Here is a 112899-nt window from a genome sequence, read left to right as displayed (position 1 = left end):
GATCTTCTCCAGTTTGATGGCCATCTAGATCGCTCCTGCCGCGAGTTGGGTACGCCAGTCGGCGTAGCTGGTCAGACGATGTTTGCCTTTGTACGGGCCGCCGTCGAAGAACTGGATCTGGTCGGCCATCAGCCCGGAGGCTTCAGGCTTCCACTGACCGAATCCGCGCCCGAAACTCGGGCGATGTTTCGGGTTGTGCGCGAGGGCTTCGGCGTCGAACGGGGCCATCGGCCACGCGGTCACCGGATCCGGGTCGTTCGAGGCGATCAGGATGGTGTCCTTGTCGACGCCCAGGATCGCCACCCCGGTCACCTCCAGCATGGTGTTGAGGAAATGGGCGATATTGGCCGTCGACTTGGACACGCCCATGAACCATTTCTCCCGGCTGTAGGGCGACTGCGGATTGCCGTCGTCGTCGATGAGATGGGTGGAGGCGATCATGCCGTAACCGCGCACCCGGCAGACCTTGACCTGCTTGCGCACTGCTTGATCATCCGGGTCGTCGGTGTCGAGGACGGTTGCGGCGCGCGAGTACCGCTCGGCCCATTTGCGCAGGATCCGGGAGTGCTCCGGCCATATCCATGTCTCGAGGACCGGCAGGTCGTACCCCAGCGCCAGGGCCCGCTCGAACTGCGGGGTGCACACCCACTGCGGGCTGTCGCCGAAGTCATGCGCGGCCGGGTTGAGCACGTGCGGCAGCTGCCAGGTCGCCGCCGGCGGGATCCGGGTCAGGATGTAGGCGGGCACGCTGGGGTCGAAGTCCCACTCGCCTTCGTCCATGTGCACGGGATCGCCGATGGGCAGCTCGAGCCCGGCCAGGCCCGCGGTGTAGGAGCCGCCGCGGTCGTAGGCATGGCAGTACATGCAGGCCGCTTCTTCCGGGGTCGGCAAGCGGGTGAAGGCGAAGTCGCGGGCGAGGATGCCCACACCGGAGGGTGCTTCGAATGTCGAAGGGGCCCAGATCTTCTCACGCCATTCGGCCGGGCCGTAGGTCTTGGGCCGCGCCTCCTTGATCAGGTCCAAACCGGTGGTCGGGCCCGAGACCTTGAACGGGAATTCCAGGGTGTCGGCGAACAGCTTCAACCGGCGCGCCAGCCCGGCGGGGTCGGGATCACCGGCCAGGATCGGCATGTCCGGATCCGGAGAGTCGGGATCGTCGGCCATTCCGGCCAGCAACACGATCCAAATTGTCGGTTTGTCGTCATCGTCGCGCCAGACCCGCGTCCAGGAGCCCAGCCCGATCTCCTCACCCTCGCGCTGGCCACCGAACTTCCACCCCGCCGCCAGCGCGAGAGTGACCAGCGGCAGCGTGGCGGTGAGCTTGCGCAAGTCCTCGGCGCGGGAACCATGGTCGACGACATCGACGTCGATACCGAACCTGCGGGCCAAGGCATCGGTGATCCAGATCTGCCCGGACTCGATGAAACTCGGCGACACCTGATAGCCCAGCCGCAGGGTGCGCGCGAACTCGACGAGATGCCCGGCGTGCACCAGCTCCTCGGGAAGCGCCACACAGGTGCCGTCGGCCAGCCACGCACCGTTGATGTCCAGGACCGCCGCCGGGCCGGACAACCTCGAGGGCGCCTTCCCCTTCGCCGGCGCGCGGCGCGGCGCAGGTACCGCCGTGGTGACGGCCACGGCCGGTGGCTCAGGCTCGCAGTTGTCGACAACCTCGTTGGCGGCCTCTGGTTCGGTAGGGCGCTCCGTCGCCGATGCCGCTCCGGACGACGAGGCGTTCTCGGGCTTTACGGCTGCCGCCGCGCTGTCGGTGGATATCGGCGTCGGGAGTGGCGTTCGGCCGAGGATCACGTCGACGACGTGGGCGACCGTGGTGGGATCGCCGGTGAACTGGGCTTCGAACAGCGCGGTGATCGCGTCATCGGTCAGGTGCGCACGGCGGCGGAGTTCGTGCCGTCCTCGGGGGCCGGGAGCGTCGGCGATGTCCTGATCGGCGCCGATGGCGTAGGCCAGCGCGGTGTCGTCGACGGTGAGCGGGTCGAGGCGGAATTCGCGCTGGATGCGCAGCATGGCGCGGCGGCCGCGGGCGCGGGTCAGCTCACAGACCGCCGCCCGCCACACCGGCTGCAGGTGGTGGGCCAGGCCCTCGGCCTGCCAGGGCCGCGGATCGGCCAGCTGGGCGAGGTAATCGCGGGAGGCGTCGGTGGCGAGCTGGACCAATGGCAGGTCCCCCGCCGCGCTGAACGCATCCAGACCGCCGCGCAAATCGGCGGTCCAGCGATCCAGCAGGCGACCCTGCTGCGCCCAGGTGACCGCGGCATCGACTCGTAGGTCGGTGACTTCGACGCCGAGACCGCCGTGGGCGGCCGGGGCGAGCAGCGCCTCCAGACCGGGAGTGCTCACCCAGACGCGGACCTCGGCATCGGATCGCATGCGCGGGTCCGGGGGCGGCATCCGTGCGGGCAACTCCAGACCCGACAGCGCGGTCAGGGTGATCCGCCAGGCCGCGAACCCTCGCTTGCGGGCGCCCGCCAGCTCGGCGGCGGCCGCACCGGTGTGCACGGTGGGTTCGCCGACCGGGAGGGTCAGCATGCCCGCCGAGGCCAGCTCGCCGGAGTCCTGGTCGAGTTCGACGACGTATTCGGCGTCGGGGCCGTCGATATCGTCCACCTCGACCAGCCGCGCCCACCGCGGCTGCACCACGGTAGTGAGATCGTCGACGATATCGGGAACAATCCCCGCACCGAGCGCGACCAGGCCCTGCTTGCGGGCCAGCCGGTCGCGGCGGATACGGTCGAGGATCGCCGCGCCGGTGGCCGCGCCGGTACCGGCGGGCAACACCCCGAACTGAGCCTGCCACCGTCCGAGCCGACGCCCGAACTCGACCGCGTCGGCCTCGTCGATGAAGGTCAAACCCTGTGCCGCTGTGCAGGTTTCGACACCCTCCACAGTGGTCGCGACGATGATCTCGACATCGATGTCGGCGCCATCGACGGTGCGGGTCAACCGGATTCGCCCGCCCCCGCCGCGCACGGACCAGCCCGCCGCGATCAGCGGCGCCAACGACTCGACGACCCGCTGGGCCAGCTCGGCCCGAATCACGGTGCGCCGCTGGACATCCGGCAGCCCGGCCGAGTTGGCCGGGATCGGCGCAGTCCAGTCGAGCAGCGCGCATGCCTGCGTGCCCAGGATCCAGATCTGCGGGAGCAGCAGCCCGTCGGCGGACGGTACCGCGTCGTCGCGGGCGAGTTTGCCGGTGCGCCAGCACCAGGCGATCAGCTCGCCGAGTTTGGCGATCGAATCGACCGGGCCCGTCAGCGCCCGGCCCGACGGCAGACGCGACCCGGCGCCGGTCACCAGAATCGCGCGGCCATCGGCAGCAGCGGCGGCGGGCGTGTCAGTGGTCATCGTGAATTTCCCTCGGTCGAAGTCGGCGACAGAGTTACGGCTAGTGGACACATTAGCGTATAATCGGCGATATAGACACTAGTAAACGTATTCAACATTAGTTACGCTGGCGAGTATGCGGCCGTACACCTTGCCCGAGATCGTGGAACCGAAAGACCTCGAAAGCCTGCTCAACATCGGCCGGTCGATGCTGGCACGGCTGCGCACCGACGATCCCGAGTTCCCCGAACCCGTGCCCGCCTTGTCGCGACCTCGCCGACCGCGCTGGTGGCGCGAACAGATCTTGCGATGGCTCGTCAAACGCGGCCGGGCGCCCGAGGCGGCGCTGCCCGCCTTCGAGGTCATCGACCCGAGCGGCCCGGTCGCGCAGCGATGGCAGCGCACCGACTGGCGATTCGCCGATCTGCCCACCGCGCGCGGTACCACCAAGGTCCATGTCACCCGCTACCTCCCGCTCGACGACGCCGACCCCCGGGTGGTCAGCCTCTGCGTGCCCGTCGACGACCCGGGCTATCCCGCGCTGGACGGGCGCAACCTGACCCCGGCCCTGCTTGCCACGCTCGGCTATCGGGACGGGCAGCGCGGCGCTGTCGCCTGGATCCAGCCACACGACTGGTCGCAATACGACCACGGTGATCTGTTCGGCGCCGAACTGCCCGACGACCCCAGCCTGTCGGTGCGGACCGAACTGCTCGACGGCGCGATCGTCGCCCAACTGCTCGGCCATCCGCTGCCCTACTGGGAACGCGGCGCGGTCTCGGCCGCCGACGCCGCGGCCTGGGCTCCGGGGCGCGCGCCCGCTTTCGACGCCTCGCCCCCCGGACTGCGCGGAGCGCGGCAGCTGCGTCTGCAATGCCGTGAGGTCATCGACCAGATCGCCCTCGGCCAGCGCCCGGCACCGGCCGAGATCGCCGACGAACTCGCTCAGCTCGGAAACACGATGTGGGACACCGTCCTCGGCGAGTTCAACTGGCAATACAAGCCCGACCCGACACCACTCGCGGGCTGGGTGATGCCGATCAACCCGCCGCGAACCAGCCTCGTCGAATCCGCTCCGCTGCTGCCGCACCAACCCGGCCACGTCGACCTCTACCACGCCCTGGAATGGCTCATCGACCAACCCGACCTGCCCGAAGGCATGGCCGCCGCCGCGACCGGCTACTACGGCTACCCCAACTCCATCGACGTCCTCACTCTCGACCTGACCGGCCTGCCCGTCCCGCTACGGGCCGCGATCGACCGCAACCTCGTCCCCATCGAGGCCCGCCCGACCTGGCTCCACAAAGCCCTCACCCCCGCCCCTGACGAGGAAACCGGCACGCCGATGGGCTGGAAGGCCGACCCAGACCGGCAAGCCCATCCCGCGCTCACCACCGGTGACCTGCTGCGATACCACGTCCCCCGCGCAGCGTTCCCGCTCGGCACCCCCGCCGGCGTGCACCTGATCGCCCAAGGGCCCGCAGACCAGCGCCATCTCGCCGGATTTCTCGTCGACCGGCTCGGCGAACTCTCACCGCTGCCGCTGAACCCCGCACCTCACTCCGCGGAAGCGACCGCCGCCGAGCTCGCCGCCATCGCGCTCGGCATCACCGAACCCCTGCACCTGGGCCACCGGCCCAAACTGTGGAACGCCCCCACGGTACTGATCCAGCTGGCCACCGGCCTGGCCAGCACCGACCACCTCGAACTCGACTGGGCCGCGCTGCGACAGATCGTCGGCCCACGCCCCGATGACACCGACGACCGCGCGCTGGTCCACTCCATCAACGACCGAAAACACCACTGGCCCAACGAATGACCGCACCAGCGCCGTCCCCGAGGAGTTGACCGGCCGAGCCGAAATCTGCCCTGCCATCCTGGTCGTCATCAAGACGAGCGCGCGTCCTGGGCCTCGGCAGGCCGGGGCGATTGCCAGTCCTCCGGCGGCGGCAGCCCTTCACTGAGCAGCGCGCGCAGCCGCGCCACGGACTCCGCATCACCGGACCGCTCCGCGTTGCGCAGGCTTTCCCGCACGGTGCGCCGCATACCGCGCGGAAGCAGCCGGTGCCCGTCGGCGGCATAGCGGATCCCGTTGCGTGATTCGGCCAGCCGCTCCCGGGCGTTGTCCGGACTCACCTGGGCTAGTCGCCACCGCGGACGGCCGCCGACCATGCCCGGCCACCATCTCTCCTGCCCCGGAACCTGCGCCTCGACCATACCGATCGCAACTTCGAGGATCCGCTCGTCACCACGGCGAACACGCCGATCGATCACCTCGGCCAGGAATGAGCACATGAGAAGAACGATAACCTCGACCACACCACGATCCACCGGTCCGGGCACGATCCGAACCCCTTGAGGGACATGCCATTTCCGCAGATAAGCACGCATTGCCGCCGGAAAGACGGAGCCGGTCGGCGTTTGATCATGGCTTAAACTGCCCTGCCATGACCGCAGGGCGCGCAATGGGCTTCGATGCGTTTGTTGGGAGATGTCGGTATCCCGGCCGCGGGATCGCACTCGGCCGCGACGACGCCGGGGTGGCGTTCGCTGCATACTGGCTGACCGGGCGCAGTGCGGAATCGCGGAATCGGCGGATCACCGTGGGCGCCGGCGTCCTCGATGTCAGCGACATCGCATCGGGCCCGCCGGATCCCCTGCGGCACTACACCGCGATCATCCAGCGCAGTAACCGGATCGTCGTCGGCAACGGCATCCAGGTACGTGAGGTCGTAGCCGATCTCGATGCCGGGTCCACGATCTGGGAGGCATTGAGCAAGCTCGAATCCGAACCGGATCCACCGATCCGGACACCCCGGATCACCGCAACCGCCACTGTGCGCGGCGATGAGGTGGAGGAAGTCATCCTGTGCGGCGCGGTGGCACATCCACGATGGCCGAAAACAGCGCAGCACAACGTTTTTCACACCCACCGCCTCGAGGTGGGGCAATGTCATGCGATGACGACCTACGACGGGGACACCGCCGAAGTGTCTACATCGGGGCAGCCGACCGCCGTAGAAGTCGATGACGCGTGGCCGACACTGCTGCAACGGATCTGGCACGCCCTGGACCCGGCGGTGCGTGTCGGAGCCGCCGTGGTCCCACTCCCAGGTGATCTGCGCTGCGGCCGGTTCATCGGCCGGCACCAGCCCGTCACAAGGGCCGGGGACATGCCATTTCCGCAGATCAACAAGGGATACGGGGGCTGAAGCCCAACACGATCGGCACAGGTGGATCCATCGGAGTCACCGCCCGATGGATCGCGAATCGGGTCGTCGCAGACGCGGGCTTCAACCGGCGCTCGCACGCGTGCCGGTGGATCGAGCCTTGCTGGCTTCCACGGCGCTGATCGATACCCAGTCGATGCCGCCCCCGGGCCGGGGACGCAATTCCACGGTGCCGCGCACCGGCATCCCGATCCCATGAACCTCGACCTGGATCCGGATCGTCCGCAAATAACCGGTGCCGCGGCCGAGACCACCATATCCAGCAACCTTCGCTGTCACCTGCAGTCGAGCCGAAGTACGAGCCTGGTCTCCGCACAGGATCAGCGTGCACTCCTTGAGCCGCGCCCGGGCGGCCAGACTGCGATATTGGGTCGGCGTGATCCGCATGCCGGTGACGTCGACGATCACAAGATCAAGGCCATCGAGCAGCACGGGAATCACACCGGCCAAGGCCACTGGATCGGGATGGTTGATCACCGCCAGCCGAAAACCCAACGGCGAACCCATTTCCCAGGCGGCGAGCAGACCTGCCGAGGGCATATTCACCAACGCCGCCGCGCCGATCCGCGACACCTCCGCCGCCAGCCCGACCAGCATCGCCATCGTCCCCACGTAGTCGACGGTGACACCACGGCGCAAACCACCATCGGGCAGCAGATCCGCGAGAGCCCCGGGCACCGGCAACACCATCCGCGTCACGTCCCGGCGCGGCGCAGTCGAACGATCCGCCACGCCTCGAGCCGGGACAGCCTCGATCTTTCTGTTGAGGAATTCCACCTTCTCAGCCCGCGAGAGCCCAGCGAAATCGTCCGGATCCACAGTGATCAACCCGTGCCACCTCCGACCGACTCAATCGAACACTAGTGCGAACACTATCTCATTCGACGACAATCGGCTATCGATTGGCTAACCGAATGCAGAGAACGGCCGCGTTCATCGCGCCGGCTCCTCACTCGGCCGAAACAATCGACCCTGCGAAACCGTATTGACCATGGACCCGAACGGCCCCAACGTGGCCCAAAGCGATCCGCTTCTAGAAGTTACGGTTGCTCGGTCGAGGTCGCCGGGCCTGGCTCGTAGTCGGCGTACTGCGGCGTGATCTTGAAATCCGCACCGGGGCCTTCGATCAGCGCCTGGTACTCCTCGCTGTCGGGGCCGCTTGCGGTGTAGTCGATCGCAGGCCCGCTCCACACCGGCGGCATCATGTGGTGTGCAACGGTTTTCAGTTCCTCCAGGCTCACCGAGCGCAGCACCGCACCGGGCTCGTCACGGTCGTAGCCGTTGTTCGGGTCCGGCATCGTGCACTGGCACGGGTCAAAAGCGGCAAACACGCACCCCTACATCTACCACAATTGCTGCTGGTCAATGTCCGGCCGGACCTCGCCACCAAACAACTAGCGTGGGATCCCATCTCACCGCCGATCCCCTTGGCGGGCAACCACATTGATCAATCGCCGTAACCTTCCGGTCCTGGAACGATAGTGCGGCACTAGAGAATTCATCTGGTGGACATAGTGCTGGCGCTATGGACCAATGTTCTGGGGTGTGATCGAAGGTGGCCAAGACGTGCCATGGGCTCAGGTGCTAGCGTGTTCCAGTCTCCCTGCGGTAGCAGGGATGTCCGCAAATTGTGAGTCGAGTCGATCGGCTTGTGCTCCCCGCGCTTGCGGGGCTGGCGGTTGCACCGCTGAGGGTCCATGGTGGCCCGTGCCCTTGTTCGTGCGGAAGGAGTACCACTTTGACGGGTCCAGAAGGCCGACGCATCTCCGAACCTGTTGAGCCCCATGGTTTGAGCCCCTCGCCGTTCGTCGGACGACTGAATGCCCAAGCGGCGCATCTGCCCGGCCAACACGGCGCTGCGGATCGGCCGGTAATTCTGATGATCCAGCCCGACACCTTGTCTTACGTAGCCTCCGACCCGGCGGCGACGGTTGTTGATCTGGTGGAGGCGGCGGTCCGTGAGAACGGCGGCCAGCAGCTGGTATGGCCGTCCGATTTCGCGGGCGAACCGGCCGCTGGATGGCGTGGCCAGCTCGACGTGGCGAGCGATCAGCTGCTGATCCATTTCCCGGACGGGACGATCTTCTACGAGGGGACTATGCCGACGGTCGCTCGGTGGCAGAAGGACGCTCGCGAGGCCGCTGAGAAGGGCATTGTGATGATCACGGGCCCGATCGCGGGCCTGGCGGACGTCGACCGGGTGATCAGAGCCGGGCGCGCGACTTGGATCCGAATCCGGTTGAGCATCAGCTGAACTGCTCGACATAGACGGTTCGGGAATGCCGGTCATTCATCCAGGGCTGGCGTTGCCAGAGGTGGGCGACCGACCGGCGGCCGGGCCGCCCACCACGCATCGAATTCCGCGGGCAGATAGCGCAAGGTGGGCTCACCTGGGTTGACCGGTGCGGGTGGCGCCGGTTGAGTCGGGTCGGCTTGATGGCGCGCATCGGCGCGCGCCAGGGCGCGGGTGACGGTGGAGGGACTGACACCGTAGCGGCGTGCCAGCTCCACCCGCGTCAACGGCCAGCGGTCAGGATGCTCCAACGGTCACATTCACCTTGTACCAGTAGGGGATCTGATCACCGGCGGACCGCTCTCGCGGGCCCTGGGCCAGGATCGTACGCATCCGATCCACCATGGCCGGGTCGGTGATGGTGCGTTCGGTGTGGATGTATTCGTCGTAGTAGCCGGGATGCTGGTAGACCACCCGTCCGTCACCGGTCAGGTAAATAGTGCCTGCGGAGTAGTTACCCATCTCGCCGTAGGTGCAGACGATCGCACCCACTTCGTCGGAAGCGGAAATGGGATGCCAGTCGCCGGTGACCTCACCAGTGCGGAAAACGCTGTCGACGAAGCGGTGGATCTCGGCGGCGTCCTCGGCTTCAGCGCGCGCTGCGGCATCGGCGGCTGTTTCCTGCGGGGTTGGTTCCACGATCGCCACGGTGTGTAGCAGGTCCCAGTGGGCCGCATCATGGGTTTCGGGATGCCAGCAGATCGAGGAGGCCATTTCGTCGCCGGTGAACCACACCTCCTGGTCGACGACGATGCCGCGGCGCCCGTTCGGGAGCTGCACCAGCTCTCCGAGTGGGTAGGTCATCCCTCGAGCTGTCGCCTTGTTCATGCGGCGGGTGGACACGACCAGCAGTTGGGCCTCGGCACCGGTGGCGGTACGACCGGCGGCGGCCACCAGCCGATCGCGGCGCGTGACACGCGCCGTCGCGGCGGTAGCTTCGTCGTCGGCCCGGCGTCGTTGTGCTGCTTCGGCGTGTTCGCTGCGGAGACGCTCCTCGGCCTCCTTCTCCTGCAGCCGATACTCCGCGACGAGCGCGCGGACCTCCTCGCAGGCGTCGGGATCGGCGGGGTCGAACCTCCACGTCTTGTCGTCGTCGTTCCAGACCGCCTCCAGCTGCTTCGCGCGAGCACGGATATCGGTGGCGGGGAAGGGGATTGACACCGCGAGCCCGTGCACCTTGACGTACTCCACTCGCGCGCGGCGCTCGACGGCAGCCTGCACGAGGGGGATCACCAGGTTCTTCTTCTGCGACCCGACCCAGAGCATCTTCAACTCGCGGTCCCACGTGGCATTCAGATCCCGTACCGCTGCGCCGAGTGCCGATTCGTATCTGCACCGCACGTAGATGCGTCGGCCGGTCTGCCATGCTCGGTCGACCGGAATGTCGTCGTGGATGGGTTTGCGTGCGTTCATGATTCGTGCCCCGGATGGTGGATGATCCCCGCATGATGCGGGCTGCCTCGACAGCTCCGATCATCCTCCTTCAGCCATTAATTCGCAAAATATTTTGCGAATTAATGGGACAAAGAAGCCGGTCCGGGAAAGATGTTGTCGAGGCATCCACCACCAGACCGGCCGCATCATCATTCCACAGCTAACCACCGCCACCGCGTTGATACTGATCCGAGGCCGCCAGTTTCGGTCGCGGCTCGACCTCGGCGAGGAACTGCCGGAACGAATCCTATTGTGCTGGAAGAGATTTTGGACTGATGAAATGTTCTGTTACCAGCTGTTGTTGCGGTTACTCGGTCGAGGTCGCCGGGCCTGGCTCGTAGTCGGCGTACTGCGGCGTGATCTTGAAATCCGCACCGGGGCCTTCGATCAACGCGTGGTACTCCTCCCTGTCGGGGCCGCTCGCGGTGTACTCGATCGCGGGACCGTCGCCGGTGGGCCCGCTCCAGACCGGCGGCATCATCTGGTGTGTAACGGTTTTCAGTTCCTCCAGGCTCACCGGCCGCAGCGCCGCGCCGGGCTCAGCACGGTGGTAGCCGTTGTTCGGGTCCGGCTCGGCTCCCTCGCGTGGCCACCACATGTCGAACAGAGACTGCCCACCACGAGGTCCTTCGGCCAACGCCGCGAGCACATGCTCGCCCCTGAGCCAGTGGTGGCTGCGCTCGGCGGCCAACTCGACCGCGCGGCGCAACACTGCCACCAGTTCGGGGTCGACGTGGTGCACGGTCACGGTCAACTCGTTGGATTCGATCTCGGTCTCAGTCATCGGTTGGGTTCCCTTCTCATCTGCTCGGGCATTGGCTGGTCGGCACCTCGCGAGACTGGGTATGGTCGCTGAACACGAACGGCCGGCCTTGGATCGTTCCTGTCACGCTCATGCTGGCACGCCATGTTCCGGCATAACAGGTCGCGCTCACTTGATAACTAGCGAAGTTCGGCGCCTGGGGAGGCAATGTGCGGTCTTCTTTGGCAGAAGCAACTTCCCATACGCCGCGGTTCTGGTACTCCAACGCTAACGTCAGGATGTGCTCCTCGGGCGGCACCTCGCATTGGGCCACTCCCCGGGCGATGATCTGCGGCGGATACACCCCTGGTTTGGTCCAGGTGAACTCGAATGCACACGACTTGGCTGCAGCCTGGGCGATCCCGCTTCCGCCCGTCGCAACACCCACCGTCATGACCGTCGCGGCTAAGACGCCAATTACGCAGGGCCGCAAGTTATTTCGAATGATCACTGTAATACCCCCAAAGATCGACTAATACGTTCAACTCTCGATGTGCGAGTCCGGAAAACCCGCCCCCGCACAAGGATTGGATGCTGCTACGGCGGATTAGGTTCCACCTGTCCGCCATCGAGCAACCCTGACCGATTGCCGTCGAGATCGGCACGGCGTGACAGCGTTGGCACGGCATCTCCCCCAACGACTTTCGGCGAGGTATCCACCGGATCCGGCTCCGAGGGCTTTCGCCACCGGCCTGCGGCTCACTGCGGGCCGGTGTGCCTCCGCGGCGAGGTAGCGCCGTAGCGGGAATCGTAGGCATCACCCCGGAGCCGGATACCGGTCTCAGGGTCACACGCCGATCGCGCTCAAACCAGGAACGCGACCGGAAGATTGACCGTACGCTGGCGGAAACCGACCAGGGGTTTCCGATGTGCATCCCGAGGCCCAGCGATGATCATCCCCGAGTGGACCGGCCAACAGGTCAAGGCGTTACGTCGCACCGCGCTGCGCTGGACTCAGGAACGACTCGCCGAAGAACTCGGATGTACCGACCGAACACTGCGCAAATGGGAACGCGCGGACCAGCACACCGTGATCGACGGTCACCTGGCCGACCAGCTCGACCGCCTGCTCGCTGGCCTCACCGATACCCAAGCCCAGCGATTTGCCCTCGCCCTGTCCGCGTCGGCCTCGACCTCCACTGGTACCGACATCGCGGAGTTGCGGCCTACGCTCGAAGACGTCCCTGTTGTTCGGTCACCCGCGGACCGAGGTGAGTACCGGGAGATCACCGACATGCATCGTCGTTCGCTGCTGCGGCTGCTCACCCTCACCACCACAGCGTTGGCCACCCGGATCGATTGGGATCGGCTGCATTTCGTCGACGCCGGTGGGCGGATCGACGCCCTGACTGTCGACCTCTACGCGGGCATCAACCAGGCGCTGTGGCAGGAATTCAGGGCGAAGAGTCCCAAATCGGCGTTGTTCCCCGCTGTGCACGACCATCTCACCGACCTCGTTCGCGGAGTGCGCGACACCCGCGACACCCGCGACACCGCCAGCCTGCACGCTCGGTTGTGTGCGCTGACCGGTGAAGTGCTGCAGTTGGCCGGGGAGATCTTGTTCGACAGCATTCATTACCCAGAAGCGGCCCACTGCTACGCCCTGGCAAGTTCTCTCGCCAGCAAAGCGGGCGCTCGCGACCTGTATGCCGCGGCGATGACCCGCCACGCATACCTCGAATTGCAGGACCACAATCCCCGTGGCGCGATGGCCTTACTCGACCCGGCCCTGCACATCGCCACCCAGGGTGACTCCGCTCTCCCGACCCGCCAGTGGGTCGCCAGCGTCCGCGCCCAAACCCTGGCTACGCTCGGCGACAGCAGCGGATGCGAACATTCCTTCGACCTGGCCCGCACCGTCACCGACCTCCCGCATTCACCGACCCTGGGCTGGCTGCGTTTCGACGGCACCCGCATCGACGAGGAGCACGCCAGCTGCTCCATCCAGCTCGGTCGTCCCGATGCCGCGGAGGCCTTACTCATGCCCTTGCTCGACCGGTCGTTGTCCCCACGGCGCCACGGCAGCATCCTGATCGACCTCGCCGCGGCCGCCGCGCTGCGCCGAGATCCCGTGCCACTGGTGTGGTTCGGCGGCGCGGCAACCCAGATCGCGCGCGATACTCGGTCCGGATACCTCGCCCGCCGCCTCGCCCAACTACACCGGCATCTCCACGATCTGCGCGCGGACCCCCACATCGATCACCTCGGCCGTCAAATCGCTACCCTCGCAACAACTCCCCGATAACCGCAAGGAGCACCGTGCACGACGACCGCGGCGGCCGCATCTTCCGCCAAGCCTGGATCGACGGCGTCAACGCCCACTACCCCAACGGCAACCCGAAAGACAGCTACATCGCCCCCTGGGACAACATCCCCGAGTGGGAACGCGCTGCCGCCGAGGCGGTCTACCAGCAGCTCGCGCAATTCATCACCCTCAGCGACGGCAATACCAGCTATCTGACCCGTGACCAGAAAAGCCAATGGGTCGCGCTGTGTTGGATTCCCCAGATCCACAAGCACATCGCCGACCCCAAGCCGGGCTATGTCGCACCATGGGACAAACTGCCCGACTGGCAAAAAGAGGTCGACGCCGACATTTTCGAAGCCATCGAACGCGCCGTCGCCACAGAAGCACCCACAGACTAGACCGAGCTCGCTACCGGCGTGCACTGCCGTGGTGATCGCCAGTGCAGGTCGGGTCAGCGAAGTTCACCTGGACCGCAGATGCATACAGGCCCGATAACTTTCAGGCACCTGCTGGCTGGCAAGAACACACCGGGGCCATCCCGCACCGAAACGACGGCGCGGCCGTGGATTTCACAGGCTCGCTACAACGATGAGGGATCCTGCTGTGCCCGCTCCGGCAGGGTTTCGGCCCGCCACGCGATCTTCTCGGCCGCCCGGTTCGACCGACGTCGCGATACAGCGGCACGCCGGCCATAGCCGCCGAACACATAGCAGCGGCAGCCGCGTCCGGCGAACCGGCACTTACGCCGGTAAGGCGGTCGAGCGTCGTACAGCATTCGGCCCATTGCCGAATCTCCTATCCGTGTCGGAAGCGTAGTTGTGCCCCACACCATGAACGCTCCGTCGGTGCCTGAAGTCAAGAGCATAAGGTCTGCGAAATATGTTGCAGCGCAACGTAATATGCTGAGACAGCGGAGGCCATGACGTTGAGCGTCACGGCCTCGCGACTTTCGGTCTCGATGGTCAGGATCCGGCGACAGTGGCGATCTGTTCGGGCGTCGGGTTGGGATCGCCGCGATCTCGTCCAGGGCGCATATGGCGGTTCACGTTATCGCGCGAGGTCGGCGAAGAATCGCCGACCGGCGCTGGGAGGCGAGCGGACCATCTTGTCGTAATCACCGAGCCGGTCCTGCGCTGCGGGGGACCCTCTCAGCGGGCTGTGGTGTGCGCGGTGAAGGTGTCCAGGTTTCGGACGGCTGTGGTGTTCTCCCACGGGGTCAACAGGTTTCGTGTTTCTGCGTATTTGGCGAGGACGCGTGGCGAGGTGTTCTTGCGGGTGAGCGCGACCGCCTGCTGGGCGGCGTCGACGGCTTGGTCGAGGTCGATCGGGGCGGCGATCCGGGCCAGCCGCAGCAGGGTCAGTGCCCGGTGCCGTTCGGCGTCGGCAGGGATCAGGGGCAGCGATTCGGCCACTGCGTGTGCCGCGCTGCGGCGGTCGCCGGTCGTCTCGAGCACCGCGCCGGTGATGTCGGAGGTGACCCACGACGCCATCCAGTAGGCGTACGACTTGTCCGGCGTCGTCTGATGGGTGTGCAACCCGGAAACGGTGTCCAATTGTGCGCGGGCGTCGCGGCGGCGGTTGGCGCACGCGAAGGCTTGGGCGGAGCGCAGTGCCCGGTAGTCGGCCATTCTGGGGTCGCGCACCGCGATATCGAGTGCGGCGTCGGCGTAGTCCGCCGCGACGGCGTAGCGGCGTGTCCAGACCGCCAGATCCACGCGATGAACCAGGATGCCGGCCTGGATGTCGGTGTCGCCGGAGTCCTCGGAATGGGTGTACGCCTGTTTGAACAGCTCGTCGGCGAGGGTGACCTCCCGTTGGTCCCACGCCGACCACGCGCTCGAGGCCACCACCTCGGCGGTCAGCCGCGACAGCTGTGGTTTGAGCAGTTCAGGGCAATGCCGCAGCAGCGAGGTGCAGGTACCGGCCATGGTGTCGATCAGCGGTCGGGCGGCGTTGGAGCCCAGGGAGTCATCCAGCAGCATCAGCGAGTGGGCGGTCGTCCGCAGATGGCCGAGCGATTCCGGGGTGAGTGTGGGGCTCGGCACGCTGATCGTTGCTCCGGCCAAGGCGGCCGTTTTCAGAAAATCTCGTCGGTTCACGTCGCCCTCCTCGGCCAGCACCTCAAATCGTGCCAGTACCACAGGGTCCAGTCTCGCGTAGACCTCGTCCAGCGCAAGCTGTGCTGCGGCGTTGACGCTGGATTCGCCGCGCTCCCACGCGCTGACAGTGCGCTGACCAGCATCGATGAGTCGGGCGAAATCTCGTTGGTTCTGGCGCAGCGCTCGCCGCAACGCCCACACCATCTTGCCGGTCCACCAGGTCGTCACAGCCGCCCCCGCTCAAATCCGCTCAAATCCGCGTGTTTGTGCATTCCGCTTCGAATCGTGGCAGGGGAAGGGTTGTGGCGTGCGCAGAACCGTCGAATCCGGCGTCGCCCAGGGTGAAAGCAACTGCCGTGCAGCGCAGCCCACGTCGACCGTCGCCTGGCCACGGTCGCCCAGGACGCGGCGCGGGAGAGACGCGGGCTGCGGAACTGATCTCGAAAACCTGTGCCGTGGTGAAGTTTTCGTCTCCGAGAGGTGTGATCGTGGCTGATTTGTCCCGCTATTACTCGAATTGGCCTGTTCGCTTCGTCCACGACATCAAGATCGTCGGGGTCATCAACACCTCGCCGGATTCCTATGTGCCCGAGTCGGTGGTCTGCGACATAGACCAGGCGGTGGCCGCTGCGCGGCGGCATATCCAGCAGGGAGCCCATTACGTCGAGGTCGGGGGCCTGTCGGGCGGCTCGGCGGCCCGGCGGGTGAGCGAACAGGAAGAGATGGACCGGACGCTGCCGATCGTCGAAGCCATCGCCGCCGAGTTCCCGCAGGTGGCTTTGACCGTCGACACGTTCCGGCCCGCGATCGCGAAGGCGGCGCTGCGGGTTGGCGCGTGGGCGATCAACGACGTCACCGCGATGACTTTCGACGAGGCGATGATCGGTATCGCCGCCGAGCACCGGGCACAGGTGTTCCTGATGCATCTCGAAGGCCCGGGCGGGCACCAGGGCCGCAAATTGAACCGGCCGCATTTCGATGACGTGGTCGGCGAAATCAAGGAGTTCTTCGTCGAGCGGATCGACACCCTGACCGCCGCCGGGATCGAGCGGGACAAGATCGTCATCGATGTGGGATTGGGTGCGGGCAAACGTCCCTTCCACGATTACGAACTGCTGGCGCGGCTGAGCGAGTTCAGCGAGCTGGGGGTCGCACAGATGTCGGCATGCTCGCGCAAACAGTTCGTGGAGGCGGTCTGCCCAGTGCCACCGGCAGAACGGTTGGGTGGCAGCATTGTCGGCTCGTTGTGGTCGGTACTGGCCGGGTGCCGGTACCTGCGCGTGCACGAGGTCAGACCCTACGCGCAGATGCTCGACGTGTGGAACGCCATCATGTCCCGTGTCCCGGCGGCGTGCGAGTGAATCCGGCGGCACGGCAATGGGATTGACGGTGATCACCGGCGCGGGCGGATATCTGGGCGGGCTGCTCGCCCACGCTGTCGCCCAGCGTGACGGTGCCCGCACGGTGCGTTGCGTCGTGCGCCGCCGCGAGGACGCCGACCGGTTCGCCCGCGCCGGGTTCGACGTCGCCTGCGGTGATCTGGTCGACCGGGCGTTCTGCGCACGCGCCGTCGCGGGGGCGCAGGTGGTGATCCACGCGGCCGCCCGCCTGGGCAGCGGCCCACGCGCGGAGTTTTTTCAGGTCAATGCCGAGGCGACCCGCTGGTTGGGGCAGGCCGCGCTGATCGAGGAGGCCCGGTTCGTCTATGTCAGCAGTATCGAGGCCTACGGGGACTTCGCCGGACGCACACTGACCGAGGATCAACCCCATCTCGGCACCGGTCACGCCTACTCGGAGTCGAAATACGCGGGCGAGCAAGCGATCACGCGCCTGTACGGCGATCGCGGACGTGGTGACTACATCATCGTGCGGCCGGGGATGATCTACGGCCCGAACTCCCCGTACTGGACCCACCGCTACCTGCGCCTGGCCAGCCTCGGCAGCATCGGCGTGCTCGCCGACCGGCGACGATTCCCCGACGGAGGACGGGTGTTTCCCGTCTTCGAATCCGATGTCCTCGACGCGCTCGCCACCGCCGCCACCGGGTCGGCGGTGGCGAGCGGGGTCTACAACCTGGTCCACGACGAGGGTTTGACCTGGTGGGACTGGGCCTGGGCGCATCACCTGCTGGCAGGAACCGGGCGTCCGCACCGGGTGCCGGTGCGGCGCACGCGACTGCGGTCGGCGCTGCGACCCCGTGACGGGCGCGCGGTCCTGCGCCGGCGGCTCGAGGTCGAGTTGCGCCACGCGGTGATCCCCCACGAGAAGGCCCGGGCCGAGCTGGGCTGGTACCCGCGCCGCTTCCGCGCCGGAATGGTCCTGTGCGCAGCCCACGCCGAGGACTCTCTGTTCAGTCGCGAATCCCGTTGAAAGGCAACACTGTTGACCAAACCAGCACAGCACACATCGGATTGGTACGTCGAGCCGGGTGGGCGGTCGTTGCGGCGCCACACGATGTCGGCCAGCCGCATCGCTCCCGATCTGCGGGTGCCGTGGACGATGATTCCCGCCGGCCGCACCTCTGTGCGCCTGGACACCGGTGGGGTGGGCTGGCTGTCGCCGCCGGGGTGGAACCACCCCGACGCGACGGTCGTCATCACCTGCGCGCGTGACACCTCCGCCGTGGCCTACCTCGACACGGTCGTCGAGGAATTCGCCCACGCCTGTGTCCGGGACTTCGCCGCGTGCCCCGCGCTCACGCTGTCGGTGCTGTTGTCGTTGTGGGACAGCGAGTTCCGGGCGGCCGGACTGTTCGACGGCAACGTCTACCTGTCCTCGGCGGCCGCGGTCGCCGCCGCGGCGGCGGTGGCGGGCTGGACCGCGCCGATGCTGACCGAGCCGGGCTCGCTCGAGCCGGTGTTGCTGGCGATGGGCGAAGCCGAGTTGCTGTATCGGTTCCCCGTCGCGATCAAGTTCGCGGGCGAGTTCGGACCGGACCGGCAGCTGCGGTTGAACTGCTGGGGCCGCCGGCTCGCCGAACGCGCCACCGCCAGCACCGCACTGACCGACCCGACCTCCGCCGCACGCACCCGAATCCGCAATCACCTCACCAAAAACCGGCACCGCTACCACCAGCACATGCAGCGGCTGGCCCATCTGTCCGATCACCCAGCCGGGACGGCCTGGCGGTCGGCCACCCAACTGCCGGTGGGAGTGCTGACGTGAACACCCACACCGGGATCACCGACCCCGGACACATCGTCCTGACCTGGGTGCCCGATGCCGACGCCGACGCCGGGGACATCGCCGAGGTCCAGAATCTGTCCGCGATCACCGTGCTCGGTGTTCGCGTCAGCACCGAGGTCGTCGTGGCGACCAGCGTCCACGACGCTGGCGTCGCGTTGCACCGGACCGGCGACGGTTTCACTCTGTTCGTGCCCGGCTCGAGCTGGCGGCAGGCGCGCGGACACGGCACCGAGATCCTCCTCGCGCTGATCGCGCGGTGCACCGCGATGCTGTATCTGAAGTGTCACATCGTGCAATCCGCGGCCGGCACGGGCCTTCTCGTGATCGACCACGCCGACACCACGCTGCGATCGGGTCCAGGCGCGGATGTGCTCGTCGATGCGAATTCCGTCCGGCCGACGGCTCACATCGTCGATCCGGCACGCCTGTGGAAGGGCGAGGAACCCGAGCCGGTGACAGTGGCGGCGATCGCGTTACGCGGTGACGAGGTCGCAACCCACGTGCCCCCGAAGCTGGCGCTCCCGCAACTGCGGACGCGCCTCGGTGTCCCCACTGCGCGGCTGGCGCGGCTGTGCGCCGGGCCGGGTGCACTGCAGATCCTCGCCGACCTCGACGCCGCCATCGACACGCAGCTGCTCGGGCTGGCGACCGCGATACCGGCGATCTGCACCGACACCGCCGGACTGGCCGACTGGGCGCGTCACGGCGACCTGGACGCGCTGGTCGAGGCGCTGCCGATGGCCTACTCCCCGATCGCGCTGGACGGGTTACGCGCCCTGCAAGCGACCGCGGGGCAGGTTTACGGGCGGCTCGAACCCGACCCAGCGATGGTCTGGACCCTGGAGGAACTGGGCGAAGTGGCCCAGGCCGTGCGCCGACGCGAAAACCCGGCCCGGATCGGCCAAGAACTGGGCCAGCTCCTCAATTGGGCGTTGTGCCTGGCAAACATCTGCGAGCTCGACCTCGCCGACCACGCGGCACGCACCCTGGCCCACGAGGTGGGCCGCCAGCTCAGCGTCCACGGCGCGCTGCACCCGTACCAGTCGCAGCCGTTCCGGGCAGTGCGCTCATGATCCGGCTCGCGGTGCCCGGTGGCCGCTTGTGGCCGCACAGCCTGCAACTACTGCACCAGCTGGGGATCACCGACGTCGCGGGCGGACGCCGCTACGTCTTCGCCAGCCCGGCCGCTGATATGCAGGTGCTGGTCCTCAAGGTGCCCGACATCCCGGTCGTCGTCGACGAGGGCCTGGTCGACCTGGCGGTGGCCAGCGACGAATGGCTCGCCGAGCACAGCGGCCGGTACGTGAGCCTGATTCCGTTGTGCTGGTACCACATTCGGATCTGTGTTCTGGCCCCCGAACCCGACACCGCCACCAGGGGCGGCGCCGATTCGTGGCGTCGGACGATCGCGACACCCTATCCGCGACTGGCGGCCCGGCTGCTGGGGCCACGCGCGCGGATCCGGCCCGTCGCCGGCGCGGTGGAGGCCTATCCCGGCAGGATTACCGATCTGGCGATCGATTGCGTCGAGACCGGCGTGACCGCGGCCAGCAACGGCCTGCGCGTCGTGCGCGAGCTGTGGCGCGGCGATGTCCGCCTGGTCGCCAGCCCGCACACCGACCTCACCAATCCCACAGTCCGAGAAGTGATCTCGGCCCTGCATGCCACCGTTGTGGACCGCGACTGCCGCTACGGTCAGCAGCCGCAGACAGCAGGGCAACGATGACCCTGGACGCCTCCTACTCGGTTCTCGCGGCGAACGCCGCGGCGGCCGCGGTCGCCGCCGCCTATCCGTTCGTCGGCCTCGGGCCCGCGGTGAAAACCCTGGCCGACTCTGCGGCGGCCGAGGCGATCACCGGCGTGCTGACTACCGCGCACCAGCGCGGTCTGGGCCCGATTCGGGTGTCTGGATGCGAAGGTGCCCGCGACAGCGCACCCGTGGTGAGGTTGCCAGCGAGCCCGCAGCCTGCCGTTGCGGATCTGTATTGCGATCCTCTCGACGGCACCCTCAACGCCGTACGTGGCGGACCCCGCGCCGTCGCCGTCGTCGCCTTCACCACGGCAGCCGCGTCGCCGATGGTCCTCGATGACGCTCAATCGGTGTTCGGGCTCGGTAGCAGCACCGCCGATCTCACGAGGGTGTTCGACGCCGAACCGTTCGGGTTCGACCTGATCACCGACCACCTCCACACCACCGAATCGACGACAGGGCTGCTCAACCGCGACGACAACCGGGCACTGCTGACCACGCTCGCGGGATCGGCCCTCGGACCGATTCGGCTGGGCAGCCGCAGCGGGTTCCGGCCCACGATCGCCGGGCCGGGCTGGCTCGCAGTCGGCGACACCAGCATCACCCTGCCGCTGGAAGCCGATCTGGAGTTCGGTCGTGTCGGGCTTCTCGAAGCGCAGATCCAATCCGCTCTGCACCGCAGCTGGGCCGGGCTGGTCGTCTCCCGGGACCGCATCCGCACCCACCCCGGCGGGCCACGCAGCTACCTCGAGGACTACCTGCGCGCCCGCGCCTGGTACGACCCGTCACGGCTGCGCGGACTGTTCACCACCACCGAGCTGGGCCGCTTCGCCGCCGCCGGGATCCCCCTCGACGACCTCACCACCACATTGACCCCGGACCGGTTCGGGGTCGGCCGCGACGCGGTGATCGCGATCGCGGCGCTGAGCTCACCATATGACCCGATCCTGGCGACCTCACCCGATGTCCTGGACAACCCGGTATGGCGCGGCGAAGACGGATGCCTCGACGTCGACACCCTCACGATCACCGCCGGTGGCGTTGCCCGCGAACGCATTCCGGTCACGATCACCGACCTCACGACACTGCCACCGGTGGTGCGGGCGTGGTACCGCAGCCTGCACTGGTCGACCGTCCCCGGTGCCGAGAACCTCACCGCCTGCGCCGAAGGCACAATCCCCCGCCCCGACACCACACCTGAGGACCGACACCCGTGATCGATACCCGCTCCCGCTGGCAGCACACCACCCTCACCACCGATTTCCTCGCCGAATCCTGTTGCGTCGCCGACATGAACGGCGACGGCATCGACGAACTCGTCGCCGGAGACCGCTGGTGGCCCATCGACCGATCCCCGTGCACGCCAACACGATTCCGCACAATCGCCCGGACGTGGCTGCCGCGCTGGGGCGGCGGCGACCGCCCGGACCCACACCCGCACCTGCGCGAAAGCAGCGGCGGCCCACCCCAATACCGGGCCGCCACCTACGACTGGCCCCTACGCTCCTCCGACCGCGGCCGCGCCGACGCGTTGCTGTCGATCGGGATGCACCAGGACCCGATCCGCCGGTACGACCCGCGTCCGGACCCCGCGCAGTGGGAACCCCACGACGTCGTCCACGGCGGGATCTACGAATCGGCCGTATACGCCGACCTCGACACCGAGGGAACCGCCGGGCTGGTGACGGTACCCGATCGGCCCCGGGTCGCCTGGTACGAGCCCGCCCCGGACCCGCGCGCCCCGTGGCTCGAGCATCCGGTCGGGGACCGGGGTGGCAACTGGCACGGCCTCGGTGTCGGCGTCCTCGACACCGATAATCAGCCCCACATCCTCACCCCGACCGGAACCTACCGTTGCGACGGCGATATCCGCCGCCCCTGGCGATGGAGCGCTCTGCTGTCGATCGACGAATTCGGCCGGGCCGGTGAGGGTTTAGGCGACGTATGCCTGATCCACCCGCACCGCCTCTACCCAGATCACCCGGCGACCCTGTTCGCCGCCAGCCCACACGGATACGGGCTGTGGCGTTGGGACCTGGTGGAAGTGACCCCTGCACGACGGGTCTACCAGCGCGCCGCCCTGGAGTCGGCCACCTCGCAACTGCACGCCCTGGCCGTGCTGGGGGCCACCGGCGGCGAACCGGTCGACGCGTGGGTGATCACCGGCAAACGCTGGCAGGCCCACGGCCCCGACCATGACCCGGACCCGCGCGGGACACCGGTGTTGTTCCGGGTCGGCGTCCACAGCGACCCGGCCGTCCCACCGCGCGTCGAACTGATCGACGACCACAGCGGGGTCGGTCTGCACTTCGCCGCCCGCCGGCTCGGCGACGGCCGCATGCAAATCGCGACCGCGAACAAGCTCGGCGTTCACCTTCTCACCGAAAACGATTAGGAGACAACAACTATGGCCAACACACCTCACCCTGCCACCGTCCTGCTCGCCGACCTCGCTCCCACGCAGGCGTTGTGCGCGTTCAATGTCGAAACCTTCGACACCCTGCACCCGGCGTTGCGGGCCGCCGCCGATGCCGGGTGCCCGGTCGTGCTCGCCTATTCCGTGCCCGCCGCCCGCTACCTCGGCTACTCCCAGACCGTCCAGCTCGTGCAGACCGTCGCCGACTGGTACCCCGGCGTGGCCTACGCGCTGCACCTGGATCACTGCGAAGACCCCGACGAACTGCGCGCCGCCGTCGCCGCCGGATTCAGCTCCGCGAACCTGCTCAACGAGGGCGCGCTCAGCGACGAGGACTACCTCGCGGCCGCCCGAACGCTACACGCCGAGCTCGGTGAACGGGTGTCGCTGGAGTTCGTCCTCGGCCGGCTCGCCCACATTGACGACCCCAACACCCCCACCGTCGAGATCACCGCCGAGGCGGTGGCCCGGTTCGCGCAGGCATGCTCGCCCGACATCGTCGGATTCGACTGTGGCTCGGTCCACGGCATGGCCGAACGCAGCCGCGAAATCGACATCGCGCTCATCGGCGCCGTCGCCACCACCACCGGGCTGCCGATCGTGCTCCACGGCTCCTCCGGCGTGCAGGCGGCCGAGCTGCGGGCCGGAATCGACGCCGGACTCCGCAAGATCAACATCGAAACCGCGCTGCGCAAAACCTACGTCAATACCGCCCGCGCAGCTCTCACCAGCAGCGGGCCGCACGCGGGCAAACCGCGCTTCCTGACCAAAGCCACCGACGAAGCCCTCGGCGCCCTCTACGCCGCGCTGCTCGCCGACTACACCCTGCGGAAGTGGTGAACCGTCATGGCGAAAACCGAATCCGGGCCTGCGGTGATCGGTGCGACGATGCCACGGTTCCAACTGCCCGACGTCGACGGCCGCCTCCACGCCAACGCTGAGCTCACCGGCGCGAACGGCACCCTGGTGGCGTTCTTGTGCACGCACTGCCCCTATGTGAAACACATCGCCCCCGCCCTCGCCGAGATCACCGAGGATCTGCGCCACAGCGGCATCGCCACCATCGCGATCAACCCCAACGATCCGGCCGAAAACCCCGAAGACGGCCCGGACGGCATGCGCGCGGCCGCCGACGAATACGGCTACCGGTTCCCCTACCTCATCGACACCGACCAGGACACCACCCGCTCGTTCCGCGCCGTCTGCACCCCCGACTTCTTCCTGTTCGACCGCCACGACAGCCTGTACTACCGCGGCCAGTTGGACTCGAGCCGCCCAGGGAACTGGCTGCCGGTCACCGGCGAGGACCTGCGCGGCGCTGTCGCCGCGATGCTCACCGGTGAATCAGCACCCGCCATCCAGACACCGTCACTGGGATGCAGCATCAAATGGCGCGAGCAGCGGCCCTCCGAGCAGTGGGAGGCGCGGTGAAAGCCGTTGCCGACCAGCAGATCACCCACGATCTGTGCCGCCTGCTCGACCACGACGTGCCCCACCGATTCGCCCCCGGGATCTTGACCGGCACCATCACCGACATCTGCGAGCGCCTCGGCATCGGGTACCCCCGGATCGTCGCGGGCAATATCGTCATCGGAGATCCGAGCATGGCCCGATACCTGTTGTCGGCGCACCTGGACGAAGCCTCCTTCAGCGTCACCGTCGTCGGCGACTCGACGGTGACACTGGCGCCGTGTCACCGGTTCCCGGGCGGGCTCGACCGCGCCGACATCCGGTTCGTCGGCGTCCGCGATGGCGAGTACCGCAACCTCGGCGACGCCGAAATCCGCAGTGCCGGACAACAATTCATCACACACACCACGACCGACATCCGCCTGGGCGACCGGGCGGTGTATCGGCATCCCACCACCGTCGAGGCGAACCTGGTGACCGCCAAAGCCATCGACGACCGCGTCGGCGCGCTGATCGCGCTGCACGGTGCGAGGCGGCTACTCGAACTCGGGATCCCGACCGCGGTGGTGTTGTCCGACGGTGAGCAGAACCGCCCCACCGGATACTTCTCTCGAACGTTCCCGCATGTCCTGCACACCCTCGCCGCCGAGGCCACGATCGTGTTCCTCGACGGCATCTTCCAGGACGGGCTACGCCGCGACGGTGTCACGGGCCCGTTGCCGGGTGCGCTGGTGGTCCCGCATTCCGGAGACGGCGCCGGATACAGCGTCGCCCCACACACCTTCGCGATCCTGCGGGACATGATCATCCCCGAAGCCGTCGACGCCGGGATCGACGTGCGCATCAGCGGCGCCTACCACTCCCGCGGCGACGACTGGGGCATGGTCACCAACCCAACCTGCGGCCACGAGCACAGCGCGTTCTTCCTTAGCTTCGGCGGCTGGGGCAACACCCCCGCGCACCGCACCATCGACCTGGCCTGTATCGGCAACTGCGTCGATTTCCTCGAATTCGCCGCCGAACGATTCGGCTGACTAATCCTCGACAGCGGTGCCGGAATCGAACAGATGGGGGCGTTGTCCCGCCGCGATCTGTCGCACGACCGCGGGCAGGAGTATGTGCTCGGCGGACAGCACGCGCGCAGCGAGCGTGTCGACGGTGTCGTCGTCGAGGACCGGGACTTCGAGCTGAGCGATGACCTCGCCGGTGTCATATTCGGCGTCGACGAGGTGGATCGTGGGACCGCTAACCTGGGCTTCGGCTTCGAGAACTGCCTGGTGGACACGGTTTCCGAAGAAACCGACGCCGCCGAAGCGCGGCAAAAGCGCTGGGTGAATGTTGATGATCCCGGGGCTGAATTCTTTGAGCGTCCGCGGGCCGAGCTTCTTCATATAGCCGGCCGTGACGACCAACTCGACCGAATGCTCGACGAACATTGCACGGATAGCGTCGTCGAGTTGGTCGGGATCGGGATGGGTCTTGCCCGACAGATGCCGGGTCGGAATCTGGTTCTCCCGCGCATACGCCAAGCCTTGCGATCCACCATTGTTCGAGATCACGGCAGCTATTTCGAAGTTCGCATCGGGTTCGAGCGAAGCCCGGTGCAGCGCACGCAGGTTAGAGCCGTTGTGCGAGACGAGGACACCGACGCGGAGCTTGGGCATGGCCGGTAGTTTCCCACACCCGATTGCCGCCGAGCCCCGCAACCTCCCCGCGAGCCAGGTCATCTCTTGCGGTGATTCACGCACACTTTGACAGGAGATGTCGTGACGAAGCGGGCTGGCGAACCGGCGGGTTCAGCGCGGCTGGAGTTGGTCGACGGCGTCGCGCTGCTGCGAGCGGAAGATGTTGTGCTGCAAGCGATGCGCGGCTGAGCCGCTCAGCGGTTAGGCGGGCGCGGACTGAAGTTGACTACGTCTGTCACACGCCCTCCACCGTCCGACGGCCCACCTGCACCGCTCACCGCGTCGGCGGTGCTGGTCGTGCACGGGCCCCGCAGACCACGCAGCACTCCCGACCATCCCACTCGTTGTGCTGCTCAGGGACAACGAGGGCACCGGGCAGATGACCTCGTGGGCCGACCACGGCGAGGACTGGGCGCGTAGCCGACACCGCAGCGACACACCACTGCCGGATCTGTTCCGTGGAGCCCTCGACCTGCCCCGCCGTATGCCCGGATCCGAGCATCGCGCCGAGCAACCCCGCTACGAACGCATCCCCGGCGCCCACCGAATCGATGACCTCACACTCCGGCGCGACGACGTCGAACCGGCGGGTACCTCGGCCACGGCCGTCGATACCGAACAGACCATGACGGCCGTCGGAGACAATGATGATCGCATCCAACGTCGCGGCCAAAGTCTCTGCGTCACAACACAACCGACGTGCCAGAAACCGGGCCACCGTCGCCTGCATGACGATCACGCCGAACGGACTCAACTGCCCCAGCAGCGTCTGCGGACTACGGAAGTTCAGATATCCCGGATAACCGATGTCCACAATGGTTGTCCACCCCGCCGCGCCGAGTTCGCCTGCCCACGCCGCCGTCCGGATGGTGAGCTTGTCAGCGAGGAACAGCGCCGGCCGCGGAAACGCGAACCGCGATGGACCCGCGACAATGTCCGCGCACGCATCCAGCACCGTCGACCTCGGCAGTCCACCGCAGCACGGGCACCTCGAGCGAGTGCAATAACGACCAAGCGAACTGCCTTCGGTGGGAATCGGGAAGTGATGCATCGTGATCGTCGGCAGGCCACGAATCCGGGCCACCCGACTCATATCCACCCCCAGACCACCTGCGTCCCGAAACGCCACACCAGCACGGACATCGTCACCCCCGACCCCGACACCCGCCACCGAAATGCCTCCCCATGCCAAGTTGACCAGTGCGTTCCACACACTTCCACCACCGCGCGAACCCTGATACACCAGTTGACCGGCCCTCGGTAGGTAGAAGGCATCATGGACAAGCCTGCCCAACCCCCAAACCACATGCTCCATCGCCCCGCCTAAGGCCAGTCCGGATTACCCAAGTCGCAGACCCCACGCTAGAGCTGCGCCCTCGTACCCACTATCTACGCACCATATCGGCTGCGGCGTAACGATTTTCGGCGACATCGCCTCTCACTCAACCGATGTCTCGCGCGGCGAGAAACAAGATGATGAAATATATTGCAGGCCAATGAAGCTCAGCTCGATTCGGAGAGCTGGAGAAAATTGGGACGCAGACTCGGCGCCGTATCGTCCATCTACGCTGAGCGATTCGAAATCACCCGGACCGCCGACTGGTACTGCATGAAGATTGCCGACGAGGCCCGACGAACGCCTCCTCGTCGATCAGCCCGGCTCCTCCAAATTTGCGTGGGGGATATGTCATTCCCGCAGCTCAGCAGCGGATCGAGTGTGTCAGAGGGTGCCGCCGAATGGGTCGATGTGCTCGGTCCAGCTGTCCTGCTCATCGAGATATCCCTCGGGTGGTCGGTGTGCGTTCCACCAGTCGCCGTACTGCTCCTCGTGGTCGTTCATCGCGCCGAACAGCTCGGGCTCGAACTCGCCTTCCGACATGTCAGCATCACGCGACACACTTACCTCCGATCTCAAAGGCTTTGCCCGGGTGGAGGAATCACCCACGAACCGGACAAGCGCGGTAACTCGACGGTGTCATCGGCAATCGCGTTGTGCAGCCGCCGGATGAACTCCTCAACCGTGTACCCCGCAGCGGCGATATCGGCAATTAGCTTCGCCGTCGCGTTCGGGTCCCGCGGATCGCTCACCCCACCCCATTTCGCCGATCCGTTGATCCCGATAGTCGAGACCTTAGCCGTCGACCTCAGCGGTCCCGCCCGTGCGTGGCCGTCAGACCCGGTTCGGTCCGGTCCAGTCCGGTCGTAGTGACCCGTGATCAGCGGGAACGACACGTCCCTCGGATTCGATCGGGCGGACCATCACGACCAGCGAGTCCCCTTGGTCACTCGGATACGGCCGCGTGGCCGTCGTGAACTGGAAATCGTTGCGGCAGTAGAGGTTTATCGCTGGTGCGTTGGTCGTGAGAACATCCAGCCCCAGCCAGTCGACTCCGGCCTCCTGCGCAGCCCAGGCGTACACAGCGGCGAGCAATCGGTCCGCCAGGCCGCTGCCCCGTGCTGCTGGCTGGACGAACATGCCCCACAGCATCGCCCAGGTCTGGGTGGCCAGCACTGGCGGATCCGGCAGATCGAAATCATCGCAATCGCGTTCTGCGCCAACGAAGGCGCCGAGCATGCCGCACCATGAACCGCCGTGTTCACCGACGATGAGGGTCTGCCGCCCTGCCCGCCGACTCCGCTCGATGCGGGCTTCCCAGCCCGCTGAGTCCAGCCTTTCAGCGGCGGCATAGCTCTCCAGGAAAGCAGTCGGCGCCGACCGCAATGCCTCCAGCCGAAGCGCGCGCAGCTGCTGCCCGTCACCCCGGCGCACACGGCGGATGCTCCAACTCACCGACTGGTGCCCGCTATCCGGCATCGTTGGACCTCCGATCCCGCTTGAGCTCTGACGGCGATGAGGGACGCGGCTCCACCGTAACGTTCCGACCAGCAGAAATGGCACGTCCCTACGTTGTCTTGTTCCGCGGACCGGCACCAGGTCGACCGGCCGGCGCCAGGCGCAGGTACTGGCCGCTCAACTCCAGGGGCCAGCGCCTCCGGTAGAAATCGGCGATCAAGTCGTCGGCGACCAGCCCCAGATTCGGGATCGCTTGGGCTACAGCCCATGTGATCAGGTTCTCGACGAGGGCGGTGCCCACGGCACAGCCCTGCCATTCCGGCAGCACTATGACATCGACGACGACCCCGTAGAGCCCATCACCGATGATGCGGCCCATACCGATCGCTGGGCTGGGTTGTGAACAGTCTTGTGCCACAACGCCGTAGAGGCTGGCTGCCAGGGCCGCTGCGGTGCGGGCGTCGTCCGGCGGCGAGTGCCACCCGACCGACCGGCGCAGAAACCGGTATTCCTCGACCGTGGCCATCCGCGCCACCACCTCGGTGCTATTCATCGGCCGATGACACATTCTTGGCAGCGGTCGAGTCGGCCAAGCGTTCCCCTCGGACGATGCCGGCCTCGTCTACGGCGAGCCGGAACCGCGTGGGCTGTCGCTGGTGGACGACGGCCAGCCAGATCAGCGCCCAGACTCCCGCGGTGACGACGGTCAGCGTCGCGTGCAGCACATGGTCGGGCGGCGGTCCCGACAGGACGACCACTGCGCTGAGTTCACCGCGGACCTGCACCCGGCAGGTAGCGTGCTCGGCCAGCCAGTCGATCCGATCGGTGAGCCGCTGACTGCGCTCGGCGACCGTCAGCGCGGGCGGGGCGATCGGCGGATCGGCCACGACCGTGAGGTGTCGCGGCCGGGGCGCCGGCTGTATGGGAGAGGACTGCGGCATCAGTGGCTGACCCACTCTCTGACACCGCAGTCCAAGCCGGTGAAGTACTCGACGAAAACCGCCAAGGCGCACCGGATACCACCGGCGGCCTCGACAATGGACTGCATGGTCGGCACGAGGCGTTGCGGTGTTCGATTAACCAGCAGCCATGCCACGCACCCGATTCCGACGGCGATACCTGCTGCTACCGGTGGCCGCAGCGCGTGATGTGTAGTCCGGTTCATTTTTCTACCGTTTCGGGTGTCGATGAGAGTTATTGGTGTGCACAGTGTTTCGGAGCCAGCTAGTGATTGAGGGTGCTGGTGGTGTCAGCCGATCCTTCCGACTGCGGCGTAGCAGAAAGTCTTGTCCGCGCGTTCCGGTGCCCACTCGGGTCGCTGGGCGCGGCACTGGTCGGGCTCGCTGCCGGGACGCCACCGGTGCGGTGGGACAAGCCCGGGCTCGAGAAGATCGGTTCCAGCCAACAGATCGCCGACCTCCCCGCGGGTGCGTGGGCGGAATTCGATGCCGAATTCGCCATACACCACGGCTGCGCGCTTGGCGATATCGGAGCCGGGATCAGCAGTGATATGGGAGAGCACGAGGTAGGACCCGGCAGGCAACGAGGAGGTCAGTGCCTTCGTCACCGCAGCGGGTTCGGCGAGGAACTCACACACGAATCCCAGACAGATCGCTTGTGGCTGACCAGGATTCATGAACTCGGCGATCGCATCCACAATGGTGTCGGTGTGGGTGAGATCGGCGTGGACGATGTGGGTGCGCGAGTTCGCCAGCAGGGCTCGGCCGTGCGCGGCGACCACGGGATCGTTGTCGACGTAGAGTGTTCGGATGTCCGGGTCGACGGCTTGGGCGGCGTCGTGCACGTTGGGGCTGCATGGGTAGCCGCTGCCGAGCTCGACGAATTGGCGCACGCCGTACTCGGCGGCCAGGCAGCCGACCGCGCGGATCAGGAATTGGCGTGCTGTCCGCACGACCAGCCGGAATTCGCCGGTCTCCTGCTCGAGTGCGCGGCCCGCTATGCGGTCGATCAGGTAGTGGTCCTTGCCGTCGAGAAGGAAATCGTGGATGCGGCCGGAGTGCGCGCGGTCCGGCCGGAATTGCAGGCTCACAGATCCGCGGCGTGCGGAGGATGTTGGCTCGCCGGGCTGCAGTTCGCCTGAATCCATCACAACGTCGTCCCGCTCGGTGAACTATCGCTGATCGCTGCGGCCGGGCTGTGGTTGCGGACGTCGTCCTGCTCGACTGGTGCAGGGGTGGGTGGATCCGGCTGCGCCGCAGGTCTGTCGGCGAGGAAGTACAGCGGCCAGCGACTGGCTGGCGACAGGTGGTCAGTGGCCTGTGTGAGGCGCTGCTCAGGTGCAGGCGCTGCACTGAGCCGGGTGATGAGCAGGGTGATCTTCGGGGGTTTGCCAGGGCCGGCGACGATTTCCGGTGCCAGCATCCGACTGTCGGGATGTGTGCGGAGTGCGGTCAGCTGCTCACCAACCGTCGAGCCGGGCAGGTGTAGGCCGCGCTTGCGCCATGCCTCGGTCTCGGGATGTGGCCGGTCCAGATCGCTGGCCGCGAGCGCCGCTTCAACGTCGACCCACCGGAACTGCCCTGCCTGCCAATGTGGTTCGGATGGTGTGCAAGCGGGCGGGTTGCCGCTCAGGTCTGCTGCCGTCGCGCTGATGAGGTGGCCGGTGAGGGTCTCGGGCGGGTAATGCTCGGCCAGCCCGCGATAGCGAACTGTGACCGCGGTTTCGATGTAGTCGGCCGCCGCGGCGTACAGCAGGCGAAGTGAATGCGCGGCCAGCAACTGCTCGCGCCACCACGCCCTCGGGCGGTACACAGTGCGGCCGGTGAGGTGAGCCAAAACGAGCAGTTCCAGCCATACCGCGATCCGGGGGTCCTCGGCGATGCGGCGGGCCCGGTGCACCTCGCGCAGGGTGAGTGGTCCCTCGCCACCGGGATCGATAGGCGTGGGAGCATATTCGCGGTCGGAGCCCAGCGGGACGGCGACGCGGACGGGCCGGTCCATGCCGTCGGTTGCGACGATGGCGATGCCAGGCGGCAGGGACACGACATGGCGGGCGTGCTCGGGATCCAGATTCATCGCCGCGCCGACGAGATCACGGTCCTCGGCGGCGGGGAGTCGATGGACGATCTTGACCGCGGTATTGGCGATCACGTCCGAGGTCAACTTGCTGGGGATCTGCTCGGCGACGATGATGCCCTCGCCGTAGGCGCGGATCTCGGCCAGCAGTACGGCGAATTGGTCGACCGCATGCGCCGCCGGCGTTCCCAGCGGCGCACGTTTGAGCAGCCGATGAGCCTCCTCGATGACCAGCACATGCCGCAGCCGCTCAGGCTCATGCGTGCGTCGCTGCATTCGCAGGTATTCGGTGAGCCGGATGAGCACGACGCCGATGAGGAAAGCTCGGTCGGCCGTGTTGCCTACCGCGGCGAGATCCAGCACCACGTTCTGATTCATCAGCTCGCCGAGATCGAGTTCGTATCGGCCTCCGAAGAAGGCACCGGTGGTACCGGCTCGCGATAACGACCCGACGCGCACGCCCATGAATCCGGTGACATTGGCGGCGATCTCGTTCCCGTAGCCGATCTCGGGGACCGCGGCCGCGGCCGCGGTTTGCAGATCCGGCAGCGTCGGATACCGCGGGGTCATGCCGGGGATGCGGGATTCGTTGAGGACGATGTCCCATCCGAGGTCGGTGTAGCAGCGATTCAGCGCGTGCGAGAGCACCTGCGGGAACGGATCCACCGCGTCGAACGCGGCGAGGAACAGCTCTCGGACCAGGTCGATGTGGTTCGCCAGGGAAAACCCCGGCTCAGGCCGCAGCGGGTTGAGGCCCCATGCCACAGCGTCCGGATCTCCAGGGCGTATCACCCGCACCGGCGCACCCAATCGTCCGGCCATTCGTGCGTATTCGGCCTTGGCCGGTTCGATTACCAGCCACCGGATCCCCTGGTCGTGCAGGCCTTCCAGCAGGTGCCGTACCGTCTGCGATTTGCCTGATCCGGTCGCTCCGGCGACCAGCACGTGCCGGTTGAGCGCGGCGAGCCCGACCGACACGCGACCGGTGCCCGCGTCGGCTGCATCCAGTGCCACACCCAGATCGACCCGCCCCGCCCCCGGCCCCGGGGCGGCGCCGAATCGGACGGACTCGATCGATGGCGCCGGCCGTTGACCAGTCACGCCGAAACCACTGTCGCTGTCGTCGCTCTCATATTCCATGTCCTCTCCGCTTCATTGCATGAAAAGCCGCTGGTATGGAAGTTGTGGAAGTTCCTTTAGTTCCTCAGCCGATCGCATGTCGACCGTGACCTCGGCGACGAGCCCCTGGCGAATCGCTTCGGCGGCGTACTGGATCGCGGCCCATTCCTCGGCTCGGTAGTGCTGGATCGGGACTCCAGTCACTCCGAATTCGACGGCAAGGTGGCGCTCCATCACGGGCCCTAGCGGTGCTCCGATAGCTGCCGAGTTTCCTCAGCGACGGGCCTGCGCGGCCATCGGTGGCGCGGCTGCAACGTCCACACCTCGGATTCGGTTCGCAGATAGTCCAGCCATCCCGGCACGTCGCCCAGGGTGCGCACGACGACCGCGTCGACCGTGCCCAGGGCCAGCAGCCGCGGCAGCCCCGCATCGGAATCGATGACGAGCGCCCGGTCACCCTGGAGCACGAAGCCCGCTCCGGTAGCGAGCTTTTCGAGCTCTTCGGCATGCGCGTGCGTATCGGGTCCGGATCGGTCGCGGCGCACGATCGCCTGCGCGGTGATCATGAGGCTCTGCGCGGCAGCGCCAGATATCGGCACACCGCCTCGGTCAATGTCGCGATCGACTCGTCATCGTCTGCGAGGGGCACCTCGACACGAGTGGAGGTCCCCCCGCCGGCTGCGCTGGTGTAGAGGACGGTGACACCCGGAGCCGCGGCCGTGATCAAATGCAGCACTGCATCGGCAGTAAGTCCCGGGGGAAACGCCAGATGCGCCGGAGTCGGGGTTACCAGGTAGCCGCGCCGCTCGCCCAGACGCGCCAATTCGACCATCAGCGACACCAGCCCCATCGTCTGCACCGGCGCAGCCAGGACCTGATCGAGTGAAATGCCATCTCGATCGGCGATACTGCGAATTCGCGGTAAGACCAGCCCACATGATTCGGAATCGGCGTCGACCGCCATCCTCCACAGCACCCCAACCGCCGAGCCTCGCTCGGCGAACAGCCGGATTGCGCTGCCGCCGTAGTTCTGGGCGGCCTGCTCCAACTGCGCGGTCACATCCGAGCGCGCACTCGGGTGCACAAGCGCCTGCCGGAAATACCCAAACACCGGTGTCATCGGCCTACTCCTCGGAATGCTCACCGCGGGATCCATCGCGTCGACGTGCCGGATCCGCGGCCATCGATGCCCTCGACTGGACGAGATCTGCCTGCTTGCTCCTGTCAGCGCGGCTCCCGCGCGCCGACACGGCGCCACTGGTTCTGTGACCGTGGCGTGGGGGCGTAGGGTTCCGGCGAAACGCTCCAGCGTCCAGGAGGTCGCGCCGATGGTCCATCGTCACCTGATCGACGTTCACGTGCTGCTCACCGAAGGTGACCGGCTGCTGCTGACCCAGCGCGGTGGCAGCGACCGATTCGCGGGCCGCTGGCATCTGCCCTCGGGCAAGGTGGACCGGGACGAGCCGATCACGGTGGCGGCGGCGCGGGAGGCGTTCGAGGAGGTCGGTGCCCTCATCGACCCTGCTGATCTGCGAGTAGTACATGTGGTGCACGTCGCCGGCAGCGGGCCGGAACCACGGCTCGGCATCTTCTTGCACGCTGCCCAGTGGCGTAACGAGCCTGGCAACTCGGAGCCGGAGAAATGCCTTGCGGTGCAATGGTTTCCGGTCGGCGATCTGGATCAGGTCGATATCATCGAGTACCCCGCCGAAGGGATACGTGCGTTCTTGACCGGCGCGTCGGTGTCGTTCGGCGAATCGGGTTGGGGCAGTGCACATTACCGGGTTCCTGTCGTCGTCTAGCCGTGCAGGCGGGCGTATTGGGTGCGCGACAGGGAGGTCAGCTTGTCACGCACGTACCCCGGCGGTGCGTCGGAAAGGCGTACGGGCACAGCAAAATTGAATTCGTCTCGGCCGAGCATCGCCTGGTCCACGCCACCGGCGGTCAGGTCGACGGGCGCGTAATCGAGCAGCTGTTCACTGGTGTATCGGCCGGTAGCCATTAGCCGTGTCCATTCGGGAGTTCCGGGATAGGGACGGAACTCGAAAACGCTCGATCGGAACACGCCATCGCGGGTGTCGGCGACCTCCCACAGCCGGTGGATCAGGTTCTCGGTGTCGTCCATCTGTGCGGTGGTCTCGCCGGGGAACCCGAGGATGAAATAGCCCTTCACACTGATTCCGTGGGCCAGCAGGCGATCGACGACCCGCAGGGCCATAGCGGGGGTGATGCGTTTGTCGATGTGTTCGAGCATCGCCTCGTTGCCGGATTCGATGCCTACGGCAACCTCTCGTAATCCGTTGGCGGCCAGCACATCCAGCGTGGCATCAGGGATGCGGTCTAGGACGTTGATGCGCCCTGTCGCGTCCCAGCGCGCCCATTCGCCGACTCCGGCGGCGGTGAACCCGTCCATCATGGCGTCGATGACGCGGCGGGCACCGAGGAACAGGTCGTCGACGAACCGGAACGCAGTCACGCCGAGCTCGTCGCGCAGCGCGGTCATCTCGTCGATGATGTTGTCCGCCTTGCGGACTCGAATCTGCACATCCGGGTTCGCAGACACCGCAGCTCCGCAGAACGAGCAGTTGTAGGGACAGCCGCGGGCACCGACCATGTTCGCCTCGACCCGACCGCCCTCGACGTGCGGATCGTCTGCCAGATAGGTGCGGTCCACGAACGGCATCGCATCGATATCCGGCGCCAGGTAGTGCCCGGTGCCGGGCATTCCACCAATGACCGGGGAGTGCAGGACCGGGTCCAGCCACATCACGCCGGGCAGCCGGGAGCGGCTGCGGTGATCGTCGAGCAGTTCGACGACCCGGGTTTCGGCTTCGCCGACCACCAGCGCGCCGCAACGCAACATGCGGGGATCGGTCAGGATCTCGACCGGCATCGCCTTGGCCTGATGTCCGCCCAGCAGCACCCGGATATCCGGGTCGAGGGCGGCGGCGATAGTGGCAGAGATCTGATAGGTGGGGGCTAGCAGGTTGAACCCGGCCCAGCGCGGCCGAGCCCGGTTCACCAGCGCGGCCGTGTCGCCGATGCCCAAGCCGAGGGCCTCGGCGTCGAGCACACCGACGTTGTGGCCGTGGCGCGCGGCGACGGTGGCGATGTAGGCCATCCCGAGCACGGGCAGCGTGAAATCGTTGACCCGCGGCCGGACGCCGTAGTCACGCAGCGGCGCGTTGACCAGCACCAGATCTAACGGATGCCGCGAGTCGGCGCCAGCGATGAGGTCAGGATGTGGTGCTGCGGTCGAGGTCGCCATGACCGATCCCCCAAGCCAAGGTCAGTAGAGTCCATTCGGAAAGCTGCGGGCCACACATCTCGCGCCAGGCGGCCGCGAAGTCGGCCGGGTCGTGCGGCCACTCCCGGGCCGGGTTCAGCCGCCGCGCCCACGTCCTCACCGCCAGATCGTTGTGCGGGTACAACCCGAAATCACTGGTGTGGTCACAGACCGCGGCGCGGGCGGTCCACTGCCCGATCCCGGACACCGACCGCAACGCCTCCACCCGCTCCGCTGCAGGCAGCCGCGCCCACTCGTCACCGTCAGCGAGGTACGCCGCGGCGGCGGCTTTCAGTTTCGGTTCGAAGAACTTCGCTCCGGCGGCGGTGTAGCAGTCCGAGGTCATCGCCTGCACCTGGCTCGGGTCGGGAAACAGCCAGGCCGCACCGCCGGGAGTGCGGACCGGCCTGCCGTAGAGATGGCTGAACCGCTGATACACCTTGCGTGCTTGCCCAGCCCGGACCACCTGCCGCATGATCGCGGTCGCGATCGCGTCCCACAACGAAGGGTTCGTCAGCCGACCTACCGCTCCAGCCGCCTTCAACGGTGCCAGCAGATCATCGGGGCCGGCCAACCCGGACGGATCCACCCAGACCAGGTCGGTCGCGACCGTCTCACACCGCTCGATCGACACGTCCCCACCCGGCAGCGGGTAGGCGACGACCAGGCCCGCCGCGGAGGTTCCGTCGGTGACGGCCCGGCACCAGCGCCCCTCGATCAGATTCGTCCACCCGAGGTGGTCACGCATGATCATGCGGTGTGCTTTCGTGCCGCGGGCGTCCATGCTGGTCTACCGGTCACCATTTCCTCGATCAGATCAGCAATCTGGTTGGCCACCTGGAACGGCCACAACCTGCTGGTGTCGATCACGGTGATCGGCCAGCCCCGCCGCCGCAGATCCATCGCGGCCGCATCGAACAGCTCCACCTCGCGGTCAGTGATAGCGGGATCGTGCTCGAACCGGCTGCGCCGCCCGCCGTCTTGTTCGCGCTTGGCCAGCCGATCCCGGATACGTGACCGGTCCGCAAGCAGGATCACCGCTAAATCCGGTACCCGCACGCAGTCGTTGAACGCCCACACCCGGTCAACTGGCACCCCATCGATGACCTGAAGCACTAGCGACGATGGCAGATAGCGATCGGTGACCACCACTTCACCGCGGGCGAGCGCGGGGGCAATCTCACTGTCCTGCTGGGCGAGCCGATCACCAGCCACCAACAATGCCAACGCGACCCCACCACACGTCTCCGACACCGATCGCACCACCTGCCCGAGCAGACCGGAACTGGGCTGGGCGGTGGCGAATGCGGGAATCTTGCGTTTCGCCAGCTTCTCGGCCAGGCTCGCGACCACCGCAGATTTGCCGACACCGTTCGGGCCGTCTATCGAGACCAGACACCCGTGAGAACTCATCGCGGAACCCCCTGCATGAATAGTGTTCGGGCACAGGCTCACTGCCGCAGAACCCTGCGCGGAGCGGGATTGGCTGGGAGGGATTGACAGCCCGGCGGCGTGCGCTGCATCACATCGTGGGGCAACACCGCGGCCATTGTGTCCCACCACGGGACACACCTAATTCGTCCCGTGGTGGGACCGATGACACGGCAGAAGCCGAGGTCTACCCTCAATGATGTCAACCGAATGTCCCACAGGAATGCCACCATGACTGATATCGACAACGGAGACCGCTTCATCGGCCAGCAGATCGCCGCCTACCGGAAACGTCGTGGCATCAGTCAGCAGGTGCTGGCCGACCGCGTCGGCCTCAGCCGTGGCGCCATCGCCAAATACGAAAACGGCGAGCGTCCGTTGGACTCCCGCGCAGCGCTCTACTCCATTGCCACCGCCCTGCAGGTGTCGGTGGCCGATCTGACCGGACATCCCGACGACCGCTACCTGTCACCGACCGCCGCATTCCATGCCGCGGTGCCCGCGATCGAGGTAGCGCTGCTCGCGGCAGGGCATGTCGCCGACGACCGTGAACCGGCCCCAGTCGCCGAATTGGCCAGCGAAGCCGATCGTGCCCTGGACTTGCGCATGGCAGGTGACCTCTCGGCGCTCGGCCAGATGCTGCCGGACCTGCTCACCGACTGCCATCGCCGCACGACAACCGGCACCGAACCCGACCGGCGCACCGCATGGTCGGCACTGTCACGCGCCGCGTTCGCCACCGCACTGGCCTCCAAGGGACTCGGCTACACCTCCCTGGCCTGGAACGCCGCCCACCTCACCGCCGAAGCCGCCGACGAGATCGGCGACCGGGTCGCCGTCGCGGCCAGCGAATTCGTCTACAGCCAAGTGCTGTTGGCGATACCCAACGGAATGCCAGCCGCCTACACACGAGCCAGCGGCACCGCCGACAAACTTCAATCCGAACTCACCACCACCGCCCAAGGTTCACAGATCCTCGGCATGCTGCACCTGCAATCCGCGCTGGTCAGCGCCGCACAAGGGAGAGATGCCGAGGCACACCTGGCCGAAGCCCGTGACCTGGCCACCCGCACCGGCAACGACACCGACGCATTCCGGCTGGCCTTCGGCCCCGCCAACGTCGACATCTGGGCCATGAGCATCGCGCTGGAGGAAGGGTGCGGCGGCGCGGCGATCGAACTGGCCGCCAATGTCGACCCGACCACCATCCGAACCCAGGAACGGCTGGCCCGCTTCTACATCGAATGCGCCCGCGGATACGCGATGGACAACCGATACGACGAGGCAATCGCCGCACTGCTGCGCGCCGAAACCGTTGCACCCCAATATGTCCGATCACGCACGGTGGTACGCGAACTGACCGGTTACATGCTGCGCCGGGCCCGCCGCACCCTCACCTCCGGCCAACTCGGACAACTCGCCCAACGAGTTGGCGCCCTGGCCGAACCAACCAACGCCAGGACAGCGCATCTCGCCTGACCGACTTACCCCGGGGCTGCCCTCACTGACTCCCCCGGTCCGCTCCGCACCCTGTCTCCCGAAAGCTCGTCATGATCATCGGAAGTAGTCAGCGTGGTCTGAGCTGTGCTGATGACATGTCCCACGCACCTGGAGGACACCGAGATCGCGGGGTACCTGTCGCGTCGCCCGGCTTTCGATCAACCGGCACGCTAACGGATTGCTATCCCGACGGGCTGCGGTGTTGTCAACGGCCGGGATGCGGTCCGCTTGTTCATGAATTCTGCTCGCTTGGCTGCGAATCCGAGGCTGTCGTTGAAGAGGTTGTCGGCCATTCTGCTCAGCTCCGAATAGGTGTAGGCCTCCAGCGGCCGACAGGCAAGATCGCGGTCGAGCTGCGCGTTCTTGCGACGAATGGCTGGCTCCCACCGGCTGGTGTTGGTGAATTCCTGGGCCGATTCGGCCAACCAGGTGTCGAACCCGATATCGGGGCCGACCTGGTCGACGAGGCCGATGTCCAGCGCTTCACTGGTGTCGATTGGGGCGCATTCGCGCAGGAGCCGTTGCGCGGTCTCGGCACCGACGCGTCTGGTCAAGGTCAGGGACTGGAGTTCGGAGCCCTCCAGGCCCATGGTGCGGTAGTGCACGTCGAGGACCGCGCGATTGATCACGGCGACGATATCGGCGGCCTGCGCCATGACCGGTCCACCGGCACCGGCCGAGCCGGTCATCGCCGCAATCGTCACGGTGTTGCGGCTGAGCAGGATCTCTTCGCAGACCGCGTTGATGGCCAATATGTTCCGCCATGCTTCGCGGGCGGGATCGCGGGCGAGTTCGATGGCGCCCAGGTGCAGCCCGTTGCTGAACGTGGTGCCGACTTCGCCGCGGATTACGAGAACTCGGGTGTTCCGGCGGCCCGCGGCACGGATCGCACGTGCGAGTCGCCTACACAAATCCGTCGTCATCGCACCGTTGTAAGCACGAAAAGTCAACTCTCCCAGCAGGTTATCGGCGGATACCCGGTAGGTGATGTCGCGGAAGGTTGTCACGTCCGGATTGGTGGCGGGTAGGGAGCCGATAGGGAATCCGGCACGGCCGAGGGCGGTGGTGGCGGGTGCTTTGCAGGACCAGCGGTCACCCAAGTCGGCGCGCAGATGACCGATCCAGATGCTGTGGTGGTCCCCGCAAGCTATCTCTATCGCGTGGTGGCGGCGTCCGATCACACTGCCTGCGGGCGCGTTCACCACGGTGCGGCCGGGGTGGGCGTCGTGGAGGTAGACGGAATGACCGGCGATCTGCGAGCGCACTCCCGGGGATCCGTCGCCGGCTCGGATTCGTCGCAGGATCAGTTCGGGGTCGTCGGCCCAGTCGAACGCCCTGTCGGTTTGGCGCATCAGTGGGCGGGTTCGTGCGTGCGGGACCGGCCGACACAGCTGGTCCTGGTCGACGGGCTCGAAGGTGGGGTCGGCGGCCTTGTCGGCGATTTCCAGGATGATCTGGACGGCTGCGTCGGCGACGACCGAGTTGTAGATGTCGGATTTGCGGCGGTCCGCCGGGAGCCGGAAGGTTCGGGTGGCCCAGATCGGTCCGGCGTCCATCTGCTCGGTGGCGGTGAGCCCGATGACGCCCCACTGTATTTCCTGGTCGTGGATCGCCCAGTCGAGGCTGCTCGGGCCGCGGTCGCCGACGGGGCCGGGGTGAATGACCACGACGTTGGGCCACCATCGCCGATACACCGACGCTGGGATCGCGGCGGTGAGGAACGGGCAGATCACGATATCGAAATCGGCTGCGGCGACGGCGTTTTCGATATCGGCGGAGTCGGTGACCACCGCTGTGCGCACGCGGTGGCCGCGACGTTGCAGCGCCAGGCGCGCCCGGCGGGTCAGTCCGTTGTCGGCGCTGCACAGCAGCAGGATGCGCTGAACCACCTCAGTCCTTCCGATACAGCAAATTCGGGCGTCGATGCCGAATTCCCCATCACGGTTGTCGATTCGGCGAGCACCGCCGTCGGTGCCAGCTCGTCACGGCGACCGGCCGATGCGGGTGCCGTCGCCCAGGAGATTCGCGGGCCGCGGACGGCGATGACCAGCATGGTGAGCACGGCAGTCGCCAAGGCGCCGGCGATGATGGCGGCGATGAGGTCGTGGCTCACGATCACTCACCGGCCTGCGCGACGGGCAGATTCGGCACGGTGATCTCGTGGCGTCGTGGGCTGAACGAGGCGACGGCGGCCTCGACGACGGCGGCGGCGCGGCCGGGATCCGACAGCGGCAGGGAATGCCCGGCGGTGGCGACGTGGTCGATGATCGCATCGGGCATCCGGGCGGCCAGCTGGTGGGTTTGGGCGGGTGGGATCACTCGGTCGAACTCGGCGGTCACCAAGCGCACCGGCACGCCGGTCAGCTCACGCAGGAGTGGGTACCCGACCTGGAAAGTGGTGACGGCGGTGCAGATATCCGCGGTCACTCGCGGATCCACCGGATGCATACTCGGAATCAATTGTGCGCGACCGGGTTTGGCGTGGGCAGCCATGGAGCGTAGCCGGGCGGCCAAGTAGGCGTGCCCGGCGGCGTTGACGGCGTCGAGGGGGCCGCGGCGGCGCATCCACCGCAGTCCGGCCGCCGCGGGCCGCAAGCTCCGCAGGGCGGGCCACAGGGGTTCTTCTCCGGCGGCGGCGAACAGCACGATCTCGCTGACGCGACACAGTTGCGACCGATGGCGTTTGGCATGTTCGAGCACCGTGTAGCAGCCGATCGAGTGCGCCACCAGTACTACCGGGCCGGGCAGGGTGTCGATCACGGTCGCCAGGTCGTCGGCCAGTACGGCGAAGTCGGTGTCGTTGTGGCGCGCCGGCCATTCGGAGGCTCCGTGTCCGCGGGCGTCGTAGGCGATCTGGGAGGCGTGTGAGCTGATCCGCGGCGTCGCGACCTCGATGACCGGCTGCCAGAAACTCTGGTCGGCCAGGAGACCGTGCAGGTAGACGACGGTGACTGCTGGGGTGGGGCTGGGGATCTCGGTGGCGTCCAGGCGCAGCCCGTCGCCGGTGTGGACGGTCAGGGGCTGGGGCCGGATTTCGGTGCTGGTCACCGGATTCTCCTCACCAGGATCCATGCGCCGTTGCCCGGCACATGGGTGATATTGCGGACGGCGTGCTGTGCGGGCTCGACGCCGGTAGGTAGCGACAGGGTGTAGCGGGTCAGCACCGCATGGAGCACGAGCTGGCCTTCCAGCAGCGCGAATTGTGCGCCGGGGCAGCGGCGTACTCCGCCGCCGAAGGCGTACCAGGCGGTGCTGGGCACGCTGCCGTCGAGGAAACGCTCGGGCCGGAAGGCCAGCGGGTCGTCGAATAGGTCCGGATCTCGGTGGGTGATCAGGGAGCTCGTGGTCACATACACCCCGGCCGGGATCAGCCAGTCCCCGAACTGCATGTCGGTGGTCAATCGCCGATAAGTACCGCCGATCACCGTGTGCACGCGCATGGATTCGCGCAGCAGGGCGTCGATGTACCGGTCGTCACCGTCGAGCACCGCCCGCCGTGCCCGATCCTGGACAAGCGGGTGAGCGGCCAGCTCGTACAAGGTCCAGGCCAGCGCCGAGGCGGTGGTTTCGTGGCCGGCCAGCAGCAGGGTGATGAGCTGGTCGCGGACCTCGGTATCGGTCAGCGGCTCGTCGTCTCCGGTGCCGACGGCTAGCATCCGCGACAGCACGTCCCGGCGTTGCGCCAGCTGCGGATCGCGGCGGCGCTGGGTGATCTCGGCGTAGAGCAGGCCGTTGATCCGTGCCTCGGTGTGCCGGTAGCGCGCCCAGGGCCCGATACCGCGCAACCGCGGCCAGTTCAAACCCGCCAGTACGAGTGGATGGATCGTCACGACTTGTTCCAGGAGTGGGGCCAGCTCGTGGCGACGGTGCGAGTCGGTGACGCCGAAGACGACTCCCAGGATCATTTCCAGCGCCATCGCGTTCATCCGGGCCAGGGTCTGGACCGGATCGTCCTGGTCGGCCCAGGTTTCGAGCTCGGATTCGGCGATCTCGGTGATGGCGGCGCGATAGCCGCGCAGCGCGGCGCCGGTGAATGCCGGGAGCAGCAGCCTGCGCAGCCGCGCGTGCTCGGCTTCGTCGGCCACCATCACGCTCGACGGGCCCATCAGGCCCGCGATCAGGTGGTTGCCCTCGCCGCCGTGTACCTCGGTGGCTGCGGCGCCGAACACCTGCCGGACGTGCTCGGGGTTGGACAGCACGACCAGCCGGTCGGCGTAGGGTTTCACCCGGATCATGAACACGTCGCCGTGCTGGTCTCGGAGTTTGTGCAACCATCCCGCGCGCCGTCGCGCGTACAGCCAGGATTGGAGCACGGCCGGCAGCCGCGGCCCCGGTGGGCACCGAGTGGCAGGGGACGTGACGATGTCGCTGGTCATCGGCGCAACCTTTCGTTCAACTCCGGTGCCGGTTCGGAGGGGAATGCGTCATCCCAGCCGATGTAGTGCTGCCAGGCAGCGAGGTAGTCGCTCGACAGAATCGGGGCCGGGAGATATGGGATGTCGAACGCAGCCACCAGCTCGGGAATGTGGTCGACGAGGGCACGGCGGCGGCGGGTCAGTTCGTCGTCGACCTCGGTGGCCGTGGCCGGGGTCATCTGACCGTTAGCGGTGTACCAGCGGGCTCGAGCCTCGATACGTTCGAGCGCGTACACCGCGGCGAGATCTGTGAGCAGCGCGCGAGCGGCGGGGTCGGTGCTGCGGTGCGCCGCGGTGGTGAGGGCGTCGACGGCCAGCCGCTCGGCGGTGGCGGTGGCCATCTCGACGGCGCCGGAGTCCGGGCCGAGAGCGCCGATGCCGTCGAAGCGGTTCTCTTTGGCCGCAAGCGCTAGTGCGCTCTCGCGGTTGGACAGCAGTTGGCTCCACCACGGCACCTCGGCCGGGGTGTCGCGCACGCGCAGCCGGGAGATATCCAGGGCCGGGTGGGCGCTGCCCAGAGCAACCTGACGAGGTAACCGTCCTGCGGCGACCTGCAGCACTTCGGTCTCTCCCTCGGCGGTGAGCGCTCCTTCGAGGTTGCCGATCCAGTCGACGAGGTAGTTGGTGCGTAGCGCCCCTTGCGCGGCGGCGCGGTGTCGGCAGGTCATGAGCACGGAGTGGGCTGTGGTGGTCAGCAGCGGTTTGGTCAGCATCGCCCAGACACCGATGCGGCCCGGGTCATCGTCGTCGGCCAGCCGGTCTCGGACCTCGGCGCCGAGCGCGCTCATCGCGTAGATGTTGGCCAGGCCGGAGACCAGGGCACGCTGTACCGCGTCCCGCTCGGCCATGAGTATGCCGCCGGCGGGTAGACGCTGGCGCGCGTAGTTACTCAGAGCCGCCAGTCCGGCGCGGGCGCTGGCGACCGAGGCGTTGGCCAGATCGACCCGTCCTGACTGCAGCGCGCCGATGGCGCGGTGGAATCGTTGGCGTTTCCCGAGTTCGCAGTCGAGGTTTCCATCCGTGTCGATCTGTGCCCACTCCCCTCCCAACAAAGCGTCACGTGACACCACGGTGTTGTCGAAGCGGATAGCGGCGTGATCCATTGGCGCCCATGCCTTGTCGGGCAGAGCGGCGATGTGGACCCCGGCGGCCAGCCCGTTCTCGTCGCGAAGCCGGAACAAGAACGGCAGCACTCCCTCGTCCTGGCCGTGGATCATGGTCCGGGCTGTCACGACGACCGTTCGCGGTCCGGTCGCGACGTTGGGCATGAACTTCGCGGCCGCCGCCGATGGTGTCGAGAGCCGGAAGCAGCCGATCGCGTCATCCCATTCGGCGAGAGTCTGCTGATCGGGCCCGTTGGTGCCACCAAGCTCGGTCAGCAGCAGGGCACCCAGTGCCGCTCCGGTATCGAGCTCGGCCAACAGTTCCTGCTGGTAGTCCGAACCGTTGCCCAGACGCAGGATCGCGCCGATAGCGAGATCGAAGTGTCCGGTCAATACCGGCAGCAGCCGCGGTGCGGCGATCGCCGCCCAATCACACAGCGCGCCGCGCAACTGGGTGTCGGCGGCGATCTCACAGGCCGAGCCGCCCAGTTCGACGATGATCCGGCGCAGCAGCGCCAAGCTCTTGTCGGCTTCCTGCGCGTAGGTCAGCCCGGACTGCGGGATATCCCCCAGGCCGACCACGGCGTCGCGCACGAGCAGGCTCACCGCATGCTCGTCACCAAAGATGGTGTGCCGTAACGAATCCGCCACCGAGCCGCTCGGCAGGAAAGCTCGGCCCGCGGGCGGTGGTTCACCGTCGGCGCCGGAAAGCAAAATGATCGGTTCGGCCTCGACCAGCGCGGCGTGGCTGGTCGACTCGGCGGTTCGGCTGCGCCCCACGGGATTCCCCTCGCTGTTGTCGGCTGCTGATGAGCACCGATCTAACGGTCCGACGCCCAGCGATCTCAATTAGCTATCGGCGCCATCGCGCTCCTCGCCCGGCCAGCCGAGTACGAACACCGGTAGCGAATTGCCGTGTACAACAACGGTTTTCCACTCCACCGCCGACGGCGGCGACCTGTCATCCCAGCAAACATCGATTGTGTCCCACGTCACAGCATCGGCGTCGAGGCGCGGCTACCAGCACAGTCAGGGGACAGCGAATGAACGGCGCCGGCCCCGGAGGTTTCACCGCGGCCTGGACGGGGCCGCAGAGATTGTGCGCCCAGGGAACTGCGTTAATGGCATGTCCCCGACGTGAAAAGCTCCGGCAGCCGGGCTATCTCGGCATGGGATGGGTTGGTCCTCTACGGATTCGGCCGAGCCGTGGAGCAACTTGCGGTCGATCGAGTTCGGGCGGATCCGAGCGAGGAGGCAACACCTGTGGAGAGCCCGGCTGTAGCGCAACGGATTACGTATCGCACGAGGATAGATCGCACCACTTGATCGAGATACTGCGGGACGACTCGGACACTACTGCAGGTAGCCGAGGTGCGCGCCCTGTCTCTCGGTCCGAAACGGGCGATGCCGCCGGGATTAGGGGGGTATCCCGGCGGCACCATTCGAAGGACGTGGCCCGAATACCGGGCCACGTAGCGGGCTTTCAGTAAAAGGGGGGATTTACTGGCCCATTGCTGATCGTACGCACCGCGGCGGCACGGCGGAATTAGCGATTCGCCCAGGTCGATGCGCCGACGCGCTGGCCTGGTTCGGCGGCGACGCCACTCACTCGGATCAGGCGGGTGGGTTGTTCTGGGTGATGGCGATCGCGGTGTCTCGGACCTCGGCGATCTCCTCGAGGGTGATCTCGTCGACCATTCGCCCGAAGTAGTCGGCGATCGAGTCCGGTGTCAGCCCGGCCTCGACGCGCTGTTTGATCTCCTCGATCCACTCCGTGGGGAGACTCATCTCCTATTGCCTTTCCTGCCTGGGCGCTCCGCGAGGGACCTGCCATTTGTGCTGGTCACTGGGTTGTATCACGCGGCCACAGCGAAGGTGGTCTCTTCTTCTTCGGCGACCAGGTCCTCGGCGACGAGGTAGACCGTCGGCTTGCCGCCGATGCCGTTCTTATCGATACGGACGCACCGCAGATGTGTGCCCGGCGGAACTATCACTTCGTCCTCGCCGCTGAACTGGGAGATCGATTTGACTGGTAGCCCGTCGCGGGTCCGGATGACCAGCATGTAAGGCGGGTGCGTGCAGAAGTTCAGCGCAGTCTGCTTGCGAGTGCTGCAAGATGTGACCTTGCCGATCTCTACCCGGGAGCCGGGCTTGAACGCGGCCTCCAGGTACTCCTCCGGAGTCCCCTTCCAGCCGCTGGGCACCCGCGAGCCGCGCATCAACGTCATCGGCTTCATGTTCGTGTTGTGCGCACGGAACTTGTCGAAGCCCGATTGCAGCTGCGCCACCACCGATTTGGTGTACGGGCTCGGATTCGTGTCACGGCCGGTAATGGCGGCATTGATCGCCATATACGAACCGCCGGTATAGGTGGTGAACGCGCTGCGCTCTTTGCCCGACAGCACCTTCCCGACGAATTCGGCGTTGTCCTTGGTCAGCGCGGCGATGTTGGAGGTCTTGACCTCACCGGTGTTGTCGGTGAATCCCCATGCCTTCAGATCACCGCCGCGTTTTGCGATGATCGCGTAGTCGTCAGCGGTTTCGGCGCCCCAGGCACGGATTCCGCTGCGGGTCAAGCTTGCGTGTTTCTCAGCGCCGATGCTGTCCGGTGGGATCTTGTGGTCGAAGTGCGGGATCACTCCGCCGCCGCGGGTGGGAGTGCCGAGGGATTTGCGGCGAGCCGCGGCGTAGGCGGCGTCGGCTTGGGCTTTCGTGGCGCCGGAAGCCAGGGCCGCAGCGCGGGCCTTCTCCCCCGCCTCGTGGGCGGCCTTTTCCCGCATCGCCTTCTTGTGGCGTTTGGTCCCGTCATAGATGTCGGCGCGGACTACGCCTCCACCGACGGAATCGGCCAGTTTCGTTGCGGCGCCGGTCATTCCGTCGTCGATGATCTTCTGCTGCGCTGCCGGGGAGTTCGCGGTGCCATTGGCGGCTTTGGTCGCGACCTGCAGCATGAGGTCGGCCTTGATCTCGTAGGCCTGGCGCTGCATATCGGTGGCGTCGGCGGGCAACTCCCCCAGCCCGGTCATGATCGGGATCCGGTTGGCCCTGTCCAGAGCCTGAGACTTTCCGCCAGCGGTAGTGATCGGATGGTAGGCGTCGCCCTTGCGTTGCAGGACAACGAAATCCCCGCTGCCGCGCCGATAGATCGCGGTGCCGCCGTCGAGCTTTCGGCCCTCGACGATGACGGTCCCGTTGCCGGTCTCCATCGGGATCTTGGCGTGTTCGTAGATCTTCGTATCGCGAGAAGTCTTCGAGATGGCCGGCGTGCCACCGGCTCCCAGCGCGTCCGTGGCCTGTTCGGCGTAACCGCGGTTAACCGAGCGAGTAATCGCCTCGATGTCGTCTTCGGTCAGGCTGGCGTAGTAGGCGTCGCGCTCCTCGGCGGCCATATCGGCGGCCAGCCCGAACTTCGCAGCGGCGACATCATCACGAGCACGCTCAACCTGCTGCAGCGCCGCCGCGTGCCCCTGCTTGGCCGCTTCCAGATTCGCTTGCCGGGCAACAACTTCCGCGTCCTTGCCCGCATCCGGGTCAGCCTTCGCTTTCGACTTCGCCTTCGTCAGCTGGTATTTGGCGCTGTTGACGCGCTTCACCGCGGCCGCCGCATCGGCCTCCGCTGCGGCGAGGTTGTCTTCGGCGTTGTTCAGCGCGACCTGTGCGGGACTGAGTTTCGGGGCCGCCAGCTTCTCCCGCTCGGCCAGCGCTTGAGCAATGAGCAACTTTGCCGAGGGCGGGTTGGCATGAGTGCTCGGCATCGGAGTATTGCCCAGGATCTTCGGATCGATCCCGAGGCCCGACATCAGCTCGGCCAGCAGACTTGGCGGCGCAGCCTGCACCGCCGCTGCTGTTTCGACAAGGCCCTGCTCCTTGAGGAAGGCGACCACCTTCGATCGAGCCAGCCGGTTCAAACGCCGATTGCCATTGGCTTTCATCGCGGCCCCGACACTGCCGCACTTCGGGCAGCGCCGGCCACCTTGAGCTGTCGATCGGCACATGCGCGGAGGCTATGGAAAGACGGCACGTCCCCGGGATAGCCCCGGGCTAAGTCGCCCCTTAAGCACCGACGGGCGGATTACGCAGGCGGGCGATCCGCCTTGTCAACCGACGTTATTGAGACGCGCTAGCGCCCGAAATATCTCCATTGTGATGTGTGTCACTATTAATGTAATTATCGCTACGAACCGGTTGTCGCCTTGTGTCGAACCTTGTCCGTCTCTGTCGGAACAATGGCTATGACGCCTGCGCTGACAAATGAGAATGATGCGCCATCGATGGCCCACGCCGACCCGATCGAATACTGGTTGGTTTCACAAAATGGCGATGGTGAGAGGCGGGCTGTAGCAAGTTCGCAGCCCTTGCCAGGATCTCCTCAACGTCGGCTTCATTGACGTTCGCCGTCTGGGCGATCTCCTCCGACTTCTGCCCGGCTTCGGCGGCCAGAAGGACATCCTCGACGAAGTCGACCACCCGTGCGAGCTCATGGGGATTTGTATACAGCGGATCGTCGGACGGGACGGCTTCCTCGACTACACGCTCTGCAATGCAGTGAAAGTCGATCTCTATGGGCTCCTCCCCCGCCGCATCCTGTGGATCCGCGGCCACCGCATAGCTTGTTGAGTAGAGGGTCGCTGCGGTTCCTGTCGTTCCTAGCCGGTCCGTATAGGCGATATTGCGCTGCCCCTGGTCTGCTTCAGCAGAGACCCTCGCGTCCGCGTACTCAAGAATCTCCGCGTAGCGGCTGGAAATCCACGCGTGCAACCACATACCTGTGCCGATCATGACTGGCGCGATACTGAACTGCCCTGCCTTGCCCCAATCACCCGCAGCCACGTGAGGTCCGGCGTTCAACCCGATTGTTGTGGCCATCAGCGCAATCTCAAAGAAGACGATCTTCGTGCGATCGATAGTTAAGCCCCACATCGTCGCGGTAGTCGAGACGAGCATCAGTGCTACAACGAAGCCGCTTACGACCAGTTCAGCACCGAACGAGAGCCACCACAGCGGGTCACGCCAGGTCGCTGTAGGCATCAGGTTGTGCTGTACGTTCACCGCGGACCACAGCAGTGCGAGGCACACTAGTCCCACCAGGAAGAGTGAGGTCTTTTCGGCCCTTTCGACGGTTACGGAACGCCGGTAGTCGTCACTGGTGACGAGCTGCCGAGTCCGCCTGATCTTGCGGCGTTGATGCTCGGCGCGGTCGGCCTGGTTCTGCTCACGCAGCTCAGCGAGTTCGCTCGCCAGTTTGGTGCGCCTATGCATGGCCCGAAGCTTGCGCGCTACCCGCAGCTCAGCCTTTTGCTCTCGTTTAGAGAGCAGGTCGAGTACGGCGGGATGCGACTGCAGCGGACCTAGGGCGGCTGCGAGCTCGACCTGCTCCTTTGCAGAAATGACTGTCGGGTGCTTCTGCACTTCTGCAGCGACAGATGCATCAACGGAAGCACCGTCGCTATGGATCGAATCATTCATTGTCATCTGTTCCTGACACGAGTTCCGGGCGAGTGATGCATGGTGCATCACTCGACGATTCGCCCGCGTTCGAGCGGGAGTGGATCTGGCTGAAGTGCGTGTCCGTCGTGGTACGTGATCTCGATCTCGCGCAGCAGACCAGCGAAGGCTTCGTCTGTGAAGGTACGCATCGAGTAGGTCGGCTTTCCATGGCTGCGCATCAGGCGAACGGCCGTTTTCGCTCGGCCGTGCAACGTCTTGTCAACGTTGACCGTCGGATCTCGATCGGCGGTCATCAGACGGCGGCCTTGCGCGTCGGTAATCCGCTCCGCGGGACGAATACGCCGCGTTTCTGCAGATGAGCCAGTGCGACTGCGTAGTCGTCCATGATGTCGCGGGTCTCTGAAGGCTTGAACAGCACCAACGGCGTCCGAGCGGAGTAGGCGTGATCGACTTGCACAGTTCGACGGATCGGTGGAGTGACTCCACCGATCAGTGCGTCGGCGTACTCAGCTTCAAGATCTGTCAGCATCTCCCGGTACCCACCGCCGATCCGGAACTGATACCGATCCGGCTCATCCTCCTTGGCGACTCGGCCTCCCTGGGCCGGAATGATGGTCGGAACGACAGCGACCAGTTCGAGCTGGCGGTTGTAGGTCTCGCGCCAGTCCGCCAGTGACTCGATCAGGTCAGGGATTCCTTCGATCTCTTTACCCGCTGGTTTGGCGCACGTGATCACACCCCAAGCACCCGGGCGATCGTCGTCATCGAACGCACTCGTTGCCAGCGCACCGGCGATCAGCAGTGGGCTTTCGGTGCCGCCACAGTCGATGAGGGTGATGTCGGGCTGCGCTTCCGGTCGCTGGTCAGCATCTACCACAAGCGCCTTGCGTAGACGATTCACTTTGGCGCCGCTCAACTCGGAAATCAGCGGAGTAAGAGCTTTTCGGTAAGTCGGCACAACAGTCAGGTTCGGGATCGGCTCGTACACAATCTCATTGGTATCGGCGTCAACGCCGATGTACCGCTGCGCAAAGACCTCGACTTCTCCAATAGACGCCTTCTCTCGCACCACATCGCCCACCGTCAAACCTTGGTAGTAGGGGTAGCCGTAGACGGTCGACGTGTTGGCCTGAGCATCGAAGTCGATCAATCGCACCTTTAGGCCTTGCTGGGCCAATAACCACGCGAAAGCGCCTAGGCTTGCCGACTTTCCCGTCGATCCGGCCATGCTCATGAATGCATAGACACTCATGCTCTGATCCTCACGTTGGAGCCGTCGGGGTGGGTGATGCATCGTGCATCACCCACCCCGACGAGCAGGTTGATACAAGCGCCTTCGGCCACGGATTGAAGGTGGCGAAACGATCGCGACTTGTAGGGTTCGGTTGCAGTGTCGTATGGGGTGATGCACTGTGCATCACCTACTTGGAGTGTGAGCATAGGGGCCACGTCAGCCCGCCTTTCGAACGGCACGCAAACGTTCGGCTTCCCAGGCAGTGGGGGTGAAGTCTTCAACTTCTGCCAGCAGCCCGAGAAACTCGGCGTCACCGTTGTCCCACTCGTGAGCCTTGTCCGACACACGGAGTTCAGCAGCGGCAAGCGCAACCGCCCAGATGGCTCGCTGGAAGACCTTCGCGTCAGGCTCGGAAATAACCGACTGCTGCCACGTCTCGACTGTGTCTGCAGCGACCAGATCTGCGCTGCGCAGCCATGCGTGGGCCATAGCCCATGCCTTGGAGTTGTCGGCGGCGCTGATTCGATGTCGGTACTGAGCGAACAGCAAGCCGCTCAATTTCTCGCGCCCCGCTCCCCTGGCGGCCAGCTGCGCAACGGCTGCACGTCGGGCTTTCTGGGCCACGGCGCGGGTTTTGGCATCTACTTTCTCTGCGGCCACACCTGGCTTAGGCTTAGGCTTCGGGTCCGGCGAAGACGGTACATCGTTCGTTGTTGGAGTTTGTTCGGTGGCATAGAACGCCAGTGTCCCCGTATCCGGATCGATGGCAGCGACGACTTCACCCAGGTTCGAATCTTCGTCCGGACCCGCGATCCTGTACTCGTCGTACTGCTCTCCGAATCGGGAAACCGGGTCTTCAACCAGCTCGATACCCAAGGCAATTGCTTGCGCTCGCGCCTTTCGCTCGGCGATTACACGCGCGACAGCCCGTGCCGCCGTCATGCCATCCGCAATCAACGCCACGACGGCGCGCTGTTCGTCGGCCCGCTGCTCTGTGTCCTGGTCCCGGTCGATCGGGCTCTTGTCCTTCTCTTGCCAACGGCGTACAGGGCCGAACGGCAGGTCGCTTGCGATCTTCGCCGCCTCCGTCACGCCGAGCTTGTTCGTGCGCACGGCTTGCTGGGCTTCCAGAATCAGCAGGTTGATCGAAAGAATTCGCGATACCTTGCTCTGACTCACGCCCACCCGGGTGGCGATCCCTCGTTGGCCCAGGTCGTACTTCTCGCTGTAAAGAGCGAACTGGTGGGCGAGGTCGACAGGGTCCGGGTCGTCACGGCCCCAGTTCTCCCAAGTCATCAGATCGAGATCGAGTCCATCCTCCACAACGCTGTCATCGATGATCAGCGGCATGGTCGGTTGCCCGGCCTCTATGGCAGCAGCGCGCCGTCGATGTCCGTAGATCAAGACATGAGTAACGTTGTCAGGAATCGTGTCATCCAGCTCAGGATGCGCCTTGACGAAGGCTTCGCGAGTGACCGCCAAGCCCGGCATCTTCACGCCGTTCTCGCGGACAGATTCGAGCAGGTCATCCCATTTCGAGTTTCCTGGCTGCGGTTCCGACCTTCGTGGATTGTTCCACGGGTGTGGTGCCAGTCCGGCAACTTCGACATCAGGCAGCACCATGAGCCCGGCCTCGACAGCGAGGTTGGTGACGTTGGCGATCACGCTGCTAAGTCCGCCACCACGTTTGTCGGAACCTTGCGTCTCGCCGGGGGAGTCGGCACCGGCGTTGTCACTCCCTGCCACTACCTGACGGACACGATCCAGCGCGGTACCGCCGGGCCTTCCTTGGAACCGATTCACTGTCGTTCGGGTGGGCTTGACGATTCGTCGCTCCGTCTTATCCATTTCACTGCCCTTCTAATACATGTATGACAGGTAATTAGCACCGTACATGGCGATCGGCGCCAACGCGGAATTCTCGCCTGCGACACACGAGGAGATCGAGTCAACTTGCGGTCCGCCAGGTGATGCACCGTGCATCACCTGGCGGAAGGAGTGATGCACGGTGCATCACCGACTTGGGTCACCAGTGATGCACCGTGCATCACTTCGGCGAACCAGGAGCGGACTCGCCGGGACTGTTGTTGACGGAACACCTTGCCTGCCGCAATGGCTGCACAGTGGACGAATGAAGCGATCCATATGCTAGGGGCCGAGTCGGTTGCGGCGGAAGACCTCAGCGGCGAGTCTTGCCAGTTTCATAAGAGATTCGACTAGGAACCACAGCAGCCAACTCAAGAAACTGGATGGCAGGGGAGCCGTCCGTCACTCTACGAGATCAGGCGTATCCAGAGGCACCAAGTACCAAGCCGCGGTGAGAGATTAGCCCTCCCTCGAAAACACAAGACCATGCACGACCGAGACAACTGACTCGCTGAAGGATCAGAGCCGTGGCGCAGCTAGCCGTCACCGGCAGCACCGACGCTTTCGGAAGGCGTCGTCTGACAGTTCCAACGCCACGGTGCCAGCCAACGCTCGCTGTCCGACTCACTGGAGGATCGACGTGGCCGATTCATCTTCGTTGCGGAGCACGGACAACACCAGGATGCTGGCCCCGGCCCCATAGAGAACCGAGGAGATACCAGCCAGGTGGGACAGGGTTTCGCCACGTCCATCGATGAGGAGTTCGAGCGAGAACCATATTCCCCAGGATTGTCCTGCGATGGGTGCAAGGATCCAGGACACGGGGTGTGGCCATCGGCCCAGCCGAGCCATCAGATAGCCCAGACCGGAGACTCCGAAGATCGCACCAATCACAGAGAGCATCGTTGCCGCGGCGAAGTCGAGTGTCGCGAACCAGATCGCAGTGACAGCCGCACCGCCGGTGGTGAGGTAGAGAGCAGAGCCGATCGAGGCAAATCTCGGTGGGGGAGCAGGTCTGATCATGACGGGGTCACCTGTCTACGCGGGCTTTGAGGGGCACGGCGAGCTCGAAGGCGTAGTTCGTCGCGGCCGGCATCGCCGGTAGAAAGTGCTGGCGGCACCCAACGGGTGTCGCGACGGCAGTGTTTGCAGTCGGTAACCAGGTCCATCGTGCGGCCGGATCGTGCGCCGGGACATTTCATACCGCGCGTCCGATTTGCAGGTTCAGCCAGTCGCCGAGCCATTGGATGGCGTTGCGACCGGAGTTGTCTACGACGAGGGATCCGTAGTTGGTGTGCGCGCCGGAGGTGAAGAAGCTTGCGGCACTGAGGCCGTCGCCGATCAGGGTGGCCAGGTCGTTGGCTCCCGAGGAGTTGGCCATCTGGGCGAGGGAGCCGGTGAGCCCGTTGAGGTCGAGGTTCTGGGCTTGGCGGGTGATGGTGCTGGCGGCGGTGTTGGCCTGTTTGCCCAGCAGCTGCGGCGAGGTCTTCTGGGCTTTGCCGGTGAGCATGTTGACCGCTACCGAGGCCAGGTCCAAGCCGACGGGTAGCAATCCGGTCAGCGCGGCACCGGCGCCGGCCAGATCCGGTGCTTGTCCCGGTGGTGGGACGAGCTTCTCGATCGCTGACCAGGCGACTTCCTGGATCTGGCCGACGATGTTGGCCAGCTTGATGACGTCGACATTGGACAGGATCGATACGATCAGTGCCGCGATCTGGGTGTAGCCCTGGGGGTCGGGGATGATCGACAGGATCGAGGAGATCCATCGAAGATCCACGGCGGCAACCAATTTCACCAAGGGTTGGAATTGGTTGTTGAGGTCACCGGCGACTTTGTGCGCGCCTTGGGCGTCCATCGCGGCGACCTTCTGGGGCAGCAGCGCGAGGTTGTTGAGGATTCCCGGGAGGTCGAGTGCGGTGACGTTGGTGACGACGTTGAGGGCCTGGTTGAGCAGCACGTTGGGCTTGAGCACCGACAGGATGCCGGTAGCCGAGCCGAGGGTGTCGGTCGGGGCCGAGGTCAACGGGGCGACCTGGCTGGTCAGGGTGTTGGCCGCGGTAGTGAGTGTGGTGGCGTCGGGGGAGTTCGCGGGGACGGTTCGCACGCCGTTGTTGATCAGTTTGTTGGCGGTGTCGGTGATGGTGCCGATGGCTGATACGGCGCTGGGTAGATCGGATTGGCCTGCCTTGGTAAGGATTTGGCTGGCGTTGTTCTCGGGTGTTCCGGTGGGTGCGGCTGCTAGTTGGGAGGTCGCCGGGGCGTTGGCGGCGCCGGTGGTGATCAGGTCGGCGAGCGGGCTGATGGTGTTGAGCAGTTTGGTTGCAGTACCGACGATCTTCGACAGGTCGATGGCACCGCCGGGCGCGGTGAGGCTCGAGGTCAGCTCACCGACGGCGCTGGCCATGCCTGGCAGGTCGGCCTTGGAGAAATCGCTGGTGAGCGCAGTTGCCAGGGGAGTGTTGCCGCCGACCTGTTCTTTGTCTTTGTCTTTGTCGGAGGTGCCGCTGGGTGTCTTGCTCAGAATCGAGCCCAGGGTGCCCAGTAGTGGGTTGTTGCCTTTCTGGATCGAGCAGTAGAGGTCTTTCGGGTCGCAGATCGACGCGACGCGGCCCGAGAGCTTGCCCATTCCCTGAGGCCGAGGGTCGGCGATGCCGTTGCCGTCGGTTCTGGGGCCGACGACGGCTTCGCCTTTGGTGCCCGAGCCGGGGTCTGCGAGTAGTCCGACGGCCAGGACGCTGTCGGCGGGAACCGGGCCGCGGTCGTTGCCGATCTCGGAGGCAAGATCGCCCGCGGCGTCGGCGCCCTGGGAGTAGCCGGTGATGGTGTAGCGGGCGCTGGGGCATCGGGTGTTGTTGTCGCGCAGCGCAGTTCGTGCGTTGTCCAGTGCTGTCTGTTTGGAATCGGCGTAGGTGTGGCCGTTGTCGAAGGCACGCGCCATATAGGGCGTGAAGTAGATATCGGCGCGAGGTCCGTTCTCGCGCTGGATCGCTTCGGCCACTGGCCGGAGCATGCCGATGGGTTGGGTGGGGTCGGCGCCCGGGTTGGTCTCCCAGGTGCCGGGGATGAACAGGTTGAACGTGGCCGCGCAACCGGCGGGTGCGGCCTGTACGACGGCCGGCGCCGCCACAGCTGACGACGCGACGGCGATGCCGGTGGCCACCAGAGTGGTTGCCAGGGAACGCCTGGTCGAATGAATTGACATCTGTACCTCACTGCCGAGCTCCGGGCGGGAGGCTCACCGGCGAGCAAATAGCGACGTGCCGCTGCGGTTCGTTCGTGGCGAGCCGGGCTCAGTGTCAGAAAACAGCAGGTAGCAACTCAAATAGCTCTGTGGATAACCGCGAGGCGACAAGCCGCTGACGACGACCGCGTCCAGATTCTGGGCTGCGCGGCCTGGATCATCACCCGGATTGTCGGCAACTCACTGAATGCCGTGCTGAGCTGCATAGATGGCAGGTCCCTGTGACTACACCGCAGCACGAAAGACTCCGATCCTGTGGCCGTGGAACGGATCGGGGCGAGTCCGTACCCGAACGATCAGTCCCTGGCGTTTGGCGACGGCCAGCACACTTGCGACATCTTGAGGAGCGAACGTCATTGGGAAGTCCAGAGAATCGAACTCTCGCCTGGATTCGATCAACAGTGTCAGCCGAGCATGCACGGGGGAGTCACCGCCGCGGATTCCGGCTCGTTCGCGACGTTTGGCCAGCGCTTGCTCGCTGATGCCCATCAATCGCGCGATCCGGCTGTCCGACATCGCGAACGATCGAAAGAATTCGTAGTCTTCGACGAAGTCCTGGTGTTCTGTCACTAGGCGACCTCGCTGGCGACAGAACCCAGTGCACGGATCCGATCCGGTCGAAACCCCGCCCACCGTTGCTCACCGGCTACCACCACAGGGACCTGCAGATACCCCAAGCCCAGCACCAACTCTCGTGCTGCTGGAACCTCGGTGATGTCGATGACCTCGTATTCGAGGCCGGTCCTGTCAAGCGCGGTGCAGGTGGCGTTGCACTGGACGCATCCGGGTTTGCTGTAGACGGTGATCAACGGTGAATTCCCTTCTTGCGGTTGAGATCCTGGGTGATCTGTGCACGGATCTGCGCGATGAACTCGGGGCTGGACGCGTCGGCCCGGCGCCGAGCGAACTCGGCGGCCTGCTCCTGCGCCCGCCGGGCGGCGGCCGCCGCCGCGGCGGCGGCCTGCTCGGAAGGGGATGGTCCGGACCAGTCGATGCGAGCGAGGCGAGTGGTGAGGAACCGTTTCGGGTTGGTGAGCTGGCTCGGCCAGCTCCAGCCGGACTCCCGGGCGTACCTGTTGAGCAGCTTGTCGATGTCTTCACCGCTGTAGCGGGCGGTGTCGATGCCTACGCCGACGATGGCGTCCGCGACGACACCGATGTGCTGCTTGAGCTGTCCGTATCGCCACCGCAAACGGCTCTCCAGCACGGCGGCGGCTTTTTGCAAGTGCAGCGCTCGTGGTCCTTCGCCTGCAGTTTTGTGATCGATTGCTCGACCAGCGCGATTTTTCGCGCGTGTTGGTGAGAACTTCCTAACGCAAGATGAACTACTAACCCCCCTAGAGGGGGGTAGCTCGCCACCGACGCTGACCTGGGGGTTTCGGCAGATGGCTGTGACGACTCGGGAGCGCGGTCCGATCGATGCCGACCGGCGGTGCGGGACCACGGCGAGGACCGCGTGGCGCGGGCTGGTGAGGTACCACACCGAGGCGGCATAGATCTGCTTGCCGTGGTGGTGGGCCGTGGCCGCCATGCGTTCGATCGGTGACAACCGACGGCCCCGCCGGACCTCGACCGCCATCCCGAGATCGAGCAGAAGGCGCTTCACCCGCGAGACCACCCGCTCGCTAACTTTTGCCCGACGCGCGATCGCGAAGTTCGACGCTGTCATGCCGCGCCCGTCGACGCGGTTCGCGAACGTCGACATCGCTTCCGCGACATCGAGCACCTTCTCCCGTGCGACATCCTGGGCGGCCCGCAGTCTGTCGCCGCGTTCGGTGCGGAGAAGAACCTGGATCTGGATGCGCCAGCTCTCGGGGCTTGTCCACACCGGGATGCGTCCCGACACGCCTTCCGGAACCGGAATCGACCACGATCCACCGCGCTGATCGGCATTGAGACGCTCGATCTGCTCGACGTTCTCAGCCGCGCGAGCGAAATCCTCTTTCCATTTCGCCGCGAGTTCATCACTAATTGCAGTGTCTGAAAAAGAGCATGCGTTACCCTGGTAGCTGCCCATGCTGGCAACAAACCTTTCTGAGATAGCAACAACCGCGGGACCGACCTGGTCATCGGTTCCGGCAAGCATTCGAGGGTGGTCGCCCTCAGCACCGAATCCCTTTTGCCGAAGGGGTTCCGTGCTGCTCACATGGTGTTGCGGAGCAATATGGGGGTTAGGGAATCAGCGCATCAGCGCGGTGACAGCACCTCCTCTCGCGGGAGGGTGCGACAAGATCGACACGCGGGGGATCAGCGAAGGCCGATCACGCGCCCGCGAGATGGTCAGCGTCAGGCGGGAGCGTCGAATCCGGTGCCTGGCGGAGCAGATATCCGTGCACGGAAACACGACAAGCGGTGCGAAGTCGCACACAGCTAGTTGGTTCCGGCTCAGATGCTTTACACTGGGCAAGGTCATATAGACACCAGGGCGTTTGGTAGAACCACGAGGTTCCTCCGATCGTTTGGATGAGAAGTCAATATGGCGCGAGACCCCCGACCGCCCGCCAAAGCTGAGGGGGTTTTCGTGCGTCTGGGGCCCTACATGGTCCCGGTCCTCTGTTCCAGCTGTTCCTCGGTGGGCAGCATCCCGGCCGCTTCCAGCGCCAGTTCGACGCCCTGATCCAGCATCGCGTAGTGCAGCAGCGTCATCATTCGACGTGTGATCGTGGTGCGCCCGGTTCGTACCGGCCCCAGAACTTTGCGCGCGACCTCGGGGGTCAGATTGGCGTAGACGTGCTCCATGACGCCGGTGTAGGTGGCTGTGATCGGCCGGTGATGGCGTGGCGCCACCGTCAATCCGATCTGGACCAGTGCTTCGACTCGGTCGGTGTGCCTGGTGAACTCGGGTCCCCAGCTGTCGATGGCATCCGCAAACGACTTCGGGGCAGCGAACCCTACCCGCCGCCCGTTCTTCCGCGGTCGGCCTTGTTGCCGTGGCGCAGCATCGTCCTTCATAAACGAAGATCGTTCCTCGAGACCTCGAGAAATGTGTATCGACACGCCGTACGTTTTGACGAAAAACGACGCGCGGGACGTCAATTCGCCGCTCGGGCGGCGTGTCGCTCGTCGACTCCGAGCGAGCCGCCGCTGCCGGCACACGAGAACGTGTCCTGGCGTCGTCGAGGGCGTGACGGAATCGCCGCATCGAAGGCTGCTGTGGGTCAGGCACTTTCGGTCCCTTCCGCGAGGCGCGGCCGGTGGAGGGAGTTCAAGGCGCATCCTTGCGACGCGGGGCATGCGGGTACCCACGCGAGTTCGTGGATCAGCGCGCAGAGCTCGCCGTTGGCGCTGCGGGCCGGGCGCGCGGCCCGGATCTGCTCGTCGAGCAGGTTGCGGGCGATCAGGGCGACCTCCCGAATCTCTTGCAGGGAGGCGGTTTCGGGGTCGGTGGCGACTCGGTCGGCGATATCGCGCAGCACCTCGGCGCCGAACGGTGAGGGCTTCACGGCAGGGCCTTGGCGTTGCCGGGGCAGGGGATGTATCCGGTGGTGCGCGGCCGGGTCGCCGAGGTGTAGGCCGGTCGTGTGGCCCATGATCGGGAGGGGCGGGCGGGAACGAGGGTCAGCGGGCCGTAGGTGTCGACCAGGTCGACGGCATCCATGACCGCGGGGGTGCAGTGTCCGTCGATCAGGCGGGCACGCACCGTGTCCTCGACCGGCACCAGCGCCCACGTGCGTCCGTCCCGGTCGGTGGCGATGAGTTCGTCCATGGTCAGGCCACCCTGCCCGGCACGTGTGCGCGCCCGCGGCCGCGCACACGTGCGACGGTGCCGCAGCGCCGCTGCTCGTATCCGGCCAGGTCGTCGGGGGCGACGATCTCGCCGTTGGAGTTGAACACGTGCCCGGCGACGATCAGCAGCCGCGGGTTGTCCCCGCGTTCTTGGGCGGCGGCGAGCTGGCTGCGGCAGGACCGCAGCAGCGGGCAGGCGTGGCAGCCGTCGACGGCGCGCTGCCAGTCGTGGCGTCCGTGACCGTCGACCTGCCACAGGGTGCTGCCCGCACAGATCGCGCGCCCGGCTTCGGCCCGGGTGGGCAGCCAGCCGCGGCTGGCCAGTTCGCGGCGCACGGCGCGCAGGGTCGGGCATTCGAGACGGCCGCCGAGGTAAGGGACAGCGCAGCGGCGGCACCGGTGCCGTCCCGGCTCGACGGGCCGGTGGTCCTTGGCGAGGCGGTAGAGGACATCGGCAGTGGTCTTGGTCAGTGAAAGCTGGTGTCGTTCAGGATGTTCGGCAAGCCAGCCCAGGGCCCGCGCGACCGGCGGGCAATTGGGGCGTTCGCGGTCGTAGACGAAATCGCATGTCCGGCACCGGTGTCCGGTGTCGTCGGCGAAGTGGTCGACCAGGACGCGGCGCGCGCTGGCATGGGTCATCCGGTTGGCGCAGCGCGTTGCCATGCGCGGACGCCCTCGCGGGGCGTCAACGAAGGTGTTCATGGTGGGCCCCCTTTCGCAGGGAAGTTCAGGTGGCGCACTGGGTGCGCCGTAATCGGTTGCCGGGGATGAGGTTTGGCCGGGGGCGGCCCGTCGAGGCCGCCCCCGGCGGTCTGCTACCGGACCAGCGACTGCGCCGCGGCCAGCACGCCGTTGGCCGCATCGGTGAGCGGGCCGAACTGGCCGGCGGCGAAAGGCTGCTGCTCAGCGATGACGTCGACGGCCGCAGTGGCGGCCGCGGCCGTCGACGGATCGGATTTCGCGGCGGTCAGTACCTCGCGCGCGAACTGGGTACCGGCGGGCCCGAACTGCTGGGTCGCACCGTTTGCCTGATCCCCGTCCCGGGCTTCGGCCGTGACGGCGGAGTCGAGCGCCGGTTGTTCGCCCTGCTGCTTCTGGAGCCATTCGGCCGCGTTCTGCCCGGGCACGACGAAGCTGTCGGGAGCCTTGCGGATCTGGTCGTGTAACGGATCATGCTGCGGCAGAGGGCTTTCCGGCGAGGTCGTGCCTTCGGGTGGCGGGGTGAAATCGGATCCGTCACCGGCGGTGGCCACCGCGCCGAGCGTGCCGCCGATTCCGCCGCCGATTCCGGCACCGATCGCGGCCGCGGGAAGGCCGAGCAGTGCAGCACCGGCCGCGGCGCCGATCGCCGCGCCCGCGGCGGTCCCCGCGACACCAGAGGTGACCGTGCCGATGATCGGCACCGGGATCAGGGTGCCCGCGGCCGCGCCGGCGATCCCGCCGATGGTGCCGCCGATCAACGCCCCGCCGACTGCTCCGACAGCGGCCGAGGGCACGCCCAGAACTGTGGCCCCGACGGCGGCTCCAGCGCCGGTGCCGAACACGATGCCGGTGCCCATCCGGGTCGAACGGCTCGGATCGAACCCGACGGAGTTGAGGAAGGTGTCGACATCGCGCTGTTTCTCGGAGGCGAGGGCGTTGATCTTCCAGGCGGCATCGGCGGGAAACCATTGCGGGCGAACGATTTTGGCGTCGCCGATGCCGAGGAACTCCGGTGCGACCGGGACGAGCAGCTTGGGCGGCTCGACGGGTTCGGGCGCGTGCAGACTCGACAAATCCTCGTCGAGGCTTGACGGCGGGGCCGGGGTTGTCTTCGGACCATTCCCGTTGGGTTTCGGCCGGGTACCGCCGGTGCGTGAGGGCGGCTGGCGGTATTCGGTGAGCTCGTGAGTCGCCGGTTCGGGCAGCGCGTTACCCAACGGCGACTGCTCGGTCGGCCGCGGTGGCAGGGCGATCTGGGGTGGGGGAGCGGGCGCGGTCGTGGTGCCGGGCTGCTGGCCGGTGGACGGGCCCGGCTGGGCCGGATCCGAACCGGTGACCCCGGGCTGGGTCTGGGTCGGCGCGGCCACCGCGGTGGCGTTGGCGCCGAAACTCAGCAGCACGACGGTCGCCGACAGGGTCACCGCCGCCAGGGTGCCCGGGCGGGTTGCGGTGGCGCGGCGATGCCGCCGCGGCGCGCGGGCCGCGTGCGGGCACACCATCGGCGTGCTCGGCTGTGTTGATCTGCTCATTGCTGAAATTCCTTCTGCGGGTTGACGATCAGCCCAATGGCTGCACCGGTGTCGAGGTCGATCAACGACGCTCCGGCGTGCAGGGTGTGGGCGTAGAGGGATGCGACGACCGGCACCGCGACCCCGACCAGCTCGGCGCGCAGCCGATCGGCTGCGGCCAACGCGGCCGGGGTACGGGTGGAGGCGACGACGACGATGTAGGCCGCGTCGATGCCTTCGCGGCCTGCGAAGGCGAGGGTCGTCGAGTGATCGGAGATCGCGATGCCCGTGCAGAGCACCGACCAGGTGCCGCCTGCCGAGGTGAGCACCAACAGTGCTTCGGAAGGCGGCTGGCCGAGAACGTCAGGGAGAACAGCAACAACAGCGCTAACCGACTCCGCGCGGCGTCGGCACGAGCGGCCGAACAATGCGCGTGACCGGGGAAAACCGTGGCGCGCACGAGTCGCGCACCACCACTCCCGGCGACAAGGGGGTAGGTGAACCACTACTGTTGACAACTGCAGATGCCCTTCTGCACGTGCTCCGGGAGCGGCTGCAACCGCGATTCCTGGAGTGAGTTCGCTGCCTTCCCCCCTCTGCAAAGGGGGGAAGGCACTAACTTCGGACACCCAGACGAGCTGGGGTTTCGCCCCTATCTGTCCGTGGCGGAACCTCCCTTCGGATCGGCTGGGCCGATCTCAATTCGTTCTGGCGAGAGAGCACCGGCCGCCCTGCCGCCGAAGGTTTCGCCCCACAGCCTCCGCGCGCCGCTGGGGGAGATATCGGCCATCGAGATCCGTGTAGCGAAGTTGTCACGCAGTTTGCTCGGCTGGCTCGCCGCGCGGGCGGTGGGAAGCGCCGATAGGTACGGGCTGAGGCTTTTCCCCCAGACCCAGTCGGTACCGCGGTGCTGCGGCGATGTTGCTCTGTTCATCCCGAAACCTCCCTCCTTGGCTTCAATCCGTCCAATTTATAACGTCAATCCATAACGTCAAGAAGTGTAACCATGTGAGGAGGTCGGGCATCGTGACTGACGATGACCATCGAAAGAAGCGCGAGGTGAGCCGACGCGTCCTGCGCGGCTTCCTGCCCGACAAGCTCGCCGACGCGATCGACGCGGCCGGGCTGAACAACTACACCCTCGCGCGGCTTTCCGACGTCTCGCGCCAGACGCTGACCAACTGGCTCAGCGGCCGCGCGACTCCGTCGATCGACCTGCTGCGCCGAGTCCTGGAGGTCCTGCAACAGCGCCACCGTGACAGGGGATTGGCACCGGTCACCATCGGCGATCTCTACACCTACGACCGCGACAACCCGATGCTCAGCGATCTGCGCATCATGGCGCTGCTGACCCAGCCCGAACTCGGCAGAAAAGCAGGCCTGCCGACCACCGTCGTGCGGGAGCTGGAGATCGGCACCGTCCGGCTGATGCCCCATCACGTCACCAAACTGGCCGACGCACTCGGCGAGGGGGCCGACGAAGCACTGGTTACGCGTGCCTACGACAACACCCGCCGCCGCGACGCCGAAGCCGAACCCTGAACCCTTTACGGGTGCGGCCAGGTGCGGCCAGGAGTCGTTGATGTGGTGACCATAGGACAACGCAGAATAGGCCGCCGAGCTCGGCGACCCGGGTCCTGCCTCGCCACCGGATGCGCCCTGACCGAGCCATCCGTCGACGACACGGACGAGTCCCCGGGCCAGGAGTGATGGGTCCGCGACGACCCCGCACTGCGGCTGGGGCGCGCCCCGCGGGCCGTGCTGAGCCCGGCCGGCTTCATGCTCCACTGCGTTCACCTGATCACTTCCTCCCCCCGGAGTTCTGAAAGTCGATCTGTGCCTCGGCATCACACGACAGCCACAGGACTTTCGCGCCATCGTCTCTGCGTCGCGGGCGCACAACGGCGCGCACACCGCAACCGCGGCTGGTCCAGCGAACGCCTCTGCGTGACTGCAAACCAACCGACCACCCCGGGAATCATACGCAAATCCTACGAAAACTTAGGCACAAGTCAATGAAGATCAACGGCAGGAACAGGAGTGGCCTCCGACTGCGGCGAATCGACGATGAGCCAGCATCATTGACCACTATGAACTGTGCAACCCCCGGACCTACCGCTCTTCCCGCCTCCGGGAATTGTGCATAGGATAACGAAAATGTACGCAATTGTCGGGTGGCATGGAGGCAGGACCGATGGGTAAAGCCCCCGCGCGACTGGACCGCGTGGTGATGGATAAGGCCAGTGCCGCACGTCTGCGCCGCCTGGTGATTGCCAGGCGCGAGGAACTCCGCCGCAGCCGTCGACGGATCCACCAGATGGGCGGCCCTACCGAACCGACCCTGCTCAAAATCGAGCGTGGTCAGGTGACCACGCTCGAAACAGCGACGCTGCGGAACTTGGATGTAGGTCTGGACTGGGAACCCGGGTCGGCGGCAAAGGTAGCCGCTGGCGGCAACCCCACCCCGCTGCGCCGGCGCGGCAGCATGGCGGTCGGCCCGACCGACGTGGTGGTCTCCGCCGAGATCATCGGGCGCGTGCTCACGGTCGCGCAGGAGATCAACGATCTCGCCAAATCCGAAGCCCCCGCCATGCAGGACGCGGCCCGGCGCCTCGACGCCGCCATCCAACCGCTGTATTCCCGGTATGTCACCGAACTGCTCGAGACGAACCGGCGACAGAACGCAGCCCTCGGCCCGCTGGTCGCGATGCTCGGCCATCTCCTGGACCAGCCGTTGGACCAGTGCGCCGACGACGAGCGCGAAGAAGCGCTCTACCGCCGATGGCTGGCGGGCATTCAGGTCGAGCTCGACGCGGCGACGACCACCCGATTCTCCGAGAGATTGAAGGCGAGCCGATGAACCAGCCCGAACCGATGGACCCGCCGTCGCTCGCTGACCGTGTGAACATGCTCTTCCGCACAATTCACGGTGTCGAAGATGACGAACCGACCACCGACTTCGTCGCAGAGGCCCTGCGCGCCAATGGGGTCGATGTCTCCGTGCACCTACTGGGCGCGATTCGCGCCGGCACCGCACCTCATCCACCGGCGACGGTCCTCATCGCCCTGGCCGCGCATTTCCGCCAGCCCTCGTGGTACCTCACCGAGGACAGCGATGCCGTGAGGGTCATGGCCATGCACGTCCAGTTGGGCCTTCTCCGAGTACTGCGTGACTCGGGTGTCAGCCGGGTCAAGCTCCGTGGGAAGCCCGCGAGTTCCGATCGCGCCGCGCTGACCCGGGAGCTGAGCACGCGGGACTTCCGCACGATCAGGACTCCCGGCGAGAAAGCTTCAGACGCAACGCATCCGGCTTCAACGTGATCGTCTCCCGGACTCGAAGTCGATAGTTCGGATCGGCCTCGAGATCGTAATGGCGCAGGATCGTCGCCAGCACCAGGATGAGCTCGTGATAGGCGAATTGCCTTCCCAGACAAGCACGCATCCCCACTCCGAACGGCCGGTACAACTCGGAATGGCGGCCCCGGATCCGCTCGGGCAGGAAACGGTCCGGGTCGAACGCCTCCGGGTCGGCGCCCCACAGTTCGTGCCGGTGTAGCTGCAGGAGAACTACGAATACCCATTCGCCCTTCTCGAAGGGATGCTTACCGCCGAGCAGTGTGTCTTCACGCGCCTTACGGAAATATCCCGGCGCGGTCGGCCACAGACGCAGTGTCTCGTCGATGATCCGCCGCACGTAGCGCAGTTTGGCGACCTGCTCGAACGCCAGCTCGTCACCGGTGGTCTGGACCTGCGCGATCTCCTCACGGGCCCGTGCGGCGATCTCCGGATGGATCGATAGGTAGTGCAGGGCGAAGGCGAGCGTGCCGGCCGAGGTTTCGTGACCGGCGGCGAGGAACGTGAGGATCTGGTGTCTGATGTTCGTGGCGTCGAGCTGCTCGCCGGTTTCGGGGTCGGCCACGGTGAGCATCCGGTCCAGCAGGTCACCGTGGTCCCCGGCGCCGTCACGCATCCGTTGCGCGATCACGGCGTCCACCTCACGGTTGACGAACGCGACATCGGCCCGGTGCTGGGCGCCTGCGCTGCGGAACAGGGTCGATTCGATCAACGGATGGGAGTACGTGGCGCGGTTGAGGTGGGTCAGGATGCGGTGCATCGCGGTCACGATCGGGTGCGGATCGGGGCGGCCGAACGAGTCGAACCGGTATCCGAACCCGCATCGGCCGATCACCTCGAGCGCGACTTTGTTGGTGTCGCTGGGGATGTCGATCCACTCTCCGCCGCGCTGGGACCAATAGTCGACCAGCTCGGCCGCGCAGGCCTGCATCGTGGCGTGGTAGCCGCGCATCGCGGGCGCGGTGAACGCCGGCGCCAGGATCGCGTGTGCCTTGGCCCAGTTGGGTTCTCGGTTGTGCGCGGTGAACAGACCGTCCCGGGCAACCGTCCGCAACTGGGGCAGTGGTCCGCCCAGGAATTTCGTCCACGCCTCGTCGCTGTTGATTTCGCGGAGCAGGTCCGGATCCGACACGAACGTGACCCGGCTGCCGAAGATGTTGCGCTCATAGATCGAGCCGTACTTCTGGGACCCTTCCATTCCCCATTGGCTGGTCTCGGTCACACGCAGGTCCCAGATGTCGCCGAGGAACGGCAGCCGGTACGGCGGGTGCGGTAGTACGCGGTCGCGGGCCCGGATCGGCCGGGTGGCTGGTGTGGTCGTGGTCATCGTGTTCGTTCTCCGTCCATTAGGGGCTCGGCCTCCGCGTGGATCCGCGGATCATTCCAATAGGCAGCGATTCTGCGCAGAGCTTGTATTTCGTCGACGATGTCGCGGCCCGGCGCGGACGCCTGGAGCCGCTGGTACTGCCCCGGTGCTGCACCGGATTGCTTGCGTCGCAACGCTCGGATGATTTGAATCGCGTCTGCGGCGGGCCCGTCGGTGTCGTCGGCCGGGGGCTCTGCGTAGCGGCCCAAGACCAGCAGCGCATCACGGATCTCGATCGTCATCCGGTGCAGCCGCTGATGCGAGCTCCCGGCCGCCGCTTGGCGCGGCCGGGGTATCTCCGGGCACGCAGTCACCAGCGAGTCCCACATCGGGGCGAGCTGGCGCAACGTACGCGCCGCCGAATCCCACCCCAGCCGGCGCGCGATCTCCGTAGCGATACCTGCCGCCACGACCAGCGTGGCGCACCCCAGCACACTCAGAAAGCCGGATTGGCTTGCGCGGAAACGCCATTCGACGAAACTATCCGCCACCTCCAGCGCCGCGCAGATCGAGCTGGCCCAGATGGTGACGGCCTCCTCGATCACCCAAATGCCGAGGATCACGATAGCCAGGAAAGTCCGCCGATGAGTGGGCCGCAGATCACCTTGTCGCAGCTCCCTAATGCACATGGCCACCATCAGAAGCCCTCCGACGCCGGCCCATCCGGAGAACCCGACGAGGATGAATACCGGCCCCTGCCAGCCCGGGATCAGCTCCACCTGCGCGTCCAGCGATCGCGCATGCGCGCCGACGATCATGAGCAGCACCCCCGACGCGTACGCCGCGATCCATACCACTCGGGTGGTCGCGGCCGCACGGGTCGACCACAGCTCGGACCAGGAGGCTGCCAGCAGCAGAAGAGGGGCCAGCGTGAGCGCGATGAACGCTACCGACAGCTGCTGGGTGAATCGGATACTGAACAGGCCCAGGTCGGCGAGCAATTGCTGTGCGGCCCGCTCGCGCAGGAAGCCCGCGCCCGCCGCGAAAAGGAGGGCATAGGTGACCAGCCGGTCCGTCGGCCGTGAACGAGCGTGCAGTCCCAGCGCGCATCGCAGCACCGCCAGGGCGAAGGTGACCCCGATGATCAACCAGGCGATCGGCGCCGGTAGCGACGATGTCACAGCTCTCTCCAGAACGATCGCATCGGCCGGCTCGTCCGATACCGTGACGTGCTGGAAAGCAGCAGATCGGCGAACATCTCGGCTTCGTCTTCTTGGTGGTCGCCGAACTGGGATCGCCCTAGTACCCGCCGAATGGTGGCCGGGTCGATGTCGGGCAGCAACTCCTGCAAGCCTTCAAGACCGCTGGTGTCCGCGCCGTGATCGAGCAGCATGTGCCCTGCTTCGTGCGCGATGATCTGATCGACGTGGTAATCGGTCGTCCCCGCATCGAAGGCGATCACGTCCGCCGCGGCGCACTCCAGCCATAACCCGCACGGCGTTCCGCGTCCCGCGCCGAGCAGGCCCGTCAGCGGGGTGGATGCGACCGGCATGAGTTCGATCGGGCGTCCCCGCAGGGCCCCCAGTTCGGTGAGAAACCGGTCTCGGTTCCACGGGCTCGGAATCAGGTCGAGCACGGCGTCTTTGGCTGCCAGCACCCGGCGAGTCGATTCATCCACTCGTGATCACCCCCTCCTCTCCCAACACAACCCACAGTCCGACAGCGCTGTCCGGTAGCCGTCCGGTCGAGTGAGCCATGTTGTATGTCGTTGTATTCCAATGCGATTCGACAAACCGATCACTACAGGACCGGGTTGCTGGCGGCGCCGACGAGCTGTCGGAGAAGAGCAGGCGGTCACCGAACTGCGCAAACGGCATGTCCCCGCCACTGAGGACATGCACCGGCCCGTCACCGGCGGGCCAGCCGGGCGTCGCACGGCCGGTTTCTCATCATGATCACGACCGTTCCCGAGGAACGTGCCCGCTACCTGGCGCAGTGGCGCGGAAAGCGCCTCGACGCAGTGCTGATCACTCGCGGGTCGTTTGTCGAAGGTGATGATCATTGCCCGGTGGTCCCCTTTGTCTACGCATCCGAAAGCAGACCCACCCGTAGGGAGGGCCTCTGCTTCCGGTGGGAGAGGCTCACCGCCGGCGCGAAATCGCCGTAGTAGCAATGCACTACAGCTCTGGTGAAGATAGCAAGGGTGTTCGATATGGCGCAACCGAGTTGACAACAACCACCAGCAGTTATGCGGTACAGGCCGTCCTAGTCAACTGACCGGCATGCTGACGGTGGGCTCGCTTAAGCTGACCGGCATGGCACTACCAGCTACGTGGATCGCCGTAGACGTCATTGGAACTCAGCTCAGCAAAGAAGTTTTCATTCACAGCGCCGGGGGAGTGCGCGTCGCCCGACCACTGCGCCGGGTCCGGACCAACCTCGGATTCGACCGCGCAGGCGAAGTCGCATTCAGCGCGGTGGTCGAGGCGAGACTCGAAGGCCGCCCGCTGCCTGCTGTCGAGGGCCTGGTGATCGAAACCGATTTGAAGATGGCCTCGGACGGCACGCCGGTGGGACTTCTGGTCTGGATGGCTGCGACGCCGCCGACGGAACGGCCCACCTACAACGTGTGGCTTTTGGACATGACGGCAATGACCACCCGCACCACCGGCGATGACCCCGGCCTGATCGGTGATGGTCGCGCGGCCGGCGAGGAACGCCACGTCCAGCACCTGTTCACGTTCCTGTGCCCGGAGGACGCGTGGCGGATGTGCGGCGGCTACTACGACGCGCTGACCGGCGACGACGGTCTGCTGATCGATTCCTACTGGTCGTTGCGCCCGGCCGAGCACTGGGTGCACATGTGGTCGAGCTGCCGGTTGCGGGTCACCGCCGAGGGCGCCCAGCGCACCCTCTACGGCTTGACGCTGGTGCTGCGAGAGCGGGAGAACTTCGAGTCCAACATCGCCCCGATCGTGCGGTTCACCAAAGCCACTCTGCTGCTGGTGGAACGCAGGAATCGGATCCCGATCACGACGGTGGGCCAGTTGGCCCCGCTCAGCGAGAGCAAGGTCGGCCAAGTGCTCGACCAGGTCGACCTCGAAGAGCTGGCCAGCCCGGACGCCGAGGACGGCATCGAGCAGAAGATCTCCATCGACGGTGAGCCCTTCATCGCGACGAAGTTCGCCCTGCACAGCGCACAGGAGCGTCACGGCGACCCGGTCGCGATCATCCTGCTGACCGAGGACAAATCAGCTGCCTGAACATCGCTGCTCCCACAACTGAATTATCAACTCGTATAACAACTTTGGAGGTACTACTCGTGCGTGTTCTTATCACCGGCGCCAACCGTGGAATCGGCGCCGCGGTAGCCAGCTACCTGGTCAAGGAGGGACACACGGTGTGGGGCACGCACCGCGGATCCGGGGTTCCCGACGGGGTGCGCGGCGTGGAATGCGATGTCACGGACATGGATTCGGTCGACCGGGCCTTCAGCACGATCGAGACCGAGGACGGCCCCGTCGAGGGGCTGGTCGCCAACGCGGGCATCAAGGAGGACACGCTGTTACCACGGATGAGCGAGGACCAGTTCACTCGCGTCATCGACACCAATCTGACCGGTGTCTACAGGGTCGCCAAACGGGCCAGCCGCAACATGATCAAGCACCGGACCGGGCGAATCGTGATCATCGGCTCGGCCTCCGGTCTCGCCGGTATGCCCGGGCAGGTGAACTACGTCGCGGCCAAAGCCGGTGTCGTGGGCATCGCACGATCGATCGCACGTGAGCTCGGTTCCCGGTCGATCACCGCCAATGTCGTGGCCCCGGGTTTCACCGAGACCGAGATGGCCGCCGATGTCGCCGATGGTGTCGTCGAACAAGCCTTGGCCGCAACGCCTTTGCGTCGATTCGGCAAGCCGCAGGAGGTCGCCGCGACCGTCGCGTTCCTGCTGAGTCCCGACGCAGGGTTCATCACCGGCGCCGTCATCCCGGTCGACGGCGGCATAGCTATGGGCCATTGAGCCGACTTCACGACAACGCGCCGGTCTCGCGCTATCGCGAGACCGGCGCATTCGTGTTCACGGGCCGCTGACCCCGATACACGACACTTCCCTGCTGTGAATCACGGGGATCGATCTCACGTTCAAGCGAAAAGGAGCGCAACGGCGTGACCACGACTCTTCTACGCAATGGCCACCTGCTCACTATGGACCCCGCCTACGGCGAACTCGCCCGCGCGGATGTCCTCATCACCGATAGCCGGATCACCCGGATCGGTGTGGACCTCGACGCGCCCGCGGACGAAACCATCGATTGCCGAGATCACATCGTGCTTCCCGGATTCGTCGATACCCACCGTCATATGTGGCAGACGCAGTTGCGCGGGCAGATGGCGAATTCCACGTTGCTGGACTACGCCGCTCTCATTCGAGGTGTCTACAGCGCCTGCTACGAACCCGACGATGTCTACATCGGCATTCTGATGGGATACCTCGATGCGCTCAACGCCGGAACCACGACGCTGCTCGACCACTGCCACATCATGAACTCCGCCGAACACGCCGCCGCAGCGATCCGCGCGTTTCGCGACTCCGGCGCGGGAGGCGTCTTCTGCTACGGCCTGTTCCCCAATCCCGACACCGACAATCCCGACTCGATCGAACGAGTTCTCCACCCGCCAACGAGACTGTGGGACAACGCCCGTCGCACTCGCGAGGTGCACTTCACCGCCTCCAACGACGATCGCATCCGCTGGGGGATGGCGCTGAGCGAACTCGAATTCTTTCCGATCGAATATTCCCTTCGCGAAATCCACTTCGCCCGCGAACTCGGCGCCCACACGATCTCTGCCCACGCTGGGATCGGGCAGCCCAGTCGCTACACCCGCTACGTCGAACGCCTCGGCGCCGCAGGCGAACTCGACAAGGACCTGTTGCTGGTCCACGGCGCAGCACTCACCAACCGAGAGTTGGAGCTGATGGTCGAGCATGGTGTCGCGCTCTCGGTCACGCCCGAAACCGAACTCCAGATGGGAATGGGCCTGCCGACCCTGGCCCGCTTCGCCGCCGCTGGTGGTCGCGCCGGATTGGGCATCGATATCGTCTCCAACCAGTCCTCGGACATGTTCACCCAGATGCGCCTCGCTCTGCAGGTCACCCGGGGACTCGACAATCAGCAACTCGCCCGCCGCGGCTTGTTTCCCACGCAGTTGGGGATGACGGTCGAGCACATCCTGCGCTCGGCGACGATCGACGGTGCCGAGGCGCTCGGCCTCGCGGATGAGGTCGGCAGTATCAGCCTCGGCAAGCGCGCCGACATCATTGCGATCCGCAAAACCGACGTGAACATGACCCCGGTCGTCGATGCAACTGCCGCGGTAGTGCTCTATGCCAACGCAGGCAACATCGCCACCGTCCTTACCGACGGCGTCGTCCGCAAGCGCGAGGGATCACTCGTCGGCGTCGACCTCGCCGCATTGACCGACCGACTGCTGGAGTCGACGAAAAGGGTACTGAAACGCTCTACCGCCTTCGATTCGGACAAGCCCCTGCGCGCTATGCGCCAGTTCGCCCCACTCACCAGGCGGTCCAGCTTCGAACAGCGCTTGGCTGCAACGGTTTTCAGAACCAATGTCAAACCACTTCATGATCTGTTGATCAGATACGCCCTCAAACGAGCCCGATAGCGCCGAATCAGGGCGCCGGAACCTTCTGATCTGTGTCAGACGGTTCCACCATTCGAATTCGTCACGGGGTTGCTCGGCGGAGCGCCGGTCGGTACGAAAAATGATGTTTCACCTGCGGTGATGGCATGTCCCTTCGAGGCAGAACCAGCATTTCCGGCCTGCGGCCCGGCGTGGTCAGGGCATGACGACCAGGGGGACGCCATAGGTTCGGTAGCGGTCGGGCTCGCTGGTGAGGATCGGCAGACCATGGCGTTGGGCGGCCCAGACGACGGGGGCGTCGGCGGTCCAGTCCTGCCCGGCGCCGTTGCGGCGGGGAATGTGGGTGCCGATGCTGAAGGCCGCGTCGTCGACGCTGACCCATTTGATGACCGCGGGGTGGGAGGACCGCAACGCGGCCAAGCGCTGGCTGCCGTTGGTGAGCCGGGCGGCGAGCATCACCGCGGTGGTGGGCACCACCATGATCCGCCGGTCACGAGCGTATTCCTCAAGGAGGATGTCCCCGAAGACCGGTGTGGTGGTGATGGCGGTGAGAACAGTGTGGTCGGCGGCGGTGCTCACGCCGCCCCGGCGGCGGCGATGGCGTCCACCGCGGCGATCAGGCTCTGTACCCGCGCGCGTGCCGCGGTGACTTCCTCGGCCGGGTACTGATTGATCTGAGCCTGTAGGTCGCGGATCTCGTGCTCACGTTCGTCGTCGTCGAAGTAGGCGGGTGGCAGGCCTTCGCGCATGGCACCGCTGGGCACGTGATAGATCCGTCCCTGCGCGTCGTGCACTTCCACCTGATCGGCCATGCCAGCACTGTACACCGCACCCAGCCTGGTCCGGCAGGCCGAATTCGCCCGGCATCAGCCCCGCTCGCACGGCAAACAGATACGTGAACTGCGTAAACAACATGTCCCCGCAGCGTTTGTTGCCTGGGGCGCACAGTGGTCAGCCGTCTTGCGGCTGGTGGTCCCAGAGGTGGACGGTGTCGCCGAGTTTGAGGGGCTTGTCGGCGGGCCCCTTGATGTGGGGTGGAACGATGCGGTCTTCGTGTTCGCATCCGCCGTCGTTGTGGGCGCGGGGGTTGAGGCAGGTGTTGCGCCGGTAGGGGCGCACCGGCCAGCGGCAGGTCCATTGCGGGGCGCGGCGGCCGCTGGAGGCGGTGGCGTCTTGTTCTGCGGCGGCCCGGCTGGGGCGGTGGGCGGTGTGGACGTTGACGATCCGGACGTCGGATCCCCCGGTGATTCCGGCGCGGCAGTCGCGCTTGCGGCCGGCGCGGTTGCGGGGGATGTCCTCGATCTCGGTGAGCTGGGTCTTTCCGGTCTGGCTCATCAGCTGCCAGGCGGTGTAGACGACCTGGGCCCACTCCTTGGTGGTGTCGGGCTCGGGCTCACCGAACGGCACACCCCATGCCAATGCCATCTCGTTGTCCCAGTTCAGTGGGGTGCGGCGCGGGTGGGCGCGGATGTCGCCCGCGGTCATCGCGGTGCCGTCGGGCGCGGTGCCGACGATGGTGTCCGGTGCCAGAGCATCGAAGGCGGACCCGACCGGGGAGTAGAAGGTGAGCCACACCCCGTCGAAGTGCGGGGGGATCGGTTGCAGCCGGCCGTGGCGGCGTTGGTTGACCCAGCGCACGGCGGGGCCGTCGGTGATGGTGACATCGTCGGGTGCCCAAAGGCCCCAGCTGACCGCGACGATGGGTGTGGTGAGGCTGGCGTGCGCACCTTCCCGGGCCATGGGGCCCAGGGCGTCGGCGGCGTGCTGGGTGTAGCCGCCGATCGGCTCGGCGAACACCATGAACCCGAAGGGGCTCGGCAGTCGGGTCGGTTTGACCGGCTCGGTGGGTGGGACAGCGGCGGCGGCCAGCGCGAGGGAGGTCATGTCCGCGGTGGCGTAGTACAGGTGAGCTTCACGGAGGCGGCGCTGCTCGGAATGGGCCAGCAGCATCGAGGCGATCGCGCCGGGTGAGGCGTCCGCGCCGGACACGGTCGGGACTACGGCGGCATGTCCCGCGTTGATGGCCGCGGCGAGTGAGAGCATGGATTCCTCGCTGACGGTGTCCTCGCACATCCGCATGCGCCACTCCGGCAGCTCGCGCGGTTCCGGCGCCTTCCACGGCATGGCCGCCCGATCGGTCGCGGTGCTCACTTGCTGGCCTCCAGCCTTCCGGGGACGGTTGCGGTGTGGAGTTGATGCGGCCGCAGTATCACCCGACCCACTGACAAGTTGCCCTCCATCAGCCATGGCCGGGACCCGCGCACAGCTGGAATCCCTTGGCGCGCAACATTAAAGAACAACCTGTACCTCCGCAATCCAGTTCGGCGAGTTCACAGGCGTGAACGTGTCCGGGTATCGAGTCGGCGTGCCGTCGGCCGGGCCGGTGGTTTGCCTCGGTAACCCGAGGACCAAGGTTGCTTTCAGCTGCAGGTGAGGTGCATGAACATTGTGAAGTCGGTGTCGGCGCCGGTGGTGGTCCAGCTCGCGGGCGCTTTTTCGCTGAGTTGAACCTCGACGTCGCCGGGCCCGGGCCGTCCCCAGGTCACTCCGAGCGGGAAACCGCTGCCGGCGAGTTTGCGGGATGCCTCGATCGTGCCCGTCGGGGTCGTGAAGTCGGCGGCCGGATATTTCAGGGTGGTGTTCTCGACGGTGATGGTCTGGGAGGTGTTCTTCAGCACCGCCCGCCAGCCGTTGGGTGCGGTGATGTCGATGGTCAGCGTGTCTGCTTGGCCGTGGCAGCGGGCGGTGACCTGATCGGGAGTGGGCCGGGTGACCATCGTGGCGCCGGGCTGGTCGCCGACGCCGATCGCGAGCCCGGACTTCTTGAGGGCGTTGGCATTTCCGCTGCTCGATGCCGTGGTGACGGTGGCGGGCCGTCCGGTGTCGTCGCTGGCGCCGCGGTCGCAGGCGGTGAGTATTCCCGCGGCGGCCACGGTGATCACCGTGGCGCTGACCAGGCCGATCGCGGCCCATCGTTTCCTCGACATGGTGCAGATTCCCCTTCTGTTCGGCCGTCAGTACCGGATGGTATCGATGAGCCACCGGTCGCCGTCTTTGATCATGGTGACCCACGCGACGGTGTCCGGGGCGACGGCCACAACGTGCTCCCCGGTAACGGCTGTCTGGCGGATCGTAGCGACTCGAGCGATCTGAGTGGGAGTGTCGTCCGGGCAGCCGGAGCACCCGAGGGTGACCTCGGCCACGACTTCGGTGTGCTCGGAAGCCCATCGGCCCCACTCGATTCCGGGTCCACGTTCGGCGCGGGCGTCGGCGAGCACCCGCGCGGCCAAGGCCGCCGACAACCAGGTGCGCGCGCGGGCGAACGCGTCGCGCGGGCCGGAATCGGTGCTCGGGTACCAGGTATAGGCGACGGTGAGCCCGTCGCGGGCCGCGTTCTCCGCGGCCTGGATGTCGGGCGAAGCGTGCTGGGTGGGTGCTGGCGGCAGGGTGGTGGACGAGCTGGCGGCCGCCGCCGGAGTGGAGGGCCTCGGCTCCGACGGTGAATCGTCGGATCGAACCAGGACCACCGCGATGGCCGCTATCGCTGCGATCACCGCGGTCATCAGGCCCATCACGATCAGTGTGCGTCGGCGCATCGGTCGATCCCCTCAACTGGCAGTCGTGCATAAGTGCGGGTTGACCTGCGGTGATGACAGGTCCCCGGCATCGTTCGGTGTGGTGGAGGCGGTCACAGTTGGTCGTATTCCCCGACCTGGATGCCCCCGACCCAGGTCTGCAGCACTTTCGTCTGCCACAGCGCCCTCCCGGCGGGCACCGCGAGCGGATCCTGGTCGCAGAGCACGAGATCGGCGTATTTTCCGGGCTCGAGGCTGCCGAAGAGGTGTTCCTGACCGGCGGCGTAGGCGGCGTCGAGGGTGTAGGCCCGTAAAGCCTCGGCCGGACTGAGCGCTTGCTCGGCACGCCAGCCGCCTGCCGGGGCTCCCTCCCGATCGGTGCGAGTGGTTGCGGCGTGCAGCCCGTCCCATGGATTGTGCGTGGCCACCGGGAAATCGCTTCCCGCGGCCAGGACCGTGCGCTGCTCGGCGAACCGCCGCCACGCATAGGCGCCGGCGAGACGGTCGGCGCCGAGCCGGGCCTCGGCCATCGCCCGATCGTCCACGGCGTGCATCGGCTGCATGGACGCGATCAGCCCCAATTGCGCGAACCGGGGAATGTCTGTCAGGTCGAGGACCTGGGCGTGTTCGATGCGGTGTCGCAGCGGTGCGTGCGCAGCGGAGCCACCGACCTGGGCGAAGGCGTCGAGGGCCATCCGGTTGGCCGCGTCACCGATCGCGTGGACGGCCACGGCGAACCCCGCGTCGGCGGCCCGCCGGATCCGCGCGGCGAGTTCGTCGAACGACAGCTGCGCCAGGCCGCGGTTGCCGGGCTGATCGGCGTAGGGGGCGAGCAAACAGGCGCCGTGGCTGCCCAGCGCGCCGTCGACGAAGATTTTGACGGTGCCGACGCGGAGCCGGTCGTCGTCGGTGGACCGGCGCACGGCGTCGCCGAAGCGGGTGAACGCCTCCCAGGTCAGGCAGCTGTTGATGCGCATGGTCAGCTGATCGGTGCGGGCGCAATCGAACAGGACCGGGACATGCTCGGGACCGGTGGCGGCCTCGGTCACGCCGGTCAGGCCGACCTGGTTGAGCATGCGCTGGGCCGCCAGCAGCCGCTCGGTGTGTTCGGTGGTCGTCGGCGCCGGAATCTGTTGGTCCACCAGTCTTTTCGCGGTGTCAATCAGTATGCCGGTCGGGTGGCCCTGCTCATCGCGCAGGATGGTGCCACCGGCTGGGTCGGGAGTCGCGGCCATGACGGCGGTCGCGCGCAGGGCCGCGGAGTTGGCCCACCCCATGTGGCTGTCGGTCCGTAACAGCCAGACGGGCCGCCCGTCGACGACGGTGTCCAGATCCGCGGCGGTGGGCAGGCGATCGTGCCAGTTCACCTCGTTCCAGCCGCGTCCGGTGATCCAGCTCAGAGTTGGATGCGCGCGAGTGTAGGTGTCGACCATCTGCAGCGCGTCGTTCAAAGACCGCGCAGGGGACAGGTCCAACTGGGTGCTGAGTGCGCCCAGATTGAAGACGTGACCGTGTGAATCGTGCAGGCCCGGCACACAGACTCGGCCTCGTCCGTCGACGCGGCGCACGCCGCCGACGGCTCCCGGGTCGAGGGCCTCGATCTTGCCGTCGGCTCCGATAAGGAGGCTGGCGAATCGTCGGTTTCCCTGGCTCGTGCAGGTCACCCCGTTCACGTTGTGCAGCAGGATCGGCTCGGTCGGTGTCCGCCGTGACGCAGGGGCCGAGCAGGAGGCGATCAGTCCGGCTGCGGCGGTCGCCGCGGCCGCGGTACCGGCCAGGCGCAAAGCCTGGCGCCGGTTCACCGAGAAACGGTGAGCAGATTGGGTGGCGGCGTTCGGGTTCATGGAGTGCCTCACTTTCGAAAGAGGGGAGAAATAGGGACCTGCGCATCGGTGGCGCGGTCAGTGCGGCGACCGGGCCCGCGCAGCGGCCTGCGGCCGATCCCTGGTCCGACAGGTCTGCGCCGTGTTCGATGCGAGACATGCGCGGCCACTACGGATTCCGTACAGCGGTTCGCTGAATCCTGTGCAGTCCAACCTGTTTCGTTATCCGGTGACCCGGGAAGCTTTGAAAAATGTGTTTGAACTGCGGGTATGACACGTCCCCTCATAGCACCCGCCGTGCGCGCATGTCGGGCTGGACGGCCGCCTCGGTAACGGACTGTCCCGTGGTGGGCGAGTGGATCATCCGATTGGCTCCTGCGTATATGCCGACGTGACCGGGCCCGGCCGAGCCCCAGGATCCGAAGACGAGATCGCCGGGCTGGGCCTGATCCATCGCCACTTCCTCGCCGACAGTCCATTGCTGTTCGGAGGTGCGGGGCAGGGTGCGGCCGCTGGCGGCGAAGACGGCGTAGCTCGTCAGGCCGCTGCAGTCGAATCCGCCGTTGGTCGGCCCGCCGGTCCCGCCGCCGCCCCACACGTATGGGGTGCCGATGAACTGGCGGGCGGCTTCGACGACCTGTGCGCCGTTGCGGGTGCCGTTGGGCACGAATTGCCCACCAGCGGTGGGTGATTGGTATTTGGCCATGGCGGCGACGATCTTGGCGACGTAGGGGCGGGTCTGGGTGTCGTAGTCGCCGCCAGAGGGCATTCCGCCGGCGGCCAGGACTGCGCCCTCGCCGCCGTTGTATCCGGCGATGGTGAGTTCGGTGATGTCGCCGTGGACGCGGCCCTGGGTGATCCAGCCGTCGATCTTGTGGGCGATCGCGCACATGTAGCGGCCCTGGGCCATGATGGCGTCGCCGTCGTCCCAGATGCTGGCGGTGCCGTTGCCGTCGGCGTCGATCAGGTACGGCTGGCCGTCGTCGGGATCGATCGCGGCCGCGGTGCCGGGCAGGAATTGGGTCAGCCCTTGGGCTCCCGATTTCGAGGTCAGGCCGCGCTGGAATCCGCTCTCGGCTTCGACCTGCGCGGCGATCAGCGGGGGCCGCACCTGCGGGCACAGCGATCCGGCCTTGCGGATCCACGGTTCGAGCTCGGGCGGGACGCTGCCCTGTTTGAGTTCCCCGGCGCCGGGGGTGCCGAATCCGGTGCAGCCCAGCGATTTCGACGATGCGGCCAGCCGCACATCGGCGGTGACGGTGCCCGACGGCGCCGCCGAGGGGGCCGGGCCGGAGAGGTCGAGGACGCCGGCGAGTTTAGTCAGCGGGTCGATGGGATGTCCGCCGGTGAGCCGCCCGCCACCTTCCCAGTACTCGACGTGCACGTGCGGTCCGGTCGACTGCCCGGCATTGCCGATCGTGCCGATCTGGTCACCGGCGTTGACCCACTGGCCCTCGTGAACGCCGACGCCGTCGGGGAACATGTGCCCGTACACCGTGCTGACCGGGCCGCCGTCGACCAGGGAGTCCAGCACGATCCAGGACCCGAAACCATCAGCGGGACCGGCTTTGACGACCACGCCGTCGAGCACGGCGTAGATCGGCGTGCCGATCGGCCCGGCCATGTCGATGCCGTTGTGCATCGCGCCCCAGCGGGTGCCGAACCCGGAAGTGAAGGTCGCGGTGCCCTTGGCCGTGGGCGGGCGGATCGGGCCCGACTCCCTCATCTGCCCCGGCATCGCGGGCCGTGTGACCTGCGGTGATGGCACGTCCCCCGCGCAACGGCGGGGTGGGATCACCGGCGCCGGCGCCGCGCATCCGGCCGCGACCAGCGCGGCGACGGCCAGCCCTGCCAGCGCCAGCACCGAACGCCCGCTCACCGTGTCCCCGGTAACGGAGTGTCGAGCTCGGGATTCGGAATCGGTCCGGACTGCGCACCCGGCGACGGGCTCGGCGAACCGCTGGGCGAACTCGGCGATATGGGCCTGCTGCTCGGCGCGGAGGAGGTGGGACGCGACGGCGAGGTGGTGGGCGCGGCGGTGCGCGAAGCGCTCGGCCCGGGCGACAATTGCGCGAGCGCGGCCAGGTCGAGGGTGGGCAGCGGCGCGTCGACGAGCCATTTTCTGTCGCCGCCGCCACCGACGACCTTGAGCGTCAGCTTCATCGTCCCGGCCTGGGTCGGGACGCTCACCTGCGCCACCCGCGCTCCGGCCGCGCCGATGACCAGCTCGCTGTGGGTGGGGCCGGTGATCGCGACCGGCACTTGCGGGCGGGCCGCGGCGAAGGAATCACCCGGCGTCTCGGCGGCGAACCGGGCCAGCTTGGCCGCCCACTGGGTCGGGGTCAGCGACTGATCGACGTAGGTGTGGACGTAGGCCATCGCCGCAGCCGGGGCGCTCGAGGTCGCCCATTGCGCGGGTTTGGCGGCCACCGCCGTTTCGCTGACCTCGGCCAGCTCGTAGCTCAGCGACTGGGCCGCCGTGCTCGGCGCGGCCTCGGCGACCGGCCCGGGCGCAGCGGAATTCGGTGTGCCGGTGGGGGATTGGCCGATGAGGCGGCCGATGAGGATCAGCACGGCCAGGATCGCGATGATCGTGACGGCCAGGTTGGTCCGCGAGTAGAGCACCCACCGGCGCAGGGGCGCGAGAACCGGGTTGCGGGCGGAGCGGGTCATCAGTTGTACCTGCCCCGGTGCTCGTCGCCGGAGCGGCCGCGCCGCGGCGCGGGATCCCACACCTTCGGGCGCGGGCCGCCGCCGGAATCGCGGCGCGGCGCGGAAATCGCGATCATCGGCGTCACACCGGCGGCGGTGTTCTTCCCGCGGGCCGGGGTGTAGACCCGCATCGGCGCGATGATCGACCCTTCACCGCCGTCCCAGCGCTGGCTGACCGACGCGGCGCGGGCGAGCTCGCGCCGGTTGTCCTTCCCGGTCTCGGCGGCCTCCTGGTCGAGCCGCTGCCGCGCCGCCACACCCGCCTCGGCGGCGCGTGCGGCGTCGGTGTCGTCGACCTGGCCTTGCTTGCCGCGCTGGTCGCCGCGTGCGGCATCGCTGCTGGCCGAGGCGGCGATCCCGGCGATGCGGGCGTCGCGCTCGGAGGACGAGCCGACCCGGTCGCGGTTCATCAGCTCCTTGCGTGCCTGCGTGCGGGCCTGATTGACCTGGTCGTTGCGGCGGCTGGCCAGGCCCTTGCCCTCGGAGCGGATCGGGCTGACCGAATCGGTGTCGAGATCACCGCCACCGCGGCGCGACGCCTTGCGCATCCCGCCGACGGCTTCCTCGGCCACCGCGGCGCCCGGGCCGCCCACCGCGCCCGCGATACCCCGCAGGAACTGGCGTTTGAGCGAGTGCTGGGTGGTGCGGGCCTTGCGGTTGAGCACGCTGGCATGGTTCTGGGTGAAGGTCTGCGAGATCCGTTTGAACGGGCGCATGATGAACCAGCACACGGCCGAGAGCAGCACCATGAACCACAGCCGCCAGGACCCGTCGACGCTGCCGTTGTCGGTGACATACAGCTGGACCAGCGCCATCAAATACAGCGCGACGATCACCGCGCCGGCCACGCCCCACAGGTAGGCCGTGGCCAGCATCCGGCACACCCGCATGAGCGCGCCGCCGTGGGCCACGGCCAGCGGCACCCAGACCGGGGCGAACAGGATCGCGAACCGAATCGCCAGCAGCGCAGTGAGTTTCAGGATCGAGGCGCCGATCCACAGGATCGAGGGCAACCCGAGTTTGATCATGGCCATGAACCCGATGCCGCTGCGCCCGGAGTCCTTGCCCTGGAAGGTGTAGAACGACAGGTTGTGTGATTCCAGGGGTTTGACGATCTCGTCGCGGAAGATCCGCTCCTTCTGCTGGACCAGCCGATCCTGCACGGCCGGGTCGGCGGTGATCTGCTCCTGCTCGATGTAGCTGAACGCCAACGATTCCCGCAGTTTGGGACCGAGCTGGTTCTGGCTGTCGTCGTAGTTCGCGCCGAACCAGCCCTGGCGCCAGTCGTCGAGGAAGATCCGGTCCAGCAGCACGTTGCGGGGATCGTTGGCGCCCCCGGCCAGCGTGCCACCGCCGTCGTCGCCGAAGCTGACCGAGAACATCTGATCCTGGGTCTCGGTGATCAGCGACCCGAACGTCTCGTCGGCGACCTCGATGGCCTTGGCCGGGGCCCCGACCATCAACGCGCCCAGCGCCAGGCCCGCCGCAGCGACGGCCGCGGTTTTGGTGACTCCCGCGGCGTTGGCCTTGAGCGCCTGCCACAGCATGACCGCGGTGGCCGCCATCAGCCCGACTCCGAGCCAGATGCCGTAGACCCCGAGCATGCCGTGCGACACCGATTTGACGATCTTGTCGAACTGCGCGAGCGCGGGTTCGATCCCGGCCTTGCGGGCGGCTTGGCCGGTCTTGGTCTGGTCGTCGAGCCAGAACGCGGCGGCGGCCATGGACTTGCCGGTGGTCAGGAACGTGTTGCCCAGCTTGGTGTCGGCCACCGCTTCGGGGGCCCGTACCAGATCCGACCCGCACCCGAGGTCATAGGTGTACCAGCGCAATCCCGCCCACCCGTAGGACTGGTATCCGGTCGGGTGTTCGCCGGAGGGTGCGGGCCGGTTCGCCGAGGAGGAGTCGAGTTTGGCCGGGAACGCCGCTTTCGGATATTCCGGCATCGGGACGTCTTTGCAGTCGAATCCGCCCGCCGCCGCGATCGGGCTGCCGGGCCCGAGCTGACCGAACACGATCAGCGCCGCGACCGCGATCACCCGCGCCAGCCGCCCGAGCAGACCGTGGCGGCGCGCATCCCGCGTGGGCGTGCGTCGGATGGCGTTCATGCCACACCGCCGAGCGTGCTGGCCGATCCGCTGGAGTTGAGCGTTTCGAAGACGTGGGCCAGGTGGACGTAGTTGGTCCAGTCGGAGCGGATCAGCTCGATGTCGTCGGCCATCTTGACCACGAACCGGCGAGCCTGGTCCATGTAGCTGGTGTCGGTGTCCTCGTCGAGGGTGTCCTCGCCGCCGCCGCCGAGGTCGGCCAGGATCGATTCGTAGCCTTCGTCGAGCGGCAGGCCCAGCAGCTTGAGCGCGCCCCGGATGGCGTGCTCGTTGCCGCCGAGATCACCGATGATCACCTCGTAGACCAGGGCGCTCTTGTCGTCGGTGCCGTCCAGGCCCAGGAAGTCGTCGGGCAGCTGGCTGCAGACCAGCGCGCGGACCTTGAATTTTCTCGAGTCACGGGAGATGCGCAGGTTCAGGGTGCGACCGGCGCCGGTGGATTCGAGGTACTTGTTCTCATCGAGGAACAACACCTTGCGCACATGGCGCGGCTTCTCGTAGATCAGCCGGTTGGCCAGCCAGGCGGCCATGTGCATCAGCGGGCCGGTCATCCGCTGCTGCGGAGTCCACTGCGAGGGGTCGACCCCTTCGGGGGGCAGCTGCAGGCCGGGCATCGTCAGGATCGTCAGCCGGATGTCGCTGTCGAAGTCGGCCTCGGCCGGGGTGTCCTTGTCCGGGAACAGCACACGCGCTTCGGCGAGCTGGGACATCACGCCCAGGTCCTGATGGATGCTGCGCGCGCAGGTGCGCACCGCGAGGTCCTCATCGGTCTCGGCGACGTGTTTGATCGCGTCGAGGACCTCGCGCAGATTGTGGTGGCGTTCGCCGCCGACCATGTTCGCCGCGGTGTGCAGCACCGATTCGGTCCACTCGAGCTCGAGCCGGGCGGGAGGCAGCATCATCTTGAGCACGCTCACCGCGACCGAGATCCGCTCGGCCGCCGCGGCGCGCACGTCGGCGTCGTACTGGGCCGCCGCCGCGGCAGCCGGATCGGGGTCGCGGCGGTAATCCGGATGGGTCGGCTGATACTCCGGATCGTCGCGGCGCGGGTCGATGATCACCCGGTAGGGGTTGAGCGAGCCGGGACGCGAGCTGCGGCCGGTCAGCGCCTGCACCTCGGCGATATCGCGGAACTCGGGCAGATTGGCCAGTTCCTTCAACGGCCCGGACGGGTCGAGGATCACCGCGTAGGCGCCCGCCCGCACCGCTTGGTAGACGATCATCCCGGCCAGGAAGCTCTTGCCCGAGCCGGGGACCGCCACGATCGGTGTCAGGCCGGATTTGTGCTTGCGTTCGTGCGCGGCGAACAGGTCCCACACCGCCGGGCGCGGCGCGATCGAGGCGGTCTGCCCGATCACCAGGCCGGTGCGGTCGCCGATACGATCGCCGACCGCGGCCATGCCAGCCGACAGCGAGTACACGCTCATCTGCCGCTTGTTGGCGATGTTGGCCAGTGGCTCGCCGGGGATGAACTCTCGCAGCAGCTGGTACTGGCCGTGCTCTTGTTCGAGCGCGATGTGCGGGGCGTACATCTCCTGTAGCAGCGCGACCTTGCGTCGCGCCTCTTCGGGCGTCGCGCCGACCACCGCGAGCCGGTACCAGCCTTCGGTGCGCACCGACAGACCGGAGTGGTCTTCCTCGACGTCGGAGATCACCTGTTGCGACAGCGCGTACTGCTCGGTGAGCTCCTGGGGCGGGGTCTCGTCGTGCTCGACGGTGTAGTGCTCGAACTGGGCCTTGATCTTGTTGGCGACCCGTCGCATCCGGGCGATCGTCTCGGGTTTCGACATCAGCCGGATCCGTTCGGACCACTCGATCGGTTCGCCGGAGGGGTCGCCGATGGTCTGCCAGGGCAGCATCCGCTCGGGGATCGGCAGCGGTGCCATGCGCCCGATCGTCAGCACGATGACCGCGCCGCTGTAGCGGCGACCGTCGACCAATCCGGCGACGGTGGTGTATCCGTCGCCGGGGATCAGGTGCGGGTCGGTGACGTCTTCGAGCGCGGCGATATCGGTGTCGACCCAGTCCCCGCCCCCGGCGATCACTCCGTCCACATCCAGGGGCAGGCCGATCGTGGCCGAGCGGCGCAGCAGGTAGTCCATCTGCGCGGGCGTCGCCGGTCGCGCCGCGACGCCGCGACCGGACATGATGCGTTCGAGGGTGGCCAGGTGTTCGGCCATGTCCTCGCGTTCACGCTCGAAGGCGTACTCGGCCCATCCAATGACCAGCCGCGCCAACCTGCCCAGCACCGGCCAGCCCGTGATGCGCGACAGCAGCAGCGCCAGTCCGTCGAGCGCCTGGGCGAGCGTGGAGCGGGCCGGGAGGTCGATGCCCCAATAGCGGCCCTTGAGCGTCGGGTTTCCCCACAGCATCGCGTGCTGCTGGCCGCGCAGGTAGTTCTCCCACGACAGCGCGCCGGCCACGTCCGGGATCGGGTCGGCCCACCCGTCGTGAGCCTGGGCCCATTGGCGCACCGGCCACGGGGTGCGGACCAGCCGCCGGTGCAGGGACTTGACTCCGGCGTTGGACAGGTTGGCCAGCACCAGCGCCTCGTCGCGAATGTAGCGGCGCTGCTTGGCGGTGGGCCGCATGTTCCACGGGCCGGGCGGTTGGACGAACCAGGCCGTGGACACCGTGCGTGTGCGGGTGATGTTGTTCTGGGTGCCGACCAGCGCCAGCCGCGCGGTCCGGCGTTCACGGTCGGCCCGCTTCTTCGCCGCGTCCGCTTGGCGGTCGAGCTCGGGTTGCGCGCTGTTCTTGCGGCCGCGCCTGCCCGAGTGGGCGCCTGCGCCGGTGTCGGGATCCTCGGCGAAGTCCTCGTCCTCGATCATCGGAACCGGCGGCGGGGGAGAGGCTTTCGACCACGCCAGATGCGGGTTGTCGGGGTCGACGGGCCCGGCGGCTGCGCGCGCGGCCGCCCACGACGGTGGCAGCGCGCCCGGCGGAACCACCGCGACGGGCTGGTCGAAGTTCGGGTCGAACAGGGCCGCGATGTCGTTGTCGTGCACGCTCATCGGAACTCACCTTCGGTCGGCGTGGACGCGAAGTCCGGGGAGGAATCGGCGCCGCGACGGCGGCGGGTCGGTGCGGGCAGCTGGATCGACACCGCCCGGCCCGGTTTGGGCGGGCGCGGGGCGGTGAGGTCGTTCCAGGCGGCGCGGATCACCGAGCGCAGCGGGCGGTCGGCGTTGATGTAGCGGGTCACCCGGGAGGTGATGACAACGGTCAGCGCGGCCATCACGAGCAGGGTCCGGAACCCGAGTCCCAGGTGCAGCACGGCGCGGGAGATGACGAACACCGTGATGAACACCAGCGTCCCCACCCCCGCGGCCTGGTAGCGGATCCGCATCGGCAGCGTCTGTCCCGCCGGGCCGAGCCAGTGCGCATCGACGCGGTGCAGCAAATCGTCGTTCTCGATCACGCCATGTCCCTTTGTTTCGACGATCGAATTCAGGCGTTGATGCCGACGAGGCCGAGCAGGAATCGGCCGACTGCGACCGCGGCGTTTTCGCTTGTCGCCAGGACCATGAATGTCAGCGCGACGAGCGTCAGCCCACCCACAGTGACCACCTTGGACAGGTTTCCCTTCATAGCGCCGAGACTGATCGCGACCACGATGAGAAGGAGGACGAGGAATATGACATTGTCCTGGAGCCACGACCGCAGCCCCTTCGTGCCGATCTCATCGGCGAGAATGCTGACCTCGTGCGAGCGGTAATTATCGGGCGGGGATGTGAGGGACAGATCGAGAATGCTCGATGCGAAAGTCATAACGCTCTCCAACCATTCGATTCGGGGCCACGATGGCAGCGGCTGCCGCGAAGGTAGGGAACACAGGAGCGTCGACTCAACTAGCTCTGTGGATAAAGTCGAATCCACCGGGAACTGCCCGGCCGCACCGCGTCGCCACTGCGCGACCGAGGGCGCGTCGCAGAGCGCGGCCTCCAGAGCGCTTGGTGGAGCGAATGATTGGACCGCTCCGGCGAGCGCGTGCGGAAGCGCTGCCCGCAGCGCTCGGCAGAGCGCGCGAAACAGCGCGGCGGACCGAATGGTGAATGGGGCGGTCGGCGAGCCGGTGAAGAATACCGGTCGAAAATCCCGCAGAATTGCGTGCCCTTTTTGGGTCACTCCCCCTACGGGGGAGTGTACCTAAGGGGATTCCGTTTTTCAAATAGCGAAACGACCGCGCTGTTCACACGCTATCCGGAGCGCTCTGGATTCCGCGATTGGATGCGATGGCTCGAGCCAATCCGCACGGTCGTGCGGAGCGCTGTTTCGACCGCTCGAACGAGCGCGTGAAACAGCGTGTGAAAGAGCGCTCGAAACAGCGTCGAACGGGTCGGAATCGAATCGCTTCCACGCTCGCCGAGCACCGCTTTTCCGCGGAGTTATCCACAGGCTGTTTGAGTTGGATTCGCCCTTTTTGCCATCGTGCGTCCACGCATCGGAGACCTCCTTCCGACTGCGCGAATCCGATCCGAACCCGAAGGGCATGTCGTGGGCGCCAGCGAACCAGACCCGGTCAAGGACTGGCTGGTGGACACCTTCGGCGGACTGTTCGGCGGGCCGGACGGCAAGACCGGAGGCGCGGACGGACCACGCGTGCGCCGGTTCCTCGCGGTATCGCCGTTCCTGGCGCTCGCCGCGTGGGCGGCGTTCCAAGCGCCGGTGCTGACCCAGCGATTCGGTGAACGGCTCCCGCGGCTCGTCGACCCACTGACCCGATTACACGAGTGGCGCTGGCTGTTGGTCGCGGTCGCGGTCGTGCTGCCGATCACCGACATTTCCCGCTATCTGGGCCGCCGCTACCGCATCGTGCTCGACGCGCTCGTGCGCCAGACGGTGCGCTGTGATCCGATGCGCGTGAGCGTGTCGTTCCCGCCCGGGCTGTTCGCGATCCGCCGCGGGCGGGTGAAGCTGCCCCCGGCCACGATCATCCGTCCGAAAGAACTCGACGAGCTCATCTCGGCGGTCCGCAAATCGGCGCTGCTGCGTCACGGCCGCCTCAGCACCACCATCCGCGCTGCCGTGCTGGATCTGCTGGCGCGATGGATACCGAGCCTGGAAGGGCGCTCGCGCGGCTGGGTCCTGACGGTGCGGCACGAGGCGCACCGCGATCTGCTGATCGTGACCCGCGCGCTGGTCGCCTCCGCGTCCCGTTCACCGATCGGCACCCTCGAGCGCGCGGTCCGCGACAGCCCGCTCAAAGACCCGAGCGTCACCGTCGAGTCCCGTGACGAGGACGACGTCGAGACCGGCTACCGGATCTCGTTCACCCCGACCCTGAACACCGGCTCCAAGGCGTTCCAGACCCGGGTCGAAGAAGCGCTGGGCGGACTGGCGGGCAAGCACGCCTCGGGCCGCAACTGGGTCACCGAATGGCACGCCGACGAGGGCTACCTGCTGCTGCAACTGCAAGCGCCGCTGCCACGGCGAGTCAACCACCCTCTGGAACTGGTCGACGAAGACCTGCGCCACCTGCCCTACTCCACCGGTGTCGCGGACCTGACCCTGTTCTGGGACGTTTCGACGAAATCGAACAAGCCCCACGCCCTGATCGTGGGCCCGACCGGCGGCGGCAAGACCTCGGTCATCCGCACCCTGCTCACGGAAGCCGCACGGCGCGGGATCCCGTTCCTGGGCGTGGATCCGAAGATGATCGAACTCGACGGCCTTGAGGGCTATCCGGGCTGCGGCGCGATCGTCTACGACCCAGTCCGCGCGGCCATGCTCGTGCGCGCTCTGCACGCGGAGATGATGGCGCGCAACCACTACGTGCACGTCAACAAGGTCGAGCCGTCGTCGCTGCCGCTGCTGATCGCGGTGCTCGACGAGTTCTTCATCCTGTCGGGCAAGTGGCAGCGGCTGATGAAATCCGGCGACGAGGCCACCCGCAAACTGCTCGCCGAGCTCGACCCGCTCGGTGCGTGGGCCGACCTCGCGGTCCTGGCCCGCTCGGCCGGTATCCGCCTGTTGCTGGGAGTGCAGCGCCCCGACGCCTCCCTGTTCGGCGGCGCATCCGGCAACGCCCGCGACAATTTCGGCACCCGCATCTCCCTGGGCAATTTGTCCCAGGACGGCGCGCTGATGATGTGGGGCGACGCCCATGTGGGCCGCGATGTCGACACCTCCATCCCCGGCCGCGGCATGGTCACTGCCCCCGACGGCTCCCCGGTGCCCGCGCAGATGTGGTGGACCCCCAACGTCGATCGCCACCCCAACAAGTGGAACCAGCTCTCCGAGGAGGAGAAGGCGCTCATCGAGGGCCTGGTGCCCGCCGAGGCCCCGCAGTTCGTCATCTACAGCAAGGAACTGCGCGAGTTCCTCGAATCCGAGCGGGCGCTGGCCAAGCGCGCCCGCGAACGCGGCGACGCACCCGAGCCGTTCGTGCTCGGCAGCGACGAGGACGACCTGGCCGACGCGATCCCCGCCTCGGCGGTCACCGAAGGCATGGCGATCCTCGTCGACGACGGCACCGGCGGCCTGGCCGAAGTGACCGCCGAAGCGGTCACCGTCGTGCGTGACAAGGACGGCGACGTCCTGGAAACCCGCATCGTCATCGGCACCACCGGCCGGGTGAAGACCACCGTCACCTTCACCGCCACCGAAGTGGTGTTCCTGCCCGAACCCGACGCCCTCGTGGCCGCCTGACCGACCCGAACCCCACCGACCGAGAGGACCCCGAATGGACCTGACCGAACCGACCGGACCGACCACCGCCCACGACACCCGCGACGACGGCGAGCACGTGCACCGCTGGGACTGCGTCGGCATCGGCAACGGTTTCGTCGAATACGTCTGCCGCGACCGATCGTGCGGGGCGATCGTCAAACCCGAGCAGATCATCGTCGACGAATGGTGGATCCCAGCCGGACTGTGGAGCGAGGTCGCGGTCTACGACCCCCTGCGCGCGGCCGAACTGATCGCCGCACTGCACACCGAGATGACCGCCCGCCGCGACCACCTCGCCGCCGACACAGAGCCGGGCAATCCTGCCTTGCTGATCATCGGTATCGACGACCTGCCCACGCTGAAGCAGCAGTGGCAGCACCTCACCGCCGGCGGCGACCGCCACACCCGCGACCGCCTGGCCGCCCTCGACCCCGCCGGCACGGTGAACACGTTGATCCGCCACGGCCTGTCGACCGCGATCCACATGCTGCTCGGCGCACCCGCCGCAGCGATGCCACAACGGCTCTACGACAACATCGGCTCCGACCGGCCGAGCGCCGGGCAGCCCGCCGACACCGAATGCGCGCCCCCATCCTCCCGCCAGGTGCCGGTCTGGCGCACGCCCGCGGCCCCGACGCGCGCACTGCTGGCCTTCCCCGGCCACGCCCGCGACGCGCTCCGCAGCGCCGAACTCATCGCGTTCGTCGAAAACCTCTGACCGCGAACAGATTTCCGCAATAACCCCACCCGAGAGGAAACACACCATGAGCCGTCGTATCTCGCAGTCGATCGCCGTGACGACCGCCGACGTCACCGCGCTGCGCACACCGTTCATCTCCAAGGGCGCCAACGACCCCATCGTCGCCGAACTGCGTCGCGTACTGAAGGACGCCGTCCCCGACTGGCTCGCCAAGCTGACCGAGGGCCAAGAGCTGACCCAGCCGCGCCTGGAGGAGATCCAGGCGGCGATCGACACCTATCGGCGGCTGATCGAGTTCCTGCTCCCCGAAGGCGCTGCCCGTGCGGACGCGCTGGCCAACCTCGAGCAGGCCGAGGCATCGGTGAAGGAGATGGGCATCGAGCTGACCGGCGCCAGCGCCTTCAGCGGGATCAATGCGTGATGTCGACCCTCGATGTCGAGATCACCTCCTCGACCACCGCCACCGCGACCTGGCCCGAGGGCGAACCGGTGCAACTGCGTGCGTCCGACAAGAACGCTTTGTGGGTCGAGATCCACCGGTTCAGCACCCGCCGCGCGGCTGCGGCGAACTCCTCGATCGAGGTGACGATCACCGACGCGGACCGGTACCGGGTCGTTACGGTCTCACCCGACGGTTCGGCGACCGCGTCCACACCCAGCGGGCCGATCGCGGCTGTGGATCGCCCTTCCGCGAGACCGGAGCCGATCCCGGTCACCGATCCGATCCCAGCCACCACCGGAAACGAGGCCGTCGCGCCACCGTCGGTCACCGCAGCCGAGCCGGTTGTCATCGCGGCCGAGCCGATCGCCTACTCCGCCGCCGAACTCATCCCTGATCCCCCGCAGCACACGGCCGCGCCGCCGGAATCCCCACCGCCCAGGCCGGTCGCGCGGCCTGCGCCGTCGGTCGCGCCGGCGGTGTCACGGGCGTTGCCGTCGCTGGCGGCACCGCAGGCCGCGCCCGCCGCGCCCGCGCGCCAAGGCCTGCGGGGACGGCTCAACGCTGCGCTGCATCTGGGGCTGGCACCCAAGCCCGAGTCGGCCGAAATGCGCCAGCGCACCGCCGCTTCCGTGATCGCCGGTCCGATTCCCACATTCGCCCGCGTATCGGTGGCGAGCCTCAAGGGCGGTGTCGGCAAAACACCGATCGCGATCGGGCTGTCGAACACGATGGCGGCGCATCGCGGCGCGGGCAGCGTGGTCTGCGCGGACTTCGCCGAGGTCGGTGGCAGCCTGGCCGATCGGGTCGCCGCCCCGCCCGGCAAACAGCAGGACGTGATCGAACTGCTGAATGCCGCCGCGGAGATCCGCCGCCGCCCGGCGGCGCTGAGCCGATACCTGACCCGCCAGCCCACCGGTGACGACATCCTCGCCGGGCGCCAAGGTCTCACCGGCACCGCGCCCCTGGACGCCGACCAGGCCGCCGCTCTGGATGCGATCCTGTCGCAGCAGCGCGAGATCCTGGTCGCCGACACCGGCAACAACCAGCTCGCCGGTAGCTGGCAATGGGCCATCTCCCACGCCGACGTCCTGGTCGTGCCGGTGCCGCTGCGCCGCGACGCCGCCATCGCCGCGGTCCGCATGCTGGTCGATATCGCCCAGATCGACCCCGTGGTGCTGACCCGCACGGTGGTGGTCGTCACCGACGGGCCCGGCGATCAGCCCATGGTCGAAACCGAAGCCGTCGACGCCTTCGTGCAACTGGACGTCGCGCGGGTGCTGCGCATGCCCTACGAGCCGCTGTTCGCCGGGGGCGAGCGCATCCTGCCCGACCACCTGCGGCCTACCACCACCGAGTCCCTGACCGTGATCGCCGCGACCGTTGTCGAGCTCATGACAACGGCCGCGCGCTGACCCAAGACCGAATCTGTCTACCGCCAACGGGGGTTTGCGGACCATGAAGAACAAGAAGAAGCCATCACGGCACCCCGCAGTGATCGACACCCTCGGCGCTGCGCCCAAGAACGCTTCCTCCTTGAGACGCCCCGCCTCATCGACCGGCAGCACCCGCGCGAGCACGCCCGCGCAGCGACGCTCGCGCGAACCCCGCACCACCGGGCGGCCCGGGATGAAAATCGCTGCGGCCCTCGCGATCTCGGTGATCGGACTGATCTGCTGGATTCTGGCGCGCCCCGCCGCGCCCGGGGATCGCGACACCGCCGCACCCTCGGTGGCCGCGCCATCGGCCACCACGCCCGCCCCGGCCAAGGCGACCACCGGGACCGATGGATGCCGCGCCGAGCGCGGCGACCAGAAATCCGGCGCCGGGGTGATCGCGGCGTTCCAATACGCCTACTACGTCACCCGATCCGGCGAAGCGGCCCGCAAGCTGGCCACCCCAACCTCCTCGGTGCAGCCCGCCGAGGCCCTGCAGGGCTTCATCGACGCGGTCCCGCCCGGCACCACCTACTGCCTGCGCATCGTCGCGCTCGCCGAGGACGTCTACACCACCGTGCTCTCGGAACTGCGGCCCGGACAGCAGCCCGCCCAGTTCGCCCAGACCGTCACCACCAGGAAGATCGGCGACAACTGGTTCGTCGACGTCTTCAAATAGCACCCGCCCCCAATAGTGAGGACTCCTCGAATGAGACTGCGCCACAAACCCTTTCGCGCATCGATCACCATCGCCGCCGCGGTGACCAGCACGCTGGTCGCCCTCACCGGGTGCGGTGGCGGCGACGGCAGCCGGACCGCCAAAGCCGTATCGGCCTCCACCAGCGGCGTGGTCGTCACCACCGACAGCACCGATCTGGGCAGCATCGTCATCGGCTGGGGCGAAAAGCACTCCGACGCCGAGATCACCACCCCCAAGCCCGACGAGGTCACCGCCCGCTGCAGCGGGAACGGCGATGGCCTGACCGTGGAGATCAGCGCTCCGCACGGCTGGCAGGTCACCGCGAGCAAGCCGTCCCAGGTGCTCACCGTGAGCAATACCGAGCAGAAGCTGTCCGGCCGGATCGACACCACCAACCGCTACCTGGACACGCTCAAGGCCGTCGACTGGTCCGAGACCGACCAGCTCGATATCTCCGCCACCGCCGATGCCCCGAAGGACTGGCACTCCCCGTACGGGGCCGCCCGGGTTTACCTGGCCCTCCATGTCGACTGCCGCTGAAGCTTGTAATATCCCCTTAGGGGGGATATTATCAAGTGGATTTCGAACCATAGAAAGAGGTCCACCATGACGCTCCTCGCAGGTGCCGCAGTAGCCGCCCTGATCTGTCTGCTCCTCTGGCGCATCGGCGCATTCCTGGCCCGCATCCTGGGAGCCGGGCTGGTGATCGTCGCGCTGGCCGCGCTGGCGACCGGCGGGTCGGCGCTGACCTGGTCCGTGCTGGCGGTCGTGGGTGGTGTGAGCTGGCTGCTCGGCCACACCCTGTCGGCGTTCAAGGCCCGCCGATGGGAATCCCGCCTGGCCGAGACCCTGATCAGCCGCACATTCCTGGCCTTCCTCGACCCGGTCGGCCGCCGCAAGCCCAAGTCCGAACCCAAGCGCGACGCCGAGAAGCCGGTACGTCGGCGAGAGACCGCCGAACCCGAACCCGAAGCCGAGCCGGTGGCCGCGCCCGACGACTTCGAGATGTGGGAACGCGAGCTCACCGCTGAACGATCGAGTCGTCGCCGCATCCGCCGCGCCGAGAGCTGATCTCGCCGCACGAACTCAGCCGACCAATCAAGGAGGTACGCCGGTGGACGGCACCGACCAACCGCAGACTCTCGCCGAACAGCTGCGCGTGCTGCTCGAACAGCTGACTCTGCTCGCCGATGCCGACGAGGCCGTCCACGGAATCCACCATCTGACCGTCGAGACCGGATATCCCGAGACTGCCGACGACCTCGCCCGGATCGAGGTCTTGTGCCAGGCCGCGTGGACCGGCTTGCCGCAGGCCCGCGCTCTGTCGGTCGGCGGCGGAGGCGACTACACCACCATCCGCCTCGGCGGCCCCGCTGCCGCGCAGTTCCTCGAACATCTCGCCACCACCGCGACCCGGCTCGATCCCGGTTGGTGGCGGATACGCCGATCGTCCCGATGACCCAACGCCCGCAGAGGAGGCGAACATGCCCACCGACGAATTGACCCCCGAGGACTTCGGCGTCGCCCGCGCCGGCATCCACCTGTTCGAAGTCGAGGACGGCGACCAGTGGTACCTGTACGGCCACCACGAACCCGGCCCGGCCGCCGAGGCCATCAACCGCAACAACCGCGCCCAGGGCTACAGCACCCTGCTCTCGGCCGCAGACATCGCCGAAGTCCTCGAACACACCTACGTCCAGCGCCGAATCTCCGACGACGAACCGGTGAGCTTCGACCGATGCGAGCCCGGTGATCCCGGCGCGGCCGCGGTCACCGTGGTGACCCTGTGACCGCCGAACCGGACCCCGCCGGACGGCACCGAGCCCACGAATCACCCTGCGCAGCACAGTCATTCGGGAGCGACAGCTCCCGCCGTGGGACGTGGCGGACCACAGCGGGCGTGCATCTCAGCGGCGATGCGAGCCAGGTTGCGGTGGTACTCGCGCAGCTCGAATCCGCCAGTCGGCTGGCCAGCGCCCACGTCCACCACTTCCCCACCGGCACGGTCCGCGCCTATATCCGCCTCGCCACGCGCCGGCCTCACAATCCGGCCGCTGATCCGAGCGTCGCCGAAAACCTCTGACCGCCAACCGTTTTCCGATTACTGGACCAAGGAGAGTACCGATGACCAACTTATCGACCACGAGCCCGCAGGACACCCCCACCGCCGCGCGCACCGTATTCACGACCCGCAAGGGACCGGTGCAGGTGGGACAGCACTACATGGATCGGCACCGCCAGAACAACGCCCGCATCCTGCGGGTGGACAGGATCGGCGAGCCCTATACCTACCTGCGGAAGTACCGCTGCCAGATCGACTGCGTCGTCGTCGAGCAGTACAACGACGCGCGCGGGCGCACAACCCCGGACCGGCCCACCGAAATCGAGGCGACCAACCTGCGGACCCACTACGTTCTGATCGCAGAACCGGGCCAGCAGGTGCCCGGAATCGTGACACTGCTGGGAAAGGACCAGTAATCGTGACGCGCGACGAACGCAGGGCCGGACTGAACCGGTTGACCGCGACCCGGCTGCGGACGATGTACCGGGCCGGGATCCGGACCCCCGAAGGCCGGGTAGTGGAGTACCTCGAGGGCGCCAAGCCGCTGCACCGATGGACGAAAGAAGAGCTCATCAACACGATCCTGGCCGCAGAGTTCCCGGACCCCTGATCGGATTGCCGTCCACGGCAACGATTCTCAGCTCCGCGCGTCCCTGACATATGACCAGTGGCATCCGCATTAAAGCTTGCAATATCCCCCTTAGGGGGATATTGTGAATTCAACAACGACGCCTTAACTCTCAGGGAGGCCCCCATGACCGAGACCCGCTACAACGTCGAGATCCAGCCCAGCAACGGTTTCGGCGAGTTCAAGAACGAGACCTTCATCGTGGGCGTCGAGGCCGAGACCTTCGACTCCGCGGCGCGGCGCGGCATCCGCAAGGCGATCAGCCGCGCGATCGACCACAACGGCGAGCAGCCCGCGGGCGCACCCAAGCGGCCCGAATTTGTCGAGGGATACCGCGTCGTCGGTGTCCGGATCGACAGCCCCATGGTGCCCAAGCCCGCACAGGCTTCCGCCAAGGCCACCGGTACCGACAGCAACAAGGTAGTGCTGACCCTGGAAATCTCCGGCGGCAACATCATCGTCAGCGGCGAAAAGGCATAACGCCCGCCGCCCGAGGCGCAACCGCCCCGAAGGTACCGGCGACCCTCACCCACACAGGCCGGTGAGGGTCGCCGGCATATCGGGGGTTCGACAGGACAACGACATACTCACTGGATGCGACGGAGCACACCACAAGAACTACACGCTCGACCGAGTATTTCCTACGCCCGACAAGTGGGTAGGCCGTGAACGGTTATGAGTACCGAGGAAACCTTCATGAACGGCATCCTGGACAACCAGCCCTGCTACCCGTGCCCATCGTGTGGTCGCATCCACTACGACGATTGGTCGGTTCGCGAGCGTCGATGCATCACGTGCGGGGGGAGGGGGACGTGGGGTCTCAGGAACGGTTCGCAGACAATGGAGCAGCACGCCTCCGAAATCGACCGGCATAAGCGCGCTAGAGAGACGCAGGCATGAACCGGGAAAGGCGGCGGCCATGGACGATTCGGGAATCGCGCTGAACTGCTTCCCTGCCAGGGTGATCCGCTGGGATACCACTGCCAGCGGGTGACTCGAGCCGCTAGCCGATCTCGACGATATCGAGGTCGAGTACCGGACAGTCGATGATGGTGAGTTCGGGGTGCTTCACGACGTGTGTGCCCGCTGTATCCGGCGCGTGGCAATCGTCCTTTTGGCGAACCGGGTGGGAGGCGGTGAAGACGGACCGAACAGCTACCCGATGGGAAAAGGGATTTAGCGCCTTGAAATCTCAGCAAGGCAGTCCTACACGGGGACCGAGCGGTTCCGGGCATCCGTCGGCACCTGTACCGCACGTCGTCCGGATCTGACCGAGTTTGCGTCGGCACACTTCGATCGTGCTTATTGACGTCCTTCAAACCGTCACCGCCACCGAGGAATTCACGCCGAACACCACAACCCGGCACCCGAAACGGAAAGGCGAAAGCCCGATGACCAGCGAAATCGACACGTCCCCACAGGCATCGGGTGCGCCGGCGCCCGTCGACCTGGCCACCTCCGCCGCCTCGGATGGATGCGGCCCACGCGGGCGCTGCCTGGGCTGCGCGAAAACCTTCACACTGCGGATCCCCCGCTACGACAAGGTCAGCAACCACCGCTGCCCGGACTGCAGCTGCTGGCTCTACGCCGACTCCGCCGGACCGAACCGCGGGCGATACCTGTGCCCGATCACAGACGAACTGGTCACCCTCGGCCAAACCGGGGTCCAACTCGACGGCGACTACCGATTGATCTTCCAGCCCGGCCTTATCGCCCGCGGCACCCCGCACGAGGACCTGGTCACCGAACCGTACAGCTACCTGCGAGAGGTCCTGGACCGCGTCGGCGACCGCGTTCTCGGGCAGCACTGTGTGGTGGACCGTGACTACGACCCACACCTGTACATCCACCTACCCGCCGACGAGCGCGCTCGCCGGCTCGCCGGTCCCGGTCTGCGCCTGGTCCTGGTCGAAGCCGATGCGGGGATCGAGCCGATCGTGAACGCTCGGCTGACCTACCGCCGCTGCCTGGCTTGCGACGGCCGCGTCCCGGACCTCCCACGCCACCGCATCGGCGCTGCCTGGATCCCTCACCGCCACAGCGTCTTTCGCAACCGAGGCCGCGGTCGCTCGGTCCACAAGCTGGTTGACCCTGGACCACATCCCGCGGGCAGTCTGGCGTGCGGCGACTGCGCTCCCCAGGTGTTGCCGTGACATCCGTGGCGCCGGACCGCGTCCTGCTGCGCACCTGTCTTATTCACTCATCCACCTGCCCGAAGTGGCAGAACTTGCGCACATCCCGCGGTCCGGCGGGTCGGACCATTCCGATCTGAAGGCCCTTAGGGGGATAAGGTTCATGGCCATGACGACGTACTACCTGTCGCGCGAACAACTGGGCCGGATCCACGGCATCGACGCGCACGTCAAGACCTATGCGAAGAAGGGGCTCCTGCCCGAGCCCGACATCGAGATAGGCGGTGACGCACTGGCAGGCGAAGTGCCGGGCCTGGATCCGGACAAGGAAGCCGAGATCCGCACGCGCCCGGGCTATTACCCGGTCACCGCGGTCGCCTGGGAGCGCCCCGGCCGCGGCGCCAGGGAATGGCGCGCGTCGGACAACCGCATGATCCGTGATCGCCGCGGCGCGCCGGCGGGATATTCACCCGAGCAACTGGAGGCCGCAGCGAAAGTCATCGAAGCGGCCGCATGGGTCGTGGTCCACCTGCGCCGCGAACCACGCACCACCGAATCCGAGGCATGGCAGCGGTGGAACGAACTGTACGAGAAGGCATTCACCGGACACCGTAGCGCCCGCGCCGAACTAGCAGCCTTGTTCTCCGACCACGAGATCCCTTCCGCTGAGCACATTCTCGGCATCGGCTGAGCGAGGAACGTCAAAGGTGTGATGACCTGCATAGATGGCATGTCCCTTAACCGTGCTACCGGCCCAGGACACAGGGGAGGGTCGGTCTTCTCGTGGTGGCAGTCATCATGCCCCTGGACGACGGCGTGCACGCCAATACGCCGCTTGTCATGAGGACCATGGCAATAGTCGATGCCCGGATGCGGCGATCGGCTAGCGTGATCCGCCGGATCGGCGGCGGCCTCTGGAATTTCCGACAGCCCCGAAAGGGTATCCCTATGGCCCACACTACAACTCCTTCCATCGCCGTGCCCCGCGCGGTGAGCGATCTGCTCGATGCGGCGGCCGAACTGGCTGGATGTGTCGGCGACCCGGATCTGCGTGAACTTCTGGCGCACCGATGCGCAACTCTGGCTCGAACGCTTCCGGACGTCATCGGTACCTTGCGCAACAGCGACGTCGACGATGAGGTCTTAGCCACCTGGGTCCGCGCAGCCTTGGATCCATATGTGCGGCAAATGCTCGACCGTGACCACAACCCGATTCACCGTGTCCGCCCGGGCGACACCTGGGGCGTGCGGTGCGCCCCACTGGACTGCGAAGAGGCGATGCTGACCTGGTTCCTCGTCGGCGCGACCGGTGCCGAGACTGTCCGCAGCCGAGGGTTGCAGCTTCTCGAGGATCTGACCACGGGTACCACAGACGCGGTCAAGTGCGACATTGGCCCACTGACCTCCGACGGGAACCAACTGGACCGCATCGTCGCCAGCTTCTCCGGGAACTTCGCCGCCGTGCGCAAAGAACTCGCACTGTGGGATCCGGGCCAGCAGACGAATGCCGGCCTCTAGGGGATCCGCTGCTGTCCTAGCAGCGCCCGCCGAGCCGATTCCCGGGCTTATGCGGCGATCAGCGGCGATGCCTATCGGGCGCGGTGGTGCCGGGTCGACGTGCGAGCGCCGGGGCGGGTCAGCGGCTGAACGGGACGAACCGCGGGCGTCCGCTCGGCGGGTCGTTGTCGGCGGGGCCGGTGAGCCAATGGGACCAATCGCGGGCGATCGGCGCGATATCGTCCGGCGACGGGTCGTGCCGAGGGACCAGCCGGTACAGCGCTTCGCGCGCGGCTTCGGCGGCCTCCTGGTTCACGCGGGGGCGCGCGGTGCGGGAGGCGCGCAGCAGCTCGTCCTGGATGGCCTTGAGTGCGTTGTGCAGGGCTGCCACCTCACGCAGTGCGTCACCGACGAATTCGGATTCGGTGAGGGCGGCGTCATTGGTGCGGATGGCTTCCACGGCCTCGATGGCAGTGCGCGCCCACACAGCCATCTGCCAGCAGTGCCTATCGGCGACGGCGTTCCATTGCAGGGTGTAGGTGGCGCGGTCGTCGTCCCAGATCGCCCAGCTACGGTAGCCGCCGCCGTCGATGATCTCGCGGCCCGGCCGGTCGGGATGTAGTCCGGATTCTCTGTGCACCATGTGGGCAAGGATGCCAGGGGTATTAACCGCTGGTCAGGGCGGGTGTATCGGGTTGTTGCACCTGCCATATTGGGGTTGTCGGGCGTATGAATCGCCCGCGCAGAAATACCAATGGGTTGCCTACTCAGCCACGGCTGGATTGTCCATTGCGAGGCAACACGTCTCGCGTTTCGTGGCGACAGAGGTGGTTCATGGCAGGCATCACGGGCGCGGTGGTTCTTTTGCGCCGCGTCTGTGTCGGCTGCCAGGATGAAGGCCTGGCAGGCGACAGCGTCTGCTGATCGGCAACGTCCCGCGGGGAGCGACCATTGTTGGACGGCAAGAGCAGCTGCCTTCTCCCACGTCCGCTACATGCGGTCGCCGGGAGCGTTCTCGCGCTGGACCTCGGCGCGGTCGGCGAACTTTGGAATAACCACAGCGGTCAGCAGCCATCCCGCCACAACGCTGATGCCGAATGCGGCTAGCTCCCACTGCCCTGTTCGAACGGTGCCGCTGACCAGCACCACCAACACCACCAACACCGGGATTTTGACGACGATCTCGGTACTGGTGTTGCGCCAGCGATCGAATAGTGTTCCGGCGACCGCGCCCAAGCCCGCGAATATCGCGATAGCCAACAGAACGTTTGCAACCATTTCGCTCCTTCTACTGTCGTCTGTGGTGGCGCTGCCATGGTCCGCCCGCTGCGATATGGCCAGTGTAAGAATCAGCACCGATAGGCCCTGGTGCCATTGGGCCAGCGTCCATTGCGCCGGAGACGGTTTCGTCCGCCGAGGGCTGGACGCGTCGTTGCTTCGGCCCGTTATCCGGTTAGAACGGCGGGTCATCCCGGCGGGCCCGGGGAAACGTCACCTCACGGGCGGGTGGGTCCGGGGCGGTCGAACTGCTGGTGTCCTCGATCTCGTCTCGGGCATGCACGATGAAGGCTCGACCGGCCACCACGCGGTTGGCATCGAGAAGGCGGTACTCGTAGTCGCACAGGTCCTCGTCGGCACCCGACAGTTCCAATGTGAACCCGGCGGCGCGCATCGACTTGGTCAAGTCGTCCCGGACATCCTCGAAGGTGTCGAATCCGTACTCGTCATAGATGGGTGGCCAGTTCGTGGTCGGCGCTGTGGCGAATGCCCACCATGCAATTTCGGCCGCTTTCAGCTGGTGGTCGGCCATTACGCTGCTTTCAGTGTCTTGATGCGGTCGGGTATGGGTTTCACGCTGGTGAGGTGGTGGGCCAGTACAGGTGGATGGTGGGGCGGACGGCCGCACCCAACTCACCCTTCTGCCGTCGCGACCGACCCCTTCGTCGTCGTGCTGATCGAACACGATGGGATGCGCTGATCACCGCGCCTCCCACAGAGTCCGTGCGACTTGGCCGGTGCTGCGGTCGATCCGCGGACGGCTCGGGCAATTCCACGCTTTGCGCGATTTGCGTTGCGCGACAACGCGATATCCCGCAGCACGTAGTGAACTTCCCGACTCGCCGCACTGGGTATAGGTGATCAAGCGGGTATAGCCGAGAGCTTTCGCCGCTCGCCATACAGCGCCATAGAGCATGCTGTTCGCGTTCGCGGTCGCATCTGTCGCGGAACGGACGACTTCGAGTGTTCGTCCGTCGTCGAAGTGACGGGCAACAGGTCGACTCACCATCGCCACACCGACGAGGGTGTCGCCGAGCGCGACCCCCACCGAGAACTTGTGCCCTACCGGCGGTTCATGGTGCCGGTGGTGCAGCCGAACGAAATCGGCCGCGTCTGCGAAGGACACCGGGCACAAGCTCAATCGCGCCGTCTTAGCCGACGCCGAGTTTTCGGGTGTGCGCCTCATGATCGTGTGTCGATGTGGGTGGCGTGGGCTTGGCGGAGGGTGAGGGTGGTGTGGGCGAGGTTTGTTTCGCCGAGTTCGCGCAGGCGGGTGGCGATCGTGTCGTAGTCGGTGAGCAGGGCCTGTTGATCGGTGGTGGATTGTGTTGTGGTGGTGTGGGTTTGGGTGGTGGTGAGGGTGGTGAGGATGTGGTTGAGGGTGTGGATGATGTCGGTGGTGAGGCGTTGCAGTGGTGGTGGGCCGGGTGGGTCGGGCAGGGGGCTGGCGTGGTCGGCGTCGGGGTATTCGCTGGCAGGGGTGGTGGTGTCGTCGGTGTAGGTATGGGCGGCCAGGATGGTGTCTTCGTGGTCGCGCAGTTGGATGGTGAAGCGGTAGGTGCCGTGTAGGTCGGGGGCGTGTTCGGGGTCGTCTTCGATGGCGTACAGGCTGACCGGGTGCCCGGTGCTGGTGGTCAGGACATCGTCGGCGGCGCATTGGTCGAGCAGGGTGCAGAGCAGCTCGGCGCGCCAGGCGTTGTCGTCGTAGTCGGGGTGGCCGTCGAAGGGGCGGTCGCCGAAGTAGTCGCCTTCGCGGATGTAGTGGGCGACGGCGCGGGCCAGGCGGTCGTGGTCGATGACGTATGCGGCGGCCGGGCCGGGTGGTTCGGTGGTGGGGTTGTTCACGAGCGTGGTCCTTGTGTCCGGTTGTGTTGGGCGGTCACGGGTTTCGCGGGTTGGGCGGTGAGGGCGGGGTGGTGGGCGGTCAGAAGGAGGGTTCGTCGTCGGGGTTGCTGCGGTGGTCGTGGATGGCGTGGTTGGCGGGGTGGTGGGGGTGCTGGTAGCTGGTGGCCAGGGTGATGTCCCACTGGTCGGGCCAGGTGTCGGGGTGGCCGGGTTCGGTGGGGTCGCCGGGGTCGGTGGGAGTGGTGAGCCAGGTGTGCAGGGTGTGGGTGAGGGTGTAGGGGTCGCCATTGCCGTGGTCGAGGTAGTAGGTGGGGGTGCCGTGCAGGCCGGCGTCGGTGACGGCGGGCCAGACCGCGAACAAGTGCTGGCCGGTGTGGTGGTGGATGGCTTCGCTGACGGTGCTGATCTGTTCGGGGGTGGGGTTCCCTGCGAGTGCGCCGCGTAGTTCGGGTGGCAGGACACCGTCCGGGGCGGGTGGCCGGTTGCCGTGGCGGCGTTGGGCTGTGGGCCAGCAGCGCGGCCATGGTGTCGGCGTGGTGGGGATTGACGCTGGTGTAGACGTCGAGGAGATGGCGGCGGTCGTCGTCGAGGTCGTCGCGTGGTTCGGGGCGGTCACTCATGGCAAAGGATCTTTCGGCGAGCCTTCTCGGGGGATTGTCTGCGTGTCATCAGCCGGGTCGTTGTCGTTGCGTTCCTGCGTTATTCGCGGTCCCCGCAGACGAGCCGGACCCAAGGGCGATACTGATACTTGGGAGGTGCTGGCCTCAACTAGCGTCGGAACGTGAGTGCCGTTGCCGCAGTTAGTTGCTGGTCGAGTGGCCCGGCATGGTGGTTGGCCAACCCTCCCCGGCGATGGCGCTGTGTTCAGCGCGAGTCTGGCATTCGGGCGAAGGTGCCCGAATTGCCTTCTACGGCAGCGCTATTGGTTGTTCAGCTTCTCTATCGGCACGCCCGCGAGCCGACCGCGGATCCACTGTCGTTTGCCGCGACCAGGTGCAGCCAGGCCACCGATGCCGTTCAGTGTTGGTGACCAGCTGCCGGATACGACCCGCCCGTACACGTCGAACATCACTCGCACGCGTTCTACCGAACGGCCACGGCGGCGCCGGAATTCGTAAACGAGGGTGTCCGCTGTGACGGTCCATCTGTATTTCTCGGCATCGCGAAGTGCTTCCGCGAGTGCCGATTTCGGGTCAATGGATTCCACGGGTGATTTCCTCGGGTCAGTGGTTCTGCGCGATGTAATCGCGGACCAGCTCGTCCGGATCGGTGGTGGGGTCGACGAGTACGCAGGCGTGCCGGTGAGGGGTGAGGCTGTATTCGTAGCCGCCGAGGACGGTGGTGTATGCGCCGTTGGGGAAAGTGACGGTGAAGGTCCTCGAGCTGTCGCGCAGCATCGTGTTGAACGCGGTGCTGCCGGTATTCTCGTCGGTATAGACGTCGATGATCTCCGCGCTGGACTCGCCGTGGGCTCGTGCCTCGAAGATCCAGGTAGTGTCGGTCGGTTCGCTCGCAGAGCGTTCGGCGTCGTGGTCGACAGTGGGCAGCGAGATGACCACGTACTGGCGGAGAGTTAAATTGGAGAAATTCGCTCCACGCATTTTGAGAATTTCCCCTTGTCGGCGTATGCGGTAATTGCCCCTCCGTGCAGTGGCGACGAAATCGGTGTATGCCGAGTTTTTATCGGCATACACATTGACGACGAACCCGTGCGTTGCGTGGTCGTAGCGGTTTTCGAGAATCCAGATGTAACCGTCGATGTCCGCGTTCTGCATTTGCGGGGCTGTGGTCGTCGTCATGGATTGACTATATCCCCCTTAGGGGGATATAGTCAATATTCGGAGGGTGGCCCCGAATCGTGGCCCGCTGCCAACAACGTCGATCGGATCGAAAATCCCTGTGCTCCAACGGAAATGGCTTGTTAGCGAGGGTGTGATCGGTTCACGTGACAGCGATAGCGTGGATCAGATGGGCCAATCGCTGGTCTCGGGCGACGGTTCCGGACGCGGCACCGTGCAACTGTCTGCCGCTCGTGTCGAGCGCAGCTGACACCGACAGCCATACGACAGTCCAGTTGTCGACGCCGGTGACGTATGCGGTGATCTGGCATGCTGTTTCGAATCGCGCGGTGGCCAGCTGGCGCGCTTTCTTGGTGGGGTGATGGGCGCGCATCCGCTCGCACAGGTTGATCAGGTGATGGATCACCCGGTCGGAGACCGCCGCAGCGCGCATCAGCTGACTTTCCATTCGACGGTGGACACGGTGTAGAGCTCGGCGATGGTGTTGGCGGGCACTCGCAGCCGGTAACGGGCGCGGCATTCGAGGCAGCGGCGCGAATGGTCGTCGCCAACGGCAAATCCGTTGGCGCGCTGGGTGATCTGCCGGTGCAGATCGATGAGGTGGAGTTTGGTGAGGCGACGGCAGCAGGGGCTGCCGGTGACGATCGACTGCCCGCTGAAGTTGGCTTCCCGGACGACGATCGTGCCGGGCCGCAGCTCGGGTAGCCGATATTGCTGGCCGAGCTCGAACCGGCGCGGACTGCCCGGTGTGGTCGAGTGAGTATCAGGCATGAGGTTCCTCGATATCGGCGCGCGTCGCGTCGCGGATGGGCGAATTCGATTCGGGTGCTGCGGGATTGGATAGCGGTGGCGCGCACGTGCAGTGGTGGAGGTGGTGCTGGACGAGCAGTTCGACTGCTTCGGCAAGGGTGTCGCAGTGGCCGAGGGGCTCATCGGAGCTGGTGGCCGGGCACAGGACGCGCCACAGCATTCCGTGTGCGGGGCGGATGATTTCGTGGCCTTCGGCGAGATACCAGGCGTGCGCGAGACGCTGGACGTCCCAGTAGCTGGGCCAGTGTGGGCGCACGCGCGGCGGGCGAACACGCGGAGAGTTCTGGTAGGCGGCCCGGCCGCTGTCGGTGATCACCCACCAGGACTTCTTACGCACGCGTTGGCGGTACACCCATCCGCGCCGGGCCAGCGCGTGCAGGGTCCGGCGGTCGGTGACAGCCAGGCGGCCGGTGTCGTCGGCGCTGGCGAGCGCATAGAACTGGGCCGAACTCATCGACTGTTCGGCGGTGGGTGTCGCGGGCGTCATCGCGGCCCTGCGGCAGACACAGCGGCACGGAACCCATCGAGCGCCGGCACGACGCTGGCGGCCCGATGTCCGGGAGAAGGGGACGTGTCGTTTCCGCTGTTCAGGGCGGGTCGTATGGCGAAGTTGTGCTGCCCGTCGCCGCCGAGGTCGCTGAGGCGGACGTCCAGAACGGGGTCGCCTATCCAGCTGGCGGGCAGCCCCGGGCCGTTGGGGGCCTGGTCGTTGAGCCAGGCCCACAGGTCACCGCCGAGAGTGTAGAGCTGGTAGCGGCTCTGGATGTAGAACCAGCTGTCTCCGCCGTAGAAATCATCGAACAGCTCCCATACGCACACCACATACAGGTCGGACAGATCGCTGAGCTCGCCGAGGACACGGTTGACCGTCTCGGCGCTGTAGCCGCCGATCATGCTGCCGCGCAAGTGTTCTGGCAGCCGGTACCGGGGTCGGGTGATGCTGATGTCGAGCCAGCGCGCGAGCGTGCTCAGCGACCGGAAGATGTGGTCCTGGCCGTCGTCGTGGCGCCGGAAGTCCGTGCTCTCCTCGGACCAGTTGTAATCCACGACTGCGCGCACAGCATCGAGGAAGGTGAGCGAGTCGATGCCCAGGGCATCGTGCGGGGGCCGATCGGTGGCTGCTCGGCTGGTCATCACGGTCATGTCGGTGGTCTCCTGGATTACGAAAGATGTTGTGGTGGCGGCGATTTAGGATCGTGACGGGGCGTGGTAGTCGGCTCTGCTCCGCTGCGGCCGAGCGGTTCGGTGGCGCCGCGGGCGCTACGCGACATCGGCGAGGGACGTGTCGTTTCCGCTGCTCAGGGGCTCGTTGCCGCGATACCAGGTGAGAAACCGGATGGCGTGTGTCTGGTCGAGGACCGCGGTGAGGGCGAAAGTGCTCTCGTCGAGTTCCAGCGAGGTGCCCTCGGCCACCGGGTCGATGTGATCGGCATCGACCCACGCTGCGAGCAGCGCCATTACCGCAGCCGCCCCCAGCCCGGCTGCGCGCACGGTGGCGACCGCGGTGAGCCGGTCGGGGTCGACGGTGACGGTGAGCGCCGCGCCGAGGGTGTCGCGCAGCTGGTCGATGACGAGTTCGAAATCGGGTACCGCGGTGACGAACTCGTCGATATTGCCCTGGGCGACCCGCACACGCTCGACATAGGCGTCGAGCAGATCCTGGGCGCGGTCACGCATCCGCGGATCGGCGATGGCCTCGATGTCGGTGACCGTGACGTTGTACCCCTCGATGCGCGGTTGCCCGCCGAGATACCCGTGAAGCCGGTAGAGCTCGCGCTCGTCGAGCAGCGTGAGGACGTAGATATCGAGGGTGCAGGTGATACGGATGCTCCACCCCGTAGGCAAAGCGATCTTGTCGTTGCTCATGAAGTCACCTCCGAGGGTGTTCGAAAATGGTTGCCGCGCACGGAGATAGCGGCATGGACAAGGTGTTCCGACCGCCAGCAGCGCGTTCGGCCCCAAGGCGCGGTTCATGACCGTGACCTGGGAGAACGACAGGTCCCCGTTACTCACCGGGTCGACGGTGGGTGGCCGGGCGGCGGCGATCAGCAACTGCTCGACATCGTCTTCACCGATCCGACCGACCAGGTAGGGAATCGACTCGGTGAAACCGGCCATGTTCATCTCGCTCGCGGCGTGGCAGTGCAGGTCAATGACGGTGATGTCGAGGCCGTCGACCGAGAGCCCCGGACCTACCGCCATGTCGGTGAGCCGCTCGGCAGTGCCCTTCTCGGCGGCCGCGAGCGCCACCAAGTCGCGGGCGCGCTGATGAACGCCGGCCTGTGCGGAAGATCTCCAGGGCGATGTAGTGCATGATTCCTTCGTCTCAGGTGAGTGCTCGGCACTCGAAAGTCATTGAGGCGCAGCCGAACGCGGTACGACATCGGCGAGCGGGCGCGCTGCTGGATCGGCCACGCTGTTCTGGTGAATGCCGCCCCGGTTCATCGGCGAGTGCTTGTCCATCGGAGGTTCGGGGAACCAGCCGTTGCGGCATGAATTGCTCGGCCCCAGGAAGGGGCCGAGATCAGCTGGGCCTACTTGTATCCGAGGAAGTAGCGCTTCGGGTAGTAGTCGAAGGCTTCGGCTTCCCAGTCGGATCGCCACTCGCGGTTCTCGCGAGCTCGGCCGCGAAACCCCTCACCGCGCAGGTCGTGTCGACCGAGAATGCGGTTTTCGCGCATCATCCTTGCCATATCTGCCTCCTATCGGCGGTTGTCACTCATCAGGCGTCGCTGGTCGATCTACTGCATGATTCCTCCATGCCGGGGAGCGCTTCACATTCGAAAGTCGCTGTGGCGCAGCCGAAGTCAGGGCAGCACTCGGGAGATGGATATGTGGCACACCGAGGTCTATGTCAGGCGGTGACGGGGTGGATGGTCCAAGCGATTCCGGCCCGGCGGGACCAGATCTCGAGCAAGGCGGGTTCATCGGCGGAATCGGGTTGTGGCCCAGCGTCGGGACGGGAACGTAATTCGGTCAGCAGCGCGGTGATCACCACGTCCCAACTGGAGTCGGAGATCAGGAAGTCCAGGCGATGTCCTGGGGCGGCCTGCATCTGGCCGACGTAGGCGATGGTGTCGCCGCGGTAGCCCTCCAGCGCGTCGTCATCATGGACTGCACCGTCGGTCAGGCGAGTTCGCCACCGCTCGTCATCGTTGTCGTGGGTGAACTCTCCGGTGGCTCCGTGGGTGACGAGCAGCTGCAACAGCTCCGACCACTCGGTGTTGTCGTCGGTGGCGTGGCTGCCTTCGGTGATCTCGATCGCGATTATGAGGTGATCACCGTGGTCATCAGCCGAGACGGCCTCGTAGAGAACCGTCCACGTGGCGTCGGCCATCGTAGCGGTCCGGTACAGGTGATGCCCTATTCCGTGTCCGTCGATGATGAGGTGACCGAAGGTGTTGCGTGCCTTGATGCCCATGGTCAACGCGATCAGCCTGTCGGCTGGGATCGTGATGGTGCCGTAGGTGCGCATGCGGGGTGCCTCCTGATGGTTCGGGCTGAAGGGGACATGCCATTTCGCCTGTAAGAGGCGGATTTTCGGTGCTAAGCGGCGCGAACGGCGGGCTCGACGGTGGCGGTGGTTATGCGGCATGCCGCCGGGTGAGGTGTCGTTCGGCGGCAAGGAGTTGTGCGGAGTAATGCACGGTGTGGAAGTTCTCCAGGGCGCGAGCGAGATTGGGTTGCTCGATGGCGGGGCCGTTGGGTTCGGTGAGGATGTCGCCGTTAATATGCGCGGCGTTGGAATACCAGGCCGCCGAGGCTGTTTCGGCGATCTGCATGCTGTGTTCGTTTGCGTGGCGGCTCATCGCATGTCCTCCGAGGTTGCGGTGTAAGGGAATCCGCGGCCGAAGCACAATTCGCCGGTGAGGAACCGCCGTGCCTGCTTGGCGTTGATGTCGTGCCAGCCCGCTCTGTAGCCACGAGCGAGTCCGGAGAAGAACCGGTAGCTGCCGGTCTTGTGGGTGTGCCAGGTGAGCCGGAGTTCGGTGGCTACGTCGCAGCCGGGTGGGCACCACCTGGCGGTGAATTCCACGAAGGGATTGCCGCTGTTGGATGCGCCATGGGTCAGCGCGACGCCGCGCCGGTAGGCGATCGCGGTATCGACCAGGCCCGCCACTGTTTTGGGCATGACGAACGGCTCGGTCGGCGCGCTGGCGCTCCGGCGCACGCCGTGCCGGTTGCTGGTGGAGACGATGTCGATAGGAGAGTCCCAGGAGTCGAACGGCACGATGTAGCCGCCGATACACCGCACCGCGACCCATTCGGTGTGGTCGCGATCGAGTTCCGGGGTTGTCCGGATGACGGTTGCGGCCCCGCCGAAGTAGCCGGGGTGGGGGATTTCGTCTCCGGGCCGGAGGTCTTTCACGGGGATCTGGTGGGTGTCGGCGGCGGCCGTCGGCTGTGGGGGAGTGCTCATCGGTTGGTTGCCTCAGGGGTGGTGAAGGAGGTGGAATCGAATGCGCGGCGCAGGATTTCGGCGAGGTTGCCGAACGCGACGCCAGGCGGATGGAGTTGTCGGTTGTCGCGGTGGGGCACTTCGACGCGCTGGCGGGCAGCGGCGAGCCAGTCGATTGCTCCGGCGGCCGTGCGCGGCACGCTGACGAGATAGGAGCTTTCGGTGCGCTGCACGATCTGGTCGCGTCCGTGCGGGCCTATATTGCGCAGCAGGCTGATGGCGTCGAGGACGTGGTGCAGATGCTCGGGCAGGCCGAGTGCGAGTTCACGTACCGCTATGACGGTCGGGCCGTCGACCCAGTGCACGAACAGCCGGGCTTGGTGGTCGATCCGCCAGTCGAACGTCGTGGCGGGCCAGTGTTGGGATGTGCCGCGCTCGAGCACGCGCTGTGCGGTGTGGATGTCGTCGAGAAGATCGTCGTAGGCAGTCATTAGGACTCCTGTCGAACCACGCACTCCCGCACTGATTTTCGGGAATCATGATCGGTAGTGGGCAGACTAGGCGCGATGGCTATCAAGGTGAAAGACCTTTCGGTGGAAGGGAATTCGCCACACGGAGGATTGGGCTAATGGTCTGGGTCGCTGAGATGGCGCAGGAAGGAGCAGGCTTGGAGCGTGTTGTCGAGCACCTGGGCGACTTTGGTTGCCTCGCCTGCCTGCGGGATCGTGCCCTTCGCCAGGTCGTGGCGGATCTGTTTGGCCAGCAGCCCCAGCCGATGCGCCAACTGCTCGGCGGCTGTGCGTTCCCGCACCAACTGGTCCTCGATCGAATCGTCTTCGTCGTCGAAATAGTCGTCTGTCATGGTGAAAGTCCTTGCGGTTCAGGGGGTTACTGGTTGCGCAGGCGTGGGCAGCGCCACACGGGTTTGTGAATGCGTGCACCCGCGATGTGTCGAGGATGCGAGACCCGCAGACGCGCACGGTCGCGTGCGCGAGGTGACCAACTGCGCGAAGTAGAGGGGACGTGTCGTTAACGCTGGTCAAAGGCTCACAGCGTGGGGCCGACGGAGCCGCCGAGGATGTGCTTGGTGTCGCCGGGCGAGATGGGTTGTTATTCGGCGTCGCCGATGATTTCGGCGTCCGGGTCGAAGGTCGGTCCTTCGGGTATCGGGGTGTAGGTGATGACGACCTCTCCGCTGCCTTGGACTCCGGCGACTTTGCGGCGCACTAGCACTGGCCGCAGGCCGCATCGTCGAAGGGAGAGCGCCCGGCCGGTGGTCCAGTGCACGACGGAGCCGGTCATCTCGGTGTCGTCGAGGTCGAAAACGGCGTATCTGTTGCCGAAGCGTCGGCTACGCATCCATTTGCCCGGGTACAGCCGGTTCTCGGTGTCGGCGACGGCGAAGAACTCTGCGTAGCCGCCCTTTTCGGCGAGGCTGGCTAATTGCTGGTAAAGGCGTACGGTCGCGTCGGCGACCGGTTGACACCGCAGGACAGCGGTCTCGGGGCGCGCGTCGCTGTCGCGGCCGTGGCGTGATTCCGCGGCCAGCGCGTGGTACTCGTCGGCGGTCTTGGTGGGATCGAGTCGGGTGAAAGTCATGGTGTAGGGCTGTTTCTCCGGGTATGGAATGGAGGGATGCCGGAGGTGCGCCCCCGAGCGGGCGCACCTCGGTGCGGGGAAGTCAGCGCCGACGCGCTGGTTAGTTGGACAGGCAGTCGGTGTCGACCGCTTGCAGGTAGAGCGCGAGTTCGGCGGCGGTGCGGGTGACGGCGTGGGCGAACTTGTGGCCCCAGTCGGTGTCGGCGGTGAGGGTGTAGTGGTGGTCGCCGGTGCCGTCGCTGCTGGTGGTCCGGATGGATACGCGCGTGACGGCGAGCGGGGCGAGCTGTTCGGGGTACTGGGCGTCTTTGTGGAGCGGAGCCCATCCGGTGACGGTCCATTTGCGCTGGGACAGGTTCGGGGCCTGACCGCCCGATCGAATGATGATGGTGAGCATGCGCTGGCCGTCGATCTCGGTGACCTGGAAGTCTTCGAGGATCTTCCCGGCGGGGGAGCGGTTTTCGAGGGAGGTAAGGACGGCTTGCCAGCGCCGCCAGATCTCTCCGTGGCTGTCGGTCCAGCGGGCTTCTTCGCGTTCGCGCAGAACGTTTTTGAGAGCGGTCAGCCAGTCGCTGAGCAGTCCGGTCGGCAGGGCGGCGAAGTGGCGCTGGTGCAGCAGCTTGTTCATGGCCTTTCGCGGGGTACGGACGAAGGTGCCGGTGTCGACTTGCTTGCCTCGCCGAGTGAGGGTGTAGGTCCGTTTGGCGCCCTTGCCGTCGGGGGTGAGCGTGGCGGTGTAGTCGCCGATGGTGAGCGTTTCGGATGCCTTCTTGCCGGTCTGCCAGGTGCCCTCGAGCGGGGTGGGCAGGACCAGACGGTCATCGATGGTGGTCGCGGTAGCCAATGTGAACCTCTTGACAGTTAAGGTTGCTGGAAGTTTTCCGAAGCTCAGTCGAGCGGCTTGTGTGATGCGCGCGCTCAGCCTTCGGTGGGAGGCACGAATTCGACGTGGCGGGGGTCGATTCCACCGCTGCATACGCCGTTTTCGAAGCGGATCGCGTAGCGCGTCCAGGGGTTGGACGCATGGGATTCGACGTTTGTGATGGTTCCGAGCCAGCCGGGTTCAAGGGTCGGCATGTGGTCGAGGTGGTCGATGGCGTCCCATCCGGGAAAGCTGGGCGCGAATCCGCGTCCGGTGATGGTGTCGAGGGTGCGGACTCGGCGGCCTTTGTGGTGCGCGTGGATGTTCATCGGTACTCCAGGGATGTTGCAGGCGTGCGGGATTCGGCTCCGCACGCGTGGGGATGTGCTTGGATTGCGTCAGCTGTGGCCTGCGCTGAGGGTTTGGTTGACGGCGGTGAGCGCGAGCTGTAATGCCTCGGCGAATGCCCGCAATTGCTGAATCTCGCGCTCGGTGTGCGGGCGGTTGCCTCCGGCGGCTCGCGCGGCTTGGTATCCGAGATCTTTGAGCGATGGCTGGTCCGGGGTGCCGAAGATGAGTGCGGTGATCGTGTCGGCGGGGCTCGGGTTGGTGTCGCTGGTCATCATGGGTTTGTCTTTCGAGTCGCGCCGAGTTCACCTGGATTGCTCTGAGGTCGATCAGCGGGTCAAGGGGGTGTTGCTGGAGATGCGCTATTGCTAGATCAGCCGGAAAGGGCGCTTGCTGTTGCGCGTGACGCGGTGGATGTAGAAGTCCATGTCGTCATGGCGATTCTGGCTTCGGAGGCTGCCGCAGCCGTCGAACCAGAAGACGGCGAAGCGGCAGCGGCCGTCCGTCCCGGCGTTGGTGTCGATTGGGTAGATGAGGATTTCGTTGGGCTGGCGGAAGTCCTTGGCGGTGATGTTCAACCTCATGAAACAACTATATCCCCCTAAGGGGGATATAGTCTAGAACAAGATTTGTCACGATTTAGTAACGTGCTAGGCGACGGCGTAGCCGTTGCCGTGTCTCTTGTGTGGTTTGAATCTTGTTGTATTTCAGTCTTTTTGGTTATGATCTTGCTGTATACTGTTGATGTGCAAAGGAATACAAGTATCGTGCTTTCTACCCCGCGTAGCGGGGTGTTGTGGAGAGTGGGGGAGTTGGTAGGTGGTTGTCCGGCGGAGCCGGGCAA

At 66.5% G+C, this 112899-nt stretch carries 126 protein-coding genes (1 of these 126 only partly in view); 39 read left to right on the top strand and 87 right to left on the bottom strand.

Annotated features, from left to right (window positions below):
• Both LGY53_RS35325 and LGY53_RS35320 read right to left on the bottom strand, forming a co-directional pair.
• On the bottom strand, positions 1-24 hold the 5' portion of the coding sequence (locus LGY53_RS35325) for a hypothetical protein (protein WP_225731044.1). The gene continues 684 nt to the left of window position 1, outside the view; the window shows 24 of its 708 coding nt (coding positions 1-24); the start codon lies at positions 22-24; the stop codon falls past the left edge of the window.
• Complete coding sequence (locus LGY53_RS35320; protein ID WP_225731043.1) at positions 25-3366, bottom strand: hypothetical protein; 3342 nt, start codon at positions 3364-3366, stop codon at positions 25-27.
• A 115-nt stretch (positions 3367-3481) separates the two neighbouring features.
• Here LGY53_RS35320 and LGY53_RS35315 point away from each other — a divergent pair, with 115 nt between their 5' ends.
• Positions 3482-5164 carry a hypothetical protein gene (locus LGY53_RS35315; protein WP_225731042.1) on the top strand — a complete coding sequence of 561 codons (1683 nt, stop codon included), beginning with the start codon at positions 3482-3484 and terminating at the stop codon, positions 5162-5164.
• A gap of 68 nt (positions 5165-5232) precedes the next feature.
• Here the strand turns inward: LGY53_RS35315 and LGY53_RS35310 are convergent, their stop codons facing one another.
• A complete protein-coding gene (locus LGY53_RS35310; RefSeq protein WP_225731041.1) occupies positions 5233-5640 on the bottom strand; it encodes a hypothetical protein in 408 nt (135 codons plus the stop codon).
• A gap of 95 nt (positions 5641-5735) precedes the next feature.
• Between LGY53_RS35310 and LGY53_RS35305 the strand changes: the two genes are divergently transcribed.
• Complete coding sequence (locus tag LGY53_RS35305; RefSeq protein WP_225731040.1) at positions 5736-6557, top strand: IMP cyclohydrolase; 822 nt, start codon at positions 5736-5738, stop codon at positions 6555-6557.
• Positions 6558-6638: 81 nt separating this feature from the next.
• Here the strand turns inward: LGY53_RS35305 and LGY53_RS35300 are convergent, their stop codons facing one another.
• Both LGY53_RS35300 and LGY53_RS35295 read right to left on the bottom strand, forming a co-directional pair.
• The gene (locus tag LGY53_RS35300; RefSeq protein ID WP_225731039.1) at positions 6639-7394 is read right to left on the bottom strand and encodes a hypothetical protein; all 756 of its coding nucleotides are present in this window, start codon (positions 7392-7394) and stop codon (positions 6639-6641) included.
• Between the two features lie 221 nt (positions 7395-7615).
• Positions 7616-7873 carry a hypothetical protein gene (locus tag LGY53_RS35295; protein ID WP_225731038.1) on the bottom strand — a complete coding sequence of 86 codons (258 nt, stop codon included), beginning with the start codon at positions 7871-7873 and terminating at the stop codon, positions 7616-7618.
• A gap of 440 nt (positions 7874-8313) precedes the next feature.
• On the opposite strand from LGY53_RS35295, the gene LGY53_RS35290 reads away from it, so the two are divergent.
• On the top strand, positions 8314-8829 hold the full coding sequence (locus LGY53_RS35290) for a hypothetical protein (RefSeq protein ID WP_225731037.1): 516 nt from the start codon (positions 8314-8316) through the stop codon (positions 8827-8829).
• A gap of 32 nt (positions 8830-8861) precedes the next feature.
• Here the strand turns inward: LGY53_RS35290 and LGY53_RS35285 are convergent, their stop codons facing one another.
• The 4 genes from LGY53_RS35285 to LGY53_RS35270 form a co-directional block, all read right to left on the bottom strand.
• On the bottom strand, positions 8862-9119 hold the full coding sequence (locus tag LGY53_RS35285) for an AlpA family transcriptional regulator (protein WP_225731036.1): 258 nt from the start codon (positions 9117-9119) through the stop codon (positions 8862-8864).
• Positions 9106-10140, bottom strand: a complete 1035-nt coding sequence (locus tag LGY53_RS35280) for a hypothetical protein (RefSeq protein WP_225731035.1) — start codon at positions 10138-10140, stop codon at positions 9106-9108. Before LGY53_RS35280 ends, LGY53_RS35285 begins: the two co-directional genes overlap by 14 nt.
• A 469-nt stretch (positions 10141-10609) precedes the next feature.
• On the bottom strand, positions 10610-11086 hold the full coding sequence (locus LGY53_RS35275; RefSeq protein WP_225731034.1) for a hypothetical protein: 477 nt from the start codon (positions 11084-11086) through the stop codon (positions 10610-10612).
• 16 nt (positions 11087-11102) lie between these two features.
• Positions 11103-11555, bottom strand: coding sequence for a hypothetical protein (locus LGY53_RS35270; protein WP_225731033.1), 453 nt, complete (start codon positions 11553-11555; stop codon positions 11103-11105).
• Positions 11556-11993: 438 nt separating this feature from the next.
• On the opposite strand from LGY53_RS35270, the gene LGY53_RS35265 reads away from it, so the two are divergent.
• Positions 11994-13349 (top strand): helix-turn-helix transcriptional regulator, encoded by a 1356-nt coding sequence (locus tag LGY53_RS35265; RefSeq protein WP_225731032.1) that lies wholly within the window; start codon positions 11994-11996, stop codon positions 13347-13349.
• 14 nt (positions 13350-13363) lie between these two features.
• A complete protein-coding gene (locus LGY53_RS35260) occupies positions 13364-13750 on the top strand; it encodes a hypothetical protein (protein WP_225731031.1) in 387 nt (128 codons plus the stop codon).
• 750 nt (positions 13751-14500) lie between these two features.
• On the opposite strand, the gene LGY53_RS35255 is transcribed toward LGY53_RS35260, so the two are convergent.
• The gene (locus LGY53_RS35255; protein ID WP_225731030.1) at positions 14501-15679 is read right to left on the bottom strand and encodes a DNA-binding transcriptional regulator; all 1179 of its coding nucleotides are present in this window, start codon (positions 15677-15679) and stop codon (positions 14501-14503) included.
• A 260-nt stretch (positions 15680-15939) separates the two neighbouring features.
• Here LGY53_RS35255 and folP point away from each other — a divergent pair, with 260 nt between their 5' ends.
• The 10 genes from folP to LGY53_RS35205 are packed head-to-tail and all read left to right on the top strand — an operon-like array spanning position 15940 to position 25247.
• Entirely contained in the window at positions 15940-16812 is an 873-nt protein-coding gene (gene folP / locus LGY53_RS35250; RefSeq protein WP_225731029.1) for a dihydropteroate synthase, read from the top strand.
• Positions 16790-17821, top strand: coding sequence for an NAD(P)-dependent oxidoreductase (locus tag LGY53_RS35245; RefSeq protein ID WP_225731028.1), 1032 nt, complete (start codon positions 16790-16792; stop codon positions 17819-17821). The genes folP and LGY53_RS35245 overlap by 23 nt, the downstream gene beginning before the upstream one ends.
• Positions 17822-17833: 12 nt before the next feature.
• Entirely contained in the window at positions 17834-18616 is a 783-nt protein-coding gene (locus LGY53_RS35240) for a hypothetical protein (protein WP_225731027.1), read from the top strand.
• On the top strand, positions 18613-19710 hold the full coding sequence (locus LGY53_RS44290) for a MazG nucleotide pyrophosphohydrolase domain-containing protein (protein WP_225731026.1): 1098 nt from the start codon (positions 18613-18615) through the stop codon (positions 19708-19710). Before LGY53_RS35240 ends, LGY53_RS44290 begins: the two co-directional genes overlap by 4 nt.
• The gene (gene hisG / locus LGY53_RS35230; RefSeq protein WP_225731025.1) at positions 19707-20363 is read left to right on the top strand and encodes an ATP phosphoribosyltransferase; all 657 of its coding nucleotides are present in this window, start codon (positions 19707-19709) and stop codon (positions 20361-20363) included. The genes LGY53_RS44290 and hisG overlap by 4 nt, the downstream gene beginning before the upstream one ends.
• Entirely contained in the window at positions 20360-21604 is a 1245-nt protein-coding gene (locus tag LGY53_RS35225; RefSeq protein WP_225731024.1) for a fructose-bisphosphatase class II, read from the top strand. Before hisG ends, LGY53_RS35225 begins: the two co-directional genes overlap by 4 nt.
• Complete coding sequence (locus LGY53_RS35220) at positions 21601-22782, top strand: hypothetical protein (protein WP_225731023.1); 1182 nt, start codon at positions 21601-21603, stop codon at positions 22780-22782. The genes LGY53_RS35225 and LGY53_RS35220 overlap by 4 nt, the downstream gene beginning before the upstream one ends.
• A gap of 12 nt (positions 22783-22794) precedes the next feature.
• Entirely contained in the window at positions 22795-23643 is an 849-nt protein-coding gene (locus LGY53_RS35215; RefSeq protein WP_225731022.1) for a class II fructose-bisphosphate aldolase, read from the top strand.
• A gap of 6 nt (positions 23644-23649) precedes the next feature.
• Entirely contained in the window at positions 23650-24234 is a 585-nt protein-coding gene (locus tag LGY53_RS35210) for a thioredoxin family protein (protein WP_225731021.1), read from the top strand.
• A complete protein-coding gene (locus LGY53_RS35205; RefSeq protein ID WP_225731020.1) occupies positions 24231-25247 on the top strand; it encodes a hypothetical protein in 1017 nt (338 codons plus the stop codon). The genes LGY53_RS35210 and LGY53_RS35205 overlap by 4 nt, the downstream gene beginning before the upstream one ends.
• Here the strand turns inward: LGY53_RS35205 and purN are convergent, their stop codons facing one another.
• The 13 genes from purN to LGY53_RS35140 form a co-directional block, all read right to left on the bottom strand.
• Complete coding sequence (gene purN / locus LGY53_RS35200) at positions 25248-25877, bottom strand: phosphoribosylglycinamide formyltransferase (RefSeq protein ID WP_225731019.1); 630 nt, start codon at positions 25875-25877, stop codon at positions 25248-25250.
• Between the two features lie 295 nt (positions 25878-26172).
• Complete coding sequence (locus LGY53_RS44285) at positions 26173-27111, bottom strand: PfkB family carbohydrate kinase (protein ID WP_225731018.1); 939 nt, start codon at positions 27109-27111, stop codon at positions 26173-26175.
• A 507-nt stretch (positions 27112-27618) separates the two neighbouring features.
• Positions 27619-27777, bottom strand: coding sequence for a hypothetical protein (locus LGY53_RS35190; RefSeq protein WP_225731017.1), 159 nt, complete (start codon positions 27775-27777; stop codon positions 27619-27621).
• Positions 27778-27809: 32 nt separating this feature from the next.
• Complete coding sequence (locus LGY53_RS35185) at positions 27810-27986, bottom strand: hypothetical protein (RefSeq protein WP_225731016.1); 177 nt, start codon at positions 27984-27986, stop codon at positions 27810-27812.
• A gap of 82 nt (positions 27987-28068) precedes the next feature.
• Positions 28069-28713 (bottom strand): GNAT family N-acetyltransferase, encoded by a 645-nt coding sequence (locus LGY53_RS35180; protein ID WP_225731015.1) that lies wholly within the window; start codon positions 28711-28713, stop codon positions 28069-28071.
• A gap of 88 nt (positions 28714-28801) precedes the next feature.
• Positions 28802-29245 (bottom strand): GNAT family N-acetyltransferase, encoded by a 444-nt coding sequence (locus LGY53_RS35175; protein WP_225731014.1) that lies wholly within the window; start codon positions 29243-29245, stop codon positions 28802-28804.
• Positions 29238-29579, bottom strand: a complete 342-nt coding sequence (locus LGY53_RS35170; RefSeq protein WP_225731013.1) for a hypothetical protein — start codon at positions 29577-29579, stop codon at positions 29238-29240. The genes LGY53_RS35175 and LGY53_RS35170 overlap by 8 nt, the downstream gene beginning before the upstream one ends.
• A 53-nt stretch (positions 29580-29632) precedes the next feature.
• Positions 29633-29857 carry a hypothetical protein gene (locus tag LGY53_RS35165; protein ID WP_225731012.1) on the bottom strand — a complete coding sequence of 75 codons (225 nt, stop codon included), beginning with the start codon at positions 29855-29857 and terminating at the stop codon, positions 29633-29635.
• Positions 29858-29941: 84 nt separating this feature from the next.
• Complete coding sequence (locus LGY53_RS35160; protein WP_225731011.1) at positions 29942-30742, bottom strand: SAM-dependent methyltransferase; 801 nt, start codon at positions 30740-30742, stop codon at positions 29942-29944.
• Between the two features lie 56 nt (positions 30743-30798).
• Complete coding sequence (locus LGY53_RS35155) at positions 30799-32742, bottom strand: ATP-binding protein (RefSeq protein ID WP_225731010.1); 1944 nt, start codon at positions 32740-32742, stop codon at positions 30799-30801.
• A gap of 138 nt (positions 32743-32880) precedes the next feature.
• The gene (locus LGY53_RS35150) at positions 32881-33084 is read right to left on the bottom strand and encodes a hypothetical protein (protein WP_225731009.1); all 204 of its coding nucleotides are present in this window, start codon (positions 33082-33084) and stop codon (positions 32881-32883) included.
• Positions 33085-33089: 5 nt separating this feature from the next.
• The gene (locus tag LGY53_RS35145; protein ID WP_225731008.1) at positions 33090-33413 is read right to left on the bottom strand and encodes a hypothetical protein; all 324 of its coding nucleotides are present in this window, start codon (positions 33411-33413) and stop codon (positions 33090-33092) included.
• Positions 33410-33967 (bottom strand): hypothetical protein, encoded by a 558-nt coding sequence (locus LGY53_RS35140; RefSeq protein ID WP_225731007.1) that lies wholly within the window; start codon positions 33965-33967, stop codon positions 33410-33412. Before LGY53_RS35140 ends, LGY53_RS35145 begins: the two co-directional genes overlap by 4 nt.
• Before the next feature lie 208 nt (positions 33968-34175).
• Between LGY53_RS35140 and LGY53_RS35135 the strand changes: the two genes are divergently transcribed.
• Entirely contained in the window at positions 34176-34649 is a 474-nt protein-coding gene (locus LGY53_RS35135) for an NUDIX domain-containing protein (RefSeq protein WP_225731006.1), read from the top strand.
• On the opposite strand, the gene LGY53_RS35130 is transcribed toward LGY53_RS35135, so the two are convergent.
• From LGY53_RS35130 to LGY53_RS35120, 3 genes are read right to left on the bottom strand one after another with little or no spacing between them, the layout of a single operon-like run.
• The gene (locus LGY53_RS35130; RefSeq protein WP_225731005.1) at positions 34646-36115 is read right to left on the bottom strand and encodes a B12-binding domain-containing radical SAM protein; all 1470 of its coding nucleotides are present in this window, start codon (positions 36113-36115) and stop codon (positions 34646-34648) included. The two genes, LGY53_RS35135 and LGY53_RS35130, sit on opposite strands and share 4 nt — an antisense overlap.
• On the bottom strand, positions 36084-36887 hold the full coding sequence (locus LGY53_RS35125) for a hypothetical protein (RefSeq protein WP_225731004.1): 804 nt from the start codon (positions 36885-36887) through the stop codon (positions 36084-36086). Before LGY53_RS35125 ends, LGY53_RS35130 begins: the two co-directional genes overlap by 32 nt.
• Positions 36884-37546, bottom strand: a complete 663-nt coding sequence (locus LGY53_RS35120) for a dTMP kinase (RefSeq protein WP_225731003.1) — start codon at positions 37544-37546, stop codon at positions 36884-36886. Before LGY53_RS35120 ends, LGY53_RS35125 begins: the two co-directional genes overlap by 4 nt.
• 249 nt (positions 37547-37795) lie before the next feature.
• On the opposite strand from LGY53_RS35120, the gene LGY53_RS35115 reads away from it, so the two are divergent.
• Complete coding sequence (locus LGY53_RS35115; RefSeq protein WP_225731002.1) at positions 37796-39043, top strand: helix-turn-helix domain-containing protein; 1248 nt, start codon at positions 37796-37798, stop codon at positions 39041-39043.
• 191 nt (positions 39044-39234) lie between these two features.
• On the opposite strand, the gene LGY53_RS35110 is transcribed toward LGY53_RS35115, so the two are convergent.
• From LGY53_RS35110 to LGY53_RS35005, 22 genes are all read right to left on the bottom strand, one after another.
• Positions 39235-40953 (bottom strand): enoyl-CoA hydratase-related protein, encoded by a 1719-nt coding sequence (locus tag LGY53_RS35110; protein WP_225731001.1) that lies wholly within the window; start codon positions 40951-40953, stop codon positions 39235-39237.
• Entirely contained in the window at positions 40908-41177 is a 270-nt protein-coding gene (locus LGY53_RS35105; protein ID WP_225731000.1) for a hypothetical protein, read from the bottom strand. Before LGY53_RS35105 ends, LGY53_RS35110 begins: the two co-directional genes overlap by 46 nt.
• A gap of 2 nt (positions 41178-41179) precedes the next feature.
• Positions 41180-42112: an alpha/beta fold hydrolase gene (locus LGY53_RS35100; RefSeq protein ID WP_225730999.1), complete on the bottom strand. Its 933-nt coding sequence runs from the start codon at positions 42110-42112 to the stop codon at positions 41180-41182.
• Complete coding sequence (locus LGY53_RS35095) at positions 42109-43440, bottom strand: cytochrome P450 (protein WP_225730998.1); 1332 nt, start codon at positions 43438-43440, stop codon at positions 42109-42111. The genes LGY53_RS35100 and LGY53_RS35095 overlap by 4 nt, the downstream gene beginning before the upstream one ends.
• The gene (locus LGY53_RS44280) at positions 43437-45362 is read right to left on the bottom strand and encodes an acyl-CoA dehydrogenase family protein (protein ID WP_225730997.1); all 1926 of its coding nucleotides are present in this window, start codon (positions 45360-45362) and stop codon (positions 43437-43439) included. The genes LGY53_RS35095 and LGY53_RS44280 overlap by 4 nt, the downstream gene beginning before the upstream one ends.
• 834 nt (positions 45363-46196) lie before the next feature.
• A complete protein-coding gene (locus LGY53_RS35085; RefSeq protein WP_225730996.1) occupies positions 46197-46370 on the bottom strand; it encodes a hypothetical protein in 174 nt (57 codons plus the stop codon).
• Between the two features lie 68 nt (positions 46371-46438).
• A complete protein-coding gene (locus LGY53_RS35080; protein ID WP_225730995.1) occupies positions 46439-48514 on the bottom strand; it encodes an ADP-ribosyltransferase domain-containing protein in 2076 nt (691 codons plus the stop codon).
• A 298-nt stretch (positions 48515-48812) separates the two neighbouring features.
• Positions 48813-50048 (bottom strand): hypothetical protein, encoded by a 1236-nt coding sequence (locus tag LGY53_RS35075; RefSeq protein WP_225730994.1) that lies wholly within the window; start codon positions 50046-50048, stop codon positions 48813-48815.
• 47 nt (positions 50049-50095) lie between these two features.
• Positions 50096-50323, bottom strand: coding sequence for a hypothetical protein (locus tag LGY53_RS35070; RefSeq protein WP_225730993.1), 228 nt, complete (start codon positions 50321-50323; stop codon positions 50096-50098).
• Complete coding sequence (locus LGY53_RS35065) at positions 50323-51282, bottom strand: ParA family protein (RefSeq protein ID WP_225730992.1); 960 nt, start codon at positions 51280-51282, stop codon at positions 50323-50325. The genes LGY53_RS35070 and LGY53_RS35065 overlap by 1 nt, the downstream gene beginning before the upstream one ends.
• Positions 51283-51480: 198 nt before the next feature.
• Positions 51481-53112: a hypothetical protein gene (locus LGY53_RS35060; protein WP_225730991.1), complete on the bottom strand. Its 1632-nt coding sequence runs from the start codon at positions 53110-53112 to the stop codon at positions 51481-51483.
• 642 nt (positions 53113-53754) lie between these two features.
• Positions 53755-54153 (bottom strand): hypothetical protein, encoded by a 399-nt coding sequence (locus LGY53_RS35055; RefSeq protein ID WP_225730990.1) that lies wholly within the window; start codon positions 54151-54153, stop codon positions 53755-53757.
• Positions 54154-54328: 175 nt separating this feature from the next.
• Positions 54329-56332, bottom strand: a complete 2004-nt coding sequence (locus LGY53_RS35050) for a cutinase family protein (protein ID WP_225730989.1) — start codon at positions 56330-56332, stop codon at positions 54329-54331.
• Between the two features lie 264 nt (positions 56333-56596).
• Positions 56597-56941 (bottom strand): hypothetical protein, encoded by a 345-nt coding sequence (locus tag LGY53_RS35045; protein ID WP_225730988.1) that lies wholly within the window; start codon positions 56939-56941, stop codon positions 56597-56599.
• Complete coding sequence (gene nrdH, locus LGY53_RS35040; protein ID WP_225730987.1) at positions 56941-57180, bottom strand: glutaredoxin-like protein NrdH; 240 nt, start codon at positions 57178-57180, stop codon at positions 56941-56943. The genes LGY53_RS35045 and nrdH overlap by 1 nt, the downstream gene beginning before the upstream one ends.
• Positions 57177-58388 carry a hypothetical protein gene (locus tag LGY53_RS35035; protein WP_225730986.1) on the bottom strand — a complete coding sequence of 404 codons (1212 nt, stop codon included), beginning with the start codon at positions 58386-58388 and terminating at the stop codon, positions 57177-57179. Before LGY53_RS35035 ends, nrdH begins: the two co-directional genes overlap by 4 nt.
• A 518-nt stretch (positions 58389-58906) precedes the next feature.
• Complete coding sequence (locus LGY53_RS35030; protein WP_225730985.1) at positions 58907-59158, bottom strand: hypothetical protein; 252 nt, start codon at positions 59156-59158, stop codon at positions 58907-58909.
• Between the two features lie 371 nt (positions 59159-59529).
• Complete coding sequence (locus tag LGY53_RS35025; RefSeq protein ID WP_225730984.1) at positions 59530-59814, bottom strand: hypothetical protein; 285 nt, start codon at positions 59812-59814, stop codon at positions 59530-59532.
• The gene (locus tag LGY53_RS35020; RefSeq protein WP_225730983.1) at positions 59811-60077 is read right to left on the bottom strand and encodes a hypothetical protein; all 267 of its coding nucleotides are present in this window, start codon (positions 60075-60077) and stop codon (positions 59811-59813) included. The genes LGY53_RS35025 and LGY53_RS35020 overlap by 4 nt, the downstream gene beginning before the upstream one ends.
• 2 nt (positions 60078-60079) lie before the next feature.
• Complete coding sequence (locus LGY53_RS35015) at positions 60080-60760, bottom strand: hypothetical protein (RefSeq protein ID WP_225730982.1); 681 nt, start codon at positions 60758-60760, stop codon at positions 60080-60082.
• A 152-nt stretch (positions 60761-60912) separates the two neighbouring features.
• Positions 60913-62328: a hypothetical protein gene (locus LGY53_RS35010; protein ID WP_225730981.1), complete on the bottom strand. Its 1416-nt coding sequence runs from the start codon at positions 62326-62328 to the stop codon at positions 60913-60915.
• A complete protein-coding gene (locus LGY53_RS35005) occupies positions 62325-62639 on the bottom strand; it encodes a hypothetical protein (RefSeq protein WP_225730980.1) in 315 nt (104 codons plus the stop codon). The genes LGY53_RS35010 and LGY53_RS35005 overlap by 4 nt, the downstream gene beginning before the upstream one ends.
• 694 nt (positions 62640-63333) lie before the next feature.
• Between LGY53_RS35005 and LGY53_RS35000 the strand changes: the two genes are divergently transcribed.
• The 3 genes from LGY53_RS35000 to LGY53_RS34990 all read left to right on the top strand — a co-directional run bounded on the left by LGY53_RS35000 (position 63334) and on the right by LGY53_RS34990 (position 65628).
• Positions 63334-63849, top strand: a complete 516-nt coding sequence (locus tag LGY53_RS35000; protein WP_225730979.1) for a helix-turn-helix transcriptional regulator — start codon at positions 63334-63336, stop codon at positions 63847-63849.
• A 637-nt stretch (positions 63850-64486) separates the two neighbouring features.
• The gene (locus LGY53_RS34995; protein ID WP_225730978.1) at positions 64487-65167 is read left to right on the top strand and encodes a hypothetical protein; all 681 of its coding nucleotides are present in this window, start codon (positions 64487-64489) and stop codon (positions 65165-65167) included.
• Entirely contained in the window at positions 65164-65628 is a 465-nt protein-coding gene (locus LGY53_RS34990; RefSeq protein ID WP_225730977.1) for a hypothetical protein, read from the top strand. The genes LGY53_RS34995 and LGY53_RS34990 overlap by 4 nt, the downstream gene beginning before the upstream one ends.
• On the opposite strand, the gene LGY53_RS34985 is transcribed toward LGY53_RS34990, so the two are convergent.
• The 3 genes from LGY53_RS34985 to LGY53_RS34975 are packed head-to-tail and all read right to left on the bottom strand — an operon-like array spanning position 65576 to position 68645.
• Complete coding sequence (locus LGY53_RS34985) at positions 65576-66988, bottom strand: cytochrome P450 (RefSeq protein WP_225730976.1); 1413 nt, start codon at positions 66986-66988, stop codon at positions 65576-65578. The genes LGY53_RS34990 and LGY53_RS34985 overlap by 53 nt on opposite strands.
• Complete coding sequence (locus LGY53_RS34980; protein WP_225730975.1) at positions 66985-68148, bottom strand: MAB_1171c family putative transporter; 1164 nt, start codon at positions 68146-68148, stop codon at positions 66985-66987. Before LGY53_RS34980 ends, LGY53_RS34985 begins: the two co-directional genes overlap by 4 nt.
• Positions 68145-68645: a hypothetical protein gene (locus LGY53_RS34975; protein ID WP_225730974.1), complete on the bottom strand. Its 501-nt coding sequence runs from the start codon at positions 68643-68645 to the stop codon at positions 68145-68147. The genes LGY53_RS34980 and LGY53_RS34975 overlap by 4 nt, the downstream gene beginning before the upstream one ends.
• 637 nt (positions 68646-69282) lie before the next feature.
• On the opposite strand from LGY53_RS34975, the gene LGY53_RS34970 reads away from it, so the two are divergent.
• The 3 genes from LGY53_RS34970 (at position 69283) to LGY53_RS34960 (ending at position 72652) form a co-directional block, all read left to right on the top strand.
• The gene (locus tag LGY53_RS34970; RefSeq protein ID WP_225730973.1) at positions 69283-70230 is read left to right on the top strand and encodes a hypothetical protein; all 948 of its coding nucleotides are present in this window, start codon (positions 69283-69285) and stop codon (positions 70228-70230) included.
• A 59-nt stretch (positions 70231-70289) separates the two neighbouring features.
• Positions 70290-70988: a 3-oxoacyl-ACP reductase FabG gene (fabG, locus tag LGY53_RS34965; RefSeq protein WP_225730972.1), complete on the top strand. Its 699-nt coding sequence runs from the start codon at positions 70290-70292 to the stop codon at positions 70986-70988.
• A 146-nt stretch (positions 70989-71134) separates the two neighbouring features.
• Positions 71135-72652: an amidohydrolase family protein gene (locus LGY53_RS34960; RefSeq protein WP_225730971.1), complete on the top strand. Its 1518-nt coding sequence runs from the start codon at positions 71135-71137 to the stop codon at positions 72650-72652.
• A gap of 174 nt (positions 72653-72826) precedes the next feature.
• Here the strand turns inward: LGY53_RS34960 and LGY53_RS34955 are convergent, their stop codons facing one another.
• The 12 genes from LGY53_RS34955 to LGY53_RS34900 form a co-directional block, all read right to left on the bottom strand.
• Entirely contained in the window at positions 72827-73210 is a 384-nt protein-coding gene (locus LGY53_RS34955) for a hypothetical protein (protein WP_225730970.1), read from the bottom strand.
• Positions 73207-73443, bottom strand: a complete 237-nt coding sequence (locus LGY53_RS34950; protein ID WP_225730969.1) for a hypothetical protein — start codon at positions 73441-73443, stop codon at positions 73207-73209. The genes LGY53_RS34955 and LGY53_RS34950 overlap by 4 nt, the downstream gene beginning before the upstream one ends.
• Before the next feature lie 139 nt (positions 73444-73582).
• Positions 73583-74782, bottom strand: coding sequence for a hypothetical protein (locus LGY53_RS34945; protein WP_225730968.1), 1200 nt, complete (start codon positions 74780-74782; stop codon positions 73583-73585).
• Between the two features lie 269 nt (positions 74783-75051).
• Positions 75052-75618: a hypothetical protein gene (locus LGY53_RS34940; RefSeq protein ID WP_225730967.1), complete on the bottom strand. Its 567-nt coding sequence runs from the start codon at positions 75616-75618 to the stop codon at positions 75052-75054.
• A gap of 27 nt (positions 75619-75645) precedes the next feature.
• On the bottom strand, positions 75646-76227 hold the full coding sequence (locus LGY53_RS34935) for a hypothetical protein (RefSeq protein WP_225730966.1): 582 nt from the start codon (positions 76225-76227) through the stop codon (positions 75646-75648).
• A gap of 92 nt (positions 76228-76319) precedes the next feature.
• On the bottom strand, positions 76320-78008 hold the full coding sequence (locus LGY53_RS34930) for an amidohydrolase (protein WP_225730965.1): 1689 nt from the start codon (positions 78006-78008) through the stop codon (positions 76320-76322).
• Positions 78009-78312: 304 nt separating this feature from the next.
• A complete protein-coding gene (locus LGY53_RS34925; RefSeq protein WP_225731086.1) occupies positions 78313-79767 on the bottom strand; it encodes a peptidoglycan DD-metalloendopeptidase family protein in 1455 nt (484 codons plus the stop codon).
• Between the two features lie 137 nt (positions 79768-79904).
• Positions 79905-80702, bottom strand: coding sequence for a hypothetical protein (locus LGY53_RS34920; protein ID WP_225730964.1), 798 nt, complete (start codon positions 80700-80702; stop codon positions 79905-79907).
• Positions 80702-82849, bottom strand: coding sequence for a hypothetical protein (locus LGY53_RS34915; protein WP_225730963.1), 2148 nt, complete (start codon positions 82847-82849; stop codon positions 80702-80704). The genes LGY53_RS34920 and LGY53_RS34915 overlap by 1 nt, the downstream gene beginning before the upstream one ends.
• The gene (locus LGY53_RS34910; protein WP_225730962.1) at positions 82846-85863 is read right to left on the bottom strand and encodes an ATP-binding protein; all 3018 of its coding nucleotides are present in this window, start codon (positions 85861-85863) and stop codon (positions 82846-82848) included. The genes LGY53_RS34915 and LGY53_RS34910 overlap by 4 nt, the downstream gene beginning before the upstream one ends.
• The gene (locus LGY53_RS34905; protein ID WP_225730961.1) at positions 85860-86270 is read right to left on the bottom strand and encodes a hypothetical protein; all 411 of its coding nucleotides are present in this window, start codon (positions 86268-86270) and stop codon (positions 85860-85862) included. Before LGY53_RS34905 ends, LGY53_RS34910 begins: the two co-directional genes overlap by 4 nt.
• A gap of 29 nt (positions 86271-86299) precedes the next feature.
• Positions 86300-86620: a hypothetical protein gene (locus tag LGY53_RS34900; RefSeq protein ID WP_225730960.1), complete on the bottom strand. Its 321-nt coding sequence runs from the start codon at positions 86618-86620 to the stop codon at positions 86300-86302.
• 783 nt (positions 86621-87403) lie between these two features.
• Here LGY53_RS34900 and LGY53_RS34895 point away from each other — a divergent pair.
• From LGY53_RS34895 to LGY53_RS34820, 16 genes are all read left to right on the top strand, one after another.
• On the top strand, positions 87404-89500 hold the full coding sequence (locus tag LGY53_RS34895) for an FtsK/SpoIIIE domain-containing protein (RefSeq protein WP_374111279.1): 2097 nt from the start codon (positions 87404-87406) through the stop codon (positions 89498-89500).
• Positions 89501-89534: 34 nt separating this feature from the next.
• Complete coding sequence (locus LGY53_RS34890) at positions 89535-90239, top strand: hypothetical protein (protein WP_225730958.1); 705 nt, start codon at positions 89535-89537, stop codon at positions 90237-90239.
• Positions 90240-90285: 46 nt separating this feature from the next.
• Positions 90286-90642 (top strand): hypothetical protein, encoded by a 357-nt coding sequence (locus LGY53_RS34885; protein WP_225730957.1) that lies wholly within the window; start codon positions 90286-90288, stop codon positions 90640-90642.
• Positions 90642-92075, top strand: coding sequence for a ParA family protein (locus tag LGY53_RS34880; RefSeq protein ID WP_225731085.1), 1434 nt, complete (start codon positions 90642-90644; stop codon positions 92073-92075). Before LGY53_RS34885 ends, LGY53_RS34880 begins: the two co-directional genes overlap by 1 nt.
• A gap of 214 nt (positions 92076-92289) precedes the next feature.
• Positions 92290-92775, top strand: a complete 486-nt coding sequence (locus tag LGY53_RS34875) for a hypothetical protein (protein ID WP_225730956.1) — start codon at positions 92290-92292, stop codon at positions 92773-92775.
• Positions 92776-92805: 30 nt separating this feature from the next.
• Positions 92806-93336, top strand: coding sequence for a hypothetical protein (locus LGY53_RS34870; RefSeq protein ID WP_225730955.1), 531 nt, complete (start codon positions 92806-92808; stop codon positions 93334-93336).
• A 66-nt stretch (positions 93337-93402) separates the two neighbouring features.
• Positions 93403-93867 (top strand): hypothetical protein, encoded by a 465-nt coding sequence (locus tag LGY53_RS34865; RefSeq protein WP_225730954.1) that lies wholly within the window; start codon positions 93403-93405, stop codon positions 93865-93867.
• A gap of 43 nt (positions 93868-93910) precedes the next feature.
• Positions 93911-94255 carry a hypothetical protein gene (locus tag LGY53_RS34860; protein WP_225730953.1) on the top strand — a complete coding sequence of 115 codons (345 nt, stop codon included), beginning with the start codon at positions 93911-93913 and terminating at the stop codon, positions 94253-94255.
• A 25-nt stretch (positions 94256-94280) separates the two neighbouring features.
• Complete coding sequence (locus LGY53_RS34855) at positions 94281-94586, top strand: hypothetical protein (RefSeq protein WP_225730952.1); 306 nt, start codon at positions 94281-94283, stop codon at positions 94584-94586.
• 110 nt (positions 94587-94696) lie between these two features.
• Positions 94697-94879 carry a hypothetical protein gene (locus LGY53_RS34850; RefSeq protein WP_225730951.1) on the top strand — a complete coding sequence of 61 codons (183 nt, stop codon included), beginning with the start codon at positions 94697-94699 and terminating at the stop codon, positions 94877-94879.
• Between the two features lie 41 nt (positions 94880-94920).
• Positions 94921-95274, top strand: coding sequence for a hypothetical protein (locus LGY53_RS34845; RefSeq protein WP_225730950.1), 354 nt, complete (start codon positions 94921-94923; stop codon positions 95272-95274).
• A gap of 2 nt (positions 95275-95276) precedes the next feature.
• The gene (locus LGY53_RS34840; RefSeq protein WP_225730949.1) at positions 95277-95468 is read left to right on the top strand and encodes a hypothetical protein; all 192 of its coding nucleotides are present in this window, start codon (positions 95277-95279) and stop codon (positions 95466-95468) included.
• A gap of 144 nt (positions 95469-95612) precedes the next feature.
• The gene (locus tag LGY53_RS34835; protein WP_225730948.1) at positions 95613-95966 is read left to right on the top strand and encodes a hypothetical protein; all 354 of its coding nucleotides are present in this window, start codon (positions 95613-95615) and stop codon (positions 95964-95966) included.
• Positions 95967-96784: 818 nt separating this feature from the next.
• Entirely contained in the window at positions 96785-97639 is an 855-nt protein-coding gene (locus tag LGY53_RS34830) for a hypothetical protein (protein WP_225730947.1), read from the top strand.
• Positions 97640-97703: 64 nt separating this feature from the next.
• Positions 97704-98309 (top strand): hypothetical protein, encoded by a 606-nt coding sequence (locus tag LGY53_RS34825; protein WP_225730946.1) that lies wholly within the window; start codon positions 97704-97706, stop codon positions 98307-98309.
• A 92-nt stretch (positions 98310-98401) separates the two neighbouring features.
• Positions 98402-99136 (top strand): hypothetical protein, encoded by a 735-nt coding sequence (locus LGY53_RS34820; RefSeq protein WP_225730945.1) that lies wholly within the window; start codon positions 98402-98404, stop codon positions 99134-99136.
• A gap of 118 nt (positions 99137-99254) precedes the next feature.
• Here the strand turns inward: LGY53_RS34820 and LGY53_RS34815 are convergent, their stop codons facing one another.
• From LGY53_RS34815 to LGY53_RS34705, 24 genes are all read right to left on the bottom strand, one after another.
• On the bottom strand, positions 99255-99758 hold the full coding sequence (locus LGY53_RS34815; protein ID WP_225730944.1) for a hypothetical protein: 504 nt from the start codon (positions 99756-99758) through the stop codon (positions 99255-99257).
• Between the two features lie 347 nt (positions 99759-100105).
• Positions 100106-100471 (bottom strand): hypothetical protein, encoded by a 366-nt coding sequence (locus tag LGY53_RS34810; protein WP_225730943.1) that lies wholly within the window; start codon positions 100469-100471, stop codon positions 100106-100108.
• 97 nt (positions 100472-100568) lie between these two features.
• A complete protein-coding gene (locus LGY53_RS34805; protein ID WP_225730942.1) occupies positions 100569-100925 on the bottom strand; it encodes a hypothetical protein in 357 nt (118 codons plus the stop codon).
• A 168-nt stretch (positions 100926-101093) separates the two neighbouring features.
• Positions 101094-101579: an XF1762 family protein gene (locus tag LGY53_RS44505; protein WP_374111278.1), complete on the bottom strand. Its 486-nt coding sequence runs from the start codon at positions 101577-101579 to the stop codon at positions 101094-101096.
• On the bottom strand, positions 101576-102238 hold the full coding sequence (locus LGY53_RS34800; protein ID WP_225730941.1) for a hypothetical protein: 663 nt from the start codon (positions 102236-102238) through the stop codon (positions 101576-101578). Before LGY53_RS34800 ends, LGY53_RS44505 begins: the two co-directional genes overlap by 4 nt.
• A gap of 79 nt (positions 102239-102317) precedes the next feature.
• Positions 102318-102854 carry a hypothetical protein gene (locus tag LGY53_RS34795; RefSeq protein ID WP_225730940.1) on the bottom strand — a complete coding sequence of 179 codons (537 nt, stop codon included), beginning with the start codon at positions 102852-102854 and terminating at the stop codon, positions 102318-102320.
• Positions 102855-103157: 303 nt separating this feature from the next.
• A complete protein-coding gene (locus LGY53_RS34790; RefSeq protein WP_225730939.1) occupies positions 103158-103445 on the bottom strand; it encodes a hypothetical protein in 288 nt (95 codons plus the stop codon).
• A gap of 16 nt (positions 103446-103461) precedes the next feature.
• Positions 103462-104037 carry a hypothetical protein gene (locus LGY53_RS34785; protein ID WP_225730938.1) on the bottom strand — a complete coding sequence of 192 codons (576 nt, stop codon included), beginning with the start codon at positions 104035-104037 and terminating at the stop codon, positions 103462-103464.
• Between the two features lie 142 nt (positions 104038-104179).
• A complete protein-coding gene (locus LGY53_RS34780; RefSeq protein ID WP_225730937.1) occupies positions 104180-104470 on the bottom strand; it encodes a hypothetical protein in 291 nt (96 codons plus the stop codon).
• Positions 104470-104808, bottom strand: coding sequence for a hypothetical protein (locus LGY53_RS34775; RefSeq protein ID WP_225730936.1), 339 nt, complete (start codon positions 104806-104808; stop codon positions 104470-104472). Before LGY53_RS34775 ends, LGY53_RS34780 begins: the two co-directional genes overlap by 1 nt.
• Positions 104801-105334, bottom strand: coding sequence for a hypothetical protein (locus tag LGY53_RS34770; protein WP_225730935.1), 534 nt, complete (start codon positions 105332-105334; stop codon positions 104801-104803). Before LGY53_RS34770 ends, LGY53_RS34775 begins: the two co-directional genes overlap by 8 nt.
• Positions 105331-105990 (bottom strand): hypothetical protein, encoded by a 660-nt coding sequence (locus LGY53_RS34765; RefSeq protein ID WP_225730934.1) that lies wholly within the window; start codon positions 105988-105990, stop codon positions 105331-105333. Before LGY53_RS34765 ends, LGY53_RS34770 begins: the two co-directional genes overlap by 4 nt.
• Before the next feature lie 117 nt (positions 105991-106107).
• Entirely contained in the window at positions 106108-107100 is a 993-nt protein-coding gene (locus LGY53_RS34760; RefSeq protein WP_225730933.1) for a hypothetical protein, read from the bottom strand.
• 281 nt (positions 107101-107381) lie between these two features.
• Positions 107382-107540, bottom strand: a complete 159-nt coding sequence (locus tag LGY53_RS34755; RefSeq protein ID WP_225730932.1) for a hypothetical protein — start codon at positions 107538-107540, stop codon at positions 107382-107384.
• A gap of 161 nt (positions 107541-107701) precedes the next feature.
• Positions 107702-108322 carry a hypothetical protein gene (locus LGY53_RS34750; protein ID WP_225730931.1) on the bottom strand — a complete coding sequence of 207 codons (621 nt, stop codon included), beginning with the start codon at positions 108320-108322 and terminating at the stop codon, positions 107702-107704.
• Between the two features lie 109 nt (positions 108323-108431).
• Positions 108432-108656 (bottom strand): hypothetical protein, encoded by a 225-nt coding sequence (locus LGY53_RS34745; RefSeq protein WP_225730930.1) that lies wholly within the window; start codon positions 108654-108656, stop codon positions 108432-108434.
• Positions 108653-109267 (bottom strand): hypothetical protein, encoded by a 615-nt coding sequence (locus LGY53_RS34740; protein ID WP_225730929.1) that lies wholly within the window; start codon positions 109265-109267, stop codon positions 108653-108655. The genes LGY53_RS34745 and LGY53_RS34740 overlap by 4 nt, the downstream gene beginning before the upstream one ends.
• Positions 109264-109737 (bottom strand): hypothetical protein, encoded by a 474-nt coding sequence (locus tag LGY53_RS34735; RefSeq protein ID WP_225730928.1) that lies wholly within the window; start codon positions 109735-109737, stop codon positions 109264-109266. Before LGY53_RS34735 ends, LGY53_RS34740 begins: the two co-directional genes overlap by 4 nt.
• Before the next feature lie 134 nt (positions 109738-109871).
• The gene (locus tag LGY53_RS34730; RefSeq protein ID WP_225730927.1) at positions 109872-110108 is read right to left on the bottom strand and encodes a hypothetical protein; all 237 of its coding nucleotides are present in this window, start codon (positions 110106-110108) and stop codon (positions 109872-109874) included.
• A 248-nt stretch (positions 110109-110356) separates the two neighbouring features.
• Positions 110357-110845, bottom strand: coding sequence for a hypothetical protein (locus LGY53_RS34725; protein WP_225730926.1), 489 nt, complete (start codon positions 110843-110845; stop codon positions 110357-110359).
• Between the two features lie 100 nt (positions 110846-110945).
• Positions 110946-111689, bottom strand: a complete 744-nt coding sequence (locus LGY53_RS34720) for a hypothetical protein (protein WP_225730925.1) — start codon at positions 111687-111689, stop codon at positions 110946-110948.
• A gap of 74 nt (positions 111690-111763) precedes the next feature.
• The gene (locus LGY53_RS34715) at positions 111764-112036 is read right to left on the bottom strand and encodes a hypothetical protein (protein WP_225730924.1); all 273 of its coding nucleotides are present in this window, start codon (positions 112034-112036) and stop codon (positions 111764-111766) included.
• Positions 112037-112105: 69 nt separating this feature from the next.
• The gene (locus tag LGY53_RS34710) at positions 112106-112333 is read right to left on the bottom strand and encodes a hypothetical protein (RefSeq protein WP_225730923.1); all 228 of its coding nucleotides are present in this window, start codon (positions 112331-112333) and stop codon (positions 112106-112108) included.
• Between the two features lie 90 nt (positions 112334-112423).
• A complete protein-coding gene (locus LGY53_RS34705; protein WP_225730922.1) occupies positions 112424-112639 on the bottom strand; it encodes a hypothetical protein in 216 nt (71 codons plus the stop codon).
• Positions 112640-112899: the final 260 nt, after the last annotated feature.

The organism is Nocardia sp. JCM 34519.1 (assembly GCF_020361265.1).
GTDB classification, from domain to species: domain Bacteria; phylum Actinomycetota; class Actinomycetes; order Mycobacteriales; family Mycobacteriaceae; genus Nocardia; species Nocardia arthritidis_A.
The sequence above is the reverse complement of the archived record's forward strand: the minus strand, read 5'-3'. Positions and strand labels throughout refer to the sequence as shown.

Excerpts from the sequence above, each read along its gene's own strand:
- LGY53_RS35215 (WP_225731022.1), top strand. The coding sequence starts at position 22,795 with ATGGCCAACACACCTCACCCTGCCACCGTCCTGCTCGCCGACCTCGCT.
- LGY53_RS34770 (WP_225730935.1), bottom strand. The coding sequence starts at position 105,334 with ATGACGCCCGCGACACCCACCGCCGAACAGTCGATGAGTTCGGCCCAG.
- LGY53_RS35125 (WP_225731004.1), bottom strand. The coding sequence starts at position 36,887 with ATGATCATGCGTGACCACCTCGGGTGGACGAATCTGATCGAGGGGCGC.
- LGY53_RS34730 (WP_225730927.1), bottom strand. The coding sequence starts at position 110,108 with ATGACAGACGACTATTTCGACGACGAAGACGATTCGATCGAGGACCAG.
- LGY53_RS35310 (WP_225731041.1), bottom strand. The coding sequence starts at position 5,640 with ATGTGCTCATTCCTGGCCGAGGTGATCGATCGGCGTGTTCGCCGTGGT.
- LGY53_RS34935 (WP_225730966.1), bottom strand. The coding sequence starts at position 76,227 with ATGCGCCGACGCACACTGATCGTGATGGGCCTGATGACCGCGGTGATC.
- LGY53_RS35135 (WP_225731006.1), top strand. The coding sequence starts at position 34,176 with ATGGTCCATCGTCACCTGATCGACGTTCACGTGCTGCTCACCGAAGGT.
- LGY53_RS35145 (WP_225731008.1), bottom strand. The coding sequence starts at position 33,413 with ATGATCACCGCGCAGGCGATCGTGCGCCGCGACCGATCCGGACCCGAT.
- LGY53_RS34780 (WP_225730937.1), bottom strand. The coding sequence starts at position 104,470 with ATGCGCGCTGCGGCGGTCTCCGACCGGGTGATCCATCACCTGATCAAC.
- LGY53_RS35315 (WP_225731042.1), top strand. The coding sequence starts at position 3,482 with ATGCGGCCGTACACCTTGCCCGAGATCGTGGAACCGAAAGACCTCGAA.
- LGY53_RS34785 (WP_225730938.1), bottom strand. The coding sequence starts at position 104,037 with ATGACGACGACCACAGCCCCGCAAATGCAGAACGCGGACATCGACGGT.
- LGY53_RS34885 (WP_225730957.1), top strand. The coding sequence starts at position 90,286 with ATGAGCCGTCGTATCTCGCAGTCGATCGCCGTGACGACCGCCGACGTC.
- LGY53_RS35085 (WP_225730996.1), bottom strand. The coding sequence starts at position 46,370 with ATGAGTCTCCCCACGGAGTGGATCGAGGAGATCAAACAGCGCGTCGAG.
- LGY53_RS34940 (WP_225730967.1), bottom strand. The coding sequence starts at position 75,618 with ATGTCGAGGAAACGATGGGCCGCGATCGGCCTGGTCAGCGCCACGGTG.
- LGY53_RS44505 (WP_374111278.1), bottom strand. The coding sequence starts at position 101,579 with ATGAGGCGCACACCCGAAAACTCGGCGTCGGCTAAGACGGCGCGATTG.
- LGY53_RS34735 (WP_225730928.1), bottom strand. The coding sequence starts at position 109,737 with ATGACTGCCTACGACGATCTTCTCGACGACATCCACACCGCACAGCGC.
- LGY53_RS34890 (WP_225730958.1), top strand. The coding sequence starts at position 89,535 with ATGGACCTGACCGAACCGACCGGACCGACCACCGCCCACGACACCCGC.
- LGY53_RS34865 (WP_225730954.1), top strand. The coding sequence starts at position 93,403 with ATGACGCTCCTCGCAGGTGCCGCAGTAGCCGCCCTGATCTGTCTGCTC.
- LGY53_RS35120 (WP_225731003.1), bottom strand. The coding sequence starts at position 37,546 with ATGAGTTCTCACGGGTGTCTGGTCTCGATAGACGGCCCGAACGGTGTC.
- LGY53_RS35065 (WP_225730992.1), bottom strand. The coding sequence starts at position 51,282 with ATGAGTGTCTATGCATTCATGAGCATGGCCGGATCGACGGGAAAGTCG.
- LGY53_RS34950 (WP_225730969.1), bottom strand. The coding sequence starts at position 73,443 with ATGGCCGATCAGGTGGAAGTGCACGACGCGCAGGGACGGATCTATCAC.
- LGY53_RS34880 (WP_225731085.1), top strand. The coding sequence starts at position 90,642 with ATGTCGACCCTCGATGTCGAGATCACCTCCTCGACCACCGCCACCGCG.
- LGY53_RS35180 (WP_225731015.1), bottom strand. The coding sequence starts at position 28,713 with ATGCCGGATAGCGGGCACCAGTCGGTGAGTTGGAGCATCCGCCGTGTG.
- LGY53_RS34985 (WP_225730976.1), bottom strand. The coding sequence starts at position 66,988 with ATGACCACGACCACACCAGCCACCCGGCCGATCCGGGCCCGCGACCGC.
- LGY53_RS34805 (WP_225730942.1), bottom strand. The coding sequence starts at position 100,925 with ATGGCCGACCACCAGCTGAAAGCGGCCGAAATTGCATGGTGGGCATTC.
- LGY53_RS35175 (WP_225731014.1), bottom strand. The coding sequence starts at position 29,245 with ATGAATAGCACCGAGGTGGTGGCGCGGATGGCCACGGTCGAGGAATAC.
- LGY53_RS35010 (WP_225730981.1), bottom strand. The coding sequence starts at position 62,328 with ATGAGCAGATCAACACAGCCGAGCACGCCGATGGTGTGCCCGCACGCG.
- LGY53_RS34835 (WP_225730948.1), top strand. The coding sequence starts at position 95,613 with ATGACCGAGACCCGCTACAACGTCGAGATCCAGCCCAGCAACGGTTTC.
- LGY53_RS34775 (WP_225730936.1), bottom strand. The coding sequence starts at position 104,808 with ATGCCTGATACTCACTCGACCACACCGGGCAGTCCGCGCCGGTTCGAG.
- LGY53_RS34755 (WP_225730932.1), bottom strand. The coding sequence starts at position 107,540 with ATGGCAAGGATGATGCGCGAAAACCGCATTCTCGGTCGACACGACCTG.
- LGY53_RS34870 (WP_225730955.1), top strand. The coding sequence starts at position 92,806 with ATGAGACTGCGCCACAAACCCTTTCGCGCATCGATCACCATCGCCGCC.
- LGY53_RS34925 (WP_225731086.1), bottom strand. The coding sequence starts at position 79,767 with ATGCCGGGGCAGATGAGGGAGTCGGGCCCGATCCGCCCGCCCACGGCC.
- LGY53_RS35210 (WP_225731021.1), top strand. The coding sequence starts at position 23,650 with ATGGCGAAAACCGAATCCGGGCCTGCGGTGATCGGTGCGACGATGCCA.
- LGY53_RS35165 (WP_225731012.1), bottom strand. The coding sequence starts at position 29,857 with ATGAACCGGACTACACATCACGCGCTGCGGCCACCGGTAGCAGCAGGT.
- LGY53_RS34745 (WP_225730930.1), bottom strand. The coding sequence starts at position 108,656 with ATGAGCCGCCACGCAAACGAACACAGCATGCAGATCGCCGAAACAGCC.
- LGY53_RS35115 (WP_225731002.1), top strand. The coding sequence starts at position 37,796 with ATGACTGATATCGACAACGGAGACCGCTTCATCGGCCAGCAGATCGCC.
- LGY53_RS35095 (WP_225730998.1), bottom strand. The coding sequence starts at position 43,440 with ATGACCAGCGACATCGTCACGTCCCCTGCCACTCGGTGCCCACCGGGG.
- LGY53_RS34995 (WP_225730978.1), top strand. The coding sequence starts at position 64,487 with ATGGAGGCAGGACCGATGGGTAAAGCCCCCGCGCGACTGGACCGCGTG.
- hisG (WP_225731025.1), top strand. The coding sequence starts at position 19,707 with ATGATCCGGCTCGCGGTGCCCGGTGGCCGCTTGTGGCCGCACAGCCTG.
- LGY53_RS35015 (WP_225730982.1), bottom strand. The coding sequence starts at position 60,760 with ATGGCAACGCGCTGCGCCAACCGGATGACCCATGCCAGCGCGCGCCGC.
- LGY53_RS34900 (WP_225730960.1), bottom strand. The coding sequence starts at position 86,620 with ATGACTTTCGCATCGAGCATTCTCGATCTGTCCCTCACATCCCCGCCC.
- LGY53_RS35055 (WP_225730990.1), bottom strand. The coding sequence starts at position 54,153 with ATGATCAGACCTGCTCCCCCACCGAGATTTGCCTCGATCGGCTCTGCT.
- LGY53_RS34920 (WP_225730964.1), bottom strand. The coding sequence starts at position 80,702 with ATGACCCGCTCCGCCCGCAACCCGGTTCTCGCGCCCCTGCGCCGGTGG.
- LGY53_RS34855 (WP_225730952.1), top strand. The coding sequence starts at position 94,281 with ATGCCCACCGACGAATTGACCCCCGAGGACTTCGGCGTCGCCCGCGCC.
- LGY53_RS34910 (WP_225730962.1), bottom strand. The coding sequence starts at position 85,863 with ATGAGCGTGCACGACAACGACATCGCGGCCCTGTTCGACCCGAACTTC.
- LGY53_RS35075 (WP_225730994.1), bottom strand. The coding sequence starts at position 50,048 with ATGAATGATTCGATCCATAGCGACGGTGCTTCCGTTGATGCATCTGTC.
- LGY53_RS34740 (WP_225730929.1), bottom strand. The coding sequence starts at position 109,267 with ATGAGCACTCCCCCACAGCCGACGGCCGCCGCCGACACCCACCAGATC.
- LGY53_RS34710 (WP_225730923.1), bottom strand. The coding sequence starts at position 112,333 with ATGATGACCAGCGACACCAACCCGAGCCCCGCCGACACGATCACCGCA.
- LGY53_RS34875 (WP_225730956.1), top strand. The coding sequence starts at position 92,290 with ATGAAAATCGCTGCGGCCCTCGCGATCTCGGTGATCGGACTGATCTGC.
- LGY53_RS35130 (WP_225731005.1), bottom strand. The coding sequence starts at position 36,115 with ATGGCGACCTCGACCGCAGCACCACATCCTGACCTCATCGCTGGCGCC.
- LGY53_RS35060 (WP_225730991.1), bottom strand. The coding sequence starts at position 53,112 with ATGGATAAGACGGAGCGACGAATCGTCAAGCCCACCCGAACGACAGTG.
- LGY53_RS35140 (WP_225731007.1), bottom strand. The coding sequence starts at position 33,967 with ATGACACCGGTGTTTGGGTATTTCCGGCAGGCGCTTGTGCACCCGAGT.
- LGY53_RS35265 (WP_225731032.1), top strand. The coding sequence starts at position 11,994 with ATGATCATCCCCGAGTGGACCGGCCAACAGGTCAAGGCGTTACGTCGC.
- purN (WP_225731019.1), bottom strand. The coding sequence starts at position 25,877 with ATGCCCAAGCTCCGCGTCGGTGTCCTCGTCTCGCACAACGGCTCTAAC.
- LGY53_RS34725 (WP_225730926.1), bottom strand. The coding sequence starts at position 110,845 with ATGACTTTCACCCGACTCGATCCCACCAAGACCGCCGACGAGTACCAC.
- LGY53_RS34715 (WP_225730924.1), bottom strand. The coding sequence starts at position 112,036 with ATGAACATCCACGCGCACCACAAAGGCCGCCGAGTCCGCACCCTCGAC.
- LGY53_RS34705 (WP_225730922.1), bottom strand. The coding sequence starts at position 112,639 with ATGAGGTTGAACATCACCGCCAAGGACTTCCGCCAGCCCAACGAAATC.
- LGY53_RS35225 (WP_225731024.1), top strand. The coding sequence starts at position 20,360 with ATGACCCTGGACGCCTCCTACTCGGTTCTCGCGGCGAACGCCGCGGCG.
- LGY53_RS35020 (WP_225730983.1), bottom strand. The coding sequence starts at position 60,077 with ATGGACGAACTCATCGCCACCGACCGGGACGGACGCACGTGGGCGCTG.
- LGY53_RS35035 (WP_225730986.1), bottom strand. The coding sequence starts at position 58,388 with ATGGGCAGCTACCAGGGTAACGCATGCTCTTTTTCAGACACTGCAATT.
- LGY53_RS34750 (WP_225730931.1), bottom strand. The coding sequence starts at position 108,322 with ATGCGCACCTACGGCACCATCACGATCCCAGCCGACAGGCTGATCGCG.
- LGY53_RS35295 (WP_225731038.1), bottom strand. The coding sequence starts at position 7,873 with ATGCCGGACCCGAACAACGGCTACGACCGTGACGAGCCCGGTGCGGTG.
- LGY53_RS35190 (WP_225731017.1), bottom strand. The coding sequence starts at position 27,777 with ATGTCGGAAGGCGAGTTCGAGCCCGAGCTGTTCGGCGCGATGAACGAC.
- LGY53_RS34970 (WP_225730973.1), top strand. The coding sequence starts at position 69,283 with ATGGCACTACCAGCTACGTGGATCGCCGTAGACGTCATTGGAACTCAG.
- LGY53_RS35050 (WP_225730989.1), bottom strand. The coding sequence starts at position 56,332 with ATGTCAATTCATTCGACCAGGCGTTCCCTGGCAACCACTCTGGTGGCC.
- LGY53_RS34915 (WP_225730963.1), bottom strand. The coding sequence starts at position 82,849 with ATGAACGCCATCCGACGCACGCCCACGCGGGATGCGCGCCGCCACGGT.
- LGY53_RS35275 (WP_225731034.1), bottom strand. The coding sequence starts at position 11,086 with ATGACTGAGACCGAGATCGAATCCAACGAGTTGACCGTGACCGTGCAC.
- LGY53_RS34990 (WP_225730977.1), top strand. The coding sequence starts at position 65,164 with ATGAACCAGCCCGAACCGATGGACCCGCCGTCGCTCGCTGACCGTGTG.
- LGY53_RS34765 (WP_225730934.1), bottom strand. The coding sequence starts at position 105,990 with ATGACCGTGATGACCAGCCGAGCAGCCACCGATCGGCCCCCGCACGAT.
- LGY53_RS34845 (WP_225730950.1), top strand. The coding sequence starts at position 94,921 with ATGACCAACTTATCGACCACGAGCCCGCAGGACACCCCCACCGCCGCG.
- LGY53_RS35080 (WP_225730995.1), bottom strand. The coding sequence starts at position 48,514 with ATGAAAGCCAATGGCAATCGGCGTTTGAACCGGCTGGCTCGATCGAAG.
- LGY53_RS34815 (WP_225730944.1), bottom strand. The coding sequence starts at position 99,758 with ATGGTGCACAGAGAATCCGGACTACATCCCGACCGGCCGGGCCGCGAG.
- LGY53_RS35320 (WP_225731043.1), bottom strand. The coding sequence starts at position 3,366 with ATGACCACTGACACGCCCGCCGCCGCTGCTGCCGATGGCCGCGCGATT.
- LGY53_RS35070 (WP_225730993.1), bottom strand. The coding sequence starts at position 50,323 with ATGACCGCCGATCGAGATCCGACGGTCAACGTTGACAAGACGTTGCAC.